The organism is Brevibacillus sp. BD137 (assembly GCF_041644655.1).
GTDB classification, from domain to species: domain Bacteria; phylum Bacillota; class Bacilli; order Brevibacillales; family Brevibacillaceae; genus Brevibacillus; species Brevibacillus brevis_D.
Genome location: NZ_JAOTNO010000009.1, coordinates 1 through 115,343, shown reverse-complemented (window position 1 = coordinate 115,343; position 115,343 = coordinate 1). Strand labels below are relative to the sequence as shown.

Sequence of the window (115,343 nt, the reverse complement as noted above, 5' to 3'; positions counted from 1 at the left end):
ATTGTTTCGTTATTCCTTGATGACACGTATGGTTTGTAGCGTCGGGTCTTCAAAGCCCTGTACTGGTAAACCTGCTTCCATGTTTCTCTTCGTATAGATGAGGTTCTCTTCCGAAATGATCTCACCCGGGATAAAGATCGGGATACCTGGTGGATATACCATGACAAACTCCGCGATAATTCTTCCCACAGCTTGTTCGACGGGAATCATCTCTGTCGGTGCGTAAAATGCATCGCGCGGGGTGACAGCCAGTACTGGTATTTTCGGCAGCTGCATTTTCGGACGGGCTTTTCTGGTTCCTTGATCCTCGGACCCGGCAGCTAGCTCCTCCAAGGCATAGACAAGGATTTGCAAATCTTCTCTCGTGTCACTTGGTGTGATAATACAAACGATGTTGTACAGGTCAGATAGCTCTACCTCAATGTTAAAGCGATCACGGAGCCATTTTTCAGCTTCATATCCCGTAATGCCGAGGTCTTTTACCGAGATAACCAGCTTGGTCGGATCATGGGCAAACGCTCCATTTGTCCCGATAATTTCTCTCCCAATGCAGTACAAATCATTTATTTTATTGATTTGTGCCCGTGCTTCGTTTGCCAGCTGAATCGTTTGATCCAATAGCGTTTTCCCGGATGTAACTAACCGCTTTCTCGCCACATCGAGCGAGGCGAGCAGTAAATAGGAGGTGGATGTCGTCGTGAGCATGCTATAGATGGCTTGTACACGCTGAATCGAGACGAGATTTCCTTGCATGTTCAACAACGAACTCTGCGTCAGAGAGCCTCCTAATTTATGCATACTGCTTGCTGCCATATCTGCACCAGCCTGCATCGCCGATAAGGGAAGCTTGGGATGGAAGTGAACATGTGAGCCATGCGCTTCATCTACGAGTACAGGCACTCCTCTGGCATGCGCAATTTGAACGATACTCTTCAAGTCACCGGCAATTCCGAAATAGGTTGGGTTGATGACGAGGACTGCTTTTGAATCGGGATGCTGTTCCAATGCTTTTTCCACAGCTTGTGGTGTGATTCCATGTGAGATCCCGAAGACAGGGTCTATTTCTGGATGTAAAAAGATAGGAGTCGCACCGGATAAAACAATGCCGCTCATGATAGATTTGTGTACATTCCGTGGCACGATGATCTTATCGCCAGGATTACATACTGCCATAATCATCGTCATGATAACTCCGCTCGTACCTTGAACAGAAAATATGGTGTGATCAGCGCCAAAGGCTTCCGCAGCCAATTCCTGGGCTTGTTTGATAATTCCTTTTGGTTGATGCAGATCATCTAATGGTTCAATGTTAATCAAATCGATGGAAAGTGCATTTTTTCCCATGAACCATCGAAATTCAGGATCCATCCCTTTCCCTTTCTTATGACCTGGTATATGGAATTGGATTGGATTCTTCTGGGCATGCTTTCTCAACCCGTTAAAGAGCGGCGTTTGCCCTTGAATCAACATTTTTCCCACCTCACTATCCTTCCGTGTTGTTTGTATGAGTGATGTTTCTGGGCTGATTATAAAGGAAGCGGCCTCTTCCTTCATGATCCAATCTTGACTTTTATGAACCATCCAATTTGTGTCCTTCCTCGTAATTGGTCTGTTTCATCTTTCGTAAATCGGCTGGTTCCAGTCACTATGCAAAAGAACCGTTTAACGTCATTTCCCTGGCACAAATAGCCGCTATTACCGTCCTTGGTGTTTTTGCTTTTGCTAAGTGTTTCTTCAGCCGGATTCTCCTTGTGTTTACTCGTCGCCAATACTATACTGAATGCAAATTCCCCATTCATTTCCACACGAAGCAATGACTGAAATTTCATAACTTACGAAAGCTTTCGCTCCATAGAAAGGTGGATCAGATGTCACTCAAACCTGAAGATTTACAAAGCTACATCGACTCCCCAGACAAGCAGCAAAGACTATACAAACGAACGCTCTGGATTGTCGTCATCTCACAAATTTTCGGCGGTGCAGGACTTGCGGCAGGTGTCACCGTAGGGGCTCTCCTCGCTCAGGATATGCTCGGCTCGGAAAGTCTCGCGGGCATCCCTGCCGCATTGCTCACACTTGGCTCTGCTGTCGCTGCGTTGCTGGTGGGTCGACTCTCTCAACGCTTTGGACGCCGTTTAGGGCTCGCTAGCGGCTTTTTAGCCGGAGGGATTGGGGCAATTGGGGTGGTTCTCGCAGCCGTCGCAAACAGTATTGTCCTTCTATTTGCTTCCTTAATTCTGTATGGGGCTGGCACCGCTACTAACCTGCAAGCCCGCTATGCAGGCACAGACTTGGCAAAGCCTAAACAGCGAGCGACTGCCGTAAGTATTGCCATGGTCTCCACTACATTCGGGGCCGTTGCAGGACCAAACCTGGTGGAAGTCATGGGACGATTCGCTACATCCATCGGTGTCCCCGCATTGGCTGGCCCTTTCATCCTGGGGGCCGCAGCCTTCATCCTCGCAGGTCTCGTATTTTGGGTACTGCTTCGCCCGGACCCGTTCATCGTTTCGAAAGCAATCGCGTAAGCACAACAGGGGAATCAGAGCTCGTCGGCCTATCTGAATGAGAATCAGCTTGCAAGCAACAACCGGGGAATCGTCGTGGGAGCCACCGTCATGATTTTGACGCAGATCGTCATGGTCGCCATTATGACGATGACGCCAGTACATATGAAGCACCACGGACATGGTCTCTCCGAAGTAGGCATCGTCATCGGTTTTCATATCGGTGCGATGTACCTCCCCTCGCTCTTGACGGGTGTACTCGTTGACAAGATCGGTCGCTCCACAATGGCCTATGCTTCAGGTGTCATACTGCTTGCAGCCAGCCTGACTGCTGCTTTTGCCCCAGCCGATTCGATGCCACTACTCATCACCGCTCTTGTGCTGCTCGGACTGGGCTGGAATTTTGGATTAATTAGCGGCACAGCGCTCATCGTGGATGCAACACAGCCCGCCACTCGCGCGAAAACGCAGGGAACGGTTGATGTCTTGATTGCCTTGGCTGGTGCATCCGGTGGAGCCCTGTCTGGTATGGTCGTCGCCAATGCCAGCTACGCAACACTTTCGCTTGCCGGAGGCGCATTATCGCTGTTGCTAGTCCCCGTCCTGATATGGTCCCACAAAAAAAGCAAACACCGTGTAGAGATCTCCCAAAACTAAAGCCACCCTTATCAGGTGGCTTTTTCTCTATCCCAAATATCCAAAAAAAAATGACACTGCTCACAAGCAGTGTCATTTTCCTCCGACCACTTTATTATCATGTCCTTCACTCGGACTATGCTCATCTATAATCTGTTTTAAGCTAGCGAAGCCAGGAGTAAATTTGCTGTTGGGAATCTTCTTCTTGGAAGAGAGATTTTTCGAGTAAACAGCAGTTTCGTTACCTCTTTTCGCGAAGAACTCAGCTAATTTCATCGTATCCCACTCCTAACTAGCTCTCTTTAAAGTTTTGACCTTATTCACAAACTTGGTAACAAATCCTAATAATAACATATACGTAGTCAACCGCTCGAACTCCTGCATATTTTCGGGAGTAAATGTGTCATTCTTGTAAACAGCGACCGCAAATCCAAGTCGGAACTTGCCGAAATTTTTCACAATTGCAAATTGTTCGATGTCCGTGTTTTGAATTCGTCCCTTTACTTGTTTATCGGCAATTCTGCAATCCTCTTGAAGCATAGAAGACAGTAGTAGCGTACGTACTGTATCAAAATCTTTCAACTCGGTTAAGTAAAACACTTCAAACTGCTTGTCATTATTCGTGGGTACGATCCAATAGCAGCATAGCTCGTCCGGTTTCAAACCATAAATCGTCTTTACTTCCATTTCAAATGCCTTCATAAACGTGATCGCATTCGCATTAATAATAGCTGTTGATTGACCGCTCCCATCCAAGCTGTAAATCGCATTGGCCAATTCTTTCTCACAATATTTCACTTCCATCTGGAACTCGATCTCGTTCCCTCTAATCTTGTTGCAGATGAACAAGACGATGAATATCATTCCTGCCAAAATAGCGGAATACAAGATAGACAAGCCTAGAACAGAGCCTAATGAAGCTAGCTTGTTTTCCTCATGTGGCGGTGCCAGGATAAACAGCCATTCAATCGGTTGAAACATCCACTTATGTATGACTGCTATCAAATCTGGCAGCAAACCTTTTAACAATTCAAATACGAGCCATGAGACCAGAACGAACAAGATGCCAAGAACAGAAAAAACAATCTTCACATGGCTCTGCACGAGATTCTTTAGCACCTGTAAACCTCTCCTTCTGGTAAAGTTTTACATTATTTTAACATTTTATTCAGATTCTACAAATAGGAAAAAACTACCTACATTTAGGTAGTTTTTTAGGCGTTTCTATCGTTATCGTACTAACTTTTTGATTACCTATGTACTGGATCGTCTGCTGTATAATCTTGCTGTTCTCTTCAATTCTCTTCAGTGGTTTAAATGAACTCAACAATTGCACGTTCCCCCTATCGGTATACTAGGTGTAATTTGTGACGTAATGCTCCCTTATTGGTCTGCCCATTTTTCACCGCTATCAAACACGAAATGCTCATCATGACCTTCTTCCGTCTTGGTAATACCCCATACCTTATGCCGTTCTGATTTTGTTTAGACCCCTCTTCTGGGTGCTGCTTTTCCACTGTTCGTGACGGTTTTGTTACAGACAATGTCGCTCCCATTGGCACCATTGACATCCTCAATCCTTGCCTTAGTTAAAGATAATCCAAACGAAAAGGAGTTAGTCAGAATGAATTCCATAATAGCGAAGAATGAAACCACTTTCCTATATCATTACCATCGCGCGGATTTCCGATAGATCAAGTAGACTTGCCCTACCTTGAACCATCCCTTGCCACTGGCTTATTACCTCTGGTCCCAAATCCAGTTGAATGTTTTTTTAATGCTTGGCGTCCTCGCCTTCAAACTGAATGGCGGCCTGGAGAAGAAAGTAAAGATACCGTATCAGTATATGCTCGTGTTCTTGATTGTGACTGCCATTCATTCGTAGGTAATTGTCACGCCGCTAGATTTGATTTTAATGCTTGTTTTGTTACGCATCGTCGGCATGCGTGTCCCAGCTTCATGCCCCAAGGAATTAGCCCATAACAATAAAGCCACCCGCCCTAGGGTGGCTCTTATCCTTACTTTGCTTTTGGGGTTACCTTTTCCACTTTGTTTTCGCCCATCTTCACTTTGAATATATCTTTTTTATCATGATCCGAAGCTTGATAGTCGAAAAAAAAGATGGAATCTCCCCCGATGTTTATCGATTGATTGGAAATGCTACCTAATGGATACAGCGGGGTTGTCTTGCCGTCCGTCAAATTCATTTGACCTACCGTGCTTTCTGAGATGTAGTATAGATACTTCCCAGCTATAATGATCGGATTCTCTGCTGGTGGTAACCCTTTCTTGACTAGAGCAGTCTCCCCATCCTTCAATCCTATTTTATAAACATCTTCTACTCCACTGGAGTCTACCCATTTTGTATAGTAAATGAAATCGCCAGACAGACCGACAAGGAACTGTTCTTTGTCTTTACTTACGAGTTTTTTCTGCGTTCCATCCCGCCTCATTTTGTATAGTTGACGACTCTCATTCGTGTAGAAAATCCAATCCTGATAGAAATAAACTTCCTCAAACTGATCAAGCAGCTTCTTTTGATTTTTGCCGTTCGTGTCCATCCTGTACAAACGACTGTGATCATCCGCGTAATAAATGATATCTCCCACTACGTATAATCTCTGTACGTTATTGGGGTCCCCTTCCGTAAGACTACCACTCTTGATAACTGTTTTCGAACTGCCATCTGTCTTGATTTTCATGAGCTCCGTGACATCTTCATACGTTCTACTGATTTCGTAATCGGGCATCTCAAGCTGATAGATTTCTTTAAAAGGCTTATTGCGCGTATAGTAAATCCAGTCTCCTACCACATTCAGATTATCGGCCCAATCACTGCTCAACTTTTGAAGAGAGCTTCCATCCTGTTTGATTTTGTATAAGCTATCGTTGTTATAAAAAATCCACTCTCCTTGAACGGTGACAAAGCTTCGGTGTGAATTGATATTGACAGGATCGCTGCCAAAAACGTTTATCACTGGTTTTTTTGCTGGCGCAGTCGTCATTGTTTGTTGATTGCCAAAGCCAAGAACCACAATCAAACATACTGCCATCGCAATGGTGATCATCCATTTCCCTTTATGTTGCACCATGCATCCCCCCCTTCATGGCCTAATAAAGTAAAACACAGCGGATATTTCCTTCATTTATTTACATCCGTCGACACTGATTTATATGTACCAAAACAAATTTACTTTGTCTATCTCAATTTGAATAATTTGGAAAACAGAGAAGCCACCCATCATAGGTGGCTCTTTCTCTCTCTATGCTAAAGGGAAATGACACGCGACCTGCCGATCCTGCCCAACCTCTATGAGCTCAGGAATCTCCTTGCTGCATCTCTCCTGCGCCATCGGACAACGAGGATGAAAACGACAACCTGACGGCGGATTGGCCGGAGATGGTACATCCCCTTGCAGGACGATCCGCTCTTGTCTACGATGCGGAGTGGGCTTCGGAATCGCCGACAACAATGCTGCCGTATACGGATGCAGTGGCTGTGCAAACAAGTCATCCGTTCGTGCAATCTCCACCATTTTCCCCAAGTACATCACGCCAACCCGATCAGAAATATGGCGTACCACATTCAGACCATGCGCGATAAATAGATAGGTCAGCCCCATCTCTTTTTGTAATTTCATCATCAGGTTCAAAACCTGTGACTGTACGGACACATCCAGTGCTGAAACAGCCTCATCCGCCACAATAAATCGTGGTGAGAGTGCGATTGACCGCGCAATACCGATCCGTTGCCGCTGTCCGCCGGAAAACTCATGCGGATACCGATTTCGTCTCGAAGGATCGAGTCCCACCAGACTCATCAGCTCGACTACTCGCTCATCCATTTCCTTTGCAGACGCCCGCAGATGAACCCGCAAAGGCTCTCCAATAATATCACTTACCAAAAATCGTGGATTCAACGAACCAAACGGGTCTTGAAAAATAATCTGCATATCCCGTCTCAGCTTCAAATTTTCTTGTCTATTCACCTGATGGATATTGGTTCCGTCAAACAGCACTTCTCCGCTTGTCGCCCTTTGCAAATTCAGCACGACACGCCCCAGTGTCGACTTCCCGCAGCCGGATTCCCCCACGAGCCCAAATGTCTCCCCTGCGCGAATTCCGAAAGATACATCATCTACGGCTTTTACATGACCGATAACACGGCTCAACAAGCCGGCCTTAATCGGAAAATACTTTTTGATATGGTTGGCTTCGATCAAATATTCCCGGTTCATTGGCGGTTCACCTCTGCTTTGCTTCCAGCGACTGAATTGGCACGCTGATTTATTCTGAAGTGGTTGCTGACATCTTCGTTCAACCAGCAAGCCACTTGTTGTCCCGTAACAACCTCGCGCAAAATGGGCTCCTCTTTTCGGCATTTGTCGATCGCATACGGACAACGCGGGTGAAAACGGCAGCCCGTCGGCAATTGAGTGATGCTCGGGATGGTGCCTTGGATGGTGTACAATTCTCCGCCGCGCTCTCCTTCAAAGCCGGGAATAGACTGCAGCAAGCCAATCGTGTAAGGATGCCGGGGCTCGTCAAATATCCGTTCGACCGTTCCCTCCTCCACAATCGTTCCTGCATACATCACCGCGATTCGATCCGCCATCTCTGCTGCTACCCCCATGTCATGGGTGATCAGCAAAATCGACATGCCCATTTCCTTTTGCAGCCGTCTGAGCAAATCCAAAATTTGCGCCTGAACCGTTACATCAAGAGCTGTTGTCGGCTCGTCTGCTATCAGCATTTCTGGGTTGCAAGCCAGGGCCATCGCGATGACAACACGCTGGCACATCCCTCCAGACATTTCGTGCGGGTACTGTTTCACTCGTACTTCCGGCGCCGGGATCCCAACCAGACGAAGCATCTCGATCGCTTTTTTGAACGCATCTTGCTGGCTCATATTTTGATGCAGCATCAAGCTCTCCGCAATTTGGTCGCCTACCGTAAACACCGGATTGAGAGCCGACATCGGGTCTTGGAAGATCATCGCGATTTTGTTTCCGCGAACGTGCATCATTTCATCCAAGTCCTTTGCCGCCAGATCCTGACCGTGAAACATGACGCTCCCACTCTGAATAAATCCGCCCGCATAATCAATCAGTCGCATGACTGCAAGTGACGTCACACTCTTCCCGCTGCCGGATTCCCCTACCAAGCACACCGCCTGTCCTTTGCCAACGTTGATGCTCACTCGATCCGTGGCCTTGACCGTACCGTCATCCGTAAAGAAGCAAGTGGTCAAATTTTTTATTTCGAGGATGTTGCGTTCCACTTGTTCAGCCTCCTTTTCGGGTTTTTCTTTTTCTTCCGTGGGTCGAATGCATCGCGGATGCCGTCTCCGACGAAGTTCACCGCTAGCACCACGAGTAAAATACAAAGACCAGGATAAAGTGCTTGCAAAGGATCGACCAGCATGAATTCCTGTGCCTTGCTCAGCATTAATCCCCAGCTTGTTTCAGGTGGTTGAATCCCCAAGCCTAAATAGGAGAGACCTGACTCTGACAGAATGGCCGAACCAACCATGAGAGTCGCGTACACAATGATGGGAGCCATTGCATTGCGTATCAGGTGACGCGTAATAATGCCCCAGTGCGAAACGCCAATCGCTCTCGCCGCTTCCACATACTGCATTTCCCGTAGCTGCAAAAACTGCCCGCGCACCAGACGTGCCACACTTGTCCAGCTCGTTAGCGACAAAATCAGGATCATGTAGACAAATTCCGCTCCGAAAAGCGCCAAAACCAGAATGTTAAAAAACAGACTCGGTATGGAGTTCATCACGTCCACGAGACGCATGAAGCAGGTATCAATCCAGCCGCCAAAGTAACCAGAAATCGCTCCAATCAGCGTCCCGATGACGACCGCAGCAAAAGCAACGCTGAAGCCGACCAGCATAGACACCCGACTGCTATGAATGAGGCGGGACAAGATATCACGACCGAGCTCGTCTGTTCCGAGCACATGCCCTTCAGTTCCAGGAGGCAGGTTGGTAATCATAAAATCAACCTTTGCCGGATCATGCGGTGCAACCCAATCGGCACCCGCGGCGATCCCAACAAAAAACAGGAGCACGATCAAGCCACCAACAGCATACGGATTCCGCATAAATTTTTTGCCCGCGGTTTTCCATAGCCCAGGAGGCTTTTCCCCAACAGAATTTGTCGGAAGCTGTCCACCCGGTCGATTCGGTTCAACAACAGTGTCATCTTGAAGCTGCACTTGACTCATGCTGCCCTGCCTCCTTTACGTCCAAGCTGCACTCGTGGATCAACCAGTGCGTAGATTAAATCGGCTAACAGGTTTCCGATAATCACCATCAGTGAAATCAGCAACGTGATCGACATCAACACAGAGTACTCACGCGCTACAGCCATTTCCACAAACAGACGGCCCATGCCTGGCCAGTTAAATACACTCTCTGTCAATGCTGCACCTGCTACCAGCGTGGGCAAATCCAAACCGATGATCGTCACAACAGGGATCAATGCGTTCCGCAGAGCATGGCGGAAAATCACGCGTCTTTCCTTCATCCCTTTGGCACGTGCCGTCCGAATATAGTCTTGCTCCAAAACCTCCAGCATACTGGCGCGCGTATATTTGACATAGGCTGCGATGTTCACCAGTGTTAACACCGTAACAGGTAGAATCAAGTGCAAAATGAGGTCGCTTATTTGTCCCTCTTTCCCCATTGTATACATGTCAGATAATGGGAGTAGATTCAACTGCATCGCGAAATACTGTTGTAGCATAATCCCAAACCAGAAGGTCGGCATCGCAAATCCGAGATAGGCAACGATGGAGGCGATCTGGTCAGATAGACCGTATTGCTTTGTACTGTTGTAGATGCCCCACGGGATGGCGATCAGCATGGAAAGCCCCCACGCTACAGACATGAGCACAAACGTATTCCAAACCGTCGGCCACAAAATATCGCCAACAGGAACGTTATTTTTAAAGGTATGGCCCAAATCTCCTTGCAGCAAATTTCCGACCCATTTCATGTATTGAATATAGACAGGCTGATCCAACCCCATATTTTTCATCTGAATAAGCTGTGCTTCAGGAGACATTCCCGGTGAGAGCATGACTTTTAGCGGTCCTCCGGGTGCTGCATGCATGAGTCCGAACGAAACTACTGTGATCAAAAATAAAACAAGCACGGCTTGTAGTACGCGGCGTACTAAATATTCAGTCAATCAGCATCCTCCTTTCGTTTGAAAGGGGAAGGGGCAATAAGGCTGCCCTTCCCCCCTTTTCCTATTGCTAACCGCTACCAGCCGAGCTTATTTTTTAGTATCGTCGATCCACCAGTTCAGGAAGCCAAAGGTCTCCCCATATGGAATCATGGATACTGGTTTAAACTCATCCTTATATTTGACGCGAGAAGTCATGCCTCGTGGCGTTCCGTACTGATACATGAATACGTATGGCAGGTTCGTCGAGATTTCTTTTCCGACTTCTTTATAGATTGCAGCACGTTCCTCTTGTTTGACCGTAGATACAGCTTTTTCCCAGAGCGCATCCAGCTTCGGATTGTCGTACCAGCCAGCGTTGTTGCCAGGCGGGAATGCCTTTTTCCCGAACGTAGAAATGCCATCCGGATCTGGATCAGACAATTGCCAGCCGAGTAACAGAACCTGGAATTTACCAGGGTTGGCATACTGATCGACAAGAGCCGAGAAGTCTAATGCTTTTGGCTTCGCTTCAATTCCGATCTCTTTCAGGTTTTGCTGAATAACGACTGCTGCCTGTTCACGGCGACTGTTCCCCGAGTTGAAAATGAATTCAAAGGAGAAGCGATTGCCGTCTTTGGCAAGAATTCCATCTGCCCCGGCTACCCATCCGTCTTCTTTCAGCAATTGTTTAGCTTTCTCTGCACTATATTCGTAATGGACTGCTGCATCGCCCGGGTCTGCCCATGTACCTGGCAGGAACGGTGCATCCATAATTTTTCCGGTTCCTTTCAAGATATTGTCGATAATACCTTGACGATTGATTGCGTGGGCAATGGCCTGACGCGTTTTTTGACCTTCAAACAACCCGTAGTTGTTCGGGAAGTTCTTCTTGTCAAAGTTGAAGGCAAAATATTCATAGCTAGGACCTGGCTCCGTCGAAATGTTGATCGTTCCTTTCGCCTTCACCGCTTCGAGCTGCGTGACAGGAATGGAATCTACCAAGTCAACGTCACCTTTCATCAGAGCCTGTACTTGTGTGTTTTGATCCGCATAGATTTTGTACACAACCTTTTGGATATGCGGCTTCTTTTCACCCCAGTAATTTGGGTTAGCATCTAGCACATGGAATTCCTTTTGTTTCCACTCCGACCATTTGTACGGTCCGGAAGTAGGTGTCTTAGCTGGATCTTTTCCGTAAGAATGTGCTTGCAAATCTTTAAACGGTACGTCTTTCAACACGTGGGCTGGTGCCAGCTTTTGCATTAATCCAAAAGCAAATGGAGCGTACAATTGTTTCAATTTGATTTCTACGGTGTAATCATCCAGTTTTTTCATCTCTTTAACTTTGTCGTATTTCGTAATTTCTGGTGATCCAGTCTCAGGAGTTTTGATGGCATTAATGGTATAAATCAAGTCGTCAGCCGTGATTGGCGTTCCATCGGACCATTTCGCATTATTCTTCATCTTGATGGTATAGGTGAGGCCATCCTCGCTTATTTTCGGCAACTCGGCTGCAAGGGACCAAGGGTAAACTGCTAAATCAAAAGACGGGTTCCGATTGTACAAATACGCCTGAGTGTACTCCATAACGTCGCCGGATGCTGTATCATTCCCGAAAATCGGATTGAGCGTGACGATGTCAGACGTCGTAGAATGCGTAAACGTTCCACCGTCTATTGGTTTCTCATCATCCGTACTGGTCGCCTGAGGAGCCACCTGCTCCACCGGTTTTTTTGTTGGTGCTGGTGTTGTAGTTCCTGGCGAAGCATTGTTCCCGCTTGAGCAACCGACCAATAGCGCGCCGGTTAAAGAGAGCAACGCCAACGGCTTTAACCAACCTCTCCCTTTTTTCAAATCATTTCCCCCTCTTTCACATGTTTTCAAGCCTTTTCCATAACGGGTAATACATCCCAAGGCCTGTCTTTTTAATATTAAATAATTTTCTGTTATTTGAAAATATTTTCCCTTTAAAAGATTTAAAAAAATCAGATGATTTTATATTCTTTTATAAACCTTAATAATAAATCCCCCTTCAAATAAAGGGGGAGCGAACATATCTGCTCTACACCGTTTGGAACTGCAACAGTTCACGTACAATGACTAGCGCCTTGTCGATATCCGCTGTCTCAATACCAGAATGAGTCACCGCTCGAATTCTGCCGTGACCGAGCTCAGCTACGCGCAGCCCATGTGCCTGCGCTGCTTCTATGAAGGTCTGCCACGTATGGACTGGGTGTTCAATCCGGAAGAACACAATATTGGTCTCTACATCTTCCACATGAGTCACGATTCCTGGAATCTCCGCCAGACCACGTGCCAAGCGTAGGGCGTTAGCGTGATCGACTGCCAATCGATCCGTCATTTGCTGCAAGGCAACCAGGCCTGGCGCTGCAATAATCCCTGCCTGACGCATACCGCCACCCAGCATTTTGCGTAGACGATACACTTTCTGAATAAAGTCTTCTGTTCCGACGACAAGGGAACCAATCGGTGCTGACAACCCTTTCGACAGACATATTTGCACGGAATCCGCATAACGAGCAATCTCAGCCGCATCCACGTCAAGAGCAACTGCCGCATTGAACAAGCGTGCACCGTCCATATGAACAGGCACCGACTTTTCGTTTGCAAATGCGCGAACCTCTTCCAAATAAGACAGCGGCAGGACACGTCCCCCCATCCGGTTATGCGGGTTTTCCAGGCAGATCAGGGAAGGCAGTGCGAATTGTGGATCCTCTGGCTCCAACGGAAATACCCGCTCCATATCAGCGATGTCCAACCTTCCATCTGGCTGCGTCGGAACCGGCTCGTACATAATGCCACCACACACAGCCACGCCACCCGCTTCATAGATGTAAATGTCCGTCTCATTGCCTACAATGACTTTGGAACCGCGCGGACAATGCGCCATTAAGGACGCCAGATTGGCCATCGTTCCACTCGGCATGAGAATGGCTGCCTCTTTGCCCAGCTTCCGCGCCGCTTCTTGCTCCAATTGGCGAACCGTAGGATCTTCCCCATACACATCGTCACCGAGTACCGCCTCTTGAATTGCATCCATCATCTGACTTGTCGGCAAAGTGAATGTATCGCTTCTCAATTCTATCAACGGTTTCATACCCCACTCTCCAATTGCTGACCTACTTGTACTCTCAGGCCGTCTTTTACCTGCTGGATCAGCTCAGCCGTCTCGCTGTATTGCTTGCCTTCCACGATGACATAGCCGAGGCGATGCGAGAAATTTTGCGGAGGCTGGACGTTTTGACCGATTTTTGCATGAATCGCTACCTCAGCAATCCCCGGCAGGTTGCAAACGGTATCCATTCCATGTATCCCGCAAAAGGTTCCCTGACTCTCAGACACGAGAAAATGAATGCCTGCATAGCGTTGCTCTTCGATGGTTTGAGACAATTCTGGCGCAAGTCCAGCCGCACACCGAATCTGTTGCAAAAGCAAATCAATCCCCGTGGAGCGGCGAACCAGCTCTGGAATCATTCCACCGGCAAGCCTTGCGTTGACTTCGATGACAACACAACCTGCTGATGTCCACTTCACTTCCGTATGGGCAGCACCGAACTGGTAGTTCACCGCCGCTAATGCCCTTTCCACTGTTCGCTCGATCTCCTGTTTCTCTTCTACAGACAACGGTGCAGGGAAAACATGCCCTGCTTCCACGAAAAATGGATATCCCGTTAACTGTTTCTGGGTAATGCCGATGACAAAGCATTGCCCTTGCCACGAGAACGTCTCCACACTAAATTCAGGGCCCTCGACATACTGCTCGAGAAGAACTGTCCGAGCTGTTTCCTGACCGCGCGCATTGTACTTGATCGAAAGGATTTCCGCTGCCATATGCTCCACTTCATCCCAGCTAAAGCACAGCCGCACGTTATTGGACCCGCTATCGTCAGCAGGCTTCACCACGCTGGGCAAAGAAATGGAAGGGCGCGCTTCCATCAATGCCTCCATAGAGCTTATTGCCAAAAATGTAGGCTGAGACACTTGCTGACCCTGAAGCCTCTCACGAAATATCGCTTTATTACGGCAGGCCTCAATTGCCTCCAGCGAATTGCCTGTCCAACCGAATTTCCGGGCCAGCTTGGCAACCGATTCGAGGTAATAGTCGCTTGTCGACATGATTCCGGCTATCTCCCTGCCTTCCTTACTCACCTGTGCTACACTGTCAGTCAGCTCTGCCTGGGAATTTGTGTCTGTCACGACTATGTGACATTCCAACTCATTCAAACCGTGGTAACGTTCAGGATTTTCTGTGAAAAATACGGGTGTAAACCCCAATTCGCGCGCCTTTTTCATAGCGAGCATACCTGTCCCCGTCGTATTCGCTTCAACGAACAGAAAGTGTTTGTTCATTCGGATACATCCCCATCAATTTAGAATAGGACCAGCTAGTCACGACTGTCTTTGGTTCCACACATTGCGGCGTGTCTCGCAGGTTCGTCTGCATTAGACCCTTGCTCTCCCGGTAAGAGTGGCTATAGATCGTATCGACATAACGATCCCCTCGATCCGGCAATATGGCGACGATATTACACTCACTCCCGACCTGGCTCGCTAACCAGTTGGCTACGGCGTACACGGAACCTGAGCTGTTGCCAGCAAAAATATGCTCATTACGCGCCAACTGCAACGTAGCCGCAAATGCCTCAGCATCGTTCAACCAATGCACTTCATCGATCATGGAAAAATTCACATTCTCGGCGATCAAGCTGTTTCCCAAGCCACCTTGTAGACGCGTCGGCTGATCAGGCTGTCCGAATATCACACTCCCTGCTGCATCGACCGCCACGACGCGCAGCTCCTTATAATGACGCTTCAATTCTCTTGCGGTCCCGGACAAGGAGCCTCCGCTGCCGACTGCACCAACAAGCACGTCAACTCGATCAAGGTCTCGCATCAACTCGGATGCCAGCGCAGCATAGGCACGCGGATTTTCTGGATTATCGTATTGTCGAGGCCAGAACGCTCCTGGATACTCGCTCATTAATTCTTGGAGTCGTTCGAGTCTGGCGCTTTGCCACCCTTGTTTTCCCATCTGCGAAACTACGTGAACATGGCAGCCAAGCGAGGTCAACTTGGCATAGGTAATCGGGTCAATTCTCGGATCAGTCACGATGTGTACGTCATGCCCCAACTGACGCCCAACCAAGGCCAAGCCGCAAGCCAACGTTCCTGACGAGCTCTCGATAATCGGCATGCCCTCCTGAAGTTCTCCCGACTGTATCGCTGCCAGGATCGACTGCTTGGCTACACGATCCTTCATACCGAACGGATTCATTAACTCAAGCTTTGCAAATACGGAGCCCACTGCCCTTTCATCAAGCCTCAGCTTGACCAGAGGAGTGTCCCCGATCGTATCTGCCAACTGTTCATACCGCATCTACGCCCACATCCTTCCCTTGCTTGCCTGAAAGAAGCCTCTTCAATACCCTCTCCCGCCTTTCTTCGATCGCCTGCAATTGCCCTTGTCGATCTTGCCATTCCCGTTGCAGCTCCTCTGCATGCTCCCTCTGTGCTGTCAGCATCTGCTGTACTTCCTCCGGGTTCGTGGAGCCCGCTGATTTCTTCGCGTACAAGCCCCCCTGCACATCGAAGGAAGCAGCGAGGAGTGCAGCCGTATCCGGTACTTGAAAGCCTGCTTCCGCGCAAGCCTCGTAGAGTAGCCGTGGATCTCCCGGCTCCGGAGATACACCGTGTTCCAGCGCGCGCACGATGTATCTGCCTGCGATTACCTGTGCTGTGCGATACGGAACCTCATGCTCCAGCGTCAGCAAATTCGCAAGGGTAAATCCTCCAAAGAAGTCCCGTTTACATATATGGAGCAAACGATCCTCATTGAATTGCAAATGATCGATAACCGCCTTTAACAGGCGCAAGAACGTTTTGGTTTGTTGAAACAACATCAGAAGATGAGTACCCGCCTCTTTGGACGTCTCTACCAAATTCGTGAAGGCTGTATTGCGCTGACCGAGCACCATATCCATATAAAATCCGGTTAGATGCGCACTCTTCCCTCGGATACGCTCCAGGATTGGGAAATTTCTTTTCTGTGGCATAGCAGAAGATATTCCGGATAGCTCATCCGGCAATTGGAGGAAGTTCATTTCGCTGCTGCCCCAATGAATCAAATCTGTTGTAAACCGGGAGGTCAATACGGAGAAGGTGGACAGCTCTCCCGCCATTCTCAAGACCCACTCCCGAGACGCAACCGCCGACAACGCACTTATCCGAGGCTGTCGAAACCCTAGCAGCTTGGACAACCGTTGACGGTCCCACGGCAGTTCCACTCCTGCCATGGCACCAGCCCCAAGCGGGCACTGATTTATTTCGTCATAGATTTGTATCCATCGATTCGTGGCTTGCAAAAATTCACTGTTCATAGAGGAAAGATAGAATCCGGGGGTAATCAATTGTGCGGATTGGTAGTGTGTATATCCCGGCATGGGAACCGAACGATATTGAACAGCCAGTGTATGCATCGATTGAATCAGCTGTCCCAATTCTCCTATTATCTCTAGCCATTGCGTACGACCAAACATCACTTGGGCGCACGCTTGAACATCATTGCGGCTGCGATCCATATGCCAGCACGGTACAGGTCTGGGGAGCAAACCTTCCATATAACGCTCGAGGGCAAAAGAGATATCAGACATGTTCCGTCCGGGGTCAGGAGCGATTGTTTCTGGTGTAGCGGTCTGAAGTGCCTGTGCGATATTCAAAGCGTCTTGTCGTGTAATCAAGCCCATCCTGACATATTCCAACAGCATGGCGAATTCAATCTGAATGTACCCAGGCAGCAAATGATCGACTTCATATTTGAACTGTGGTTCCAATACTTCATCATGCAAGAGGCGGCTTGGTGTCGAAGCTATACGGCCCGTTAATTTTACACTCATGCAAAAGTACACCTCGCTTCCGACTGAGTAACGATCCAATCAGGAGTTGCCCTAAAGAGAGATACCTCCTGATTTTTGTTCCACATACTCGTAGCTTTGTTCTTTTTTCATTCTCAAGTGTGGATTCATCAGCATGAGAACCACAATGAGAAGCCCCGCTCCTCCAATGATTCCAAAGATCGTAAATATGGAAACAAGACCAGTAGTCAAACCTACCAGGAAGACCGAAACAGGCATAGCGCACAGAACCATTACACTAATCAAGCTCGATGCTCTTCCCAAGACTTCTTTGGGCACCATCAAGGTGATCAGCGTACCCATTTTGATATTCACAAATGCAGAGCCTATTCCATTCACAAATACACAAATGACTTGCCAAACAAGCGGAATACCAAACGCAAACATCCCGATTCCGATGCTAAACAGACTAATGCCGCAGCAAATGTAAATAATCGCATCGTATCGATTCAAATAATTAATACAGAGGGACCCAAGCAAAATCCCGATAAAAAAGCTGATCTCGAGCATGGCCAATTCGGTAACATTGGAAACGATCAGTGGCAGCAGGATCGTTTCTGGAGCCGTCAAAAAATTGAGGATGGTAAAATAAATCATGCAATTTCGCAAAAAATCATGCTTCGTAATCGCATGGATTCCATCCTTCAAATCCGTCATGATCATCTTGGCTGTAAACTCACTGACAGTAGAAATAACAAGCTCTCTCTCGTTAATCCATAAAATAATCAGTGCACCTAACAAATAGGTGACGACATTCAAAATAAAAGCGTATTCCATTCCAAACGCGATCAACCCCGCTGCCAATGCCGGAGCCGCCAAACTGACAATCGTTTGAATCATCTGCGATAAACTTTGGGCTTGCGTCATATGTTGTTCGGGAACCAGTGTCCGTATCGCTACCGTGAGTGCTGGCCGAAAGAAGGCACTGACTGTGGTCAGCAAAACGGCAATGATAATCAGTGCAGCAGGATGTAGCCTATCAAACAAAAACAACAGGACGATGCACAAAATGAGCGCAGCTCTCAATAAATGCGAAACGACCATGATCCTCTTCTTATTTCCTCGGTCAACAAAAACGCCCGCGAACAATCCGAATATAATCAATGGAATGGTCTCCGCTGCCAATAAAATCGACATTAACAAAGGACTTTCCGTCAAAACCTTCATTAGCCAAATAAGCGCTAATCGATACACTCCATCTCCCATATTCGAGACAAATTGCGAAAAGATTAAATAGCGATAACTTTTCAAGCTCAGCAACGCCCGAAAAGATACCTTTTCATTAACGCTTACTGGCTGTTCCATCTCGATCATCCACTCCCAATACGAACGCTACGTGTGGTACACATGCACTTCTTTATTCCATTCGCCTAACCATCTATACCCCAGTTCGAGCTTTTGATAGAAGTCAGGTTCTTCTTTCAACAATAAAATACCGAGGCTGGTCCCGCTGTGTGCCACAACCGTACCTAACCCTCCAATTTTCTCGTTGATCTCCATGACTTCCGGCAATAGCTTCTTAGGCAGAATTTTTTGATTCAAGATCGCACTTCTGGACGACACGGCGCCTATCGTGTGGACATCCCTTTCTCTGATCGCTTTCGTGATTTTTTGCAGCAAGAGACTGTATTCCATCTTTTCCTCATTGGTAAACGGTTTTGATTGCTTGTTAAACTCTACCGTATCAATTGTTCCCCCTTCATCAATGCTTACAATACACAAGGGGGGGAGCTCCCCAAGATATTCTCGGAGCTTGACCTCCTTATGGTAGTAAGCAACAGCTCCTTCATACATCACTCCGTCAGTCGGCTCTATCGTCGATAAAAACAACTCCAGTAAAGCAGGCTCCATTTTTATATGAAAACAATTTTCTACTGCTCTGGAGGCAGCCACCAGATCTGCTGATGAACTTGCCATGCCTTTTCCTACTGGGAGTTCCGAATTGATCTCCAAAATTCCGCCAGCCGGAAAGCTATAATGCTTGAGTATTTTTTCTACGAGTTTTTTCGATTTTTGCTTGGAACGAGGTACAATGACGATCTCTTGTAAGGATGGAATAGAATAAAAAGTAGCATAGGACGCATTTTTTATAGGCAAAGTCACTAGAAAATCCCGATTATTTTCCCCGAGAATCCCCTGCAGAAGCTCCCCAAAAGTACCGTTAGCTGCTCCGATGCCTACGTCTGTTGTTTGAGGAAAATTACGAATGGAACTCGTCTTTATCATGCTCATAGAGGCCCCCCAATTAAATGGATATCGTTTCTGCAGGTTGATAGTTCTTCATAAAATAATCAAAAAATTCTATTTTGTTAAATTGACTTTTATTCGTACTAATAAACACTCCCAGATTCTTTTCTGGCAGCAACCACATGAAGGAGTTATACCCGATTACCTCGCCTGCTTTCGCCAAAATATTTTCATGGACATAATCAGGATGGAATTTCGCAGTGAAGCCATACCCTGTATAAGCCCCTTGTGGGTGAGGCACCGCTTTACTGGCGAACATTTTGCTAATCGAATCTTCATTTAGTACCCTTTCAGTCCCATAAGCGCCTTTGTTTAATAGCGTCAGCATCCATTTTGCCATATCGTCCCCAGTTGAGAGCATACTGCCATCAGGAGAGTCCGCAGGGCTAAAATCGTACCTTTGAATCGGATCATTTTCCAGATCATAGCCTGTTGCCAACTTCGCCTCCAGCTCTGGCTGCAATAGAAAACTGCTCCTTCTCATTTCGAGAGGCTTAAATAATTTCTCACTGACATAGCGATGGAAGGGAACTCCAGTCACTCTTTCTACTAAATACCCTGCCAGCATAAAAGAGAAATTCTCATTGCAGTATTGTTCCCCAGGTTGATAAATAACTGTTGGCATATAGCGTTGAATGTATTCCTGCAAGGTTACGGACTCACGCTCGCCGTAATGGTAGCTTTGGTCATTTCCCGTAAACGGCTCGTCAAATCCTGCTGTGTAGCTGAGTAAATGCTCAACCGTCAGTGGTCCTTCAACCTTTCTCGGTATTTCCATATCATCTAGATACGGCTGAATATCATCGTTCCATCCAATAAGTCCCTGCTCCACGAGTTGGATGATGGCAGCGACTGTGACAATTTTGGATATCGAACCTACCTTCATTACCGTTTCATCCGCACTCATCCGCACTCTTTCGTTTCGATTCGCATATCCATATGCTTTCTTTAGCTGCACTTGACCATCATGGACGACAACTACGACGGCACCAGGAATATCATTCATCCTAGAAGCATCAAAAAATCCGTCTACCACTCCCTCGAAATCTACCGATTCCCCGGGGATTCCGCGGTCAGTACTGTTGTGTATTTTCGTCAAGCAATGTTGAATGATTTCACATAAGCTCTCCTGAAGGCATGCCGTTAATTCGTCTATGGTTTCATTTTTATACTGATTCTCACTGTAAGCTACCATAAAATGAAAACGCCCCTGTAATACAACGCACTCAATATCGATCTTGCATTCTCGGGACTGATCCAGACTCATAGATTCGCCACCAGAAAATGTCGACAAATGAATGTCGCCATCGTCTTCTTTTCGATCCAGATCAAACTGCCCCAAATAATTAAAGCTGACCTCGGGCCTTATGTTGTTCTTTCGAGGATTTGCCGCCAAATATTTCAATATCCCGTAGTGAATCCCTTTGTGAGGAATTTGGCGCACATCCTTTTTCATTTTATGGATGATAGCAGACAGATCCTGTTCGTTGCCAACGTTTACAATCACGGGATATTCACTTGTAAACCATCCCACTGTGCGGTTTATCTCCACATCAGGTAGAATCGATTCCCTGCCGTGCCCTTCCATATTGATGGCGAATCGATCGATATTCGCCCATTTTTTAAAGGCCACCCCGATTGCAGACAACAACAACTCATCAATTTCCGTGTGATAAGCGCGATTGGCCTGTTTCAACAATTCCCTGGTCTGTTGCTCATCCATCACGATTGATTTTGTCCTGGTTTGCTTCCGAAGAGGTTTCCGTTCAACGTAATCGGTTGGCAACGATTGAAGTTCCATCTCCTCGATACGATTCCAATAAGCACGCTCGACCTCGATTCTATCGCTATGGGCATATTCGTTCAGCTTTTGTGCCCACAATTGGTAAGAATCGCTCTTAAGGGGCAACGTCATCTCCTTGTCTTGAAGGAGCTGTAGATACGCTCGATTGAAATCCTCGATTAGTATTCGCCACGATACCCCATCTACGAGTAAATGGTGAACTGCCATCAGCAGATGATCGCCATTCTCGCATTGGAATAGCCCTAACCGAATAAGTGGACCGTCAAAAATATGAAGACGGGATTGTATTGCGGTGCATTGTGCATCCATCACTTGCTGTATATTTGCATCGGTTATATTTCGATAGTCCCACACTTCCAGACTGTACCTGTCGTCGCTTTCGCTGACCCCTCGGTTAAAGGCTTGATAGCCCGTCTCCGTTTCGCGAAAAACCATGCGTAGAGCATCATGGTGTTGCAGGAGCTTTTCAAATCCTTTGCGAACCAGCCTCTCATCAAACCGGTCTTTTCGATAGAGCATAAAAGATTGGTTATAGTGATGGGGATGCTGATTGTGCTCCTGAAAAAACCAATGCTGAATCGGGGTCAACTGTACAGCACCTTCGATATCCCGCTGATCAACTTTTTGTTTTATCGGTTTCAGTCTTGTACCCAGTTCTGCAATGGTTGGAGATTTAAACAGATCTCTGATCTCCATCTTGTATCCCAAGCCTGACAATTGAGAAGCAACTTGTATGGACTTAATAGAGTCCCCGCCAAGCTCAAAGAAATTATCCAAAATCCCAACCTGCTTCTCATGCAAAACGTCTTGCCATACTGATACCAATATCTTTTCGATCTCTGTTTTGGGTTCAACGAATTCCCTATCACTACGCAGCGTTATGTTGAGTTCTGTTAACGCTTTTCGATCAATCTTTCCATTTGGGGTCACTGGTATTTCATCTAACTGAACAAAATAAGAAGGTACCATGTACGCCGGCAACGTTTTTCGTAGCGCCTCTCTCACCATGCTCGCTTCCAGCTCTTGCGCAGCCACATAAAAAGCAACCAGCCTCTTTTGACCTGATTCATCCTCTTTTGGGATAACGACAGCTTCTTGAATATCGCTCGTTTTTAACAATTCCGCTTCGATTTCTTCCAATTCAATGCGATTGCCACGTATCTTGACTTGATTATCGAATCGCCCTAAAAATTCGATGTTTCCGCTGGGGAGCCATCGAGCCATATCTCCTGTCTTATACAATTTTTCACCCGAACAAAACGGACTCTGAACAAATTTTTCATTCGTCAAATCTGGTTGCTTGAAATATCCCCTTCCTACTCCCCGTCCACCGATATACAGTTCGCCAGGAATCCCCACAGGCACTACATTGCCGTTCGCATCCAAAATATACATGTTCACTCCTGGCAACGGCTTGCCGATCGGTAAAAACTTGTAATCTTGCTGAGTCTCTTTCTCGTAATAGGAAGCATCAATGGTTGCCTCCGTCACGCCATAGCTGTTAATGATGCGCATGGTGTGGCCGTACCTGTCTACAAGGTTGTGAAATACATGTAGCGGACATTGATCCGATCCAAGAATGAGTATTTTCATAAAATCCATGTTGAGGCCCTTCTCATAAATATCGTTCATGAGAGGGATCAGAAGGACCGGTGTGGATTCAAACAGGTTGATTTCGTGCTTTTCCATTAGCTGATAAATCCGTTCCAAATCAATTCTTGCGTCCGCTGGGCAAATGACCAGCTTTCCGCCGTATAACAGACTCCTTATATAATCTCCAGTAAAAACATCAAAAGCAAAACTCGCCCATTGCAAGCATCGGACCGGGAATTCGTCCAGCTTGTATTCTTGCTTCCATGCCTGTGCAAGCGCTTGAAGCTGTTGGTGCTCGATCATGACTCCCTTCGGCTTTCCCGTTGTACCTGATGTATAAATGACATAGGCTAGCTGGTCGAACTGTATGGATAATCCCAAATTTGTATGCTCATGATGATAGGATTCATGGTCATCGAGTATAATTATTTTTTTGTCAAAATCGACTTTCTCTCTTAATGCTTGATGCAGTAGGAAAACTTCTGCTCCCGAATGCTCTAGCATATACCGAATCCGTTCTTCCGGATAATCAGGATCAATCGGAATGTAGGCTCCACCTGCTTTTAAAATCGCCAATACACCGACAATCATCTCAATCGATCTCTCAGCCATGATGCCAACCAATTGATTGGCGCAGACACCCTCCGCTACCAATGTTCGCGCCAGTTGATTCGCCCGATTATTCAGTGCGGAATAGGACAGCTCTTGCTCTTCAAAAACGACAGCAATGTGATTTGGCGTTCTCGCACTTTGCTCTTCGAACAGTTCAATGATCGTTTTGTTTTCATCCCCGTTGGTAAAATGAACGTCTATAAATCTGCTTACCGTAGCCTGTTTTTCTTCCACGGACAATAACTCTATCTGTTTGAGAAAAATAGTTGGCTGATTCGCTACTTGTTCGATGATGTTATGCAAATATCCAAGCATCCGTTGAACAGTTTCTGGCTGAAATAAATCTGTCCGATATTCAATGCTAAGACTCGCCCCATCTTCTTGATCCAGGCATACAAGCGACAAGTCAAAGTTCGTCATGGAATTATAGGATTCAACTGCCTTCATTTCCAAGTCACTTATTTTTCCGTCTTCCTCTAATTTTTCAATATATTGGAACATAAAAGAAAAAATAGGGTTTCGGCTCACATCTCGCTCAGGGTTAATTTTCTCCACCATTTTATCGAATGGATATTCATTATGCGCGTATGACTCCAGCGCCAGTTGTCTGCAAGCCTGAAGCGCTTCAACAAAAGTGTGCTTCCTATTCACTTCAAGCCTTAAAGGAAGGGTGTTCACAAAAAATCCGATGACTTCTTCGATATCCATGTTGTTTCTTCCCGCTTCCGGAGTACCGATGATAATATCCTGTTGATTGGTCAGCTTGGACAGCCAAATGCCGACAACGGATAAAGTCACCATAAACATGGATGCATCATACTGCTGAGCAATCTCCCGCATACGACCGAAGATACTTTCTGGAAGATGATAAGATTCCACTGCCGAGAAAAATGTTTGGACGGGCTGACGCTGATAGTCTGTAGGCAAGTCCAATACAGGAATTTCTTTTTGGAACGTCTTCAACCAGTACGCTTCTGATTCTGCCAGCTCTCCGTGATTGATAGCATGATTTTGCCAGACTGCATAATCTTTATACTGAATGTGCAGAGCAGGTAATACGGGATCGATCCCTTGCTGCAAGGATTCGTAAATCTGACTGAAATCCTTCAGTAAGATCCCCCATGACCACTGATCACTGATCATGTGGTGCATATTCAGCAACAATGTATATTTTTCTTCAGCCACCTTACATAACTTCACGCGAAACAGTGCTTCGCTCTCCAAGTCAAAGTACGTCTCCGACTCTTGTTGCATGATCAGTTGAATGGCTTTTTGCTTCGATGCTTCTGACAGCTTGGAAACGTCAACAAATGAATAGGTAAAATCATGATTCCGCAGCACCTGTTGCACCGGATGTCCGTCTTTTACCAGGAATTTCGTTCGCAGTACCTCATGCCTTTGAACCAAGAGCGAAAATGCCTTATGCAAAATACGCTCCTTCAAGGGTCCCGTTATATGGTAAATCGTCGGCATATTATATGCCGTACTTTGAGGCTCCAGCTGCTGAATAAAAAATAATCTCCGCTGCGCATGTGAAACTGGGTAGTAATCCTTCTCCTCTGCTTTGTGAATTGTCGTTCTCTCCTGACTGGTATGGAGCTGACCACTTGCTGACTCTTCCCTGTGAGCCAGTAAGGAGGATAACTCTCGAATCGTTCGATGCTCGAACAAATCCTTGATCGTAACTTCAATGCCCAACTCTTTTTTCATTCGCAAGCGAACTTGAATGGTTTTCATGGAATGTCCGCCAAGTTGAAAAAAATCATCAGCGATCCCCATATCATCTATACTGAGCACTGTACTCCAGATCGCTGCTAGCCTTCGCTCCAAATCGTTACGAGGTGCGACATATGCTTCATTCTTGGTTTGAACCGTATCCACTGTTGGCAATGCTTTTTTATCTACTTTTCCGTTTCGATTAAGAGGCATCGCATCAAGGATCATGATACACTCTGGAATCATATATTCCGGCAGAATCGTTTTGAGATATTGCTGGAACTCTTGTTCATCCTGTTTTTCATGCAGGACAACATAAGAGACGATTCGATTGTCTCCATTCCTATCTTTGCTTACGACCGCGACACATTGTCTAACGCTCTCATGACGTAAAAGGGCACTTTCTATCTCGCCAAGCTCAATTCGATGTCCGCGTACTTTCACCTGGAAATCGGCACGCGTCACGAATACAAGTCTCCCACTAGGCAAATAACGTCCCAAATCGCCTGTTTTATAAAGTCTTTCTTTTTTCTCTTTCAAAAAGGGATTCTCTGAAAATGCGTGCTCGGTACGTTCGGGATCATTTACGTATCCCCGCCCTACTCCCATCCCGGAAATGTAGATTTCTCCCACACAACCAGTGGGAACCGGACGCATCCATTTGTCCAGCAAATAGTGCTTCATATGGTCGATGGAATTGCCCAACGCAACATACGGATAATCATCATGCTGATAAGAACGATCAATGATTTCATGCATCGTATCATCCGAGCATTCTGTCGCTCCATATGTGTTCACTACAATGCCTTCAGGATACAAGGTCTGCCACTTTTTACACAGTGTTACCGGTAGTCCCTCACCGGTAGAGATCATATATTGCAAGTGTGGCAAGGCTTGTTGTTCCGGAGAGTGAGCCAGCGCAGTGTTGTGCACGGCTTCAATCATTGCAGGAACCATTTGAATCACCGTTACCTTGTCACGGCTTATGGAATGAAACAATAATTCCGGGTCTGTTGCTGTCTCGTTGTCATAAATCACCACTTTTCCCCCTACCATCAGGGGAGCCAGGAATTGCCACACCGATATATCGAAGCAATGGGAAGCATTCTGTACAACAATGCTGTCTTGGCTCAGGACGAGCACATCGATTTTTGCAAAAAGGTGATTCAACATTCCTCTGTGCTCAATCATTGCTCCTTTTGGTATACCGGTAGAGCCCGAAGTAAAAAAGACATTTGCCAAATCATCATAGGCATTAATGATCTCGGGATCACTCGTATCCGCTGTTTGTAAAGAAGTCTTATCCGGACTTACGCCGTTTCCCTCGTTCAAGCAAAACACGATAGGTTTTTGCGCTACTTCCGATGCCAATGTCATGCTGCGTGACTGATAACTCGCCTCGGTTAGTATAACTTTCGCCTTGCTATTTTCCAGAATCGTAACCAATCGTTGATCAGGGTGGGCGGTATCTAGCGGAACATAGCATCCCCCTGCTTTTAGAACGGCCAGAATGCCAACCAACATATCGATGCTTCTCTCTAATAAAATGGCAGCCAGATCATTTCTACCAAATCCTTCTCTGCGGAGCCAATGAGCCAAACGATTGGAAGTCTCATTCAATTCTCTGTAGGTAATAGAGTGGTTCATATAGACAGCAGCGACAGCATCAGGATTGCGCTTAACCTGTTCTTCTATTATTTGCTGAGCCAGTTGATCCATGTTTCGATGTGACTTCGTAAAATTGCCCATCACGTTCGCCATCATGTTTTGCTCTTCATCCGTCATGGCATTCAGATCGCTGATTTTCATTTCGAAATCCGAGCAAACCTGCTCAAGTATACGGATGTAATGGGACTGTAGCCTTTCCAGATCGCGCTTGGCAGAAGTATGGGGATGAATGAATTGAATTTGTATGGACTGGCCAACCTTCACCATTATTTCTAGCGAGGGAAGGCCACCTCGATAAAGGACGACCGATTCATAATCATCTCCTACACCACTCACTACCGTCACTGTTGTTCCGATTAAAGGATGATCTTCCGGGACTCCAGCATAGTTTCGAATCATCTCTTGTGTAATGAACTGATTTTGCTGCAATTCTTCCCAGCTTATCTGAACGGTTTTTACAAAATCACACACGTTTTGATTCGCATGTAATGTCATGAAGACTGGCAAACTGTGAGCCAATGGCCCAATAATGGTATCTGCCCCTTCCAGTGACTCAGGTCTCCCAGACACGGTAACACCAATCGCTACCTTTTCATCCCCGCTATACATATTTAATAACAGCAGCCAAGCAGCCTGAAAGACAGCTTCAATCGAGAAGCCTTGTTTGAATGCCATGCTCTTGATTGTTTGGGATAATGGTTCGGAAAGTACAGCATGGCAGCTGGTCTGCTGATTCGCTTCCTTTTGTGAACCCTGACCCTGTACTGGATAAAAAACTGACTCGTTATCATTGTGATTGATTTTATCTATCCAATAGCTTTTCGTTCTGGAGCCATCTTGACTTGATTCCCAGATAAAATAGTCTTTGAATGATGTTCGATGATTATTAGATGAATAATTGCCCTTTGCTCTCTTTAGCCATTCCTCCAGTAGAAGCCCGCGACTGACATCGTCCATACACAATGTATGATTGGTCCAAATGATAACCGTTTGATTTTCCTCCATCTGCATTACAGATAGTCGGATCAATGGACCTTCCTCAAAGGCAATAGGCTCCTGATGGGACGCACTCTCAAGAAGATACCTTTGCTCCTGTTGTTCAGGAGATAATCCTCGCAGGTCGTGCCAGTTAATAGAAATCGGGAATTGCTTTAAAACCACTTGTACATGTTTATTTTTTAGTTTACGAAAAACCGTTCGCATTAGCGGCGTCTCACTGACTAATTCATTCCACGCTTCTTGAGCTCTTTCCCTTTCGATAGGCTGTTTGATCAGATAGCGCACCGTTGTTATCATGTCTTGGCGTAAGAATTGCTTCTGCACCTTCGAAAGCTCAATTACTTCCCCTACATTTTCTTTTGTTAAATGTTGCAAGCCCGTGCACCTCTTTCACTAAAGGAATAGTTGCTCATAATCATCATTGGAAAGAAATTGGCTGTTTAGATGACTGACTAGTTCACGGATTCGTTGATGCGGCTGGGCTATCACACTTTGCAATACGTATTCATATTGGGATAACATTCTTTGTGCGGTCTCCCCCTTGAATACATTTGCATGATAGGTAATGGTTCCATGCAGTTGACCTTGTGACTCGTGGATGCGGAATTGAAAATCAATCGTGGAGTGTGGTTCTTCCTCGTTCATTTCAAACAAAATTTGCGGCTCAGGTTGTCCATGTAGCAACGATTCCAAGCCGTCTTTATATTGATAGGCTTCTTTTACCTTGCGCTGTACTTGCAGAACTAGCTCGGAAAAAAGTGGATTTCCTGATAGATCCGTTCGTAGCAATAGGAAGGAAATTCCTTGTAGCTGATCACAATCCGCCCGAAATGCTAGGGCTATATCCTCCTTCTCGCTTTCAGCATGCAAAAGGACCAAAAATGTACTCATGAAAATCTCAAACGATGAGCTGTCCCAAGATTGGGCCAGACGGGATATTTGAGTCAATAGCAACCCTGTTATTTCAAACTTCTCCCGTTCGAACACAGTGGAATCGCTAGAAAGACTGCTTCCATCCTCAGGCAATATTTTAAAGGATGGCAAATTGACAAAGTTCTTCGTCCAGTAGTCTTTTTTCGCTTGGCTTTTTAGCATCAGGATATTTTCGCTATCATTTTTCAAAAGAAATAGACTGGTGGCTTCAAAATCGGCAATCCATTGGACGACCGTTTCTTCATTCAAAATATCCGCATTGTATTCAAATCCTGCCAATATGTCCTGTTGGTTGTCCTTTTCAACCACAAAACATAAATCATACTGGGATATATTTTTATGAATAGGATAAGAACTGATTGTTAAGTCATTGCTTTGAAACGTATTTTGGGCATTGCCCACAAAATAGGCCCCATCTTGCTTAATCGCTTTTTGATGGACAAAAGCGGTTGAAAAAAATGACGAATATTTTTTATCGCGATCATAATCCAGCTCTCCTGCTATCAGAGAAAATGGGTAGTTTTGATACTGGGAGCATAATGACAACTCTTCTTGAACAAGTCGGGCTAACTCTTTAAATGAACAATTCTTCGGGATTTTGATTCGGAGTGGTAGCATTACAAGACATGGTCCCATGATGGAATAAAACTCCTTTTGGGGCCTGCCAAATCTAGGTACACCGATAGTAATGTCATCTTGGCCTGAAATACGAGAAAGAAAAGCAAGGAAGAGAGACAAATAAATAACATCCGTTTGATAGTGATGATTTTTACGGTAAGCTATCATCTCATCGCGAAGCTCGTGTTTGCACGTAAAGAAAGAAATCCCGCCTTTAAACGACGGAGTACTGGGACGAGTTTTATCCTTCGGCAACTCTAGCCTCTTAAGAGGTCCGCCCAGCTTCTTTTTCCAAAAAGCTCTCGCTTCCTCTCCTTCTTGGCTGGCTAAATAATTCAGTTCCCACTCAACAAAATCCGCATAATGATGTGTGGACGGTTGTATCACAAGCTCTTGATCTGCTATCAACTGTTGATAGATCATCGTAAATTCATCGAGCATGAGCGAAACACTCCACCCATCTGAGCAGATGTGGTGGTACTTAAAGCTTAGAATGCTGCCCATCTTTTTATAATCCAGCAATCTGCAACTGAATAACGGCCCCTCGTCCAACTGAAACGACTTGCTCAGTTCCTGATTCAGATATGCTCGAATCGTCTTATCGTCCCAGTCCTCAGAAGCCACATGCTCAAAATCCAATACAGGCTCGCTGTAGACTTTTTGGATGGGCTCGTCTTCTAACACAAAAATGGACCGATTGATTTCATGACGCTTCACGATCTCGGTAAGCGTACGTATCGTCATCGTTACATCTAGTCGCTGCTCGAATCTGAAAAGAAACTGCTCATGATAAAAAGCACTTGTCGGGTGTACCAAATAGTGAATAAAGTAATCTTTTTGTGTTTCAGACAGAGCGATTGTTTTGATAAAGGTTCTCTGATCCATTCATGATCACCCCGATACTTTACTGCGTAATGGTTGGGCATGCGGCTTTCACCAGCATGCCCGAACAAGCAATCAAGCCGTTAGCTGAACAGTTCATTGAAATCGTATTCTTCCGCCAATTTCAATTGAGATAAACGCTGCATTGGATTTTCAGTTATTTGGCATAGGATGTACTCGATTTGGCTCATAAACGTATCCATGGCATTCCTGCTAAATACATCCGCATTATACTGTGCAGTAAATGTGAGCTGATCATGATTCGTGGACAAAAATAACATCATATCCAATTGATCATCTTTTATAAAATGGCTTCCTTCATATGATTTGACCATCGTTTCATCCAGGAAACGATTTAACGGACAATACCTGTAGATAATGCCGTTTAATTCAATTAGACTGTTCGAGGCTTGTTGTCCAATAAAAACAACGGAATACAAATTCTTCTTCAGGCCCTTCGCAGCTAGTTGATCCTCTACGACCAAATTGTACGGATACTCTTGATTCTCATACGCCGCATACGCCGTTTCTCTCGTTCTCTTCAACATTTCCAAAACGGTTGGGTTGCCGGACAAATCTGTGCGCATGGCGACGGGATTGATAAGAGGACCAATAATTCCTTCGAGGTCCGTCTGGGTACGGCCAGATAAAGTAGATCCGACAGTAATGATCGTTTGGTCCGTAATGAGCGAAAGCCAAATGTTTAACGCCGTAAGCATGGTCGTATACACGGTACCGCCGGCCATTCGAGTCAATTCTGATAGCGACTGCATTGTCGTTGGTTCAATGGGAAGCGACGTTACATTTGAAATCTGGTTGTCGCGAGTGAATGGATGTGCATCTCGCGGTATGAGCGGTGCAGCGACATTTTGTTGCAGTTGTTTTAACCAATAGTCCCGCTGCCGATTCAATTCTCCCTTTTGTAACCGCGCCTGCTGCCACAAGGTGTAATCAATATAATCCAGCGGTTTGGAAAACGGACGATGCCCCCCGCTATTTTCTTGTTGATACACGTCCGCCAAATCATTCATAAACACATCTAACGACCAGCCATCAAATCCAATATGATGAGTGCCCAAGAGGAAGAAGTGCTTCGTTGGTGTGACTCGATATAACCTCATCCGAAAGAAAGACTCTCGGGAAAAATCAAATGGCTTGTACAAGTCAGATTCCAAATCCATTTTGATACGTTGCTCGCCTTCCGTAACAGATAAGGAAGACAAGTCCACATACTCATTATCCGCCTTCAGGTCATCATGCACTTTTTGATACAATTGCCCTTCCTTTTCTATGATCGTCGTACGCATAATTCTGTGCCGTTCAAACATGAGACCCATAGATTTGTACAGAACCTGACTATCAACAAGGCCCTCAACTTCAAAGAGGTACACCCCTCCCACTGCTTCCTGGTCACTGAATTTTGCATGGAACCATTGTCTTCTTTGGCCGTGGGATACTTCAAATAATGACTGACCCGGCTGATCCTCTACTCGTGAAACTTCATAAATACGGGTGTTCGACTCGCTGCCTTGCTTGATATCAGCTATCCGGGCTGCTAGAGCTTCGATCGTCGTAAACTCAAATATGGTTCGCAAGGGGATGTCCATTTCCAGAACCGCTCTCATACGGGATATCACTTGGGTTGCCAATAAGGAATGCCCACCTATATCAAAGAAGGAGTCCTTGATACTAATCTGATTCATCTGCAAGATATCGCACCAGATGGAGTGGATAAGCTCCTCAGGAATCGTACGTGGTGCAGCGATGGAGGAGTCGGATGGTTTCATCACGGGTAATTCCAGTGCGTTGCGATTAATTTTTCCGCTTGTTGTTTTCGGGATGCTGTCCAGCTTTGTGAAATAGGTCGGAATCATATAAGCAGGTAATTGCCCTTTCAGGAATGTGCGCCAATCGTTTATATCCCCTTCGCCCACGATATACGCAGCCAGCTCTGTAGAACCCCTGTCGTTTTGAACGGAAATTACGGCTACTTCACGAATGGAAGGAAATCTGCTTAATGTCGACTCAATCTCCCCTAGTTCAACCCTGATGCCTCTTATCTTGATCTGATTATCTTGTCTGCCAACAAATTTGATATTTCCGGAAGGCAAGTAATATCCTTTGTCTCCGGTTCGATACATTCTTTCCCCTGCTACAAATGGATTCTCTATGAAAGCTTCCTTGGTTTTTTCGGGATTGTATAAATAACCTCTTGCTAGTCCCAGACCACCGATATAAAGGTCGCCTATGACACCAATCGGAACCGGGTTCAAATTTTTGTCCAGAATGTATATTCTGTTGTTGTCAATCGGCTTTCCTACACTGACACAGTCCTTCCCAAACGCGTCCTCGGGTGAGCAGGTATAAATGGTAGAGTCAATTGAGACCTCTGTTGCCCCCCAAGTATTATGGAGCTTGGCGTTCAATTTCCGATAGAACTTGCCTACTGTTTCCGGTAATAGCGCTTCTCCACTGGAGATAACATTTTTTAATGTCCCCAATTTTGCTGCATCATCAGGTGTAAGGGCATCGACAAACATGCTGAGCATGCTCGGCACAAATTGAATGCATGCCACTTGATACTGAATAGCTGCCTGAATAATTGCCTCTGGATCTCGATGCAACCACGGCTCCATCAGTGAGACCCGACCGCCTACAGACAATGGCCAGAAAAACTCAACAGCTGCATCATCGAATGTTAGTGTTGTTTTTTGCAGGACGGACTCCCCTTGCTCCAAGCCATGTTGGCGCTGCATCCATAGCATTCGATTAACCCATCCGACATGGAGGTTTTCCACCCCTTTCGGAATGCCCGTCGATCCTGATGTGTAATAAATCGAAACCAAATCCGTCGGTTTTACGGTTTGCTCCGGCAATCCCTCAGGCATGCTTGCTATCTTTTCCTTGTCTACCTCTAGCTCTATACATTGAACATGCGTCGCTTGCTCGAACAGATGCCTGAATTCCTGTTCTGTTATGCAAATATTCGTTTTTGAGCTTTCCAGCAAATGAGCCATCCTTGCTTCCGGCAGCTCGGTATCTAAGGGAATAAATGCTCCGCCTGCCTTTACGATGCCGAGAATCGATATGACAAGTTCAAGGGAGCGATTCATGCATAGCCCGACAGGTGTATTGGATAGAACCCCGAGCGTAATCAAATAATGCGCCAGCTGGTTAGAACGCCTGTCCAGTTCCCGATAGGTTATCGTTTCACTGCCCATTTCGGCAGCGATTCGATCCGGGGTCTTTTTTGCCTGTTCGATGAACAAATCATGCAAGCATGTATTCTCCGGAACGGTTGCTTCTGTCCGATTCCAATCCCCTACGATTTTGTGACGCTCATCCTTGGGTAACAATTCGAGCGATGCAATCGGAGCGTCCGGTGCATTCACCAGTTCTTGCAGCCAATTTTCGAAATGAACAGCCATTCTTCCTATGGTTGCTCGGTCAAATAAATCCGTGTTATAGATCATGTTCATGATCAGACCAGCTTCAGACTCACCCATGGACAACTCGATATCAAATTTTGAAACGTTATGACGAACGGGCATGATTTCCAACGCTCCGGCAGACGATTGGTAAACATTCGATGACAATTCAGCCCACGTGAACATGGTCTGAAAAACCGGGGAGTAGCTTGTATTGCGTTCAAGCTGAAGCGTCTCTACGATTTTTTCAAATGGGACTTCTTGGTTTTCCTGTGCCAGAAGGGCTTTTTCTTTTACGCGAGCAAGCAGTTGTCTGAAGGTAGGACCGTCTTGAAAACTTGCCCGATATACGAGCGTGTTCACGAAGAATCCAATTAATCCCTCTATTTCTTTTACATTTCGATTCGCTACAGGGCTCCCCACCAAAATATCCGACTGTCCGGTATATCTGGACAAAAAGCTTTGATAAGCTGCCAACAGGGTCATAAATAAAGTCGCATTCTCTTGCCGGCTTACGGTTTTCAATTTCTCAAGCAACGTCGATGGCAGCACGGTTTTATGCATACTTCCTGCATAACCTTGAATCCCAGGTCTAGGCCGATCAATCGGCAATTGCAAGACGGGAAGCTCTCCAGACAGTTCCGCTTTCCAATAATCTAGCTGTAGATCTATCGCATCGTCCGTCAGCCATTCACGCTGCCACACAGAGAAATCGGCATATTGAATCGGTAGGGCAGCAAACTCCGCACGACTCCCACCCTGTGCCTCCTCATAGAAGGTCAGCCATTCTTTCAATAAAATTTCCTCAGACCATCCGTCCGTAATGATATGGTGCATGGTACACAGCAGAACGGACTCTTCTTCCCCTAATGCAATCCATTTTGCCTGAATCAAGGGGCCTCGATGCAAATCAAACCTGATGCTTGCTTCCTGCTCAATAAAGTCGTTGAGTTGCTCTTCTTGCGAGGCCTTGGTTCGTTCTCTCAGATCGATGACAGGCAAAGGTGTAAACTGATATGGTTGGACAGCCTGGAAAGGCTGACCATTTTCATTTGGAAAAACCGTACGCAATATTTCATGGCGCGAAAGCAGCGCATTCCATCCTTTTTCCAGCGAACTTGCTTTCCACAGTCCAGTCAAACGCCAAATATGAGGAACGTTGTAAGCTGTACTATCCGGTTCCAATTGATGCAAAAACCATAAACGCTGCTGTGCATGAGATAATGGGAACTTTTCTGTATGCGGCGCTTTCGTAATCGTTGGTATCCGCTCTCTTTTTCCATTCTGACTGAGCTCCATTATTCTTGTATGTAAACTCGCGATCGTCGGACATTCAAACAAGATTCGCAACGGTATAGACAGCTGGAAAGCGTCCTCCAGGCGGGATATGAGCTGTGTCGCAAGCAGAGAGTGACCGCCTAAATCAAAAAAGGAGGAGTGGATACTAATTCGTTCCACTTTTAAAGTCTCACTCCAAATGGACACTATCCGACTTTCTGTCGCGGTACGTGGTGCGAAAAATTCCTCCTCCATCATGACGGTTTCTGGCATTGGCAACGCCTTTCGGTCCACTTTTCCTTGCGTGGTAAGTGGAAATGCTTCCATTTTCACAAAATAGGACGGAACCATGAAAGGAGGCAATTGCGTACTTGCATACTTTTTCCACTGTTCGACTTCTCCATCTCCAGCAATATAGGCGATGAGCCTTTTATCGTCAGCTCCATACTCCTGTGCAATGACGATGGCTTCCCTGACGTCTTCCGGCTGATTCAATACGGTCTCAATCTCGCCCAGTTCGATACGGTACCCTCTTATTTTTACTTGGTTGTCTTTTCGTCCGATAAATTCAAGTCCTCGATCAGGCACATATTTCACTATGTCACCCGTCTTGTATAAGATAGCTTCCGGGTCTGGATCAAAGGGATGTTTAATAAATTTCTCTTGATTAATCTCGGGTCGATTCCAATATCCCAGAGCCAGTCCCTTGCCCCCCACGTACATTTCCCCTACAAGACCAACAGGCACAAGCTTTTGCTTGTCGTTTAAGATATACACTTCTGTGTCATTGATAGGGCGACCGATCGAAACGGAGTGTTGGATGGCGCTTCTATCTGTTACTGGATAAAAGGTGGCAAATGTCGTGGTTTCCGTAGGACCATAGCAATTGATCAATAACGTATCAGACAAGTTGTCTACTACCTTTTGAGCGTGCTTGGGGGACATAATATCCCCACCCACCAGCAATTGACGTAACCCTTTTACATCCTCGAGATGGAAATCAATCAGTTGATGAAAGACTCCTGCTGTTAACAATAATGTACTGACTCGATAATCACGCAATACCTGCCCCATCTCGCCAAGATCAAGCTCCTTGTATGGAAAAACAACGAGCTTCGCTCCATTTAGCAAGCTGCCCCATACCTCGAAGGTGGATGCATCAAATGAAATCGACGCCATATGCAGCATGGTTTCTTCTGCCGTAAGCGATACATAAGATACATGTTTAACGAGCCGGATCACGCCGCGATGAGGAATGAGTACCCCTTTCGGATTTCCTGTCGAGCCGGAAGTATACATCAAATACGCAAGGCTTTCTGGAGCTGCATGCTGCTCCAAATTCGCCTCTGATTCCATGCTAATCGCTAGTTGATCACGCTCAGGGCATACGACCTTCAAGCCTTCTGGCAGCCGCGATACCAAGCTTTCTTGTGCGAGTACTATCGTAATGCCTGCGTCTTGCAGCATATAATGGATTCGCTGCTCAGGGTAGGCAGGATCAAGCGGGACATAAGCCCCGCCAGCCTTTAAAATCGCTACCATACTGATGATCATTTCGAACGAACGATCCATATACAAGCCGACTTTGCTTTCCGTCCCTACCCCACACTTTTTCAAATAATTTGCCAGCTTGTTGGCCCTGCTATTCAGCTCTTGATAAGTGAGTGAGGCATCCTTCCATAGCAAAGCGATGTTGTCAGGATGAAGTTCAACCTGCTCCTCAAAGAATGCAGTGATGGAATTGTTCATACAGCCCCTCCTAATTGCTCCTCCATAGTTCTAGCAATTGTTTTTCTTCATCCTCGGTAATGAGCCGCAAGTTTTCTATGCTCTCCTCAGGATATGTCGTCACTTGTTCTAGCCAATTCACAAAATGCCCGATCATTCGTTGTATGGTGGCATACTCAAACAAATCCGCATTGTATCCAAACGAAAACAACACAGAGTGCTCATTCATCACTTCGATTGAAATAGACAAGTCAAATTTGGCAACTTTGATGGCAAGCGTCACAGGCTCAACTTTTCGATTCGGCCATTCCTTTACATTTCGCAGATGAGTATTCATTGTAAAAATCGTTTGGAAAACAGGAGAGTAGCTTGTATTTCGTTCTGGTTGAAGGGCTTCTACTATTTTTTCGAACGGTACGTCCTGATTCTCTTGTCCACGCAATGCTTTTTCCTTGACTTGGGCGACCAATTGCCTGAAGCTCGGCCCTTCTTCTACATTCACCCGGTAAACAAGCGTGTTTACAAAGAACCCGATCAATCCTTCCATTTCTTTGCGATTGCGATTGGCGACCGGACTGCCGACCAAAATGTCTGTTTGTCCGGTATATCGGGAGAGGAAGCCTTGGTAAGCTGCCAGTAAGGTCATGAACAGAGTTGTCCCTTCCTGTCTGCTGAATGCTTTTACTTTCGCTAATAAGGCAGGCTCCACTTGTATATGCTGCATATCCCCTCTATAGCTTTGAATGACTGGCCGTGGATGATCGAATGGCAACTGCAACACGGGAAGGTCACCCGCCAGCTCATTTTTCCAATACACCAGCTGCTCGTTTACTGTCTCATCCGTTAACCAATCCCTCAGCCATACTGCATAATCTCCGTATTGAATAGCCAATGGCGGTAGATCGGCTGGCGTGCCACTGACTGCTTCTTCATAGAAAGCCATCCACTCGTCCAGCAAAATATCCTCTGACCAACCATCGAAAACAATGTGATGAACGGTACACAATAGAACATACTCAGACTCATTCTTTTTAATCAGCTCCGCTTCAATCAGCGGCCCTTGACTCAAGTCAAATACGCGCTCAGCATTCCGTTGAATATGATGAGTGACGTGCCTTTCCTCTTCTTCCATAGAGAGATGGCTGAGATCAATGACAGGCAACGATATCGGTTGATAAGGCTTGACGAGCTGTACAGCGGTATCATTTTGTTTTGCGAATACCGTACGAAGCATTTCATGACGTTCAATCAATCGGTTAAAGCCTTTTTCCAATCCGCTAACGTCCCAAGCACCGCTTAAACGCCAGACATACGGAATGTTGTAGACGTTGCTCTCAGGCTCCAGTTGGTCAAAAAACCATAGCCGCTGCTGCCCAAAGGATAGCGGAATCGGTTTCGTCCTATCCACTTGGTGCAATGCGGGCAATTGAGCCGCTTTTCCGCCTAGACGCAATTCGGATATCCGCTTGGCCAGGCTCTCGATGGTCGGGCATTCGAAAATATCTCGCAGAGGGAGATGCTGACCGAACACTTCTCGTATGCGCGAGGCGACCTGCGTCGCTAATAGAGAATGACCTCCCAAATCAAAGAACGAATCAGATACGCCAATTTGGTCGATGTGCAAAATGTCGCTCCATATAAGTGCTAGTAATTCCTCTGTTGTGTTGCGAGGGGCTGAATAGTGATGGCTTACCGTATGGCTGTCAGGTAGCGGCAAGGCTTTGCGATCCAATTTGCCACTTGATGTGAGCGGCATTTTCTCCACCTGTACAAAATACGAAGGAATCATGTAGGGTGGCAGCTGTTTCTGCAGAAGGAGCTTATACTCTTCGACCGATGTGGTACCACTGTAATAGGCGATTAACCGTTTATCTCCCGGCTCAAATTCTTGGGCTATCACAGCGACTTCCCCTGCGCCTGGCTGCTTCCTCATGAGCGCTTCAATCTCTCCCAATTCAATTCGATACCCGCGAATCTTCACTTGGTTGTCCGATCGGCCAATATACTCAATATTGCCGTCTGGCATCCACCGCGCATAATCTCCTGTCCTGTACATTTTTTCTGCCGATAAACGACCATATGGATTCGGGATAAAACGCTCTGCTGTCAGCTCGGGCTTTCCTACATACCCTCGAGCAAGCCCTACGCCCCCAATCACCAACTCTCCCATGACGCCAACGGGCTGCAAGTGACATTCTTTGTTGATGATATAAGCCTGCGTATTATCAATCGGTTTCCCAATGGGAATGACCGTACTGTCCGCGTGACAATCATAGTAGGTCACTTCAATGGTCGTTTCCGTCGGACCATACAGATTGTGGAGAGTCGTTTGATTCCGCTGCTGAATCAATCGATGAAAACGTTGAACCTGTTCCGTAGTCAAAGCCTCCCCAGTCGTGTACACGCGCTGTAAGCTTTTGATTTCTTCCGCACAATCGTTGCTTTCCAGATGGTCTAAAAAGATGCTGAGCATTGATGGAACAAAGTGAATATACGTAATCTGGTGTTTGGCGACCGTTTTTACAATCAGCTCCGGGTCTTTTTCAGCATAAGGAGCGAGAAAACATAGCTTGCTGCCGGTGAAAAACCATAAGACTAATTCGGTTACCGAAACATCAAAGCAATAGGGCGTTTTTTGCATGATCGTGTCGTGTTCGCCCATAGGATAGCGATGAACCATCCAGTTCATGCGATTGACGACAGAGCGATGTTCAATCATGACGCCTTTTGGTGCTCCCGTCGAGCCTGAGGTGTAGATGACGTAAGCCAAATTTGTCGAGTGAGCAACTGGTTCAAGATTGTCGCATTCTCCTTCTTGCTCAGGCATATTCTCACCAAAGTACAGAACCGGACCATTGAAATCGATCGCTGTCCTGAACTTCTCTTGCATGACGACTACTTTCGTATCACTATCCTGAAGAATATAGGACAGTCTTTCTTTCGGTGCCATCGTGTCCATCGGCATATAAGCGCCACCAGCTTTTAAAATGCCAAGGATACCAATCATCATGTCAGGTGAACGTTCTATCATTAACCCGACTAATGTATCCGGTTTCACTCCGAAGTTTCGCAATTTTCTTGCCAGGAAGTTGGCACGATGGTTGATCTGCCGATAAGTCCACTGCTCGTTTTCAAATATGACCGCGATTTGCTCTGGTGTCCGTTCAGCTTGCTCCTCGAAAATTTGATGAATGGTTTTCTGATCCGCAAACGCAACAGAAGTGTCATTCCACTTCTGAAGTATTTGATTCTGCTCAAAGACGGTCAACATTGGCATAGAATGGAGCGTCTGGTCACTGTGGGTAAGAACACTTTTCAGCAATTCTATATAGTGCTCAATCATGCGGCGCATAGTAGATTCGTCATACAAATCCGTATTGTATTCCCAATCCAAGCTGATACTCCCGTATTCCTCCTTCGTTAATAGAGAATCGGAGAGCTCGGAGTGGTTCGTCACTACCACGTTAATATCAAATTTTGCCGATCCGTTGCTAATGCCTTCGGTGAGTTGAATATTCAAATCGGATACAGGTAAATGGGTAACTTTCGTGTCTTGGAAGCTAAACATGACCTGGAATACAGGGTTCCGGCTTTGATCGCGCTTCAGTTTTAACGCATCGACTACGTGATCGAATGGAATTTCTTGATTCTCATAAGCTTCCAATGCTGACATTTTGACTGCTTGCAAAACATCCTGAAACGTCATCTGATCGGTAAACTGCGTCCGAATCACAATATTGTTTACAAACATCCCGATCAAGTCTTCGGTGTCTTTCCAGCGCCGATTCGCGATACCCGAACCTACGATAATATCTTCCTGATTCGAATACCGATGCAGCAATGTCTGAAAGGCAGCCATCATGACCATGAATAAGGTCGTATTTGTTTTCATGCAGTAATCACGCAATTGAAGATACAACTCTTCCGGTATTAAATGGGTGAACATGTTCCCGTTAAATGTTTGATTGACCGGGCGTGGTCTGTCGGTTGGCAGTTCCAGAATCCCGTTGGCTCCGTTCAACAGATTCTTCCAGTATGTTAACTGCTTATTCTCCTTGCCTCGTTTAAACATCTCGTTTTGCCACACGCAATAATCTGCGAATTGAATCTGCAATTCCGCGAGTGGAGATGGTTTATTCTCCAGATACGCACTGTACAGCGTAAAAAGTTCTTTCAGGAATTTTCGGAACGACCATCCATCATGAATCAAATGATGCTCTACAAACAGAATGACCGATTCCCTATCAGAGATCTTGTAAACCAGCCATCTAGCCAATGGCAGCTGCGAAATATCGATCGGCTTCTTGATCTCTGCTCGAATCAATCTCTGCACTTCACGTGCACGATCACTCTCAAGTACATGAGAAACATCAATAACGGGCAATTTCACATCGAATGGTTCATAAATGACCTGATACGGCCGCCCATTTTTCTCAAGAAAAACGGTTCGAAATATTTCATGTCTACGTACAATCTCGGTAAAGCATTGATTCAAAATAGGGATATCTAGCATCCCTCGCACTTTCATGGTTGCCTGAAAGATATAAGCCAAATTATTGGAGCTTAACTGTTCTAAAAACCACACTCTCTCCTGCGAATAAGAAAGCAGCAAATCTCTGTCTCGTGATGCCCTGCTTATGGCAGGAAACGCATCCATCGAGTATGTATCCTCTGCGGCATTGATGACTGGCACGATGCTTCGGATTGTCGGATATTGAAACAGGGTAGACAACGGGAGTTCTTTTTTGAAGACTGCGCGGATTCTTGCTACAACCTGCGTCCCTAACAGCGAATGTCCGCCTAATTCAAAGAAATTATCCTCTACACCAATCTCCTCATATCCAAACAAATCTTTCCAAATGTCCAAGAGCTGCATTTCCAGTTCTGTTTCCGGTTTTTTATATTCTGCTGAAATATGCGGTCGGCTATTTCCTACCTCTGGCAGTGACTTTATATCAATTTTTCCGCTGGGCATAAGCGGGAAAACATCCATTTTCACAAAATACGCTGGAACCATATACTCCGGAAGCAGAGCCTTCAAATAATCACGCCATTCCGTTATGCTTCCAGACCCTATCACATAGGCGATAAGCTTGTTATTTTCATAGGAATCCTTTTGGGCCACTATAATGGTTTGCTCAATAGATGGATGAGTGCTTAAAATCGTTTGAATTTCCTCAAGCTCAATCCGGTATCCTCTCACCTTGACCTGATTGTCATTGCGACCAAGATACTCCAGATTACCGTCGGCTGCATACCGAGCCAAATCTCCCGTTCGATACAATCGCGAATCTGCCTCTGGACGATAAGGATTGGCAATGAAACGCTCTTCGGTTAATTCAGGACGGTTTACATACCCTCTTGCTACACCTGCTCCACCAATATAGAGCTCGCCAGCCACTCCGACGGGTTGGATTTGTAAATGCTCATTGAATACGTACAATTGTGTCTGACAGTTTGGCTTTCCAATGGGGATCAAAGAGCGATGATCCTCAGGCATACATTTGTAGCTGGCAACTTCGACGGTAGTTTCCGTTGGACCATAGGTGTTATATAAGATTGTCCCATGAGGAATAGTCAGTAGATGCGTAAATTTCTGGGCAGCTTGAGGTGGAAGCACTTCCCCACCGGCAGTGACATATTTCAGAGAGGATAGGGCAGAAGACGTACGAACATTCTCGATATAATCCAAGACTACTTTTAACATGGATGGCACAAACTCAAGATGGGTAATGTTATATCTCTCCACTGCTTTTACCAGCAGGGCAGGGTCTTTCTCTTCGCCGTTAGGGAGGATGTACAAGCTCGCACCTTTCACCATCCACCAATAGAGCTCCCAGACAGACGCATCAAAAGAAATAGACGTTTTCTGCAAGATTCTGTCTGTATTCGTCAGTTCACTACGCTTCTCCAGTGTTTGAAGAAAATTCATGATGGAGCGATGTTCGATCATGACCCCTTTCGGATTGCCAGTCGAGCCCGAGGTATAGATTACATAGGCCAGATCGTTACCATTCACTTGGTTTTCAGGCTTTTCCATGCTTTCATTTGAGGCTATTTCAGAATCATCAGATAAATTAATAGTTTTTATTCCGTCAGGTATTCTCGCAACAGATGCCTCATCCACGATGACGATTGGCAATTCTGCATCTTCTATCATATAGCGCAGTCTTTGAACAGGATAAGCAGGGTCCATCGGGACGTAAGCGCCTCCTGCTTTCAACACGCTCAAGATGCTCACGATCATTTCAATGGAGCGCTCCAGACATATGCCAACGAGCGTCTCACTCGTAACACCTATCTTTCTAAGATGATGGGCCAATTGATTCGAGCGTATATCCAATTCCTTGTAGGTGACTTCCTCTTGCCGGAAAACGAGTGCGATGGCATCTGGATGACGATTAACTTGGCAATCAAAGGCAGCTAAAATGGTATCAGGAAGCTCAAAAGCCTCGTCACTCCTGCACCACTCGTCTAGCAATTCTCTTTCCTGACTTTTGGAGATCAATCGCAATTGATCGACAGGTGTTTCCCTATTCGTTACAACCTGTTCCATCCAGTTACAAAAGTTCTCCAGCATTCTTCGGATGGTTTCTTGTGTAAACAACCTGGCATTGTAGGTGAAAGATATGCGCAAGACGTCTGCCTCTTCAACATCCACACGCAAATCTACAGTTGACTCGTCGTACTCGATAGAAAGCTTGTCTATCGTGACTACATTTCCGGCTTTTCTGACTCTCAATAAGGTATGAAATAATGGCGTGGCTGCTGAAAGACTTGCGAACATCTGTCCCTTCTCTGCTTTATCCTTGCCCTCGGTTAGTAGCTGTTTAAAATTCATAGCTCCATCAACAAGGACTCGATTTATCCAAAACGCAGAGTCTCTCACCGCACCAACCCGAATATCCTTTTGACCCGTATACCTGTAAAGATAACTATGATAGGCAGCTAACAGTACAGTAAACAGATCGGCCTTTTCTTGTATCCCCACCTGTATGGCTTGCTTGCTCACCGTATCTGAAAGATCAATCGTTTGAGTCTCGCCCGCATATCCAGTATGGTGATGCCTGGAGATATCTAGCGGAAGCTGTAGCAATGGAGCTTCTCCAGCTAATTCTGACAGCCAATGGTTCTTTTGCTCTTCCGTGGACATGGTCATCCTCCCTTTTCGCGTTTGGTAATGATGGGAATCTCCAAAACGAGCGAAGATCCTCACCTGTTCTGATTAATCAACACGACACCTCCCCTCCTCTTAGCAATGTCTGCAAAGGAATCAATGAGTGGCTTCATCGCACAGCATATGAAATAATCAGGCCAGCGTCTGATAATCGGTCTTTGTCAGTGCTGACACGCTTGTGGAGTATGCAATTGGAAGAATACCAAGAATGACAGTTTGATGAATCGACAATTCTAGCCCACGACTGTAATCTCGCCGCGGGGTGACTCTTCTTTTTAGGTGAATTGGAGTATAGATTTCATGTGGGAGTTGAATGATTAGCGCTTTATACACTAGTTGATTGGATTGCTATGATGGGAGATGGAGTGTAGAGTGAGGATGTTGTTATGTGTAATCAAACCAATGCAGGACACTGCACTTGATCATGAGAAATGGTTCTTTCGAATCAGAGTTGCTAAACTAGCTACTGACTCTATGAAAGGAGGGAAACTTGTTGAAATGCAAAGGAGTTGGTTAGGAAAGAATCGCAGAAAATTACCCATATCAAGTATGAATTGTAATTTTTTGCCTTTTGGAGATATTATATCATGTCTGAATTTTATGTCAAATAAGATGGTATTGAGTCGTCTTTGCTCAACCGGAAACTATCATTAGGAAATTTTTGCACATAAAAAATATAAGACATTTCTTCTCCCTTGTGCTAGGTTCGTTTCACAGCTTACCTAACGCCAAGAAAGGAAAAATGTCTCAGACATTTCTAGGAAAAGTTATACACACCTACGCCCAACGACACAGCCAACAAAATACCAAAGTACCACTTCGTAAACCGAAGACTAAACCACGAGCCTTCCCACCATAAGATCCCAAAAAAAATGGCGCCAATCAAGATGCTAGTTGCAAAAGCAAGGAGTGCATTTTCCATATTTTTTCTTCACCTTTTAAACAGAATGGAAAAGAGGCTGCCCTCCACAGTAGATCGAACAGCCCCTTTTCATTTACCAGACCGTAATGTTAATCGTAATAGTCTCGCCGCCGTATTCCACTGTAATGGTTGTTTTACCAGATTCCAGTGCGGTCACGACACCATTTTCTACAGTCACAATCTCAGGATCTTCCACTGTCCAGTCGGCATCCTTGGTGACGATCTCCTCGTATCTATTTTCATAGACCGCATACAGGACGATCTCTCCAGTATTGTCTGCCTCCAAGCGCAGCGAAGAGCGCGATACTCGCAAATCTTTCACTTTCTTTTCCTCTACGACGAGCACACGATTGGTTACCTTTTTACCGCCGTATTTCGCAGTAATGACAGCCTTCCCTTCAGCCAGCGCTGTCACTTTTCCCTCTTTTGTTACTTCGATGACCTCTTCGTCGCTAGAGGACCAAGTTGCTTTCTCTGTCACCTCTTCGGTGTTCTTGTCATTGAAGACGGCTGTCAGCGTTAGCTGCTTCTCCTCATCGATCTCCAGCACCAAATCCTTGAAGGAGGTCGTCAACGAACGAATCGTTTTCGTAGAAACCGTCACCGGAATCTCCAGTTCCTCTCCCATATAGCGAACGATAACGATGTCTTCTCCTTCTTCTTTGCCTGCCGTAATGCGACCCTGCTTAACGGTAACCAACCCGTTTTCCGTGTCGTACTCAACATTTTTGTCTCGCGTGATGTCCTTGCGTTTTTTGCCTTCTACCTTATAAACTCGTAAGGTTGTGGTTACTCTCGGCTTAATCCAGAAGGACGGTTCGTTTGTTTCCAACTGGAAGGTGGGTATTTCCTTAACGGTTACTTCCACCGAATCGGTTTTGTTCCCGTCTACGGTCGTCACTGTAATCGTCGCAGTTCCAGAAGCTACTGCCTTGATCTTGCCATCCTCATCTACCTCGACGATCTCAGAGTCGCTGCTTTCCCACTTGACCCGTTTGTTGGTGGCATTCGTTGGTTTTACTGTGGCTCGAAGGCTTTCTGTATCGCCAACACGCAATGTTAACTGCTCTTCCTCCAGCTCAACTCCGGTGACCGGCTCTCCTGTTGGTGGATTCGGCACATTTGGCACGTATAGCTCAATGGAATCATCCAGTTCAACGGTGTTTCCTGCCTGGTCGCGAAGCTGGATCAGAACCTTTTTCATTCCATTGCCATACGTCAAGTTCCACGGCACCGTTCCCGTCACTTTTTCCCAGCTGCTCCACTTGCCTTGGTCATTGGAGATACGCATCTCGACATCTCCCAAATTGTCCGAAGCAGTAATATGCAGTCTCACGCTGGTGGAGCTGGTTAGACGATCATCATTGTTGATGACGAACGTTCCTGTTGGTGCTGTTTTATCCAAAGTAAACGTGATCTTGATTTCGTTACCGGAAGCATCTACAACCCGTAGTTCATGCTTACCTTCACTTGTTACCCGGTCGCCACTTGAGAACGGAGCACCGTTCAACGTCGCGGTTCCTTCGTTGAATGTGATTGTTACGTCATCTTTGTAAATGCCTTTGTCCTCGACTCCAGTAACAACAGGCGCATCTGCATCCAGCTCGATCGTATCGGAAACGGTTGTAATGTGCCCTGCCCGGTCTGTGATCTGCATCTCGACAGTCTTGGTTCCATCACCGGACTTCAACTGCCATGCTTTGGTCGCAGTTACTGCCTCCCAATCGCTCCAGTCGTTGTCACCATTTGCGAAGCGGATTTGTACATCACTGGTACTGTCGTTCGCTGTGATAGCGAGCGTAACATCACGAGACTTGGTGGAATTGTCTCCGTTATTGATCGTGATAGATCCAGTAGGCGCCAACACATCCAGTACAATCGTATCACTTAGCTTTGTGACGTTCCCCGCTTTGTCCCGCAGCTTGACATAAACCGTTTTGGTACCGTTTATGCTGCCATCAGCCAGCTTCCATGCTTTTGACTCTGCAAAACGCTCCCACGTACCCGAATTGTCATCGGCGTTAGAGATCGCCATTTCAATGTCGTTCGTATTGCCTAACGCAGTGAGTTGCAACGTAACATCTTCTGTTTTCGCAAATTCAGCTCCGTTATCGATGCTGAGCGTTCCAGCCGGTGGTGTTTTATCCAGCGTGAAACGAATCGTCGTACGATTTTGCGCATCATCCGTGACGACCAACTCATACGATCCTTCCGCAGTGACGACAGAACCGCTCGTAAACGGATTGCCGTTTAGTAATGCTGTTCCTTCATTGAAGGTAATGGTTACGTCGTTCGCATAGACACCATCCTGGGCGACTCCAGTGACAACTGGTCCAGCGGAATCCAGCGTGATTTGCTTTTGAAGGGCCAATCGGTTTCCAGCCGGATCTCTTAGCTCCAGATAGACCGTTTTGGTTCCATCGCCACTGCTCAGCTCCCATGGAACGTCGCCTATTGTCGGCGCTGTTTTCCAATCGCTCCACGTCAGGTTGTCATTCGACAAGCGCATTTCCACACCATGAGCATCAGCCGACTCCACACTCAGCGTAACCTTGCTCGTGTTGGTATACGACTGACCTTGATTGATCTCAAAAGCCCCCGTAGGGTTGATCATATCGAGTGTGATTTCATCGGTAAAGCTGGCAATGTTCCCCGCTTTATCCTTTACTTCCATGGAAACCGACTTGATTCCATCTCCAGTCAGCAAGGTCCACGCCTTTGTTGTGGTCAGCGTTTCCCAAGAAGTCCAATTGGCTGGATCACTCGTATCATGGGAAAAGCGCATCTGTAGTTCATTGCTGAAATCCGTAACGGCAATTTGTAATGTCGTTGCTAGTGTATTGGTATAATCGGCGTCACCATTGATCTTGAGACTGCCCGACGGCTTCGTTTGATCAATCGAAAATGCAAGCATTGCTGTATTGCCCGCTTCATCCGTGACAATCAGCGTATAAGCGCCATCGTCATTGACGATTTCTCCGTCAGCTATCGTCTTTCCGTTCAAGGTCGCCTTTCCTTCGTTGAAGCTGATCGTCACACTCTGATTGTACAGCTTGTTGTTCTCTACCCCTGTGACTACAGGCGCAACCGTATCGAGTGTAATCGATGCCTGTAAATCATGGGGGTTGCCAGCTTCGTCGATCAACTGTAGATAGACCGTTTTCTGTCCATCCCCATTTGTTAGCTTCCAAGACTTGGCGCTCGCCACATCCTCTAGCGCACTCCAGCTGATGTTATCGTTGGACAGCTTCATTTTCACCCTGCTGGAAACGTCAGTGGCATCGATTTGCAAAATGACATCTTGGTTATTCGTATGAGTGGCTCCGTTATTGATCGCAAGTGTTCCAGTCGGCGCGGTTTTATCCAGGGTAAAGGTTACCGTAGTCGTATTCCCCGCTGTATCCGTCACTACCAGCGTATACTTGCCCTCCACACTCACCTTTGTGCCGCTGACAAAAGGAGCACCATTCAATGTTGCTGTGCCGTCGTCGAAGACAGGTGTGACATCTGCCGTGTAGAAGCTGCCATTCGCTACCCCTGTCACAACAGGTGGCGTTTTGTCCAACACGATGGTACCAGATGTATAATACATATTCCCTGCACCATCACGGAACTTCGCGTAGACTGTTTTTTGTCCGTCTCCACTAGCCAAGTTCCATTCCAGCTTGTTGTTGACAGGAACAGGTATCCAGCTGCCTGTAAAGATGTTATCATTCGACAACATCACTTCTACCGGGCCGTTTGCATCACTTCCCTGAATGGTAAGCTCCACCTTTTCTGATGAAGTGGCTACGTTCCCATTATTGATCTCGATGGTTCCTGTCGGTGGTGTTATATCCAGTACAATGCTATCCTGCGCTTTCAGGACAGTTCCTGTTCCGTCACGCAGCTCCATGAAGATCGTTTTGGTCCCTTCGTTTGTCGTAAAGGTCCACATTACAGGTGTCGCAAACGACTTCCATTCGCTCCAAGGACCGCCTTCCACATTCGTCAAACGATATTCGGGCTGGGCTGCGTCAGGATCATCATGGGCCATGGTGAGCGTCACATTTGGTGAATTCGTAAACGCAGCACCGCCATTGATGGTAACCGTTGCTGTCGTTGGTGGTTCATCTACATCCGTCACCTGGATGGTCATCGCCTTGGTGAATATATTGCCAGCCGAGTCTGTTGCAGTGATTGGTACAGCGTAAGTCGATTTCGTTTCAAAATCAAACGTTTCTGTCGCCTTCAGTTGATTTCCGTCAACAGTAAATGGCACCGTAGTGTTTTGAATACTGAACGTAACGGTGTCTCCTTGATCAGGATCTACTGCCGAAAGCGTACCAACTACCGCTCCTATTTGATTGTTCTCGGGAATCGAATTGGACGATAAGAGGATATCGGTTGGTGGAGTGTTAGGAGCATACGTTATTTCTAGCTGTGAAGCATAGCTAACATTTCTTTTGTCGTAGAAAATGATTTGAGGCTGATACAAGACAGGAACAGGTGGTGCTGTTTGTCTTCCTCTTAAAACAAAGGTAGCTTTTTTGTCTGGAATATTACTCATGACAAAGCTGGTTACATCAAACGATTTCCACCCTGTGAAATTAGTAGGAATAAACTCATTTGTTATGATTCTTTCCTGATACGAAGGTAGCACAGTCGCAAAATCATCGTTCCAATTGTCATCAAACGAGCCCCATAGATCAATGAAAGGCATATCTCCGCCTGTTGCTTCTACCTTATGCACATAAATTTTCAGGGCAGCAGACTGAATTTTCCTCTCACTTTTCACGCCGCTCAGGTCAAAACGTAGAGCAGCATTCGCAGCCCCATAATCCCCACCAGAGTCTCGCGCATAGCCGACGATCAACGTGTTCGGAACTCCTTGGTAATCCAGGCCATCAGGATAGGCACCATACGCATCCACGAACTTGTCTGCCTCTACTCTAATCACATCTGTAAGTTCCGCTGCGTTGGCTTTTTCTTGAATAAGCATAGGTTGGACAATTGCAAACAGCAAAGTAAATACCAACAAACGAGCCATCATTCTTTTCATCAATAACGTTGTCCTCCTTCCTTCTTCATTTCAACTCCCCCTACTGTCGACACATTCCCCCAGCAAAACATCTAGGTGAAACAAAAATATGGTAACAACAGTCTTTTGCAAAAAATACTAACTAAAGTTATGTCTTTTCGTGATTGATTTTTTTCAATAAAAAAACCCACCGTACTGTTGCAAACAAAAAGAACCCCAAAAATGGGGTTCCAATTTAGCGGGCGTTATTTAAGGGTTAGCTCCTTCTCCCATGTCTTTTTATTGCCTTGCTCATTTTGAAAGACCAAGATCAATTTCCCCTTTTCCCCTTTCAACTCATCCTTGTAAAAGAAACCGGTGAACTGTCCATTGCCACTGATGTAAAAGCCATTCCCACCAGAGATACCTTCACTGTCATTTTTGATCGCTTGCTCAGTAGTGTTTACGATGTCAGTTTTCTCGGACTTCCACTGCATGCTAGCTAACGAATAGCCGGCAGGTAGCTGTTCGATAGAGAAATCGAAGCTATTCCCCTCGATGGGTTTCGGTTCCTGGTCGACCACGACGAGAATTTCTTTTTCCTGCTGTTCTGCGGCCATGTCTTTTGCAACGCTCTTCGGTTGTTTCTCCGTGTTTTCTTTGTTTTCCTGAGGAACTTGCTGCGGCACTTGACCAGTCGATTGTGAAGGAACCGGTGTGCCACAAGCACTAGTAACGAGTGATAGAACCAATACAGCCAGTAAGCTTTTCATATTATTCTTTTTCAAATTCATTGTCATTTCCACCTTTGTTTTTATTTTCAACCAACGTGAAGGAAAAAGCGACTCCATTCACGGTATTTTCCGCATCATAATCACTACCATGCAGATCGAGGATGTGTTTACAGATCGCTAATCCGAGACCCGTGCCGCCAGTTTTCCGCCAGCGAGAGCTATCTACTCGATAAAATTGCTCCCATATCCGCGTTAGTTGATCGTCTGGGATATGCGCTCCTTCATTTTCAATTCGAAACCGGATGCACTCCCGCTCGCGGACCCCGGTAATCCGAATCTCACTTGATGGATTGGCGTGCCGGACTGCATTGCCGAGCAAATTCACGATCACTTGCTCGATACGTCTTGGATCTGCCCATACGTTGATCTCTTCAGGTAAGGCAAGCCATAATCGTACCTGCTTGTTTGCCAGCTGTAGTTGAAAGGAAGCAGCTACGCGATCTATGATTTCCGATACGGGAAACGATTGTCTACGAAGCATAATGGCTTTGGCTTCGAATTTGGACAACTCCAGCATATCCATAATGAGCTCGTTCATCTTGTCGACTTCGCTTAAAATGACGTCCATGTATCGCTCCCGCTTTTCATGTGCGACATCATCTTTTAATCCTTCCGCAAAGCCCTTTACAATGCCAAGCGGGGTCTTGAGTTCATGAGAGATGTTTGCAATCAATTCTTTGCGAAGCTGCTCCATTTTTTCCTTATGCTCTAAATCCTCGCGAAGAGTGACATTGGCACTTTTCAGATCTTTTAATGTCTGATCCAGCTTACCAGCTAACGTATTCAGATGGCGAGAGAGCTCACCGAATTCATCCCGCGAATGAATCGAAGCAAGTTCTGTGAAGTCCAGATTAGCCATACGTGAAGCGGAATGACTCAACGTAACTAATGGTTGCGTGATGATCTTCGAAAAGACAAAGGACAGCAGCAGTAAGATGACGAGGATGACTGGCGTCGCGTATAGGGAATAGCTGGTCAGCATACTTACCGCATCGCTCACTGGTTGCAACGTCGTCACCGCCAGTATATAATTCGCCCCGCCCTGATCGGAGAATCGATGAATCACGATGGCATAGTTTACACCACTCCACGGATCCGTCCACTTCCGCTGGATGAATGATCCGCTTTTCATCTGTGTAATCTCGTCGGATTGCTGCGTCAGCCATGGTCCGATTTGATCAGCTACGAGAGAATCCTGATAAAAAGGGTTATGTGCCCGCTGCTGACTAGGCAGCATGAGTTCAGAAATAACTGCCGTAACCCGGGTTAGTCCATTTTCGGTCACATTTGTGGATGGACTTTGCCTCGCAATCCGTATCGGCTTCATGATCGTATTCTTCTCATCCATATAGATTCCGTCGATGGTAATCGTGTCTCCAACATGGAGTCCTTCAGGAAGATCGGTGCTTTTCATTTCTTTTAGCGGTAAGGTAATCGCTTGATTTTTATTTGTTACTTTCATTTCCAGAAAATAGGGGTCGAGATTCAATTGCCTGAGCTGCTCATCTACGATCGCGATGCTGGCATCTGTGCGATTCATCAATGTACCCACCAGCTTATCCAGCTTGTGCTTGTCGGGAGGGAGTTTAGCGTACTCATCTGGGAAAGATGCCATTGCTTGCGAGAGCTCGCTTACTTTCGCATTTAAATAAAAGCGCTCGAAGAAAAACTTTTCCCCTATCAATATCAAAGCGTAGAGCAAAAAGACAAAAACAAAAGTGGCGGCAAATAATTTTGTCACAACGTTTAGTCGAAGTCGTTTCATCGCTTTGCCTCAAACTTATATCCAAAACGGATCATCGTCTGAATCAGATGCTGCTCTGTATCCAACTTGGCCCGCAGTTTTTTCACATGGGTATCAACGGTGCGATGGTCGCCAAAGTAGTCCATCCCCCAAACCCCATTCAATATGCTATCTCGGGACAAGACCGTCCCTTCATGCTTGATGAAGAACAAAAGCAGCTCATACTCTTTTGGTGTCAATGAAACCGGGACGCCGGCAATCGTAACAGTGTGAGCTCGTTTGTTTACCGTCAATGCTCCAAACTGAGCGATATCATCTCCCCTCCCGATGCTCCCCTCTGCTCTTTTCATCAGAGCCTTGGCACGGGCCACTAATACTTTTGGGCTAAACGGTTTGGTGACATATTCGTCTGCGCCAAGCTCAAAACCCATCAACTGGTCATCGTCGTCTACTCTTGCTGTAATGATTATGATGGGAATGTCGGATTGCTGGCGGATTTTTCTGCACACCGACCAGCCATCCATCTCGGGCATCATAATATCTAGTACAACTAAATCGACAGAGTGCAGAGCGAAAAGCTCCATCGCCATTTTACCGTGCTGCGCTTCGTACACTTCCCAAGCTTCTTTTTTAAAATAATCCGATACAAATTCACGTATGAGCTCGTCGTCCTCTACGAGTAACACTTTCCGTTTCATTTCCGCGCTCCTTACTCGTGGTTGTGCATTTATTGCATAGATTACCAATTTATCGTGAAATTTACGAACCTGTATCTCACCGTCACCATTCCTATGACCGCCAACCTTGTTTTTACAAGATAAGTATAGATGGCTGATGTGACCGTTGTGTGTACTTGAGATGGATTTACGAAGAAAAACAAACACCCGAAAATGGCTTAGGCCACTGAAAACATGCAAAACGAGCCGTTAGAATCGATTCTAACGGCTCGTTTTCTTTCGTTGGGACTTTTTCAGTGGCCTCCGTATAGGCGGGGGATTTACTGGTCGATCTCACTTTCTCTTAATCTGACGATTGCTTGTGCACGATTTTTTACCTGGAGCTTGCTAAAAATTTGATGCACATGCCCTTTTACCGTCCCCAGTGTGAGATGCAGCTTGTCCGCAATATCCGAATTCGATAACCCTTCACCGATCAGTGATAGCACTTCCGACTCTCTTTCCGTCAATTTTTCCAATGCAGGGGATACCCGAATTTGAATATCAAGCGTAGGAAATTCCTTCTCCACACTTTTAAGCAGCATCGAAAGATAGGCCATCTCTTGCTTGGATACGTTTTTGCTTTTATAGAGTGAATAGAGCATTTTGGCAACGCCAGGGCCTTCATCCAAAAAAGTGCGTACATAGCCTTCTGGCGCGGCTAACGTCACCGCCATGCGCATACACTCCATCGCTTCATGCTGCTGTTTTTGGATCATGTAAGCTTGGCTGAGCAGAAGAAAGGCTTCAATCCGACTCCCGAGCCGATCCTTTATTTCCGCCTCGTGCTTTAAGCTGGTTAGCAGCATAATGGCTGCACTGTCGTTTTTTAAATAAAGGTATACCCGGGCCAACATCATTCGCTCAAATTCATGCCGGGAAGCGACAATATCTACATTCATTTTCGCATAGGGCTCGACCCATTTTTCTATTTCTTCCCGTCGATTTTCTTCGATCCATAATCGGACGCGGAACGTTTCTACAAAAGACATCCAATGAGGAGGCGCATCATGCTGGCGGCATAGCGAAGTGAGTTCCTCCATGGCCAGCCACATCTCGTCGTTACGGTGCTCTGCTTTTCTCCATCGAGCCAACGTCAGATAAACCGGGACCAACACACCGAAGTTCAAAGAGATCGTGCCTAACTGAATCGCACGGGGTACGAAATATTTCAACTGCTCAAAATCATTTTGCTCATAATATAGCTCGCCCAAAACGATAGAACCGTAGGCCAATATCCCAAGACCACTGTGCTTCCAGATCGCCCTTAGTTTTGGATAGTATTCATTCACGTTAGACAAATACCCGCTCAAGGCCACACGACTGCGCAGGACGTATGGCTCATCCGAATTCAGTTCAATGCCGACGATGAAGTAGCGGCTGAATTTTGGCTTCATGTGAACGGATTCTTCCATATATTTAAGGGAAAGGTCTACATTTCCCCGCATCACTTCGATATATCCCCGAAGCACACACATTTCTACGCGGCAGTCGTCATAGCTCCCATGATTGATCCGAGTTGCTTCGTCAGCCAATTGGAGGAGGATTTCCGCCTGATCAATTTCATTGGACACAGCATGCAGCCAGGCAAAAGCAATGCACAGCTCGGGGTTGCTTTCCAACCAGGACGAATCAAAGTATCTCATCCATCTGCGCAATGTAATATTTTCGTACTGTTTCAACATCCACGGCGCATGTGCTACGATCAAACGGCTTGCCCGGTTCCAATCCTTTCCGAGAAACGCATGCTCAGTCGCCTCCATGATCCACCCGTGACATTCAAACCAACAGCTTGCAGAGATATGTAGGGCAGGAAGCAATTCGTTATATGTTTTCCTTACGTGGGAAAGTAGAAGTTCTGCGAACAAATGGTGATAACGATACCACTCATTTACGCCATCCAGCGCGATCACAAATGAATTCGTTCGCTCCAGCATGCGAAGGATGTCGTGAGCGTCCGCCTCTCCGGTAACAGCTGCGCATAGATCGCCTGTCAGACGCGGCAGTATGGACGTTTTCAGCAAAAACATCTGCACCTTTTCTGGAAGTCGTTTCAATACTTCTTCCGTCAAATATTCCCCGACGTACTTGTCGTTACCGGAAAAATGATGAATGACCTTAGACGCTTCGGGCTTTCCTTGCATGGAAAGCGCTGCTAACTGCAAACCGGCCACCCATCCCTCCGTTCGTTTGCTTAGCAGGCCAATGGCTTGTTCCGACAAACTCAGACCCAGTTGCTCACAGAATAAGCGCCGGCACTCCTCTTCATTGAACCGAAGAGTGTCTGAGCCCAGTTGCTTTAACTGTTTCCGAACGCGCAGACGATGTAGGGCAAAAGGAGGTTCCTCCCGCGTAATCAGGACGACATGCATATAGAAGGAAGCATGCTGGATCAGTGTCTGCAATCCTTCATGAATAGAAGGCTCCTTTATGAGGTGATAATCGTCCAATACCAGATAAAAATCACGTTCAAACCCCGCAATTTCTTCGAGTAACACGGACATCAACTGTTCAGCAGAAGCTGTGTACTGTGGGTGAAGCACCGAGGAAGATTCTTTGCCCACGCCTTCCTGTGCCATATCAATTGCCCTAGCAAAATATCGCCAAAAGCGCACGGGATCATTATCTGATTCATCCAGGGAGATCCAACCGGTCGGTTTGCCGGAATTTTGCGTCCATTGACTGACTGCTGTCGTTTTACCGAAACCGGCTGGCGCACACACGAGAATCACTCTTGCGGCGCCAGCGTCATCGATTTCTTTCCATATCTGATGCCGAAGTAACAAGTCCGAACCATACTTCGGAACATGAAGCTTGGTTGCGATAAGTGGACTGTACGTTAATAAATCCATACGCATCTCCTGCCTAGAAGTAAAATGACATTCATGAAGGAAACATGGAGCGTAGCCTTTCTATTGATGACTGGAAGCGTAATGAGGTTGGCTAACGAGGGAAAATGGGATCATATAATGATAGGAAATATTGCTCAGATTAAAGATACAGCAAAGTCGCTCCTGCGTGGGTATTTTTTTTATGAAAGTCATCTAACCATTCTGTTGATTCGTCTGGCTTCTATCGCAACCTTTTTACTGTACAGCCTTTTATCCTGTTTGAGTTGGAGCACCTTGGCACACTGGTGCGCCTTTCTCAAAACGTTCTTGCTGTAGTTGTTTGTCGCTTTCAACATCTGATTAGCCCAGTGGTACGCTTCTCTAGCCAAAACCTCGTTGCTATCCTTTGCCTTCAAGCTGATATCCAACAAGGTCTCGCTCAAGCTTCTGCCCAAACCTGCACTCCTCCAGGAAGAAAAGAGTTTGAGCTCTGGTTCGCACTGCTTGACGCTCGCAAAAGCCTGGACCCAATCCTGTTTGAACAAATGGATTTCGGCGATTTTTAACCAAAGGAATACTTTGTCAAACGAATCTTCCTGTTCCGGGAGATCTAGTGTGAGGTAGTGAAGTGCCTTGTCGTACTCTTCCAATTGTTTTGCCTGATGATACAGCAGAGAATAATTCTTTTTGTCAGAGCCGAGCTGCTCCTCTAGCCTCTCCAGTAATTTTTTGGCTTCTGCCATGTTACCGAAATCACATGCTCTGTCCATTAACGTAATCAAGGACTCATCCTCGGGATTGGCGGGGTAATTCCTCGCCTTGGATTGAAACCATCGCTCCATATGTTCAGCCGAATACATCGTTGCCAGCTCCTCTTTCTTATTCTGAAAGAAAGAGCTGATTCGGTACAGATCGTTCTCTTCGATATACGTGATCGCCTCTTCAATCCCAGCCGAAAGAATATACTCGGTATCAAAACCGTAATAAGTATCAAAATTGCTTAATTTTGCCTGCTCAAACAGAGGGATATGGGTAACATCCTTATACTTCGCCAACAGGTAAGCTACGATGTCCATCGATTCATGTAATCCCTGATACGGATGGAACTTATGCATCTCAATCTCTTGGCTCATCAAATAGTACAGGAGCTCCTCGTCTGCTTCTGTCACAGTCTGATCGTATTGAAGCTGAACGATCAGCGCGTATCTTTTCAGCCCGTTTTTGTCATAACCGTATGCATCCTTACATTTGCTGTATGCAAAAGAGCCCCAGAGGTCTTTGGAATGTTTGATCAATGGCAATTGCTCGGGTATTTGGTGGATTTCCATATGCTATTCTCCTCTCCCTGCATGGGATAGCTGCGTGCCTTGCTTATCTTTTCCCATTCTAATCGTCTACAATTGACAATACAATTTTCAAAATGGTTAAATGTAATATGTTTACATTTCTTCAGGAGGTGCACAAAATTGGAGCAACAACCACCATCATCGGTACCGACAGAGTTTTCTCCGCTTGCCCAGCAGGAGCCACCCAAAAACATGGGAGATTTATCGAAATCGTACGATAGGGCGACGATTTTTTTTATGAGATGGGGAGCCCATGTTCTTGATTATATTCTTCTCGCTTGTTTTCTAACCGGCTTTCTCTCGTTTGGGGTTTCCATCACCAAAGACGTCTACAGTCTCTATTTCTTCATCTTAGCCGCAATTATCCTATGTTCCTATTATGTACTGTTAGAAGGACTTACCGGATATACGATCGGAAAATTTACTTTCCGCATCATTGCTGTTAATGCAGAAGGACGACCACCGGGGTTATGGAAATCATTTATCCGTTCCCTTATTCGTCTATTCGAAACAAACGTATTTCTTCTAGGCGGATTGCCAGCCGGTATCAGTGTGTTGGCTTCCGACAAAAAGCAACGGTTAGGCGACCTGGCAGCGAATACATACGTCGTGAAAGTGAAGGATCTGAACAACGTCAGCAAAAAGCAAACAACCGTACTCGCTATTGTCTTTTCCATCGTAGCCGTTTTATCCATCATTGGTATGATTTTTGGAATGATCGATATCGCATCAAGAACGCCTACCGAAGAAATTTTCTATAGCAAGGATAAACAGTTTCAAATATCGGCCCCTTCGGATTGGAGCAAGGATTCAACCCTTCACGATGAAGGGGATATACAAATCTCCAATCGTTTTAGCGAAAAGTATGTGTTGGTACTGTCAGAATCGAAACAGGATCTTGATAATTCACTCACGCTACAAGATTATGCCCAAGTCTTTGAAGCAAGCCTTCAAGATGCAGTAGAAAATGTATCCATTGATAAACAGATTCGTACTGTAGTCGACAACCAGGTGGCCATCCAACTCAATGCCAAAGGCGAAGTAGACGGCATTAAGGTCGCTTATATTGTGACATTAGTCGAAACGCCTACACATTTTCATCAAATCATGGCTTGGACAGAAGAAAAAAGATTTGCATCCCTCAAGCAAGAACTGCAAAAGGTCAGTGCAAGTTTTCGCGAGGTAAAATAGTGACAGAACACAGAAGCCACCTTTATCAGGTGGCTTCTTCCTCTTGAACTACTTCTCTATCGGCTCTCTATCACTGGCCTTTTTGTTGGCTATTTGATTTCCCCATGGAGGTTCGGCTCTCATCAAGTGCCGTATAAAATAATCCCATTTTCTGCGGATAAAGTACGGCTCCATAGAAAATCCGTGATGTCGGTTGGGCAATATCAGCATGTCAAAGTCTTTATCCGCTTTAACCAATGCATCCGCCATCCGAATCGTTTGGGAAGGATGCACATTATCATCCATATCGCCACTCACCAGCAAGAGCTTTCCTTCCAGATTCGCTGCCAGACGAGCATTGTCTTGATCTCTGTACAAGACAGGATCATACAATCCTTGATAGCGTTCTGCCCATGCTGCGATATACAGCCGTTGATCATGATTCCCACACGCGGAAACAGCAACCTTGTAACAGTCAGGAAATGAGAGCATGGCCCTTGTCGAAGCGTAGCCTCCCCCTGACGAGCCCCAGATGCCTACCCGGTCAATATCCACATACGGGTAGCGCTCAGCCAATTGCCTTACCGCTGTCACATGGTCAAGCAAGCCTCCTGCTTCCTCCAACTTTCTGTCTGAGACGTCATGGAACGCTTTCGAACGATAAGGTGTTCCCATTCCATCCAGGATCACTACGATAAAGCCCAACTGCGCTAATGACTGTCCACCACCCAGCGGGTCATGGTTTCGGCCTGGATCGAGTGCGAAAGCTTTCGGTGTGTTGATGATCTGTGGTCCCCCGTAAATGTAATCGACAACCGGATACTTGCGGGAAGGATCAAACGGGAATGGACGCAGCATCACCCCATAAAGATCAGTCACGCCGTCTCGTGCTTTGACGGTAATCCTTTCTGGAAATTGGTACCCCATCTCGAGCAGCATTTCCACATCTGCGTACTCCAATTCTCGAATGAGACTGCCATCTACCGAGCGGAGAACAGTTACTGGCGGTAAATCAACTCGCGAAAACGTATCGACGAAATACTTCATAGTGGGAGAAAACACAATATCATGCTCTGCATCTTCAGGTGTTAGCAACGACAAACCGGTTCCATCCAGACGAACGCGGTACAGGTGTTGATAATAAGGATCGCGTCCTTCCTCAAGCCCTCCTCCAGTGATGTACACCCATCCCTGCTGCTCGTCCACTGCCATCAGCCTACGTACCGTCCAGGGGCCCGATGTGATCGGATTGCGAATCGCTCCCGTTTTGCCATCGCAATGGTAGAGGTGGCTCCATCCATCACGCTCTGAATGCCAGATGAACGAGCCATCGGCCAATAATCGAATATTCGGATTAGACGCTCCGAGATTATGCAGGTCTTGGTTCAAAAACGTATCGCTTTGTTCCCGCAGTAGCGTGCAAACCTCACCAGTGCAAGCATCCGCTACGGAAAAATCGACCGTACGGGCATCACGGGACATCCGGGTAATATAGATCTGTTTACTGTCTGATGACCATCCGGCCATTTGCATCCCCGGAGTGAGGGGTGAGACTGGGCATGCCTGTAATGGCTCGCTTTCAATCCGGACTACGGTTCGACTTTCCAGATTACAGATGACTAGCTCTGCCAATGGTACGTGTTCATCGCCAACTATTGGATAACGGTACGAGTGCAGTACCGGTCTGACCCCTTCCCCTTTTGGAACAGATTGGATCAGATGCATCTCGCGCACCTTTCTTTGGTCAAGCCTATGGGTCAGCAGCATCTTGGAATCGGGTGACCAAATCACCACTGGAGGAAGCTTACTGCCACTCAATCGCTCCGCCACGGTCGAGAGCCTACATTCAGGTTGGGTTCCGTAATCATAGTAAGCATGGCCGTCATAGGTAAGCCTGATACGCCTTCCGGTTTCGAGTGATCGAACATACAAGTTGTGATCATATACGAACGCCACCCATTTTCCATCTGGAGACGGCAGTTCATCCATCGTCGGCTTTTTAAAATGATCGATGGGCTTGCAGCTGTATTCCTGTAAATCACACTTCCAAACGGTACCGTCCATCTCAAACTGGAATGCCGATCCACTCTCAGTAAACATAAGTTCCCCAAGTGGCAACGTTTCTGCGCTATACGTTTTGCCTGCATTACCTGACAAACAGACAGCTAAGCGTTCGTGATCGAATGCTGGCTGACTCGTATTCTGTTCAGCATCCACGATCACATATTGCCTGCCAGTCCCCTTTTCCAGACGTAGTTCACGGATGTACCAGAACTGATTCCCACTGATCCAATTTGGCCTGACAAAAGCATTGAATATTGCATCGTAATAATTGGCGGGATGCAAGCGTTGTGCCCTCTCATACTGTTCCCATGTGATAACATTCTCCATGCCAATCCCCCTCTTCCAAAGTGAGATACAAGAATCATGTGCTTCACATTTTCGAACGACAAATTTCCTTAATTATCCATTTGTTACATACATACGTAAAGAGCACGATAATATATCTCCAAATTTACTATTTTAGCACCTGACACGTAAATTTTTTCCAAGAAGAAAGAGGCGATCTCTCGCCTCTTCGCTCCTAACATAGATTTTATTCCTCTTCCGCAATCATGGTTTGGTTCCTACCCGCTCTCTTCGCCTTGTACATGGCCTCGTCAGCTACATGCAGCAGACCTTCAGGAGAAACAGCATGAGAAGGATAGTGCGCAATGCCTTGTGATACGGTTAGTCGCTGCCCGATTGGGTTTGTCCGTGTTTCCAAGGCACGACGTATTCGTTCGGCTACCTGATAGGCCTCCTCCAAACCAGTATGAGAAACGAGGACAACAAATTCCTCACCGCCAAAGCGACAGCTGACATCCTCAGGCCGAAGGGAGGAAGAAATGATTTTCGCAAAATGCCTCAACACTTCATCTCCAGCCTGATGACCATATGTGTCATTAATGGCTTTAAATCGATCAAGGTCCATCATCATAATAGAAAAGGGGATTTGCTCCGCCATCCATTTTTGCATGGTTTCCTCGAGTGTTCTTCGGTTCGTTAGCCCTGTCAAAGGATCTGTTCGAGCATCGTGGGTCAATTGCTCCGTCTTCTTTTTGATATTGGTTAAGGCAAAGCGAATAGCACGAGATAACAGCTCAGCCTCTCGATTCCAATGCTGGCTACCCTCAGAGAGTTCCACCTCTTGTCTCCCGGCCTTACTCACAAGATTGGCCAAAGATACGAAGGGTTTGGCTATTCTGCGCGCAAGCACGATCACAACCAGCATTAATAATAAAAAGGAAGGCAACATATACAACAAAACGGATTGAATATCACGATTTACTTGTTCCTGAACAACACTGATAGGTGACACGACAACGACACCCCAGTCATTCTCTGGAACCTTTACGTACGCAGCTAATACTGTCTGTCCCCTCAAGTTGACCATCTGTTCATAGCCATTTTTCCCTTGGATCAGCTTGCGTACGGCTGGATTGGCACTGATATCCTCTCCGATCCGGTTTGAATCACGGTGGAACAACAAATGACCATCAGAACCTACGATGTAAAAAGAGGAACCTAGTTCATCTGTTGGATTACTTCCAAAGATCGTATTCAAAATGTTATCTTCATGAAGATAAATCGTTCCCCCGATAACCCCCCGGTAAATCCCGTCTTTATCAAATATGGGTTCGCTCATCAATACAATGAGTCGCTTCGTACTTGATGTTACGTAAGGTTTGGAAATGTATGGCTTTTTTAAAGCTAATGCCATTTTCGCCGTTTCCGTTTTAACATAGCTTCCTACTGTACCAATAGATCCAGGAGACACACTTTGAACACGTCCCGTTTCATCTACCACGGTAACCGAATTAAAATAGTTGTTTGTACGACGGATCAACTCAAGCTTGGAATATACCTCATCCGCAGTCATATCGTTCCGATTGGAAAAGATGCTCGCCGAATACTGTAAGCTACTGCGCATGGATTTAATCAAGGCGTCTAGGGTATGACTCATTTTGATTGCACTCGTGTGATTTAAGGTCAGCGTCGTGTTAATTAGTGCCTGTTTTTTGGATTGATAGAATGAGAGAAGTAGGATGGTGACAGTCAGGATAACGGATAAAGAGACTAGTCCTGTTAAAAGTGTCACCAGGCTAATCCTTTTCGGGCGGCTTGCTCTTTTTTGTAAGACAGGCATTGGATGCCCCCTTGTATTTGGCATATAGCTATTATGCCATAAATAAAAAATAGTCTAACACTCGATAATATTCATTTCAAGTATACAAGAAAGTTCAAGTAGCCGACCTTGGCTTGGGGACATAAAAAGGCCACCTTTGTCAGGTGGTAGTTTCCGCATCTAGGAGACCCGAAAGCTTTGTCTTCTCATCCACATCGTTGCAACCCACTTTTCTCCATGGATCACTTGTGCACCTGCATGCAAAGTGAACTCGTTTACTTCTTGATTTCTATAAAAATATTCAAAGTAGACAGCCATGCCTTTCGTGGGAAAAACAGATAAATGAAGCAAAGGGAACACCGTTTCTCCGCCTTGTTCCACATCATTCAAATACATCACGAGCGTACTAATGCGATTGTTCGTACTTGCGGGACTCGTTTCTGCAAAGAAGTCATAATGAGGTTTATATTCTTGGCCAGGCGTATATCGTAGAACTTGCAAGCCATCACCATGCTCAATCGGAATGTTCATGATTTGAGAGATTCGCTTCTCGATCCTTGTAATTGTCTCCGTCTGCTCGCAGAACACCCCGCTGCTCGTTCGAATAGAATTGACTGAACGATCTTCGCCTATTTTTGAGCGTTGCAATCGTTCTCTGGAATGTTCGATTAGCTCATCGCATTCGCTATCGCTAAGCACATTTCCTAACACGACAACCAGCGGTTCCTCATACTTGGCAAGAATTCGAATCTCTCGATCTTCTGTCTTGATCCTATTTCCAGTCTGATCAAATATCGTCCGTTCTTTCCCAGTCGTGTGCCCTATCATCGCTATGCACCCCACATATATGACATCCGTCGCAAAAAACAGAATACCATAAAATGGGTAAATACCAATCAGTAAACTTTAGAAAAATCAATTTTTTTTAATACCCTCATCATAAACAAAACCCGTCTCCTATATGTAAAGAGACGGGTTTGCCCTATTGAAAGCATCTTCTAAGTGACATGTGTCTATATGAAAGGTTATTTTCATGCTTCCTTTTGTTTTTGAACGTGGTACATATTCTTCCGGAATACACTGATCATGTATCCGCATACCCCACCTATAATAGAAGGCAACAGCCAGCCCAATCCAACGTCATACAGTGGAAGGTACTGAGAAAAATAATGAGAGACAAAACTATTTTCGACTCCAGCAGCCTTTAAGCCATCAAACAGACTAATCAGAAAAGTGAAAAACAAACTTCCTTGATACACTTCTGGTCTGCCATTGAATGCTTTGTGCAGAAACGTCAAGAAGAGTAACGAGATCGCAATCGGGTACATCGTCATTAAGATCGGAACGGAGACCTTAATGAGTTGCGTTAATCCAATATTTGCAACGAGTGTACTGAAAACAGACAAAATAACCGCAAATTTTTTGTAAGAGATCTTTGGAAACAACGAATGAAAAAAAGTAGAGCAAGCTGTAATAAGCCCTACACTTGTCGTCAAACATGCCACTGTAATCATTAATCCCAATAAAATGGCACCATAAGAACCAAAGTAGTAATTGGAGACTTTCGCCAAAACCTGAGCGCCATTTTCTAAGTAGCCCAGCTTTTCTACACTAGAGGCACCCATAAAGGAAAGTGCGGTATAAAAAAGGGCGAGGAGTAAACCGGCTATCATTGTTGCTTTTGCGCACGTAGCCAAAACTCGTTTTTTGGCAGTAATACCTTTTTCTTTAATCGCATTCACAATGATCATTCCAAAAACAAAAGCTACAAGCGCATCCAAGGTCAAATACCCTTCTTGAAAACCCTTGAAAAATACATGGGACGTGTAATCCGCTTGCGGGGCTTGAAGGGCTCCAATTGGATAGATAATAGCCGTTATCGCAATAATTCCGATAAATGTTAATTTAATCGGAGTTAAGATTTTTCCGACTACATGGATAATTTTCATAGGATTGAGCGATAAGAAGCAGGCAATGGTAAAAAACAGGATGGTAAACAGAATCAGGGGTGCCGGACCTGCCTGTTCTGATAGAAAAGGCTTTACCCCAATATCAAACGATACATTGCCGGATCTAGGTATCGCAAAAAACGGACCGATTGCTAGATATAGAACAATCGTGAATACCATTCCGAATACGGGATGCACGCGACTGGCCAAGGAGCGCAAGTCGTCTGCTCCCGAAAAAACAAAGGCTGTGATCGCTAGTAAAGGCAACCCAACCCCTGTAACCAAAAAACCTGCATTGGCTATCCATACATTTGTTCCTGCTAATTGGCCAAGCATTGGCGGAAAAATTAAATTACCCGCTCCAAAAAACAAAGCAAATAACATGAATCCGATCGTAACGACAAAAGAAACTGGCGCTTTCTGTGACACAATAATCCTCCTAATTCTTCTCTATCTATCAATCATAAATGTTCGTTCAGATGACTGCTTACCCAACCCTCATTTATTCATTCTGATACTATACTCCAAATAAACATTCTTTTCAAACACATCATACTTCAAAGTACCGCTCTCAAACTTACATCCCTGTTACAGTTTACTATAAGTACCCCCATATCGCATCTGGAAGTACCTTCCCTAGAAATCAAAGCATCAAGGACTTTAAAAATATTTCAGAAAATATTTATTTTTCTTAACTTGAAATCAATTAGCAATCTTCCTTATAATTACATTCAAACCTATTAGTTCCATTCTTCCGGAAAGGAGGTGTACACTCATGAAAAAGGTCGTAAAAGTAGCAGTAAACAAGAACAAACAAGTGCAAGAAATGAAAGCATTGAAATGGCGCGTAGTTGTTGATGTTTGCTTGTAAGAGAGTCAAAAAGCATACACGATTTCCATAAATGATAAAAATCAGGAAGGACGGGATTGCCCATGAAAAAGGTAGTGAAAGCACAACTTTCTCACATTCAAAACGTTCAAGAAATGAAAACGCTTCTCCACCCAATTATGACACTTGTGTGTAAAAAGTAACCGATCGTTCAAGAGCACCTCGTGTGCTCTTGAATTTTTTACATAAGGTTCTCACTTTCCAGGCAGTAAGCAAACATGACGGGACGGTGCAGTTTATGAATCAAGCGGTTTTGTTGGAAAGATACCATCAGTTGAGAGAACTTGCCGAGGATCCAGACACATGGCTAGAGTCAGAGATCGGTTCCGATCTTTGGGTGGATGGAATTAATGTATTTTTAACGGTATCACCAGAGGATTTCATTGAGGGACTTGAGCGATTCGAAAGTAACTATGGTTTTAAGAGCCATGAAATTGTTAACACGATTCTTCAATTTCAACGTTATTGTAGAGAAGCATCTGCGGATGGTGAATTTCCTTTATACCAGGCTCTAGCAGTTGGGATGACCTGGTTGAGCTTACAGCCTCAAGTAAACGGCAGCTATTTCAACTTGCCTGTTCAAATTACCAATCACTCCATCGCTTTGTTGTTAAGCCCAACCTACTTAGCTGTTTGGGCACATAGTTACAATGAAGGGATTGGATTATACTTAGATTTACATTCGACGCTACCCACGTTATTCCGACCCGAGCATGGACGAATCTATCAAAATGCAGGATCGTATTTGGAGGGAACTCACATCAAGTTTCCTTTTCAAAATTACTTCCACGAAATTGCTCATATCCTCTTCTTCCATGACGTCTATCAACGTGTACTAGGGAGCGAAGACGAATCTAGAAGCTACTGGACACATATCGAGGCTTGCATTTACGGACTTGAGGAGCAGGTGCTCGCTGAAATGATGGAAGTCCAACCAGATTTGCATGCCATCGATGATGGATTCGGAAGCAGTAAAGGTTTCGAGGATTTTATCTCTTATCGCTTTGGAATTCTTGGTGCGCAAGAGGACCATTCGATACCCAAAGACACGGTTCGCACTTACATCAAAAGAAGCATGCAATTAGGCGAAGCGAATGAAAACATCCCAGATAATGAGGTAAAAGCAAAGATTCTTGCTAGTCATAAGCTCGATGAGGAACGATTAGAAGAGCTCGATACTCACTGCAAGGCATTTGCTACAGCATTGCAGGTACATAGCTTGTGGGGAATCAAAAGCTATCGCCGAAACTCGATCCCAGCGTTTCGTGAAGTGGTAGAGTTAGTCTCTCCTGATGCGTACTGTCTGCAAAAACTCGAAGAATCTATGCAACCAGATTCATGGGGGACATTAGAGGATTTGTTATCAAAAAATCCGTTCGATGAGATATGCTCGCAAACAAGGGAAAAGAATATTCAAGTATGGAACTGGCGTGATACCCTGTCTCGCTTGGCAGAAATGCGCGGTTATTTGGCAAACGCGAATGAACCTGGTTACGGTGAGACCAATCTAGAGCTATTTCAGATAGCAAATCGTTTAGCTAGAGTCATTCACGAGGAGAAACAAAAAGAGGGCCCGGAAGAGCAGCATGAGAGCCAATACGCGGACATGAAACGAGAAATTAGCGAAGCATTAAACCGATTGCCTAACGTGGAAGTACGCGACCACTTGCACAATCTTCTCTCCAAACCCTATTATTTTGTGTTAGAGCCCAATTAATAGCTGACTATGAGTCAAAGACCGGCGATATTTCCTATGTTGGTCTTTGTTTTTTTATGTATACATATCCCACGATGACATTCAGATTTTATCCTTTTTTTAGAAATCGTTTAGGGTTTGTTTTGAACTTGCGTTTAGGATGGGGGTAAGACAAATTATTCAGATGGGAGCGGTTTTTACATGCTTGAGATGAATGAGAAGATTCCCCATCCCCCTCCTCGTGTGAAAATATGGAGGTACATGTTTCTTGTCCTCGCATGGGTGTTTTTTGCTTTCATTATTATTCAGGTATCACTGGCAGGTCTTGGGCTATTCTTCAACGGAGAACATTGGGGAATGCATAGAAACTTGGCTCAATATTTTGCACTGCTTCCTGTCGGCATGTTGGTTCTCTCTTTCCTTGGAAAGCTGCCCGTAAATCTTCGGTGGATTTGTCTCGGATTGTACCTCATGATCGTTGCACAGTTTCTTACCGTTATTTACTCCTCTCCCTTAGGAATCCTCTCTGCGCTTCACCCGGTCATTGCCTTGTTTCTCTTCTGGGGGTCTCTTTCCACCGTAAAACATGCTCATCATTTAGGGGGGAAGAAGGCATGAAACTCCCCAAAACCTGGTGGTGGTTGTTTCTTGTATCGCTAGTGGTTATCGTTCCATTTATGGCTCCCTATTTAACATTCGATCCTGCAAACAGTCGCATCACGATTATTTCCGGTTCTTTTCAATATCCTTTATTAGTTGCTCATATCGTGTCTGCTTTCATTGCTCTTCTCACTGGTTTTTTCCAATTTGTCGACCGAATTCGCCTGAAGAACCCAAGAATGCATCGTTTTCTTGGGAGGGTTTATGTGTACAGTGTGTTTATCAGTGGACTCCTCTCTTTAGCGAGTATCTTTTATGCAGAAAATTTCATGAAGGCAACAAGCTTCCTGATCTTATCCTTTGCTTGGCTATTCACTTGCTGGAAAGGGTACCGTACCGCCATCAACAGGCAATATGAGGAACACCGAAAATGGATGATTCGCAGTTTTGGAATGACATTAGTTGCCGTAAGTGCGCGTCTGTTGGTGCCAGTATTACTACTTCTGTACTTTATTTTACACGGTTTTTCTCTTCCGAATGGTATGGAAACTGTCATTGGAGAGGTATTGAATGTAAACATTTGGGCTGGGCTTATTCTTAATTTTGTTATTGTGGAGTGGGTTATCTTGAAGAAATAAGTTGGCTTCGTCACGCCACATCAGCTGTGGAGTGGTAGCGCAAAGAAGGACTATCTCGATCGTTGAATCGGGATAGTCCTTCTTGTAGATCGGTATTCGTCAGACACGGCTTTCCCTCCAGGAGTCAGAAATCGAATTAGGAAAATCACCTAAAAATACGAGTTTCGATACTGACTACGTTTGCTTTTTTCAAGTGTCTTGATCAGCAAATACTTTTGTACGCCCTTAGATTCGGCAATGGCTAGTTGACCGTATTGTTCTGCTTCTGCCATGTTTCCTTGGTGATAGGCCACTTCAGCATCGAGTAACAACTGGTAGATACGGCTTTTGATCGCGGATCGGTGTTGGTTGTAGGTATCTTGGTTGTTTTTTAGTAGCGATAAATGTGCGAAGTAATAATGTCGATGCTCGATTGAATCAATCTTTCCGAGTGCTTTTTCTACTAAATCGTAGTTGCCGCGATGGAGTTCTACCACTATGGTGATGTAGGCGCGAAGCTTATCGGATGTGATTTTTGCTAGTTCCTTCTCGGCTTCCGCTTCGTTGTCGTGTAGATAGGCGTACAAAAAACGATAGTAAGGTTGTTTTGAATGTTTGACGTAGCGTTCAACTGTATTCATGTTGGTGCTGAATTTAAAAATGTACAGGTCTTTGCCAATGAGAAGGACGAAAGCGATTATGAAAAAGGTGATCCATACGATTGGGGTAGGTTCTATGTCTAGGAAGAAGATCGTTAAGCCACCTGCGGCTCCGAGGAGGAGCATGGTTAGCAGGTTACGTAGAGTGGAGGACATGAGGGTGCTCCTTTTCTTTTTGGAAGTATTCTTTTAGTCTAGCATAAGAGAAAGAACATGCATCCAAAAATTAGGGCAAGTTTCGCTTCCACAGTGTCTGACGTTTGTTAGATCAATCTTTTCCATCGCCATGTCTAATCACTCTTTACAACCTATAGGAGAAAAATATGAAAAGAATATTTGGTTTCAATTTTGCTGTATCCATGACTGTGCTTACAGTCGGTTATGGCGATTCTTCACTCAATATTTCTTCTAACTCCAATGGTACCCAGGTTCAAAAAGTGCAGAAAGAAGCAGAACGATTAACTTTTTCATTAGATTCAAAAGAATACTCAATCCCTATTCAAAAGGTTGACTCCATTAATAGATACCTTGAACAATTCGATCAAAGTGATCGGGAAACAGAGATAAAACGAATTTCTCTGATCATGCATTTTCTCCAAATGAAAAGAATCTCGCTATCTTACTTGGAAAAAATGAAGGTACAGAAGTTGTCCGAAATAGTGTAATATCATAAACACAGAATCCCTAACGCTAGCTGAGCTTAATGACGTTAGCGATATTGTCAATAAGTTAACATCTACAGATTTTAGTATCCCAATACTTTCGTTAAATTGGGAGAATGACACAAAATTAAAGATAAGCATACCTGATCTGACTGACTATTCGTTTGAAACACTTAAGCAATGGCAGCAAAAAGAGAATAAAACATAAAGAAGTTACATTAAGTATTAAGTGACTTTAAAAAAGGCTTCCTAAGTTAGGAAGCTTTTTTCCCCATCCCCCTTCCAATTAAATCCACGATCTTTTGTAGTGCCCTACCTTTTCTCTTTTACACTGTTTTTTTTCTTTCTCAGTAAGCGATGAGTCACCTTTTTTCATAAATAAAATAAAACCATTCTGGAATTCTAACACACAAGGAGGTGAAGCATAAGAAGGTCACATGAGGGTATCTGAAATAGCAAGGTAGGGAAGGAAATTTGATTAGAAGCGCAGCAATTGAAAAAATGTTGTGGAGTATTGCCTTACCAGGGTTTGGTCAATTATTGAACGGAAAGTACGTAAAGGGATTAACCATGCTGGCACTAGAATTCATCATCAATCAGAAATCCCACTTAAACCAGATCATCGTCGCAAGTTTTCAAGGTGACATCCCGACTGCCATTCGATTGACAGATTATCAATGGCTGATGTTTTATCCGTGTGTATACATGTTTGCTATCTATGATGCATACCGGGATACCTTTTCAGCAGATATTCCCCCTTACTCCGTTTTTCCGTTTGCCTTCGCTGCCTTTTTCGCAACAATAGGCGTTATTTATTCCCCGATTTTCTGGATCTTTGGAGTACTATTGGGTCCTGTATGGTTACCCATGTTATGTTGCTTTTTGGGTATTCTTGTAGGAAGTATTTTGCAGTTTATTTTCAGAAAACTAACTCTGGGCATCCATAAACAGGAAACATAGTTTGGTTCATTATTGGCGAAAATTTAAAGGAAACATTCATTGGACGGAGGGGTTCTTTATGGAAACCATAGTGGAGGAGCAAACGACTCCATTTCAACAATTAAACAATGAACATGATAAATTAACGTCCGCCGAGCAAGGAAAGCTTTGGGCTACATATGTTGGAAATACCATGTCGGTTTGCGTGTTGAGTTATATGCTAAATCATGTTGAGGATCAAGAGGTCAAGAAAATACTCGAACACTCTTTACAATTGTCTAACCAATTTTTACAATCGCTAAAAGGAATATTTGCAAAAGAAAACTACCCGCTTCCCGTAGGATTCACAAATGAAGATGTCAATATAACAGCACCAAGATTATTTGAAGATGAATTTTACCTTCATTACCTGAAATATGTTGCTAAGGCAGGAATAAGCCTATATGGGATCGCAATCCCTTTAGTTACAAGAGATGATACTCGAGAGTTTTTTACTTCATGTATCAATCAAACAGTCAACCTCATTAATGTCGTAAATACTACATTGCTTAAAAAAGGACTGTTAATCAAACCACCCTATATTCCGTATCCGGAAGCAGTGGATTTTGTAGAGAAACACAGCTATCATAATGGTTTCTTTGGTCGTGTTCGCCCCCTGCAGGCTCTTGAGATCACGCATCTTTACGATAACGTTGAAAATAATGCGACAAGCAAAGCGGTATTGGTTGGCTTTAGTCAGGCTGCGAAATCTAATCAGTCAAAGGCGTATTTTCGGCGAGGGGAAGAAATAGCTTCCAAGCATTACGATACTTTTAGCGGGATTCTGCAGGAGGAAGGTTTAACAGCCCCTCCCATCCTTGATCAGTTGGTGACCACCTCCACCTCTGCACCTTTCTCAGATCGATTAATGCTGTTTCATAAGTTAGATATGTATGCAGTTAGAATAAGGGCTTATGGTAATGCAATATCTATGTGCGCAAGGCATGATGTGGCAACGAAATACGCTCGTTTTCTTGTCGAAGTTGGAAATTATGTCGAGGATGGATCAAATCTCTTGATTGAAAATGGTTGGCTGGAGCAGCCGCCTCAAGCTGTCGATCGAAATGCCCTTGCATCTAATAGGCATTAATTTTTCCGCCGAGTGGTTGAAATTTGAGCAAGAAGTGCCCATGTTGATAGCTCTTTCACCACTTGCTGCCTAACTCAATAACGCCTAATAAAGCTATGGCTCCTACCCGGTTTGGGAAGGAGCCATAGTTTTATATTAACCGTTTGAAGTTCTTCAGGATTGAAAAAAAGCACCTCTCCAACACTAGCAAACTGTAATATATAAAAAAAACACCCACAAGGGGTGCATAATTGATATGTAAGGTGGAGGCGGGGGGATTCGAGCCCCCGTCCGAAAACAGCGATACACGAGCATCTCCGAGTAGATTTCAGTACCGGATTCGCGGAGTGACGCGCTGACCCGTTACCTAGCCTGATTGATCTACTTCCTTCGGCTCCAGGGGAAGCCTCCGGCGTATCCCACTAAAGTTGAGCGCTAGTCATGCCACATGGGCGATGGAATGGCAGCGCCTCACTGGTTATTAAGCGACTATAGTTTCGGTTTTTTCTCATCAGTACTTAGTTCATTCCAGTTCATGAACAATTATCATTTTCTCTCTGTATGCAAGATTCTATTCCAAAAAACTAATCACTGTATCCGTGATCCCCTTGCTTGTATCCAATATGTCCTTACCGGTTTGAGTAGTAGTTCGAAATACACCCATAAAGGAGTTTAGTTTTTCTAAGAAACTCTTGTTTTCCTCTGCATTTATATCCTGTCTGTGTTTATAAAGTCCACCTAAAAATGAATCGTATACTTGTTCAAACTCATTTATCCCCCAACGCCTGTATTGTTTTATAGCATGCTCTACCTCATCTAACTTATGTAGTAAAACTTTGCTCACTTTCTGAGGAATCTGAGAATCCTCCAACAATTTAATTAACTCGCTGATTTGATTTTCGATTTTGTCTAAAACGTCCTCTGGAACAATAATTAAGTCATCTATACCATCAAGGTTATCAGCACAAATATCAAGAGTAGTTATTAATTTTTCAGTTAAATAGGATTGAAAGACGGAAACATCTCTATCTAATCCAACACTAACAAAGGCTCTCTCAAGAACATCTAACTGAGATACATATTTGTCATGATTTTTTATATTGACCTTAATCTGGTTTTTTATCACAGTTATTAACTGTAAGTACCCACTTAAGACACTATAAAGTTCTTTTTTATCTATTTTAAGTATATCGCAAAACGCTTTTTCAATACTAATTCCCACCTCACTCGATATTACAGATACGCTTCCTGTTTTTTTTATTCCCCTTACTGAATCTAAGAATTCATTTAGGTTATCGATAGGGGTATTTCTTTTTGTTGCCTCCATAATATCCTCTCCTTTTATGCTTCAAAATGAGGTCCTCTATGGCTTTCTACGCAATCAATATATTGCTAAAATATCAAAATAATATCACCACAAGGACGAATATACAATATATACCTTATTTTTTTATTTAATGATGGCTTCTGTAATTTCAAGAAAGTAAGAAGCATTGGTAAACAAACTCTTTGCTGTTAAATAGGTCATATGGACCTTTTGAAAGTCCGCTCCAATGTTTCTATAATAATATTTATAACTCCATCATCTGTTAGTTTTGTTCTGGTTCTAAGTTCTTTCTTTGATGTAACTGTATCCGATGAACTCATTATCTTCTTAATCACAGCAGACTTGTTTGTGCGATTTACTTGCCTTTTGTAACGCGTCTATATGGTTCCTATTTTCTATGCTAGAAGCATGATGCACCGATAAACAGGAAGAAGAAACCCCAATGTAATCCGATTGCAATATAAAAAATAATAGTACAACCAGCATAACAAATAACTCTCGGAACAGAAATGCAATTCGCCCCCCATCCGCATAGTAGGTTCTAACCATGAAAATTCTCCTGATTGTGAAACTGCTTATCATCCACTCATAGGAATGATCCATAAGTAGCAAGCCCATTGGTACTATCTTACCGGAAATCTGACAAATATGTAATCAATTCGGGAAATTTTATCTCTATTGCTACCTATCGTGTAACAATTGAGAGACGATCAAATCTTTTCTATAGCAATTTCGAGCGCAAAAAAGGCACGGATCATAAGGAACCATGCCTTTCAAATCGACATTATTATTCTGAACTCGCGGTAGCTTCAATTCACAGCTACCAATTCTCCTTAACTCATCTGATCGATTGCAGAACCGACTCAGGTGCCTGATTTGCTTGCACCAGCATCGCCTGAATCAGCATATTATTCTTGGTCATCTCCATCATATCTTTTGCCATATCCGCATCCCTGATTTTCGCTACTGTAGAAGAGAGATTTACAGAATAGTTAGCTTAATGTGTTCCAATGAATTATGATAGGCACCATACTTCGACCGCTCGGAAGACATCTTGCTGATAGCCTTGTCTATCTTATCAATCGCCTGAACTGCCTTATCACAAAGAGGCGACCAGTATTTCATTAATTCCCAGTACAGACGTTCTGGCATCCGACAGATCAACCCCAATGTGTCTCCGGTGTTTCCCCCCAAAAAGAGGCGATATACTGAATACATACCGTAACCGTTGCGTTAACCGACTCGAATAGAACACGAGGTTCCTCGCTATACCTTAGGCAGTTCATCGAGAAGCACAAAAATATCAAGCTCTAAAAGCCGTCCTGTATAGCCAGGACTCTAAAAACACAAAAAAGCCACCCTCATCAGGTGGCTTCACTTTATGTATTTGGTGGAGGCGGGGGGATTCGAACCCCCGTCCGAAAACAGCGATACATGAGCATCTCCGAGCGCAGTCACTCATTTAAATTTCGGTACCGGATTCGCGGAGTGACGCGCTGACCCATTACCTAGCCTGATTGATCTTCTTCCTTTGGCTCCAGGCGGAAGCCTCCGGCGTATCCCACTAAAGTTGAGCGCTAGTCATGCCACATGGGCGATGGAATGGTAGCGCCTCACTGGTTATTAAGCAGCGAGAGAAAGTTGTTTGTTGCCAGTTAATGGCGTTCCGCGTTGTTGACGAGGTCCGCAGCCCCCCGGCTCGCTTCTCATGCTCTACCATCCCCGTCGAATCCAGAACGCCCCCAGGTAGGTAAGAAAAAGTCTAAGTGAAGAGCCATTAAATCCGCACCTAGACTGTATTGTACTAATAGTGTATTGGCTTTTTGTTGCTTATTAAATATAGCACAGGCGACAACCAAAACTCAACGTTGATTGCTGCCAAGCCTGCCAGTGCAATCCAATCAGCCTTTTTGGCGTTCGCGCAGAGCACGCTCGATATCACGCGTAGACTCTTTTTTCTTGAGGTCTTCACGCTTGTCGTAGTTCTTTTTCCCTTTGACAAGTGCGAGCTCGACCTTGGCCCAGCCGCCCTTCAAATAAATGCTAAGCGGGACCAGCGAGTACCCTCTTTCGCGAATCAGACCATTGACCTTGAGGATTTCCAAGCGACGCATCAGCAGCTTGCGAGTCCGCTCTGGCTCATGGTTAAAACGATTTCCCTGCTCGTAAGGACTGATGTGCACATTGTACAGTAGCAATTCGCCATTCTGCACACGGGCGAAGCTGTCCTTGAGCTGGACACGTGCCGCACGCACGGACTTGATCTCCGTACCGGTCAGCTCAATGCCTGCCTCGTATACTTGCTCGATGTGGTAATCGTGGCGCGCTTTTCGGTTTTGGGCGATTGTCTTGGTTCCGGCCTTATCTTTTGACATGGAGATCACCTCACTTGTACGTACTGCGTTTCGTATCAGTTAGTCTAGCAAATTTTGCCCTTTGTGGCAAGTCATTTACCCGGTAAATAGGCAACCCCGAAAAGGGAAACAGATCGCTCCGCGTGCTTTTCGGGGTTTAAACAACTGTTTAACGGCGTTTCCGTTTCACCTGACTGGCTACATTTTTGCGGGTCTTTTTCTTGGACTTGACGAGATCCTCCCAGAATCCCTTCTGGCGTTTCGCTGGGGTATCTCCTTCTCCCGCACCAATTGGCAGCACTTCTTCACCGCTCGATGCTTTGCCCGATCCAGAACGACTAGGTGGTTTGTTCCCTTCCGCTTTGCGGCGATCCTTGTATTTCTGACGGATTTCCGCTGGATGCTTTTTGTCCTTTTGTCGATCAGGTCTGCCTGGGCGATCTGGACGGCCTGTACGTGAACGATCTTGTTGCTTGCCACGTGTCGGCTTACGATCCCCGCCGCGACCATCTATTACGCGAGGCGTACGCTCACGGCTGCCTCGGAAGCCAGCCTTCGGCATCCCGACGATTTCGAAGTCGATGGTGCGTTCATCCACGTTGACATTGGCTACACGTACCTCAACGACATCTCCGATCCGATACTGCTTGCCTGTACGCTCACCAACCAGTGCAAATATTTTCTCATGGTAATGATAGTAGTCGTCGGTCAAAAAGCTGACGTGCACCAAGCCTTCAATGGTGTTAGGAAGCTCGACGAAAATCCCAAACGAAGTGACGCTGGAGATGACGCCTTCGAATTCTTCTCCCACTCGCTCCAGCATGAACTCCGCTTTTTTCAGATCGTCCGTTTCACGCTCGGCATCGACAGCCAACCGTTCACGCTGTGACGTATGCTCCGCGATTACTGGCATTTGCTCTGCCCAGTACCCCAGACGTTTTTCTGAGATTTGGTTCCCCAGCTCGATCCATTCGCGAATGCGTCGGTGGACGATTAGGTCGGGATAACGGCGAATCGGTGAAGTAAAATGGGTATAAAACTCCGTAGACAAACCGTAATGCCCCAGGCTTTCCGCGTCGTAGCGCGCTTGTTTCATCGAACGCAGCATAACGGTGCTGATAATAATTTCTTCCGGCGTTCCTTTTACCTCTTCCAGCAACTGCTGCAACGCACGTGGATGAACAGAATTGCCCTTCCCGCGGATCGAGTAGCCAAAATTCGTGATGAACTCCATGAAGGCCATGAGCTTTTCAGCGTTCGGGTCTTCGTGAATCCGGTACATGAACGGCTGCTTCATCCAGTGGAAATGCTCCGCCACTGTTTCGTTGGCAGCGAGCATGAACTCCTCGATGATCTGCTCCGCAATCGATCTCGTACGGAAGCCGATTTCTGTAGGGGTTCCCTCTTCATCGACGTAAATTTTCGCTTCGCGGAAGTCGAAGTCAATAGCGCCGCGCTGCATCCGTTTTTTACGCAGCTTCAAGGCCAGCTCTTTCATATCCTCAAACATCGGGACGAGTCTGCTGTACTTCTCGGTCAAGGCTTCGTCCTTGTCTTCCAAAATACTACGTACATCTGCATACGTCATGCGCTCATCTGTACGAATCACGCTCAAAAAGATGTCGTACTTGACGGTGTTTCCGCCCGCATCCATCTCCATATCGCAGGAAATTGTCAATCGATCTACCTGCGGATTGAGACTGCATATGCCGTTGGACAAGCGATGTGGCAACATCGGGATCACGCGGTCAACTAAGTAGACACTGGTACCGCGACGATACGCCTCATTGTCCAGCTGAGACTTTTCACGAACATAGTAGCTGACGTCAGCGATATGCACGCCGAGTCTTAGGTTTCCGTTTGGCAGCCTCTCCAGGGAAACGGCATCGTCCAAGTCTTTGGCATCCGCACCGTCGATCGTAACCATCATTCGCTCACGCAAGTCACGACGACCGCTGATTTCCTCCTCGGAAATCTCATCTGGTGCTGCCTCAGCCTCTGCTAACACGTCCTCTGGAAATGCTTCTGGCAGGTTGAACTTGCGGATGATCGACAGGATATCGACGCCCGGATCGTTCTTATGGCCAAGAATCTCGACGACCTCACCCTCAGGATTCACTCTTCCCTCTGGGTAACGAACGATGTTCACGACTACCTTGTGACCATCTACTGCTCCGTTGAAGGAGTCTTTCGGGATGAAAATATCTTTGCCGATTCGCTTTTCGTCAGGGATCACAAAGGCGTAATGCCTCTCGTCCTTAAATGTCCCTACGACCTGCTTGATTCCGCGCTCGACAATGCGGATGATCTGCCCTTCCAGACGATTGCCGCCCGCTTCTTTTTCCACGCGGACAAAAACCGTATCGCCATGGAGCGCCCCATTCATATCATTCGCATGTACATATACGTCATCCGAGTCAGGTGTCTCCGGGATCACAAATCCGAAGCCCTTCGGATGACTTTGCAGACGTCCACGTACCAGATTCATTTTTTCAGGCACACCATACCGATTCGCCCTGGTGCGGATCACCTCTCCGCTCGCTTCCAGTGCATTCAGTGTTTTCACAAGCTCCTTGAACTTAGCAGAATCCTTGATTCCAAATGCTTCTTCCAGTTCCCTCACCGTCATCGGGTGGTATGCTTGCTCTCGCATAAACGCGAGTATTTTTTCTTGATCTTCCATTCACAAACCTCCTTTTTCGCGTGGCATTCCCGCGTTTCTCTATGACCATCCTATTATGTAGTATTCACCGTTCCCGCATATCGCAATCGGAATAGAGAAAAAGACAGCAAGTTGCACTCGCTGTCTTCCGGCCATTCGTCTATTACGCTCCTGTTTTCAAGAAATACCCGAGCAAAATCGCAAAAATCATGAAGCCAACCGCAAATACAACGGTCAGTTTCCCTAAAAGTGCGTCAATCCCGCGGGCTTTTTGTTTGCCCATCAGTTGCTCTGCGCCGCCACCAATCGCTCCGGAAAGGCCGGCACTTTTTCCCGATTGCAGCAACACGACGATAATTAAGCCAATACTTGCGATCACAAGTAAAATTTTCGCAGCCAATGCCATTTTCATTCACCTCAAAACGTATTTCCAAGGCGGAAAAAACCAATACAACAACTTTAACACACTTGTCTGGTAACAGCAACCCGCTAACCCTTCCATTATAAGAGAAATTCTCTCAAATAATATTGACCGTTATAAGGTAGACTAAGAGCAATGTGTTTTTACGAAAAAATGGCAAATTGTGTACTTTCTTTGTCTTGTTGGGTAGTCGCCTTGATATTGTCAAACTTTTGCCGTAAAATTACAATGAAACTTTATAATTCGCTTTGGGAGGTCTTTGTCAGATGGCTGGGTCCAACAAAAAAGACATGAATCAAAACGATGTAATTGATTCCGCGAAGGCCTTTTTTACTTCGTTTGGTATCTTGTTTCTTGTTTTTCTCATTGCACTCGTAGGATCAATCATTTTCCCACCAAAACATGGCGAAGAAGCAAATGGTGGCGGCGCACCAACTGCACAAATTGACGCTGCTGCTGTATTTAAACAAAATTGCTCTTCCTGTCATGGTCAAAATCTCGAAGGCATTGCAGGTCCAAACCTGACAAAAATTGGGGCAACGCTCAGCGCTGACGACATTGCTAAAATCATCAAAGAAGGTAAAGGCGGCATGCCCCCTGGAATGCTAAAGAAACAACCAGAAATTCAAGCGGTTTCACAGTGGCTGTCGGAGAAAAAATAAGTACATAGATAGCCTGTAAGAAAGAAACACCGAAGACTTGTCCTCTTCGGTGTTTTCCGCGTTAATGGGGAGGCTTTTACATATGACCATCCAGATTGAAGCTTTGGGGAAACAAATCCACTCCCCTGCGCGTACATGGTTGTTCCGTGACGTAAACGCAAGCATTATGGAGCCTACGATTATTGGAATTCTGGGAAAATCAGGCCAAGGAAAAAGCACCTTGCTTCGTATTTTAGGTCGTCTTCTGCAACCTGACGCCGGTACGGTTTTCTTGGAAAAGAAAGAATTGTCACTGTGGAACCCGAGCGCGTGGCGAATGAAAATCAGTTATGTGGCACAGCAGGCTGTTATGCTGCCAGGCAGCGTGGAAGATAACCTGCGGACAGTAAGTACCCTGCATCAGCGTCCTTTTGATAAGAAGCTCGCCTCCGACTTGATGGAGCAGTTATATATGGAAGAAATCGATTGGTCAAAACCAGCCACTCAACTGTCCGGCGGTGAAAAGCAACGGCTCGCTCTCGTTCGCAGCCTGATGCTTCAGCCATCTGTCCTGCTGCTAGATGAGGTCACCGCTTCCCTCGATACGAAAAGCAAGCAGGCAGCTGAGCGGCTCCTCGTCGATTTGCACCACCAAACAGGCACGACATTAATTTGGGTCACGCATGATTTAGAAGAAGCTCGAGTCGCTTGCAAGCGCATTTGGTTTATGGCCAACCACCAGCTCGCAGAGGACACAGAATGTGAAGCGTTTTTCCACTCGCCCCAATCCGTGGAAGCTCGTGAATTTTTGCAAGATGGAAATGTCCATGCTGCCCTGAGTGAGGTACAGCGATGACACATACGTTTACGGGTTCATACATGTGGCTACTCTTTGCCTATGCCTTTGTTTTCATTGCCCTCCTGCTCTCTGTTTGGCAGAAGCTCGGTTTGGAAAAAGACATTTTGATTGGCACCATCCGCTCTACTGTTCAATTGCTTGCGATCGGTTACGTCCTACATTTTGTCTTTGCTGCCGACAGTGTCTGGTTTATATTATTGATCATTCTCATGATGATCTTGGTCGCTTCGTGGAACGCTGCCAGCAGAGCGAAGCAATTAACGGGGATCTTTTGGCGGATCTCCCTTTCACTTGCGATAACACAAATCGTCACGATGGGACTGTTGGTTATACTCGGGCTTGTCTCTCCCACGCCGCAGTACCTCATTCCGATGAGCGGCATGATTATAGGCAGCTCTATGATCGTCACGAGCCTTTTTCTCACGCATATGAACAGAGAAGTTGAAGCCTCTCGTGGGGAAATTGAAACACTGCTGTGTCTGGGAGCCACTACTCGCCAAGCCGTGCATGTGGTGTTGAAGCGCGCCGTCAAAGCGAGCATGATCCCTACCTTTGACACGATGAAAACAATTGGACTCGTCCAATTGCCAGGGATGATGACCGGCATGATTGTCGCAGGTGCTAGTCCCATCGAGGCCGTGCGCTACCAAATCCTCATTATGCTCAGCTTCAGCTCCTCTGCTGCCATTTCGGCAGTTCTGATCAGCATGCTCAGCTATCAGCTCTGGTTTACGCGGGATTCCATGCTCCACTCTTAAATGCACACACTGTCGGACATTTGCTTCCGGCAGTTTTTTTGTTTTTGTAATGAAATGCACCCTGAGTCGTCAAATTACAAGTAGAACGAACAAAAGGTGGTTCAGCTATGGACAAAAACGGTTTAATGGAGCAATGGTTCCTGCGCTATGGCGATGATATTTACAAATTTCTTATTTACTACACAGGAACCCGCGATGTAGAAGACCTCGTTCAGGATGTCTTTTTAAAAGCGCTTCGGTCTCTGGACGCATTCGAAGGCAGATCGCAACCGAAAACTTGGCTATTGACGATCGCGAGGAATACCGCCATCGATCATAAACGAAAGCAACGTCTACGTAACTGGCTGCCAGATAAATGGCTGGCGAATGTAGAGACGGAAGAAAAAACACCGGAAGAAATTCTGCACGTACATGAGGAGCAGCAGGAACTTTACCATGCAATCCGTGACGTAAAACCCGCTTTTCGGGAGGTACTCATTTTGCGTGGAGTCAAAGGACTGTCCTCCAAGGAGACCGCTGAAATACTGGGGTGGTCCGAAAACAAAGTCAACGTGACATTGCACCGTGCCATGAAAGCCGTCAGAGAAATACTTGAGCGTGAGAAAAAGGAGATGATTGGCGATGCAATCTAATTCAGATCATGACTTACTAGCTAAATTGAAGGGGATGCCGGATATGAAAATGAACGGAGAACAAAAGCACGAAATCGTTTCTGCTATTCGCCAAACAAATGTGAGCAAATCTGGGGGGACTGCTTCTTTTCGTGGTTTCTCTGCGCTTGGCAAGGGATTGGCCCTCTGCTCGGTACTTGCTGTGACCGTCTGGCTGGGGGCCTCACTCCTTACGAATCAACCGCAGAGTGCAATGCCAGACACCGTTGCGCCTATTGCTCCTGGCTCTCCTACCGCTTCTCCGGGACCAGCTCAAAACAACAGCGTAACAACACAGCCTATTCCGCAGTCAGAGGAGCTCTTGTCACAAATTCGCTCAAATGCTCAAGAAGGCAGAGTCATCTCCCTTCCATTCGTTCTGGAAAAAACGATAGATGATATAGAAAAGGGCTGGGGAAAGCCTGAGAAAACCTACACAGCAAATGGACTGATCTACTCCGCCTACCCGAAAAAAGAAGTCGTGTTTGGCTACAACAAAGGCATGCAGCTCGTAGACATGCACAGGACAGATTCTCGCTTGCAGCAAATCAGCCTGTCTGCCGTCGAAAAGAGCTGGGGAAAACCGAGCCGTATCAGCGAGTTTGGCGATCAGACGATTTATACCTACGATGTGACGAGCAACTATCAGGTCAAGCTGATCTTCCAAGGAACAAAAAGCACGAGCAAGGAAGACCTGATTCTTGTTGAATACCAGCTGTATTACCCGCAAGGAAATAAAAATCTCATGCTTTATGGGAACAATGCCGATTTGTTACAAAGCGTGCGTGATCTCGCCGGGAAAGGCCAAGTCTTTGGCAGTCAGTATCGTTTAGAAAAGGATGTATTCGATGACGCGGAAAAAGAGCTGGGCAAACCGGATGTCGTCTCTTTCGTCAATGGCATCACGTACAATACGTACCGGGATCTCAATCTTGTCTTTGCCTTTAACAAAGGAATGCAGATCGTCGATATTCGTTCCTATGACCCACGCTTGCAAGCAATCACACTTGCCGAGGTGCGTAAAACACTTGGGGAGCCAACAAGCAAAGCCACAACGGGCGGCCAAACCATCTACACCTACAAGGTGACTCCTGATTACGAATTGAAATTCATTTTCTCAGGCATCATGACCGATGATCCAAACACAATCTACATCGATCACGTAAACATTTACTACCCACGTGGAACTTTCAACAACATGGCGGGGTAACCACACAAAAAAGACGGGAGCATCAGTCCCGTCTTTTCTCATTATTTACCGATGATGTAGCCTTCCAGCTCATCCAGTACTTTATTCGCTGCGATTACGCCACCGGAAGTATTCCAGATAGTGTCATCCACTTTGAACGCTTTGCCTGCTTTCACGACGTTCAGGTTTTTCCAGAGTGAATCGTTTGTCCACTCCTGCTCCAGCTTGGAAGCATCGCCTTTTCCTGTTTCGTACGTGAAGTAGAACATGATGTCGCCGTCCATTTCTGGAATGCGCTCTTTGGTTACTTCTGCTGCGAAATCATCTTTGTCTTGGGCAGCTGGACGAGCCAGGCCAAGGTCTTTGAAAATCGCGCCAGTGAAGGTTTTTTTGTAGTAGATGCGAACTTTACCAGGCATGAAGCGTACAACGGATACTTTTGTATTCAGCTTGTCGCCCGCTTTTGCTTTAAACTCTTCTACGCGCTTGTTCCAATCAGCGAGGATTTTTTCTCCCTCAGCCTTTTTGTTTACTGCTTCTGCGAACAAGGAGAAGTTTTCTTTCCAGTCACCGCGTGGCTCCTCCACAAATACGGTTGGAGCAATTGCAGTCAATTGTTGATAAATTTTTTCATGACGGAATTTCATACCCAGAATCAGATCAGGTTTCAGTGCCGCGATTGCTTCCAGATTAGGTTGTCCTTCTGTACCAACTGATTTTGTACCCTCAAGGAAGGACTTAGTGAAATCGTAGAATTGCGTTGGATCATTAGCTGCACCTACAGCACCTACTGGTTTCACACCGAGAGCCATCAGAGTTTCAGTACCTTGGTTGGTCAACATGACGATACGTTCTGGTGTACCTTTGATGGTCGTTTCGCCCATTGCGTGTTTTACTGTATAGCTTTGGCCGGAACCCTCCGAATTGCCTTTGGCTTGATCAGCAGGCTTTTGTTCAGTTGCTTGCGGAGTACCGCAACCGGTAACAACCAACAAGGTCGCCATTAAGACAGCAAAGAAAGCTTTACCGCCTGCGGTCCGATATGTACGAGAAAACATGATGAAAGGACCCCTTTCCCTTTTCTATAATGAGAATTCATATCAATGACAGAGTCTATCCTACTCCCCTGCCTGTCAAAAGTCAATCACAAATTGATAATGACTATCAACGTCATTGACACTTCCTTTATGTAGCTCTACACTTAACTATGAAACCATCTAAGAAATAAGGATGTAGCCATCATGAATACTTTTTTAGCTAGCAACTTTCGTAAAATTCTGGGACTGGTATTCGCCCTTCTCCTCATGACTTACCTTAGTTATGCCAGCCTCATCTTTGGCGTCGTTGACACAAGTTGGCAAACTGCGATTGATGCCTACACGAATTTCAACGGCTCTAATGAACACATCGTCATTAAAGAAGTGCGAGTACCGCGTGTGCTCAATGCACTAACGGTCGGTTTCTGCCTCGGTTTGGCCGGAACTCTGCTCCAATCCTTGACGAGAAACCCTGTTGCAGACGTTGAACTGTTCGGTCTTAATGCAGGTGCTTCTCTTTTTGTTGTGTTCGCTGTTACATTTGTCGGGATCAGCTCCTTGACCCAGTTTACGTGGATTTCCTTTTTAGGAGCCGCTGTAGCAGGTTTGATCGTCTACTTGCTCGGTTCATTCGGCAGAGATGGACTTTCGCCTGTGAAGCTGGTTCTGGCGGGTGCAGCTATCACCGCTTTGGCTTCCTCGATCCGACACGGCATGATGGTCCTGAATGAAAAGGCCACAGACGAGGTGCTTTTCTGGCTGGCAGGGTCAGTCGGAGGCAGAAAGCTAGAGTATTTAGCCACTGTCTTTCCTTATATGATCATCGCCTGGATCGCTGCATTTGTCCTCGCACGCCCGATTCAAACGTTGTTGATGGGTGATGACGTAGCAAAAGGTCTCGGACAGCGCACATTATTGGTCAAATTCAGTGTCGGAATCGTCATTGTTCTCTTATCCGGTTGCGCAGTTGCTGTTGCTGGACCTATTGGTTTTGTCGGTTTGGTCACACCGCATCTGGCCCGCTATCTCGTCGGAATAGACACTCGCTGGGTACTTTTGTACAGTGGTCTGCTTGGTTCCATCCTGCTGCTGTTAGCAGACATCGGCGCTCGTTATATTGCAATGCCTGCTGAAGTTCCTATTGGAGTAATGACAGCCCTGATCGGGATTCCGTTCTTCATCTATGTCGCACGCAAGGGGCTGGATAAATAATGAAAGACTACCTGTCTCTTCGCATCGGCAAGCGCTTTTCATCGTTTCAGCTACATAAAAAGACCCTCTGGTTTTCGCTACTCGCCTTGCTGATCGTCATCACCGTAGCGGTTGTCAGTCTCGGAATGGGTGAAATGAAAATCGCTCCGCTCGATGTGGTAAAAGTTTTGTTGGGAATCGGTTCAGAAGAAAATGCTTTGATTGTAGAGCAGTTTCGCCTGCCGCGCATCGTCGTTGCCATTCTGGTAGGTGCCGCACTCGCAGTCGCTGGTGCCATCATGCAGGGTCTCGTCCGCAACCCATTGGCTTCCCCGGATATTCTTGGGGTATCGGGTGGAGCATCTGTTTTTGCAGTCGGCTTCTTGATGCTATTTGAAACAGTGAGCATCAAGTGGCTTCCTCCCATCGCTTTTTTGGGAGCAACATTGACGACATTCCTGCTATACGCCCTCTCTTGGAAAAAAGGCGTCACGCCGCTTCGTCTCGTCATGATCGGTGTTGGAATCAAAATCGCAGCGGGTGCCATTGTCACCATGCTGATCATGTTCAGTCCGTTTTTGCTGCAAAATAAGGCATTGCTCTGGCTGACAGGAAGCATCTACGGCGTTGACTGGAATGACGTATTCATGATTTTGCCGTGGGTAGTCGGACTGATTCTCGTAGCGTGCTTGCTTGCAAGACGCGTGAACATTCAACAGCTCGGCGATGATCTGGCGACGAGTCTCGGCAGTTCCTTACAATTGGATCGCTTCCTCCTCCTCATGATTTGCGCGGCTTTGACGGGAACAGCCGTCTCTGTTGGAGGCGATATCAGCTTTGTGGCTTTGCTGGCCCCACACATTGCCAAGCAACTGATTGGTCCGTCCTTTGGCGGTGCCATGACACTCTCGGCTTTCTTGGGTGCCACTATCGTATTGCTTGCGGATTTGATTGCCCGCATGGCTTTTTCACCAATCGAAGTGCCTGTAGGAGTGTTCACCTCTGCCATCGGCGCTCCGTTTTTCATCTACTTACTGTTTAAAAACCGAAATCGTTAAGAAAGAACTTTGTCCCGCTGTGGTGGTGGGGAGGAAACAGGAGAAAACGCTCAGATTCTTGTCCCACCCGCTGAGGGATTCACTGCCCGACTCCATGCAAAAAGCGAAACCGCGTCCAAAGTGGTTCTTTCAGGAAGTCTTTCAGAGGTGGACGCTTAAGAGCGTGTTTCGCTTTTTGCATTCCGTCTCGGTCGGTGTACCAAAGATCTTCGCTTATTTCTCCTGTTTCCTCTACGAGCTGTCGTGCTATACGAATTTTAAAAAGCCTTTTAAAAATTGAAGAATGTAATCAGTAACGCCAGAGAAGAATATTTCCAGACGTAGCGACTTGTGGAGTCCTACCGAGCGGAGAAGGGATTCACGGGCAAAAGAAACGCAACCGTGCCCATACGACGAAGCGGCTACCACTTTTGCGTTTCCCCGCGAATCCCTTCGGAGCGGACAGTCCAACCCTCAGCGGGACGGAGCACTAAGCCTAGACTGGAAATATTCTTCTCCCCACCACAGCCACATGCGACCCTGAATATATTTTTTAACTTCCTATACGTTGAAAGGAGTCCAACCCATATGCAAGCTTTGGAAACCCAACGACTTACGTTATCGTACGGAGAACGCAACATCATTGAAGCTTTAGATTTAAACATCCCACGTGGAAAAATCACCGTTTTCATCGGCAGTAATGGCAGTGGTAAATCGACATTACTGCGCTCTCTGGCACGTTTACTCAAACCAAAGGAAGGCGCCATCCTGCTTGAAGGAGAATCGATCGCGAAACGCTCTACCAAAGAGGTAGCCAAACGTCTTGCCATCCTTCCTCAAGGCCCATCTGCACCAGAAGGATTGACGATCCTGCAATTGGTCAAACAAGGACGTTATCCCTATCAAAACTGGCTACAGCAATGGTCGGAAGAAGACGAGCAGATGGTCAACAAAGCATTAGCAGCTACTCAACTCACAGATATGGCTAACCGCGCCGTCGACAGTCTCTCTGGCGGCCAACGTCAACGCGCCTGGATTGCGATGACGCTCGCTCAAGGAACCGAAACCATTTTGCTGGATGAGCCTACGACTTATTTGGATATGTCGCATCAGATTGAGATTTTGGATCTGTTGTTCGAACTGAATCAAACGGAACAGCGCACCATCGTCATGGTTCTCCACGATCTAAATCTCGCTTGCCGCTATGCCCATCATATCGTTGCCGTTCACAATCAGACCGTCGTGGCGGAAGGGGCTCCGAACGAAGTCCTGACGACCGACCTTGTCCGTACGGTTTTCGATATGGATTGCCAAATTACACAAGACCCGCTGTACGGAACTCCTATGTGCATCCCGTACAGTAAAAGCCGTCTGGGGACTGTGCAGACCGAACGAAAAGCATTCGCCATGTCATAAGCCTCAAACAACAAAAAGACTGTCCATCGCGTGGTATGGGCAGTCTTTTTTTCGTAGGCAAAAGCTTGAACGCGCAACGAATCGAGGCTTCTGGTGGCATATGTCTTTCATCCAAAAAACAGCGGCAGTCCCGGACTTTTTTGCGTCCTGGACTGCCGCATGCAAGCTTATTTCTTCAAGTTGTAGAATGCAGAACGACCACCAAAGCGAGCTGTATCAGCCAGTTCGTCTTCAATACGCAGCAATTGGTTGTACTTCGCTACGCGGTCTGTACGTGAAGGCGCACCAGTCTTGATTTGACCTGCATTTGTAGCCACTGCGATATCAGAGATTGTGGAGTCTTCGGTTTCACCAGAACGGTGGGAAATCACCGCAGTATAACCAGCCAGCTTCGCCATTTCGATAGCTTCGAAGGTTTCTGTCAGCGTACCGATTTGGTTTACTTTTACCAGAATGGAGTTACCTGTAGAGGTCTCGATTCCGCGAGCCAGACGCTCGGTGTTGGTTACGAACAAGTCGTCACCTACCAGCTGAACTTTACTGCCCAACTTGTCAGTCAGCGCTTTCCATCCATCCCAGTCATCTTCAGACAGACCGTCTTCGATGGAGATGATTGGGTATTTGTTTACCAGATCTTCGTAGAACGCGATCATTTCTTCTGTTGTTTTCACAACGCCTTCGCCTTCGAAGTGGTATTTGCCGTCTTTGAACATTTCCGTAGCTGCTACGTCCAACGCAAGGAACACGTCTTTTCCTGGCTCATAGCCTGCTGCCTTGATCGCATCCAAAATGGTTGTGATCGCTTCTTCGTTGGATTTCAGGTTTGGAGCAAAACCACCCTCATCCCCTACTGCTGTGCTCAGGCCTTTTTCACCCAATACTTTTTTCAGGGAGTGGAAAATTTCCGCACCTGTACGCAGCGCTTCCTTGAAGGAAGTAGCACCTACTGGCATAACCATGAATTCCTGAATGTCTACGGTGTTGTCTGCGTGCTTACCACCGTTCAGGATGTTCATCATAGGAACTGGCAGCATTCTCGCGTTGAAGCCGCCGAGGTAGTTGTAGAGAGGAACGCCGAGAGATTCTGCAGCCGCACGTGCTACTGCCATGGACACACCGAGAATCGCGTTTGCGCCCAGCTTGCCTTTGTTTGGCGTGCCGTCGAGCTGAATCATCGCCATATCGATGCCAACTTGATCCAGGGCATCCATGCCGATCAGTTCAGGAGCAATGATTTCATTCACGTTTTCTACGGCTTTCAGAACACCTTTTCCCAAGTAACGGGATTTGTCACCGTCGCGAAGCTCAACCGCTTCATACGCACCTGTAGACGCTCCAGATGGAACATCTGCGCGACCCATCGAGCCATCTTCGAGATATACTTCTACTTCCACAGTTGGATTACCGCGGGAGTCCATAATTTCGCGTGCATAAATGTCAGTAATCATTGCCATTTCTCGTCCATCTCCTTTTTTCAAGTGCATCTACAATCTATTTCGATTTAAACACCAAGCTACCCTTACAGTGTGTCCCAGTGAAGCCTATTTTGCAAGTAACGATTTACCTGTCATTTCAACCGGTTGCGCTACTCCCAAAAGCTCCAAAAGCGTTGGCGACAAGTCGGCCAAAATACCGTCTTCGCGCAGGGCAGCCCCGTCTTTTGTCACAATGACAGGCACCGGATACGTACTGTGTGAAGTAATTGGTCGTCCCGCTTCATCCAGCATCAGATCCGCGTTGCCATGGTCAGCTGTGATGACGGCTACGCCGCCTTTTGCTACGATGGCATCGACTACTCGGCCCAAGCATGCATCCACCGTCTCGACTGCTTTGATTGTTGGCTCCATCATACCGGAATGACCAACCATGTCACAGTTGGCAAAGTTCAGGATGATCGCGTCAAAATTGTCTGCCTCGATCTCAGCGACAACAGCGTCTGTTAGCTCTGGTGCACTCATCTCCGGCTGCAGGTCGTACGTCGCCACTTTTGGCGAAGGAATCAGGATGCGCTTCTCACCAGGAAACTCTTTCTCACGCCCGCCACTAAAGAAGAACGTTACATGCGGATATTTCTCCGTCTCGGCAATGCGCAGCTGCTTCAAGCCATGCTGGGAAAGCACCTCTCCCAATGTGTTATCCAGATTGGAAGGCTTGTAAGCAACATACCCGTTAACCGTCTCGGAAAAATGCGTCAGGCACACAAAATGCAGATCGCGCGGGCGCTCATCTCCGCGGTCAAATCCACGGAAATCTTCATTCGTAAATGCCTGCGACATTTGAATCGCACGATCCGGGCGGAAATTATAAAAAATAATCGAATCGCCGCTTTGAACGGTCGTCACTGGTTTTCCGTTTTCATCGAGAATCACGGTTGGCATGACGAACTCATCCATAATGGACTTTTCGTAGGATTCCTTAACCGCCTGAACCGGATCACGATAAGCCGGAGCATCTGCATACACCATGGCGCGATACGCCTTCTCTACGCGCTCCCAGCGTTTGTCACGATCCATTGCATAGTAGCGACCTTGTACGGTAGCAATATGGCCAACACCCAGTTCAGCGATTTTGGCTTGTAGCTGCTCGATATAACGCACTGCACTGTCAGGCGATACATCGCGGCCATCGAGGAAACCGTGAATGAACACATCCGCAAAGTCCTGCTTTTTCGCCAACTCGAGCATCGCAAACAGGTGGTCAATATGACTGTGTACACCACCATCGGACAAAAGTCCGAACAGATGGAGCTGCTTGCCGTTTTGCTTCGCGTGCTGGAAAGCAGCAATCAGTGTTTCGTTCTCAAAAAAAGCGCCTTCTTTAATCGACTTGGTAATGCGCGTCAAATCCTGATAAACCACACGCCCTGCCCCGATATTGAGATGGCCTACTTCGGAGTTCCCCATCTGTCCTTCTGGCAGCCCAACAGCCAACCCACTTGCCTCTAGTGTCGCGTGAGGGTATTGGTTCCAGTAACGGTCAAAATTCGGCTTGTTGGCTTGCGCTACTGCGTTTCCATACGTTTCGTTCCGCAGAGCAAAACCATCCACAATCAAAAGGGCAACCGGTTTTGGTCTTTGTGCCATTGCTTTCTCCTCCTATCGCGACGTTGCTCCTGCCACAAGCTGCAAGTAGCTATTCGCTACGAGACTCGCTCCACCGACCAATGCTCCGTCAATGTCAGGCTGTGCCATGTAGCTTGCGATGTTTTCCGGCTTTACGCTTCCGCCGTATTGAATGCGCACTTTCTCCGCTGTCGCTTGTCCGAAGCGTTCACCGATTACGCTACGAATAATGGCAATCGTTTCATTAGCATCCTCTGCCGTGGAAGACTTGCCTGTGCCAATCGCCCAGATCGGCTCGTATGCAATAACGGTATCCGCCACTTGTGCAGCATCTACTCCAGCAAAAGCACCTTCAGTCTGCGTACGGACTACGTTAGCTGTCTCGCCCGCTTCCCGCTGCTCCAGACTCTCGCCTACGCACACAATCGGTACGAGACCTGCTGCTAATGCGGCTACAACCTTTTTGTTCACCGTCTCATCTGTTTCATTGAAATATTGACGACGCTCGGAGTGACCAAGAATCACGTACTCCACACCGATTTCTTTCAGCATGGACGCGCTGATTTCGCCTGTATATGCACCTTGCTCTTCAAAATGCATGTTTTGCGCACCGATGGCAATATCCGTGCCCGCCAGCTCTTCTTTAAGTGCAGTCAACGCTGTAAAAGGTGCGCAAATGACTTTTTGTACTCCGGAAGTATTATTGCTTGCCTTGGCTTCCTGCGCAAACGCTCTTGCCTCGTCCATCGTCTTGAACATCTTCCAGTTCCCCGCGATAATTGGTGTTCGCATGCAAACTCCCCCTCTTCGCTCTTATTGGTTATCTGCCAACACAGCTACGCCTGGCAGTTCCTTGCCTTCCATGAATTCCAAGGACGCTCCGCCGCCTGTAGAAATGTGTGTCATCTGCTCGGCTACGCCTGCTTTTTCCACAGCCGCTACGGAATCACCGCCACCGATGATCGTCGTTCCGCTGCATGCTGCCATCGCCTTGGCTACGCCAATCGTACCGCCTGCAAAAGCATCCATTTCAAATACGCCCATCGGACCGTTCCATACAACCGTTTTCGAATCTACAATGACGCTGTGGTACTGTTCCACTGTTTTTGGACCGATATCGAGTGCCATCCAGCCATCTGGAATCGCATCAATTGCTACAACCTGCTTTTCTGCATCTGCCGCAAAACGGTCAGCTACCACAACATCAACTGGCATCAGCAATTGAACGCCGCGCTCTTTTGCCTGCTCCATCAACGTACGTGCGAGGTCGAGCTTGTCGTCTTCACACAGAGAAGCACCAATGCCATAACCTTGTGCTTTGAGGAATGTATTCGCCATTCCGCCGCCGATAATCAGGTGATCGACTTTGGTCAACAAATTTTCAATGACAGCAATTTTATCTTTTACTTTTGCACCGCCGACAATCGCTGTAAACGGACGCTCCGGATTGGACAAGGCTCCGCCCATGAAGCGAATTTCCTTTTCCATTAGCAAGCCTGCAACTGCTGGTATGTACTCAGCGATTCCCGCTGTAGAAGCATGTGCCCGGTGAGCTGTCCCGAATGCATCATTGACAAACAGATCAGCCAAGGCCGCAAAGCTTTTCGCCAGTTCTGGATCGTTCTTTTCTTCTCCCGCATGGAAGCGCACGTTTTCCAACAGGATGACGTCGCCAGACTCCATTCGTTCTACTGCCGCTTCTACGTCAGCACCTTGGCAATCCTCCAGCTTACGCACGTCCTTGCCCAAGAGCGAGGACAAATGGGCTGCGACAGGAGTAAGACGCATCTCTTCCACCACTTGGCCTTTAGGACGACCAAAATGGCTCGCCAGGATTACTTTGGCTCCTGCCTCCATCATGAAACGGATGGTTGGTACAGCAGCACGAATGCGTGTATCGTCGGTGATTACCCCGTCCTGCATCGGCACGTTAAAGTCGACACGGCAGAATACGCGCTTGCCTGCCAGCTCAACATCGCGGATAGATTTCTTGTTCATGAACGATCCTCCCAAATCATTGGCTTTTTATTCGGAAAAAAGATATGGGAAAAGGGAGATTGCTCTCCCTTTTTTTCCACAACAGTTCTATTTTACGTGTTAGAAGCCGCGCTGTGCAACATAATGACACAAGTCTACGACACGATTGGAGTAACCCCACTCGTTATCGTACCAGGAAACGACTTTTACCATGTTTCCTTCCAGTACCATTGTAGACAAAGCATCGATTGTGGAGGATGCAGGGTTTCCATTGTAATCAGAGGAAACGAGCGGCTCTTCGGAGTAGCCGAGAATGCCTTTGAGAGGGCCTTCTGCCGCTTCTTTCAGCGCGTTGTTGATTTCTTCAACAGTTGCGTCTGTCTTCAGCTCAACAACCAAGTCCACTACGGATACGTTTGGAGTTGGTACGCGCATAGCGAAACCATTCAGCTTGCCTTTCAGCTCAGGGAGTACGAGTGCTACCGCTTTTGCCGCTCCTGTAGAGGTTGGAATGATGTTTTCCGCAGCTGCACGGGCACGGCGCAAATCTTTGTGCGGCAGGTCGAGAATTTGTTGGTCATTGGTGTAAGAGTGAACGGTTGTCATCAAACCGCGTACGATCCCGAATTTTTCATTGAGAACCTTCGCGTATGGTGCCAAGCAGTTCGTTGTGCAGGATGCGTTGGAGATCACAGTGTGTTGCGCTGGATCGTACTTGTCTTCGTTTACACCGATTACGACTGTAATGTCTTCATTTGTTGCAGGAGCGGAGATGATGACTTTTTTCGCGCCACCTTCCAGGTGCTTCGCTGCATCTTCGCGCTTCGTGAATCGTCCAGTTGATTCCACTACGATTTCAACACCGTAATCTGCCCACTTCAGTTGAGCTGGATCGCGCTCTGCCAATACCTTTATTTCTTTTCCGTCTACGATGAGCGTGTTTTCAGAAGCTTCAACACTCACGTTCAAAACGCCATGAACCGTGTCATATTTCAAAAGGTGCGCCAGTGTGTGCGCATCTGTTAGGTCATTGACCGCCACGATTTCTACATTCGGATTGTTCAGTGCTGCACGAAATACGTTACGACCGATACGACCAAATCCGTTAATACCTACTTTTACCATAATGTATACCTCCTGCTCATTAGCTAGCTTTATTCTTCATCGTGAGAAACCTGCCCTCTGGCGAAAACCAGCGGGTCGATAATATCGTAACAATCGGTAATAAGATTGGAAAAAACACAAAGGGCAATGTTTGAATCGTCGAAACACCTAACGTGAGCGCCATCATCATCGATAGACCGTTCCATGGGATCAGCACAGGCATAACAACTGTGGAGTCCAGCATCGTCTTGCCCAACAGCTCACGCCCTCCCTCCCATTGGGAGAACCTCCCGAGAAGAGTCGAGCCGAGAACCAGAATCGGAATGGTTTGGTTACAGCTGATGATGACCACTAACAACGACAATGCCGCTGCTTTCGCTACCAATACCGTCTTATTTTTTGTATGCCCCATCATTTTGTCTACGATGGGAGTTAATAAATTGGCTCTGTTCAAAATGCCGTTTAAAAAGCCTGCGAGAATGATTAACGCCAGAACACTGAAGATGGCGAACATCCCGCCCCCATGGACCAGTTGATCCAGCGGCGTTCCTGAATGAAGCTCAAATCCAACTAGCATCGATGTAAAAAACGTCTTCACATCCAAATTCCCATTGATCCCGACTAGAATCGCACTGGCTCCGATACCGAAAAACAATGCCTTCACCGCTTTTACTCTCAGTGCAAAAGAGGCAATTAACACCACGAGAGGCAGCATGAGCAGCCAATGTACAGAAAAATGACTGACTAACAGCTCCTGGTACATTTGAATGGTATCCGTCGAGTTCGCTTGAGGTCGAAACAGATCAAGGATCAGGAAAAGTAACGCGCAAATCGCTACCGTAAGCAAAGCAGGACGCCGTATTCTTCTTTCCTGCTCTTCTGTCATACCGACATTGGAAAGCACCAGTAATCGACTGCTGGATATCGGTGAGAAACGTTCCCCCACCATCGCTCCAGAGATGAGCGCGCCTCCTACGATCGCAGGTGATATCCCTGCAGCATGTGCTATGCCCATCAAGGACAGCCCAATCGTACTCAGTGTACCGATTGATGTACCCAATAAATAACTGACGCCTGCGGTCAACAGAAAAGAGAGAACGAACAAATACTCGACATTCACAATCGATAATCCATAGTAAATGATGGCGGGAATGGTTCCTCCCATCATTAATAGAGGAATCAAGAGTCCTACTAAAAACAGAATCGTAAGGACGGGCTTTGCCTTTTGGACACCTTCCCAGCCAAACACGAACTGTTGCTTCCACGGATAACCCAATCTTTTTACACTAACCAGTGTGACCAAGATCGCAAAAACAATCCCCCATGCGATCGGAAAACCGAGCGATAGGCTCAAAATGATACCAGCGATCATTGCCAAGATGGGTGTTACCGATGTGATAGACATGCGACCGACTTCCTTCCGTTACAATCGTGCGGACAACAGCGTATAAGCTGCCCCTTCGTCCGTAATGAGTACATTCTGACACGATTGCTTAGCAAAGGAAAGAATCGCTTTTGCCTTGCTTTCGCCCCCCGCAATAGAGAGCACTGTTTCTGCCTTGTGCACTTCCTCTAGCTGTAAACCAATTGTCGGCATTCTGTGGACCGTTTCTCCCGCTTCATTAAAGTAGTATCCGAATGCTTCTGATACAGCACCCGTCTCCACTAATTCCACGAGTTCTTCCTCCGAATAATTCCGCCTTCTCGCCATCGTGACGGCATCCCCGATTCCATGTAAAACGATTCGAGTTTCGCCCAAGAGTGACAGCACATCTTGTACCTGTGGCTCTTTGACCAATGTCTGCAAGGCTTCTGGATGGAGGCGATCCGGTACGTGAAGAAGCCGATAAGAAGCACCTGTTTTCGCTGCCATGGCGGAAGCGAGCGTGTTCGCTTGCAGCTCTACGCGTTCTCCCAATCCACCGCGAGCAGGGACAAACTGAACGTTTTTGAACGAAGCAGAAGGCGTCAGATGACTTGCTACGCTGGCGATGGATGAACCACCTGTTACCGCTACAATGTCGCCTTCTTGCACGACCTGTTTGAGGACCCGTGCCCCTACCCGTCCCAGCTCTTCCTTTACCCAAGGTGACTGGTCTGCATTGCCCTGTACCACAATGACTTCTGCTATGCCCAGCTTTTTTTGCAGGCGCTCTGCCAAGTCAGTAAGGCCGAATAGCTCTCCGACGAGAGGCTCCATGTCGTCCAAGACTTGTTGTCCTTCTTCACTCAGGCTCATTCCCGCAGCTGTTACATGAAGGAGCCCCGTTTCTTTTAGCAGTTCCACTTCTGCCCGCAAAATTCGCTCAGTGGTATCCATGGCTTGAGCAAGACCTCTTCTGCCAATCGGCTGCAAATGATAGATGGATCGGAGCAACATGTACCGCTGACGCAAAACTTGAATCAAGTCAGGCAACAATTTTTGTTGCAGTTCCAGTAAACGTCGCATTTTACCTTCTTCCTTGGTTACAAATTGTTGATCGGGACGTTTAATGTCCCTGTATATACATTTTTTGTCCCACTTGGTGCAAAAAAAAGATCACTTGCTACAACTTGAATGTATCATATTTAACCATATCTTGCAAGTTCCCCTCTACCGAAGAAAAAGCACAGTTCTCTTCGACTCTGACACGCTAGCAGGGGAGATTCACTGTCCGTCTTCACTTCCAAAAGGGGACCGTTGAGCCAAAGCCACCCTACGGGCGGAAGTTTCTCAGAGAAGAAGTGTTCGACAAGTAGGTCCCCTTTTGGAAGTTCCGACTGGGCTGGCGATGCCAAGGTCTACGAGCCCTGTGCTTTTTCTTCTCACCAGCTTTGTTGGTTCATCGGTACTTTCTAAAGCTAAAAAACAGCCAATACCATAGCAATCAATTTATGATAGAGCGGTACGTCTATGTAGTTCCTCGTGCAGCTCTTTTAGCGTCACCACATGCGTTATGGAACGAAACACGATCTCTCCATCTATCTCGACTACGGGAATGACAAACATCATTTCCTCATGCAAAGCCGGATCACTTTCAATATCAACCATGCGCATACGAAGGGGGAACTCCTCCGCCAGAGAACGGATGTAGAGCTCCACCTCGTCGCACAAATGACACTTATTTCGTCCGTACAAGACAATTTCAAACGTTTTTTCATTCATTCTCATTAAAACCTCTTTCGTTTAGCCGACGATGGGATCAGCATTTCTTCCCGGTACTTGGCAACCGTTCGGCGGGAGATCTCAATCCCCTCTGTAAGCAGCATCTCACCCAGCTTTTGATCAGATAACGGAGCTTTCCGATCTTCTTGCTCGATCAGTGCTTTGATTCTGCGTTTAACACTCTCAGAAGAAGTCGCTTCCCCGCTGGAAGTAGAGAGTGCTGACGTAAAGAAATACTTCAACTCAAAGATTCCGCGCGGTGTCTGGACGTATTTGTTGCTGGTTGCCCGGCTTATCGTTGATTCGTGCAGGCCGACCCGCTCTGCTATTTCCTTTTGCGTCATAGGCTTTAAATAATGAATCCCCCGATCAAAAAACTCCCGTTGCATATCGAGGATGGCCTGTGTTACACGCATGAGCGTCAAGCGGCGCTGCTCCAAACTTTTTGCCAGCCACATGGCGGCATTCAGCTTATCGTGAATGAACTGTTTCGCTTCATCCTGACTTTTTTGCTGGCTCAGCATTTTTTCATAGAAGCTGTTGATTTTCAGCCGCGGTGCAGCAACATCATTAACCAATACTACATAATCATTCCCGACCTTTTCTACCGTCACATCTGGAATGACATATCTTGTCTCTACGGAAGAAAAGGTCCCCCCTGGACGCGGGTTCAACGTACGGATCAAATCTGCCATCGTCTGTACCGCTTGCGGTGTACATCCGATTTTTTCTGCGATCCGCTGATAGCGATTGTCCGCCAAATCTTGCAGGTGGTTACGAACGACCTGCACGATCTTTTCATCATCGAGTGCCAAATGCTCAAGCTGCAGCAAAAGACATTCTTCCAGGCTGCGTGAAGCTACGCCTACTGGATCAAAATGCTGCAAAACGGACAACACGTCCTCAATCTCGAGCATTTCAGCGCCCAGGCGCTCACTTGCTTCCTCCAGTGTAATTTCCAAATATCCCTTCTCATCCAAATTCCCGATCAAAAAGAGAGCAATCTGTTTTTGCAGCGACGAGAACCCTTTTACATAGCCGAGTTGACGCTCCAGATGTTCGTACAGCGTCTCCGCACCTTGCTGGACGTAATCCAGCGGATTGTAAGTGCTTTCATTTTTCGACGAACCGTACTCACCTGTCGCGCGATTGCCCACAATTTCTTTCCAGTCAATCTCAGGAGCTGGCTTCTCTGCTTTTGCAGAAGCGACTTCTCCAGCCACTTCAAGGTCGAAAACAGGATTTTCATTAGCCTGATCCTGCAAATAGGAGATGAGATCAATGGCTGAATACTGCAATATGGTAATCGCTTGGCGTAATTCCGGCGTCATCACTAATTTCAGTGTTTGTTCTTGAAATAACCCCAATCCCATGTTCATGAAGCTCGCCTCCTTCGCACTTGCTCATGCTGCTCGATGACTCTTTATTTTCATTATATTCGTTCTCTCATGCAATTTTCCTGCCAAATTGATGAAACAGAACACAAAAAATGTCGAAAGATCTTCACCATTGGACTTTTTCACTTTCGCTTATTTTATCGCTAGTTTTTTCTGCTGAACTACTTTTTTTCGTTTGCATTGAGAATCTCGATGTTTTATAATAAAAGTTGTCGTCACAATATACGCCTGTAGCTCAGTGGATAGAGCAATGGTCTCCGGAACCATGTGCGGGGGTTCGATTCCCTTCAGGCGTACCATACTTTCAAACCAAAAGCGATCTCTTGAATTTCAAGAGGTCGCTTTTTTGAATCCACATGTTTGATTTCCACTCAACTAACCTATCAAAACAAAAAACAGCCCCGGGTAAAAGGGCCGTTCTTCGAGTGCTACGTATAGTAAGTCACTTTTAAATCACTTTTGAAATTACTACTTAAAAATAGCTTTAAATGTGTAAGGCATAGGGTTGATTGGGGTCGTATCAAATGCTGCATCTGCAGATACAATGTAGATGTAATAATTCCCTTCCTCAGGGATATTTACTGATAAAGTTGTATTGCCCTTAATACGAAAGTGGCTTTTTAGTGTCTCTCTGTCTTGCTTTCTCACCAAAATAATAATTTGATGATTAATGATGTTTACATTTATAGAACAATGACTGATATTATTGTTCTTTGCTTTCTCCGTTTAAAACTGGGTTCCCATTCACAAAGTAAATTAACTATTAGTCCCATTAGTTATCATAAATATAACTTATACTATTTTTCACCTTATTTAAAGTGTTTTGTAAATTCGAATCGTGTAATATTTTGTAAAAAATTGACAGATAGTAAACACAAAGAACCCTGAAGCATTCTCTCCTTCAGGGTTCTCACTCAACTATTGATACTCACACTTCCATTTCCTACTGATGATTCCTTGTTTTATACAAAAGATAAACAAAGAACGGCGCTCCAATCGCTGCGGTAAAAATCCCAGCTGGCAAATCATGCGGTAAAAACACCGTTCTCCCAATCAAATCGGCCAAGACGACAAGCATCCCGCCCAAAACAGCGGAAGCCGGCAGCAAGTAACCGTACGCAGAACCTACTAACCTACGCGCAATATGTGGGGCCATCAACCCGATAAAACTAATTCCTCCTGCTACACCAACCGCAGCACCTGCCAAAGCCACACTGATCGCAATCAAGAGCAATCGCTTCTTATCAATCGCTACGCCAATGCCTTTGGCGATATCATCACCGAGCTCCTGGGCATTCAAATAACGGATTTGGAAAATCGTAGCGCCAAGAAACAAAACGGTCCACGGAAGCAATGTCATGACATTTACCCACGACATACCGTACACAGTTCCAGTCATCCACCCGAGTGCATTTGAGGCTTTGTGGGTTTGGGTGATCACCAGGAAAAAGATCGTTAATGCCCCCATGCCTGCCGAGATACATACACCGACAAGCGCGAGGCGAAAAGGGGAGACTCCCTCTTTCCACGCAGTGAGATACGTAAGCGTCGCGGTTAACAATCCACCGATCAAGGCCACCAATGGCATCCATTGTACACTTACATCTTTTGCGAATGTGATAAATGCTACCGCTGCTGCCGTTGCTCCCGCTGTAGTCCCGATCAAATCAGGCGAAGCTAACGGATTTCGTACCAAGGACTGCAAAATAGCCCCCGATACCGCCAGGGAAGCCCCCACCATGACTGAAACGACAACACGAGGCAATCGCCAATCGAGCACGATCAATTCATTCTGTTCACTGCCCGCTCCCACAAAAGCTTTGACGACCTCCCACACAGGAATATGCAAGCTTCCTAAGCCAATACTCAATACAATCACAACAGATAACAGCAAAAATAGTATGAAATTAATTCCCAAAGCCCGCTTATCTACATGAAACGAGAGCGCTGGCTTTTTGGACCGAATGACTACATGTCTATGCATACGCCCTCCCCCTGACCAGCGGGATGATAAAAGCCACTCCGATCATAGCCGTTGCTACGCCTACTGGTACTTCCAGACGCATGGGCATCAATACAAGGCGAGAAAGCAAGTCAGCGCAAACCAGAAAAGCTCCGCCGAAAACAATTGAATAGGGAATCAACCATCGGTGATCAAGCCCGACTAAGAAACGACATAGATGCGGGATGATGATGCCCACGAATGCAATTGGTCCAGCGAGCGCGACACTCCCACCTGCCAAGAGCACCACGAGCAATAACGCAGTAGCTTTTACCAAGATAATCTTCTGGCCCAGGCCAGTCGCTACATCATCACCAAGTACCATCAAGTTTAACGAGCCAGTCAGTACCATAGCGCCTAACCAGCCTACTAGCAAATAAGGAATGATCATAAAAAAATGATCGAGCTGTCTCCCCTCCACAGAACCAACTAACCAGTAAAAGGCCTCTGTCATCGTCTTTTCTTGCAACAGCATAAACAGCGAAGTCACAGACGAAGCAAAAGCGGCAACCGCTGCACCCGAAAGTGTCAGCTTAATCGGAGTCATGCCTCCCCGCCCAGCGGAGGCCAATCCGTATACAAGCAGAGCAGTCACACCCGCTCCGATAAATCCTGCCCACATCATTTGCGACACTGGAAATTGCGAGCCAAAAACAACAATCGTCGTCACAATAGCTGCTGCAGCTCCAGCGTTCACGCCGATAAGAGACGGTGAAGCCAGAGGGTTCCGAGTCAACGCCTGCAACAAAACACCTGCTACAGCGAGGCTGCTCCCCACTGCTACCGCTGTCAGTGTACGCGGCATTCGGGAAGTCGTAATAATCAAATGTTCCTCCGAACCGGAAAATTGAGTGTATGCCTCTACTGCAGTAGTGAATGAATACCGATTGATTCCGAAAAGAATACTAGCCACCATCACGACTGCCAGGACAACAAGCCCTGCTATGAGTACAGTAGTCTTTTGCAGTCGGCTGGACAAAATCACATTCACGCCTGTTCCCTTCTTTCCGTTGCATTCTACCTATTCTGTCTATTCGCTACCTATGTATGTAAGTTTCTCCCACTAATCAGTCTAAGCTTGCGGATAGGGCTAGTCAATGATATTGATTTTTATTATCGCTATTGGAAAATCAGCACAGTAATATCTATAGTTTTCCTCTGGTTCCAAAAAATATATTGACACATTGTCATATAAGCATATAAAGTAGTGAAGAAAAATGATAATCATTATCAGTTAAAGGGGGATTTTCCATCATGCGCAAAACTTCCCTGCGTTTGATGCTCGGGGCTATGCTTTCCGCTGTGATGCTCGTAACAGGTTGCGGAGGACAGGCAACGCCTTCATCCGACTCGTCTTCTTCTACACCAGCCGCGTCAACAACTCCATCAGCACCGGCAGCGTCTGAAGAGAGAGAAGTAAAACACTTTATGGGGTCAACAAAAATAAAAGGAACTCCTCAACGTGTCGTCACTCTCACCAGTGAAAGCACAGAGGCTGTTCTCGCATTAGGGATTACGCCAGTTGGGGCTGTCATGAGTGGCCTCGGTAAACCCGGTGACCCATGGCATCCACATATTAAAGAAAAAATGAAGGATGCAGTTGAATTGGGTGATGAGAATCAACCAAACGTCGAGCTGATCGCCAGCCTGAAGCCAGACCTGATTCTGGGAACGAAAGGACGCCAAGGGCAAGAAAAAGTATACGCTCAGCTTTCCGCGATTGCTCCAACCGTCTTCTCCGAGGATCTCGTAGGCAGATGGAAAATCAACTTTGCCCTTTACTCAGAAGCGCTGAATAAAAAAGCTGAAGGCGACAAGCTAATGGCTGATTTCGATAAGAAGATTGAGGATGCAAAAGGAAAACTGGGTGACAAGACGAAGATGAAAGTCTCTGTCGCTCGTTTTGTAGCAGGCACAACCCGTCTTTACTTGAAAGACACCTTCTCTGGCGTTGTTCTGAGCCAGCTCGGCTTTGCTCGACCAGCCTCCCAAGACATCGATGAGTTCAAAAAAGACATTCCCAAAGAGCTCATCTCCGAAATGGATGGCGACGTTATGTTTTACTGGATCGGCGATTATTCCGGTGATGGATCTGCGAATAAATACACTGAGGAATGGATGAAAGATCCACTCTATCAAAAGCTAAATGTCGCGAAAAACAATAAGGCATTCCAAGTTGACGAAGTGATCTGGAACGTAGGCGGCGGTATCCTTTCTGCTGAACTGCTTGTTGATGACATCGTAGAGCGTTTCTCCAAACTGTAGGCTATAAAAAAAGCAGGAGTGGTTAAGATAACCACTCCTGCTCTTTTGCCTGCTGGCATTATTGATCGAGTTCCTTACTACCAGCAGTATCCTTACTGGGCAGAATCGGATCTATTTGTTCTGGTTTACGTGAATAAGCTTTGTTTGTAACCAAAATCGTCACACCGATGATGACAATAAAAATGAGCACCAGCGCAACGATAAAACCCGTTGTCATGCATACACCCCCGACTTTTTTCTAACTCTCATTATAGCTGATTTCCATGCGAGTCAGAACCTTCAGGCATAACCAATTCATTATAGAATAACAAACGATTCCAAATTTTGATAGGAAAATGGCTCCTATATCTCGAATAGTTACGACAACGCTATCTCACTCAAATACTCGATAGACTATGCGGGGGAATCTGATGAACAAGCTTAAAACCCCTTTCTTATGGAAAAAGAAACGCTCAAAAAAGGAAATCACACAAGTGTTATTTCCAGATCAAATATTAAAAGCATTTTTTCATTTTACGACGGATGCCATCTCGATTAGTGATCTCGATAACAATATCGTCTTGGTGAATCATGCGTTTGAGCAATACTACGGTTGGTCCATGGAGGAGATTTACGCTTCACCGCTCTGCTTTATTCCAGAAGAGTACAAGAGCGAGACCAAACAGTTATTTGATGCGGTCAGGAGCATGGGTGTATTACTAACCAATTACGAAACCATCAGGCAGCGAAAAGATGGCACGAAGATGGATGTCATTCTGTCAGCTGCTCCAATCAAAGACGAAACAGGAAAAATTATTGGTGCTTCCTGCATTACCCGTGACATTTCCGACCGCAAAAAAATTGAAGAGGCCTTGCGTCAAACCGAAGCCAAATATCGTCTCCTCATCGATCATACCCAGGATATCGTGACGATTTATGATTTATCCATGCGACGCATCTATGCCTCCCCATCAATCGAGCAATTGGGATTTGTTCCAGCCGAGGTTACTTCCCCTAACAATCTGCAGCTCACACATCCAGAGGATATCCCTATGTTCCGGGACAAATTTCAAGAGATCATGGCAACGAAACAACCCGTTCATTTCGAGACGCGCTCTATGGATAGGAATGGAAACGAGGTCTCCTTCGAAACACGCGGTATCCCCATTTTAAACGCGGTAGGGGACGTCCAAAACGTCATGTTAGTCTCGCGAAATATCACCGAACGCAAATACTCAGAGGCCGCCTTATTTAAAAGCGAGAATACGAACAAAATCATCTCAGAATACACAGATGATCTTATTCTGATTACGGACAAAAACGGGGATATCCTCTATCTCTCCCCTTCACACTCACGCGTAATCGAAACGAGTGAACATTGCCGTCAGCTCACCTTTGCCGAGATTCATCCCGAAGATCGCCAAACTGTCATTGACCACTTTCATCTCTTGCTGGCGACCAAGGAAGCAAAGATATGCGAATTCCGTTTCCAGACGAAAAATAACAAATGGATCGTTCTCGAATCAAAGGGTGCCCCCATCCTGACGAAAACGGGAGATTGCGATGGCTTTATCATTGTTTCGCGGGATATTACAGAACGCCGACATAACGAGGAACTATTACGGAAGGCTGAGAAGCTGTCTGTGATTGGGGAGCTGGCTGCTGGAATCGCCCATGAGATTCGCAACCCGCTCACATCTTTGAAGGGCTTTATCCAATTTCTTTATCCGAGCATGAATGATAACCAGCAGTACGCCGACATCATGCTCTCTGAACTGGACCGAATCAATTTTATTGTGAGTGAATTACTAGTCTTGGCAAAGCCTCACAGCATTCAAATCAAGCCTCTTCCGCTCATCCCTTTGCTGGAAAACGTTTTGACACTTTTGAAATCGGAAGCAAATTTGAAAAACATCGATTTTCGGACCGCATTTGCTTACCATCCAATCATTGCGGGAGAAGAAAACCAGCTCAAGCAGGTCTTTATCAACATCATTAAAAATGCTATCGAAGCAATCGATGGACATGGTGAGGTTGTTATTGCCACCACCCTAAAAGAAAATCATCAGGTGCTCATTACGCTCACAGATACTGGCTGTGGAATCTCTGAAGAAATGATTCACAAGCTGGGTGCCCCCTTTTTCACGACAAAAGAAAACGGAACTGGCCTCGGCCTCATGATCAGCAGCAAAATCATGAAAGACCACAACGGCAGCCTGGAAATTAAAAGTAGAGAGCACGAAGGTACAATGGTAGAGATAACACTGCCGATTGTACAGGACCAAATTGGGTCATCCTAGAAAGGTGTACATCTCATCATCGGTGGAGGTGCCCTATGGATTTTACCAAAATGAGCACGAGTGAGTTCGTGGCCAAAATTCGCGAATCCCAAGCGAAAAACCTACGAAGCAGACAGCATCAGGGCTATGGTCATCCCGAAAAGCGGTTGCCTAGCAAGCAAGGTATTTAACAAGCAAAAGCCCACCCGTTAGCTCCTTCGGCTAAAACGGGTGGGCTTTTGTCATTGCTATTGTGGATCCTGTTTATTCAGGTTACGATCTCTTTCGGACTTTTGCTTCTGGGTGCCTTGGGTCTTGCTGCTGTGTCCTTGGTTTCCGCCATTCTTCGTATTTCGATTGTTTGACATCAGAATCCCTTCCTTTTCATTCTGGTATTCTTGCCAAACGTAGTATGTCCCAAATGGCTTATTCATAATGAAGAATTACTTCGCTTCACCCATGAATACTTTCTTTCCGTCCTCATACTTGTACACGTATACGGAAGCAAAGTCGTTGTCGCCTTTTTCATTAAATGTTACGTTAACGAATTTGCCTTTGTAATCTTTGGTTTTGTGAACCGCTTCCAGCACTTGTTCACGCGTTGGCTTTTTGCCGCCGTTTGCTTTGATCGCTTCTTCCAGACCGTTCAGCATAACACCCATGGAGTCATAACCAAACGAAGTGAAGATCCCTACTTTGTTGCCAGTCGCGCTCTCGAAGTCTGTGATCCATTTCTTGCCGTCTTCGGTAGCACCAATATCGCCAACCGTAGAAGTAAAGACTACGTTATTGGCATTTTCCGCACCAGCAATTTTCACCATGTCAGCGGAGTCGTAGCCATCGCCACCCATGAATACACCTTTGAAGCCTTTTTCACGCGCTTGTTTCACGATGATCCCTGCATCAGAGTAGTATCCACCGAAATAAATCATCTCTGGATTTTTCGCAAGGATTTGGGTGATGATCGCACTATAATCCTTCTCGCCTGCTGTTACCCCTTCATAGCCGAGAACTTGTACGCCGTCTTTTTCAAATTGCTTTTTCACTTCTTCCGCAAGACCTTGTCCATAAGCAGCCTTGTCATGCATAACGAATGCCGTTTTTATATTCAACTGATTTTTGGCAAAAATCGCAGCCTTGGAGCCTTGTTGATCATCACGCGCACAAATGCGGTGTACGATCTGTTTGCCTTGCTCAGTCAAATCTGATCCCGTTGCGGAAGGAGATACCATTACGAGCTTCTCTTGCTCGTATTGCGCTGCTGCTGTGATCGAAGCTCCTGTTGTAGCATGGCCTACTACTCCGACTACATCAGGATTCGAAATCAACATTTGTGCGACTGCTACCCCTTGTTTCGGGTCAGCTTGGTCGTCTTGCGCGGACAATTGAACGTCAAAGCCAAGTGCTTTGAATGCCTCTGCCTTTTCTTTCAACGCATATTCAGCACCAGCCTTTGCTGTGCTTCCGTAATCAGAATACTGACCAGACATCGGACCAACTACAGCAACAACGAGCTTCTCAGTAGCGCCACTTGCACCGCCCGTGCTTCCTCCGCTATTGTTGCTCGGCTGTGGTGTCGCGCTTTGGCTACCAGTCCCCGCACCTCCACCGCAGCCCGCGAGCAATGTGCCGAGAGCAAATGTTGCAGCCAGTATCGACAATGATTTCTGTTTTTTCATAGCAAAAATCCCCCTCTTTATTTATGAGCAAACTATGAATCACAATCTTATTGTAGGATATTTTAGAAAATTTGCAATAGAAATGATTGAAGGAAGAATCAATAAAAAAACCCTCTATCGCTGTCTGCTAATAGAGGTGTCCACATGTAGTATTGAGGCAAATAGCCACTTCTACGCATAGAAGTGGCTATCCTCATGAGAAGTATCCCATTAATTATTAGGAATTAATTGGAATGCTCAGCTTGTAAGTGAGCGTTTTTGCATCGTACTCTACTTTTGCACCCAATTCTTGGGCAATGAATACGAGGGGCACGAGCACTGCTCCGGTCACTGGACGTGGCGGATTTGCTACACTCGTTTCTTTGCCGTTTTTATAAGCAAAGTTTTGGTTTTCGTACATACGCAGAGCGTACTTGTTGTCTTTAGCAACCAACAGAGATTTAGTCGTGCTATCCCATGCTGCACTACCACCCAAAGCAATCGCCAATGTGCTCGCATTCACATACGCAACACCATTTTCAGTAACGATTTCTTGTGGGAATGGGAACTCCTTGCCGTTTAGCTGAACTTTGATTTTTTGTTGTACAGCTGGTGCAGGAGCAGGAGAAGTTTGGGCAAACGCAGCCGTTGCCGCTACACTTCCTGTTAGAAGAGCTGCTGTCAGCATCATTGTAGAAAACTTGCGAAGCATAATAAACACCCCTTAAATATCATGAAATGAATTCCAATTTTGTATGATTCGACATAAATCAACTTTTCCCTTCTTTTTTATCCCATACATTTCCTATGTAATTCTCTCTCCAAACATGACAAGACTAGGAAAAAAAATAAATATCCCACGAACAAATGTTTTTGTGCACAACCTGTGCATAACATTGTGGATAACTTTCGAAAGTGAGGCTTACTATGGCAGGGGAACGTTTTTTTCTCATTTATCAAGAGGCCAGTGATGAAGAATGCTTATTGACCATTGAACCATACAAAGATCAACAGGAGCTGGCGGAAGCCATCAATCAACTTCAAGCCAAACAAGTCGATGAATATACGATTATCAAGGGAAAAAAGATGAAAGCCACGCTGAAACTCGCCGTCGATTTAACCGAGGCCGATGAGAATTCCAAGGAATGAATGTTTTCCTTTTCGAGTAGGTTTAGACAGAGGGAATTTGGCAAACATGGTAGTGAGGGCGCGCACTTATGTGTTTGACCTTCATTGACCTTTTGTGTATGATATTGTTACAAAGAGAGGAGGAAGACTAGATGCATATGAATTTAATTCCAACCGTCATTGAACAGACAAACCGCGGGGAACGTGCTTACGATATTTATTCCCGCCTGCTCAAAGACCGCATCATCTTTCTGGGAACCCCAATCAACGACACCGTAGCCAATATCGTTGTGGCACAGTTGTTGTTCCTTCAGGCGGAAGATCCGGAGAAAGACATTCACTTGTACATAAACAGCCCAGGCGGTTCTATTACTGCTGGTATGGCAATTTACGATACTATGCACTTCATCAAGCCTGATGTATCCACCATTTGTATCGGAATGGCTGCTTCCATGGGAGCATTCCTGCTGGCTGCTGGGGCAAAAGGCAAGCGCTTTGCTCTGCCAAACAGTGAAGTCATGATCCACCAACCATTGGGTGGCGCACAAGGACAAGCGAGCGACATTGAGATTGCCGCAAAACGTATCTTGAAGATGCGTGATCATCTGAACACCATCTTGGCTGAACGTACTGGACAGCCTTTGGAGCGCATCCAAAAGGATACTGATCGCGACAACTTCCTCTCTGCCGCTGAAGCAGTAGAGTACGGATTGATTGACAAAGTCATCACTTCCGAACCGTCTTCGAAAAAATAAGAGCTGTCGTAAAAAAAAGCACTCGTGCCTGAACTACCGGCCGAGTGTTTTTTTGTATACCGAGCAAACCCCTAGAGGTTTCCCTTGGTCTGCTCGGCTTTTTCGATGAATCATTGTGATACTTCCATTAACTGACTGACATAGACTGTTCGGCTATGCCCTGGATTTTTTTCCTCATGTACACGTGCTGTTGACGTTTTTTCGTCTACAGCATCGATCCAAACGGCTTGTCCATCGTACTCTACCTTGATATGGTCGTCGGATTTCATGATGGCTTGTGCTCTTGTTACATTCATAAGTGACTGACTCCCTCTATTGGTCATCGTCAAGAGCTTGCTTGGCTGACGTAGCCCCTGTCATCGTATCTACAGTCGTTTCTTCAATCAGGCCGTTTTGGTCGGAAACAACTCCGCCCCCCAGTCCCTCATTCACCATCCGATCAATGTCCATATCATAACAATCGCGGCCTTCGTAACACTTATCACGGTTACTCATGTCTCATTCCTCCTTCATGCAATATACATGGTTAGAAATGCCCTGACCGAAGTGAATTGATACATATTCATTAAGATGACCAACAAAAAAAGACACCTCCCTTAAGGGAAAAGTGTCTCTCGTGACTCTATTCTTCTTTGCTTACCAGATTCGTAAGGCTGCTGACTGCCTGGGAGGCATCCGGCCCTTCTGCCAAAATGGTAATTTCCGTTCCAGAGCTGATTGCGAGGCTCATGATACCCATGATGCTCTTCGCATTGACCTTCTTGTTGCCTTTTTCTACGAATACTTCCGATGCAAAACGGTTAGCTTCCTGTACGAAAAAAGCTGCTGGACGAGCTTGCAAACCGGTCTTTAACTGAACCACGACCTGCTGTTGAACCATGAATGGACCTCCTTACTTGTAGACTATTATCCTTTAGTATAACATGCATCTACATCGAAATATTTTGTTTTTCTCGTATTTTGTCAGCGATTTCGTTAATTTTCCGCAAGCGGTGGTTAATGCCCGATTTGCTCACTACTCCGCTTGGCACCATCTCGCCCAATTCTTTCAAATTGATGTCAGGATGAGCCACTCGAAGCTCCGCGACCTCGCGTAGACGTTTTGGCAAATTCTCCAAACCCATCTCTTGATCAATGAGCTGAATATTTTCCATTTGTCTGGTGGCTGCATTCACCGTTTTGTTTATGTTGGCGATCTCACAATTGTGTAAACGGTTTACGGAGTTCCGCATGTCCTTTACGATTCGGACGTCCTCGAAATACAGAAGTGCCTGATGAGCCCCTATCAAGCTCAAAAACTCTGTAATCTTTTCGCCTTCTTTAATATAGAGAACATACCCTTTTTTCCGCTCGATGCACTTGGCATTTAGTTTATACCGATTGGCGATCTTGGTCAATGCTTCGCAAAAATCCTGATAGGAAGTGAAAATCTCCAGATGATAGCTGGATGCCTCTGGATGATTCACAGATCCCCCCGCCAAAAAAGCCCCCCGCAAATAAGCAGCGCGGCAGCATGACTTTTTCACGATCTCTGGAGCGATTCCTGGGATAAACGACAGGCTTTGATCCATGATTCCCAAGTCTTGTAAGATCTCATTGGCCTTATTCGGAATACGCACAATGTAGACGTTGTTTTTTTTCAAACGCATTTTTTTTCGAACTAGCAATTCAGCGTGTATCTGAAACAACCTCTTGATTAACGTGTAAATGCGTCGGGCAATCGCCGCGTTCTCTGTCGTCACATCCAGCACCAGTCGTCCGGCTCCAAACTGCAGACTTCCATTCATCCGAATCAAGGCTGAGAGCTCTGCCTTGCTGCAGCAATCGGCACCCTCCATCATGGTAAGCTCTTTTTTGGTATGCGCGGCGAATGACATCGACTTCACTACTCCTTCTCTATCTTCAGCACCTTCCGTCTTCGTTTGACAAGTGACACAACCTGCTTGCTGACAGCATGTGCATCGTGACGTAGGTATCCGTCCTCAAATGTGACTAACGGCTTCGCCACTACATGCAGACCGAGTTGGCGCAATCGCTTTGAGTCACATCGGACAGGAGCTGCTCCTTTTTCCGCGTATTTGTCCAATACATGGGTAGGCAGCTCGGCTGAATTGACAATGATCGTATCCAGAAATGGTTTATCTACATGTTCATACATGACATTCACGTGCCTGGATGCAGAAAAACCGTCTGTCTCCCCTGGCTGTGTCATGACGTTACAAATGTAGATTTTTGGGGCTTGTGCGCATGTAATCGCTTCAAATAACCCTCGTACTAATAAATTGGGCAGGATGCTCGTGTACAAGCTGCCAGGCCCAATTAAAATGGCATCCGCGTCGGCAATCGCCATCAGGGCTTCTCTCAGAGGAACAGCATCCTCTGGATCAAGGAACACCCGCTTGATTTCTTTGCCAGTCAACGGTATTTGGGATTCTCCGATTACGAGAGATCCATCTGTCATTTCCGCTTTCAACTGAATCGATTGCGTGGAAGCTGGCAATACATCTCCACGCACTGCCAAAACCCCGCTTAATGTTTTGACTGCGGTGACAAAATCTCCAGTGATTTCGTTCATTGCTGCAAGTAATAGATTTCCCAAATTATGCCCGGCTAATCCCGTGCCTGTGGAAAAACGATATTGCATGACTTTTTCCATCAACGGCTCTGTATCGGCCAGAGCAGTCAAGACGTTTCGAATGTCGCCAGGTGGAAGCATATCCATTTCTTCTCGCAAACGTCCAGAGCTTCCCCCATCGTCTGCTACCGTCACAATCGCTGTAATATGCACTGGCTCGTGCTTCAAACCGCGTAAAAGGACGGATAGACCCGTTCCTCCGCCAATAACGACTATCCGTAATGGCCTTGACTGTAGCCTCCCGACTCCCTTAGTAGGCATATGTCACCTCATTATTTCTAATACATATACCACAGGTGGCTTTTTATGCACGCTTCAGTCTTTCCTGCCATCTTATGCTCATTTGTTCTTTTCCATGTCTCGATGACTAACACGGACAGAAAAATCTTTGCCAAAGGCTTCTCCCAAATGTTCTGCAATGGCGACCGAGCGATGCTTGCCACCGGTGCATCCGATTCCTATCACAAGTTGACTTTTTCCTTCTCGCTGGTAATGCGGTAGGGTGTACCCCAAAAAGTCTGTAAGCTTTTCTAAGAATTCCTTTGTGTCCTTGTGCTGCATCACATAATCTGCCACGTCGGGATCACATCCTGTTTTCGGACGCAAATCCTCCACATAATGCGGATTGGGCAAAAAACGGACATCGAACATCAAGTCAGCGTCTATCGGTGCGCCGTATTTGAAACCGAACGATAATACATTAATCGTAAGGGGTGATCCTTGTTGACCGTATTGGTTGATGATTTTTTCTCGAAGCTGAACTGGCTTCATTTGACTCGTATCGATAATCTGATGCGCCCAGCCCTTCATTTCCTCCAGCAAACGGCGCTCGGCGTGAATTCCTTCCAAAGGCGAACCGTTCGGAGAAAGCGGATGTCTGCGGCGTGTTTCCTTATAGCGAGAAACCAATGTCTGATCGTTCGCATCCAGATAAAGGATATGGTAAGATAGTCCATTCATCTGATTGAGGCTTTCCATGGTTACGGCTAGATTTTCAAAAAACTCACGCCCTCGCAAGTCAATCACCAATGCGACTCGCTCAATACTCCCACCAGACTGTTTAACCAACTCAGCAAATTTGGGAATCAGTACAGGGGGCAGGTTGTCTACACAAAAAAAGCCCAGGTCCTCCAAGCTTTGTACAGCAACTGTCTTTCCCGCACCTGACATTCCGGTAATAATCAGGAGATTCATGGCCTTGTCGTTTCCCAATTCCGTCACGCAACTCGCCTCCTACGATTCTGACAATAGCATACCATATTGTCGACCTTATTCGCACCTTTTTGAACCGCTTCCCCTGTTTTTCCAATGACGTCCTCTACAGGCGTACAAGCTATTTTAGAAAAAAAGATGCGTGACTGAATGCCAGCCACGCAACAATTGTTTATATAGATAAGGGGGTCAATTCATTGTCTATAGATTACACTTGAATTATTTCACCCATGTTACAAGCAGGTTAAGAGATTGTGACATTTTGTTCCTTTAGCTTTTCATTTAGCTCTTCTACAAAATGCTGAGCAGATTGAGCAGCGATCGAACCGTCTCCAGTTGCTGTCACGACTTGGCGCAGCATTTTTTCGCGTACATCGCCTGCTGCAAAAACACCTTTTACTTTGGTGTTCATTTTTTCGTCTGTCAGTACGTAGCCTGCGTCGTTGGTGATGCCCAGTGGACGTACGCTTGCAGTCAATGGGTCCATCCCTACGTAGATGAACACTCCATCTGCCGGATATTCTCTTTGTTTACCTGTTTTGGTGTTTTGCAAGAGAACCGCTTGTACCTTGCCTTCACCACGGATCTCTTTTAGTTCGGTATCCCAAATCACTTCGATTTTTTCGTTATCGAAAGCGCGTTTTTGCAGGATTTTCTGCGCACGGAACTGATCTCGACGGTGTACGATTGTCACTTTGGAAGCGAAGCGAGTAAGGAATACCGCCTCTTCTACCGCGGAGTCTCCTCCACCTACAACTACCAGCTCTTTATTGCGGAAAAATGCACCGTCGCAAACTGCGCAGTAAGATACACCACGGCCGGACAATTCTTTTTCTCCTTGTACACCCAGCAAACGATGCTCTGCACCAGTTGCCACAATAACAGATTTGGTCAAGTATTCCTTGTCACCCGTAATAACGCGCTTGTACGGTTCTTCATCGCGGATTTCCTTGATTTCACCATAAGCATACTCCGCACCGAATTGCTGTGCATGCTCAAACATTTTTGTAGAGAGATCAGGGCCAAGAATGGAAGTGAAGCCTGGGTAGTTCTCGATATCTTCCGTGTTCGCCATTTGACCGCCTGGGATCCCTCTCTCCAGCATTAATGTGCTCATGTTCGCACGGGATGTATATACAGCAGCCGTCATTCCAGCAGGGCCAGCTCCGGCGATAATCACATCATAAACTTTTTGATCGCTCATGCTTGTTGCCTCCTCGTCTCACACAGTTCTGTTTCCTTATTTAAATTAATTATAATGTAATAATCTATTTAAAATCAAGTGTCGACAAAACTTTGACGCACTTTGCCAAGGTTGCGGCAGAAATGCCATATTTTTGAGCTAGAAGGGCTTGTGACTGTTTTTCGTTCGTTATCGTTCCGTATACATATTCTAATGCTGCGACCCACGCTACTTCTTTTCGCACTTGTACCTGACTTTGGGCATATTCATGATGCTTGCGCCATACATCGAGGCACCATTCTCCAGCCTCTTGCTTGCCCTGCGAGAGCAAATGACGGCTTATGCCTTCTTCTATATTGCTCTTTTGATCTTCCGTAGTCGGCGAACCATTCGATCCTTCAGGAGTTCCTTCCGGCATATCTGCACCCATATCAGCCAAAGCCAGCAAAGCTAACTTTTGCAGCTGCTGGTTATCCGTCTGGTAATAAAATTGACGGACTGCAGTTTCAGCTTCATCATCTCCGATCAGAGACAATGTTTGCAGCACCGCGAATTTCACTTCATCGCGTCCATGCTGCAATGCCCAGAGAAGGGAAGCTCGGATCATCGGGTCTGTTTTAAAATCTTCCACTCCCGTAAACGAAGCCTTCTCCCAAGAAACATCACGTTGGGTCGTATTGTATTGGTAGGGGATTGGTTTTATAGTCTCCCCTTCTTGTTCGTTTTTTACCATTTGAATGTATTGATCTGCGATTCCTGCTTCTGGATCTAACTGTTTGGCTTTTTGCCACCAGCGCAGTGCTTGATCCTTTTTCCCACTCAAATAAGCTGAGATTGCAGCATAGTGATACGTGCACGCTTCATGTGGCCGTCCATTTCGTAACATGCGTTGGTAATGGAAATACGCTTCGTCATGCTGGCCGAGCACTCCCATTGTTGTTGCAAGCTTATAGGTATTTTCCGGATGGAACGGAACAACCTTTTTCAGCGTGTCAATCAAGCTCAACAACTCTACCGTTTGATTGTGATGAGAGAGCAAAACCGCCAAATTGCACAGTGCATGCAGGTTTCCTTCTTCTTTATCCAGCGTCTGTTCAATTGTCTCCATCGCCTTCTCGAATTCTCCAGCATAATAGTAGGCGAGAGATAAATTGTTCCATGCCGGCAAAAACTCAGGATCTGCCTCGACGATTTCTTTTAAGGTATCCAATGCCTCTAAGAAACGTCCCTCTTCCAGACTGCGTCGAGCTCGTTCATGCTTGCTGTATACGTCCTCTTTTTCACTTGGGAGGAAGTGTCGCGGTGGCATGTCCAGCTCAAAGTAAATATAGTCGAGGAGCTCCTCAGCATCTTCACGATACGGTCCAGTGCTATCCTCTTGTAAATAACGAACAGCCATTTCTTCTGCCATATGGTAATCTTCTAAGTTGGCATAGTTATTCGCCATGTAGAAATACACTTCTGTCATGGATGGGTCCCATTTTTCTATCACTTCATAGAGGACTTCATTCGACGCTTCAAACTGTCCGGTTTCAGCTAAAGCACTAGCCAAATGGCAGTGGCATTCTGCATTCGTCGGCTCCATTTCAACTGCTCGGCGAAATGAACGCAATGCTTTATCATAGTCGTACCGATTCAAACAGCGCATTCCCCGGTCAACAAAAAAAGCAGCATCTTGCTTAAAGTCAACGACGGTTGTTTTCTTCAAAATACTTTTGTTATGTTTCATAAAACCTCCAACATCGTAGGAGCTTACACTCCAAGTATCGTACCAGAAGCATCGGCACCCTACAAGCTGACTCGCCTTTTAAAGTGTTCAGCGGATAAAGCAAGAAACACCACTGGCCCATAGCAAGTGGTGTTTACGAACAAAAATGGAGCGGACGAAGGGTCTCGAACCCTCGACCTTCGCCTTGGCAAGGCGACGCTCTACCAATTGAGCTACGTCCGCATATCTTATCAACTATTCATATTTTGTCCGATTGAAAAACTGGTGAGCCATGAAGGACTCGAACCTTCGACCCTCTGATTAAAAGTCAGATGCTCTACCAACTGAGCTAATGGCTCGTACATGGTGGCTCGGGACGGAATCGAACCGCCGACACGAGGATTTTCAGTCCTCTGCTCTACCGACTGAGCTACCGAGCCATATACTTTATTCGCCACTCTTAAAAAAGAATGGCGGAGCTGACGGGACTCGAACCCGCGACCTCCGGTGTGACAGACCGGCGTGAACTCCAACTTCACCACAGCTCCATATAGAAGGCTT

General features: G+C 46.0%; 79 protein-coding genes, 5 tRNA genes, 2 other RNA genes and 2 pseudogenes. 23 read left to right on the top strand and 65 right to left on the bottom strand.

The window, feature by feature from the left end; all coding sequences use genetic code 11:
• Positions 1-9 precede the first annotated feature (9 nt).
• A complete protein-coding gene (locus ODZ53_RS19420) occupies positions 10-1,467 on the bottom strand; it encodes an aminotransferase class I/II-fold pyridoxal phosphate-dependent enzyme (RefSeq protein WP_199926576.1) in 1,458 nt (485 codons plus the stop codon).
• 401 nt (positions 1,468-1,868) lie between these two features.
• Here ODZ53_RS19420 and ODZ53_RS19415 point away from each other — a divergent pair.
• Positions 1,869-3,164, top strand: a pseudogene (locus ODZ53_RS19415) (MFS transporter).
• 72 nt (positions 3,165-3,236) lie between these two features.
• Here the strand turns inward: ODZ53_RS19415 and ODZ53_RS19410 are convergent.
• Both ODZ53_RS19410 and ODZ53_RS19405 read right to left on the bottom strand, forming a co-directional pair.
• On the bottom strand, positions 3,237-3,419 hold the full coding sequence (locus tag ODZ53_RS19410) for a hypothetical protein (protein ID WP_015893410.1): 183 nt from the start codon (positions 3,417-3,419) through the stop codon (positions 3,237-3,239).
• Between the two features lie 12 nt (positions 3,420-3,431).
• Positions 3,432-4,262 carry a hypothetical protein gene (locus ODZ53_RS19405; RefSeq protein ID WP_016741856.1) on the bottom strand — a complete coding sequence of 277 codons (831 nt, stop codon included), beginning with the start codon at positions 4,260-4,262 and terminating at the stop codon, positions 3,432-3,434.
• Between the two features lie 561 nt (positions 4,263-4,823).
• Here ODZ53_RS19405 and ODZ53_RS19400 point away from each other — a divergent pair.
• Positions 4,824-5,103 (top strand): annotated as a pseudogene (locus tag ODZ53_RS19400) (hypothetical protein); the annotation flags it as partial.
• A 58-nt stretch (positions 5,104-5,161) separates the two neighbouring features.
• Here the strand turns inward: ODZ53_RS19400 and ODZ53_RS19395 are convergent.
• The 23 genes from ODZ53_RS19395 to ODZ53_RS19285 form a co-directional block, all read right to left on the bottom strand.
• Complete coding sequence (locus tag ODZ53_RS19395) at positions 5,162-6,235, bottom strand: DUF5050 domain-containing protein (RefSeq protein ID WP_372679264.1); 1,074 nt, start codon at positions 6,233-6,235, stop codon at positions 5,162-5,164.
• A gap of 171 nt (positions 6,236-6,406) precedes the next feature.
• Positions 6,407-7,381, bottom strand: a complete 975-nt coding sequence (locus ODZ53_RS19390) for an ABC transporter ATP-binding protein (RefSeq protein ID WP_015893414.1) — start codon at positions 7,379-7,381, stop codon at positions 6,407-6,409.
• Complete coding sequence (locus ODZ53_RS19385; RefSeq protein WP_372679262.1) at positions 7,378-8,424, bottom strand: ABC transporter ATP-binding protein; 1,047 nt, start codon at positions 8,422-8,424, stop codon at positions 7,378-7,380. The genes ODZ53_RS19390 and ODZ53_RS19385 overlap by 4 nt, the downstream gene beginning before the upstream one ends.
• Positions 8,400-9,380, bottom strand: a complete 981-nt coding sequence (locus ODZ53_RS19380; protein ID WP_064202009.1) for an ABC transporter permease — start codon at positions 9,378-9,380, stop codon at positions 8,400-8,402. Before ODZ53_RS19380 ends, ODZ53_RS19385 begins: the two co-directional genes overlap by 25 nt.
• On the bottom strand, positions 9,377-10,348 hold the full coding sequence (locus tag ODZ53_RS19375) for an ABC transporter permease (protein WP_064202008.1): 972 nt from the start codon (positions 10,346-10,348) through the stop codon (positions 9,377-9,379). Before ODZ53_RS19375 ends, ODZ53_RS19380 begins: the two co-directional genes overlap by 4 nt.
• A gap of 87 nt (positions 10,349-10,435) precedes the next feature.
• Positions 10,436-12,181: a peptide-binding protein gene (locus ODZ53_RS19370; RefSeq protein ID WP_199926554.1), complete on the bottom strand. Its 1,746-nt coding sequence runs from the start codon at positions 12,179-12,181 to the stop codon at positions 10,436-10,438.
• 208 nt (positions 12,182-12,389) lie between these two features.
• Positions 12,390-13,445 carry a low-specificity L-threonine aldolase gene (gene ltaE / locus ODZ53_RS19365; protein ID WP_372679259.1) on the bottom strand — a complete coding sequence of 352 codons (1,056 nt, stop codon included), beginning with the start codon at positions 13,443-13,445 and terminating at the stop codon, positions 12,390-12,392.
• The gene (locus ODZ53_RS19360) at positions 13,442-14,698 is read right to left on the bottom strand and encodes an ATP-grasp domain-containing protein (RefSeq protein WP_372679257.1); all 1,257 of its coding nucleotides are present in this window, start codon (positions 14,696-14,698) and stop codon (positions 13,442-13,444) included. The genes ltaE and ODZ53_RS19360 overlap by 4 nt, the downstream gene beginning before the upstream one ends.
• On the bottom strand, positions 14,673-15,725 hold the full coding sequence (locus tag ODZ53_RS19355; RefSeq protein WP_372679255.1) for a PLP-dependent cysteine synthase family protein: 1,053 nt from the start codon (positions 15,723-15,725) through the stop codon (positions 14,673-14,675). Before ODZ53_RS19355 ends, ODZ53_RS19360 begins: the two co-directional genes overlap by 26 nt.
• Positions 15,715-17,241, bottom strand: a complete 1,527-nt coding sequence (locus ODZ53_RS19350; protein ID WP_372679253.1) for an argininosuccinate lyase — start codon at positions 17,239-17,241, stop codon at positions 15,715-15,717. Before ODZ53_RS19350 ends, ODZ53_RS19355 begins: the two co-directional genes overlap by 11 nt.
• 51 nt (positions 17,242-17,292) lie before the next feature.
• Positions 17,293-18,564 carry an MFS transporter gene (locus ODZ53_RS19345; protein ID WP_372679251.1) on the bottom strand — a complete coding sequence of 424 codons (1,272 nt, stop codon included), beginning with the start codon at positions 18,562-18,564 and terminating at the stop codon, positions 17,293-17,295.
• A 27-nt stretch (positions 18,565-18,591) separates the two neighbouring features.
• Complete coding sequence (locus ODZ53_RS19340) at positions 18,592-19,485, bottom strand: GHMP family kinase ATP-binding protein (protein WP_372679249.1); 894 nt, start codon at positions 19,483-19,485, stop codon at positions 18,592-18,594.
• A 19-nt stretch (positions 19,486-19,504) separates the two neighbouring features.
• Positions 19,505-28,273: a non-ribosomal peptide synthetase gene (locus ODZ53_RS19335; RefSeq protein WP_372679247.1), complete on the bottom strand. Its 8,769-nt coding sequence runs from the start codon at positions 28,271-28,273 to the stop codon at positions 19,505-19,507.
• 18 nt (positions 28,274-28,291) lie between these two features.
• Positions 28,292-30,334, bottom strand: coding sequence for a condensation domain-containing protein (locus ODZ53_RS19330; RefSeq protein WP_372679245.1), 2,043 nt, complete (start codon positions 30,332-30,334; stop codon positions 28,292-28,294).
• Between the two features lie 80 nt (positions 30,335-30,414).
• On the bottom strand, positions 30,415-36,786 hold the full coding sequence (locus ODZ53_RS19325; protein ID WP_372679243.1) for an amino acid adenylation domain-containing protein: 6,372 nt from the start codon (positions 36,784-36,786) through the stop codon (positions 30,415-30,417).
• Positions 36,787-36,796: 10 nt separating this feature from the next.
• Positions 36,797-43,918 (bottom strand): amino acid adenylation domain-containing protein, encoded by a 7,122-nt coding sequence (locus ODZ53_RS19320; RefSeq protein ID WP_372679241.1) that lies wholly within the window; start codon positions 43,916-43,918, stop codon positions 36,797-36,799.
• A gap of 781 nt (positions 43,919-44,699) precedes the next feature.
• Positions 44,700-44,864 (bottom strand): hypothetical protein, encoded by a 165-nt coding sequence (locus ODZ53_RS19315; RefSeq protein ID WP_199926565.1) that lies wholly within the window; start codon positions 44,862-44,864, stop codon positions 44,700-44,702.
• 73 nt (positions 44,865-44,937) lie between these two features.
• On the bottom strand, positions 44,938-49,905 hold the full coding sequence (locus ODZ53_RS19310; protein ID WP_372679238.1) for an Ig-like domain-containing protein: 4,968 nt from the start codon (positions 49,903-49,905) through the stop codon (positions 44,938-44,940).
• 224 nt (positions 49,906-50,129) lie between these two features.
• A complete protein-coding gene (locus ODZ53_RS19305; protein WP_372679236.1) occupies positions 50,130-50,657 on the bottom strand; it encodes a hypothetical protein in 528 nt (175 codons plus the stop codon).
• Positions 50,638-52,422: a sensor histidine kinase gene (locus tag ODZ53_RS19300; protein WP_372679234.1), complete on the bottom strand. Its 1,785-nt coding sequence runs from the start codon at positions 52,420-52,422 to the stop codon at positions 50,638-50,640. The genes ODZ53_RS19305 and ODZ53_RS19300 overlap by 20 nt, the downstream gene beginning before the upstream one ends.
• Positions 52,419-53,099 carry a response regulator transcription factor gene (locus ODZ53_RS19295; RefSeq protein ID WP_199926569.1) on the bottom strand — a complete coding sequence of 227 codons (681 nt, stop codon included), beginning with the start codon at positions 53,097-53,099 and terminating at the stop codon, positions 52,419-52,421. Before ODZ53_RS19295 ends, ODZ53_RS19300 begins: the two co-directional genes overlap by 4 nt.
• A gap of 299 nt (positions 53,100-53,398) precedes the next feature.
• Positions 53,399-55,969, bottom strand: a complete 2,571-nt coding sequence (locus tag ODZ53_RS19290) for a winged helix-turn-helix domain-containing protein (protein ID WP_372679232.1) — start codon at positions 55,967-55,969, stop codon at positions 53,399-53,401.
• Between the two features lie 188 nt (positions 55,970-56,157).
• Positions 56,158-57,276, bottom strand: coding sequence for a hypothetical protein (locus ODZ53_RS19285; RefSeq protein ID WP_372679230.1), 1,119 nt, complete (start codon positions 57,274-57,276; stop codon positions 56,158-56,160).
• 138 nt (positions 57,277-57,414) lie between these two features.
• Here ODZ53_RS19285 and ODZ53_RS19280 point away from each other — a divergent pair, with 138 nt between their 5' ends.
• On the top strand, positions 57,415-58,485 hold the full coding sequence (locus ODZ53_RS19280) for an RDD family protein (protein ID WP_372679228.1): 1,071 nt from the start codon (positions 57,415-57,417) through the stop codon (positions 58,483-58,485).
• A 48-nt stretch (positions 58,486-58,533) separates the two neighbouring features.
• Here ODZ53_RS19280 and ODZ53_RS19275 read toward each other — a convergent pair whose 3' ends face one another.
• The 4 genes from ODZ53_RS19275 to brnQ all read right to left on the bottom strand — a co-directional run bounded on the left by ODZ53_RS19275 (position 58,534) and on the right by brnQ (position 65,010).
• The gene (locus ODZ53_RS19275; RefSeq protein ID WP_372679226.1) at positions 58,534-60,855 is read right to left on the bottom strand and encodes a S9 family peptidase; all 2,322 of its coding nucleotides are present in this window, start codon (positions 60,853-60,855) and stop codon (positions 58,534-58,536) included.
• A 205-nt stretch (positions 60,856-61,060) separates the two neighbouring features.
• Positions 61,061-62,653 carry a sensor domain-containing diguanylate cyclase gene (locus tag ODZ53_RS19270; RefSeq protein ID WP_372679224.1) on the bottom strand — a complete coding sequence of 531 codons (1,593 nt, stop codon included), beginning with the start codon at positions 62,651-62,653 and terminating at the stop codon, positions 61,061-61,063.
• 159 nt (positions 62,654-62,812) lie between these two features.
• On the bottom strand, positions 62,813-63,460 hold the full coding sequence (locus ODZ53_RS19265; RefSeq protein ID WP_087347782.1) for a 2OG-Fe(II) oxygenase: 648 nt from the start codon (positions 63,458-63,460) through the stop codon (positions 62,813-62,815).
• Between the two features lie 203 nt (positions 63,461-63,663).
• Positions 63,664-65,010 carry a branched-chain amino acid transport system II carrier protein gene (gene brnQ, locus ODZ53_RS19260; protein ID WP_372679222.1) on the bottom strand — a complete coding sequence of 449 codons (1,347 nt, stop codon included), beginning with the start codon at positions 65,008-65,010 and terminating at the stop codon, positions 63,664-63,666.
• Between the two features lie 698 nt (positions 65,011-65,708).
• Here brnQ and ODZ53_RS19255 point away from each other — a divergent pair.
• The 3 genes from ODZ53_RS19255 (at position 65,709) to ODZ53_RS19245 (ending at position 68,404) form a co-directional block, all read left to right on the top strand.
• A complete protein-coding gene (locus ODZ53_RS19255) occupies positions 65,709-67,187 on the top strand; it encodes a hypothetical protein (RefSeq protein ID WP_372679220.1) in 1,479 nt (492 codons plus the stop codon).
• Between the two features lie 180 nt (positions 67,188-67,367).
• Positions 67,368-67,784 carry a DUF6220 domain-containing protein gene (locus ODZ53_RS19250; RefSeq protein ID WP_372679218.1) on the top strand — a complete coding sequence of 139 codons (417 nt, stop codon included), beginning with the start codon at positions 67,368-67,370 and terminating at the stop codon, positions 67,782-67,784.
• On the top strand, positions 67,781-68,404 hold the full coding sequence (locus tag ODZ53_RS19245) for a DUF2306 domain-containing protein (protein WP_372679216.1): 624 nt from the start codon (positions 67,781-67,783) through the stop codon (positions 68,402-68,404). The genes ODZ53_RS19250 and ODZ53_RS19245 overlap by 4 nt, the downstream gene beginning before the upstream one ends.
• A gap of 149 nt (positions 68,405-68,553) precedes the next feature.
• On the opposite strand, the gene ODZ53_RS19240 is transcribed toward ODZ53_RS19245, so the two are convergent.
• Positions 68,554-69,198: a hypothetical protein gene (locus tag ODZ53_RS19240; RefSeq protein ID WP_372679214.1), complete on the bottom strand. Its 645-nt coding sequence runs from the start codon at positions 69,196-69,198 to the stop codon at positions 68,554-68,556.
• A gap of 167 nt (positions 69,199-69,365) precedes the next feature.
• Between ODZ53_RS19240 and ODZ53_RS19235 the strand changes: the two genes are divergently transcribed.
• From ODZ53_RS19235 to ODZ53_RS19225, 3 genes are all read left to right on the top strand, one after another.
• Positions 69,366-69,707 (top strand): hypothetical protein, encoded by a 342-nt coding sequence (locus ODZ53_RS19235; protein ID WP_372679212.1) that lies wholly within the window; start codon positions 69,366-69,368, stop codon positions 69,705-69,707.
• A gap of 471 nt (positions 69,708-70,178) precedes the next feature.
• On the top strand, positions 70,179-70,664 hold the full coding sequence (locus tag ODZ53_RS19230; protein WP_199927385.1) for a hypothetical protein: 486 nt from the start codon (positions 70,179-70,181) through the stop codon (positions 70,662-70,664).
• 58 nt (positions 70,665-70,722) lie between these two features.
• Positions 70,723-71,772 carry a DUF3231 family protein gene (locus ODZ53_RS19225; RefSeq protein ID WP_372679209.1) on the top strand — a complete coding sequence of 350 codons (1,050 nt, stop codon included), beginning with the start codon at positions 70,723-70,725 and terminating at the stop codon, positions 71,770-71,772.
• A gap of 240 nt (positions 71,773-72,012) precedes the next feature.
• Here the strand turns inward: ODZ53_RS19225 and ssrA (ODZ53_RS19220) are convergent.
• The 7 genes from ssrA (ODZ53_RS19220) to secG all read right to left on the bottom strand — a co-directional run bounded on the left by ssrA (ODZ53_RS19220) (position 72,013) and on the right by secG (position 78,500).
• Positions 72,013-72,359, bottom strand: a transfer-messenger RNA (tmRNA) gene (ssrA, locus tag ODZ53_RS19220).
• Positions 72,323-73,078: a hypothetical protein gene (locus tag ODZ53_RS29420; protein ID WP_483862219.1), complete on the bottom strand. Its 756-nt coding sequence runs from the start codon at positions 73,076-73,078 to the stop codon at positions 72,323-72,325. Before ODZ53_RS29420 ends, ssrA (ODZ53_RS19220) begins: the two co-directional genes overlap by 37 nt.
• Before the next feature lie 838 nt (positions 73,079-73,916).
• Positions 73,917-74,021: a hypothetical protein gene (locus ODZ53_RS19215; protein WP_372679207.1), complete on the bottom strand. Its 105-nt coding sequence runs from the start codon at positions 74,019-74,021 to the stop codon at positions 73,917-73,919.
• A gap of 445 nt (positions 74,022-74,466) precedes the next feature.
• Positions 74,467-74,822, bottom strand: a transfer-messenger RNA (tmRNA) gene (gene ssrA / locus ODZ53_RS19210).
• A gap of 157 nt (positions 74,823-74,979) precedes the next feature.
• Positions 74,980-75,453: an SsrA-binding protein SmpB gene (gene smpB / locus ODZ53_RS19205; RefSeq protein ID WP_372679205.1), complete on the bottom strand. Its 474-nt coding sequence runs from the start codon at positions 75,451-75,453 to the stop codon at positions 74,980-74,982.
• Between the two features lie 148 nt (positions 75,454-75,601).
• Complete coding sequence (gene rnr / locus ODZ53_RS19200; RefSeq protein WP_372679203.1) at positions 75,602-78,115, bottom strand: ribonuclease R; 2,514 nt, start codon at positions 78,113-78,115, stop codon at positions 75,602-75,604.
• 142 nt (positions 78,116-78,257) lie between these two features.
• Complete coding sequence (gene secG, locus ODZ53_RS19195; protein ID WP_047069672.1) at positions 78,258-78,500, bottom strand: preprotein translocase subunit SecG; 243 nt, start codon at positions 78,498-78,500, stop codon at positions 78,258-78,260.
• 281 nt (positions 78,501-78,781) lie between these two features.
• On the opposite strand from secG, the gene ODZ53_RS19190 reads away from it, so the two are divergent.
• The 5 genes from ODZ53_RS19190 (at position 78,782) to ODZ53_RS19170 (ending at position 82,633) form a co-directional block, all read left to right on the top strand.
• Entirely contained in the window at positions 78,782-79,177 is a 396-nt protein-coding gene (locus tag ODZ53_RS19190) for a YqzM family protein (protein WP_026134028.1), read from the top strand.
• 82 nt (positions 79,178-79,259) lie between these two features.
• Positions 79,260-80,012 (top strand): ABC transporter ATP-binding protein, encoded by a 753-nt coding sequence (locus ODZ53_RS19185; protein WP_372679200.1) that lies wholly within the window; start codon positions 79,260-79,262, stop codon positions 80,010-80,012.
• Complete coding sequence (locus tag ODZ53_RS19180) at positions 80,009-80,773, top strand: ABC transporter permease (protein WP_372679198.1); 765 nt, start codon at positions 80,009-80,011, stop codon at positions 80,771-80,773. Before ODZ53_RS19185 ends, ODZ53_RS19180 begins: the two co-directional genes overlap by 4 nt.
• Before the next feature lie 107 nt (positions 80,774-80,880).
• Positions 80,881-81,405, top strand: coding sequence for an RNA polymerase sigma factor (locus ODZ53_RS19175; RefSeq protein ID WP_372679196.1), 525 nt, complete (start codon positions 80,881-80,883; stop codon positions 81,403-81,405).
• On the top strand, positions 81,395-82,633 hold the full coding sequence (locus ODZ53_RS19170; protein ID WP_372679194.1) for a YjgB family protein: 1,239 nt from the start codon (positions 81,395-81,397) through the stop codon (positions 82,631-82,633). Before ODZ53_RS19175 ends, ODZ53_RS19170 begins: the two co-directional genes overlap by 11 nt.
• Before the next feature lie 41 nt (positions 82,634-82,674).
• Here ODZ53_RS19170 and ODZ53_RS19165 read toward each other — a convergent pair whose 3' ends face one another.
• A complete protein-coding gene (locus ODZ53_RS19165) occupies positions 82,675-83,670 on the bottom strand; it encodes an ABC transporter substrate-binding protein (protein ID WP_372679192.1) in 996 nt (331 codons plus the stop codon).
• Positions 83,671-83,853: 183 nt separating this feature from the next.
• Here ODZ53_RS19165 and ODZ53_RS19160 point away from each other — a divergent pair, with 183 nt between their 5' ends.
• From ODZ53_RS19160 to ODZ53_RS19150, 3 genes are all read left to right on the top strand, one after another.
• Complete coding sequence (locus ODZ53_RS19160) at positions 83,854-84,861, top strand: FecCD family ABC transporter permease (protein ID WP_087347813.1); 1,008 nt, start codon at positions 83,854-83,856, stop codon at positions 84,859-84,861.
• On the top strand, positions 84,861-85,898 hold the full coding sequence (locus tag ODZ53_RS19155; RefSeq protein WP_372679190.1) for a FecCD family ABC transporter permease: 1,038 nt from the start codon (positions 84,861-84,863) through the stop codon (positions 85,896-85,898). Before ODZ53_RS19160 ends, ODZ53_RS19155 begins: the two co-directional genes overlap by 1 nt.
• A gap of 567 nt (positions 85,899-86,465) precedes the next feature.
• Positions 86,466-87,293 (top strand): ABC transporter ATP-binding protein, encoded by an 828-nt coding sequence (locus tag ODZ53_RS19150; protein ID WP_007729437.1) that lies wholly within the window; start codon positions 86,466-86,468, stop codon positions 87,291-87,293.
• A gap of 167 nt (positions 87,294-87,460) precedes the next feature.
• Here the strand turns inward: ODZ53_RS19150 and eno are convergent, their stop codons facing one another.
• The 9 genes from eno to rpoN all read right to left on the bottom strand — a co-directional run bounded on the left by eno (position 87,461) and on the right by rpoN (position 97,960).
• Positions 87,461-88,747 (bottom strand): phosphopyruvate hydratase, encoded by a 1,287-nt coding sequence (gene eno, locus ODZ53_RS19145; protein ID WP_015893463.1) that lies wholly within the window; start codon positions 88,745-88,747, stop codon positions 87,461-87,463.
• Positions 88,748-88,834: 87 nt separating this feature from the next.
• Positions 88,835-90,376 (bottom strand): 2,3-bisphosphoglycerate-independent phosphoglycerate mutase, encoded by a 1,542-nt coding sequence (gene gpmI, locus ODZ53_RS19140; RefSeq protein WP_372679187.1) that lies wholly within the window; start codon positions 90,374-90,376, stop codon positions 88,835-88,837.
• 12 nt (positions 90,377-90,388) lie between these two features.
• Positions 90,389-91,147, bottom strand: a complete 759-nt coding sequence (gene tpiA, locus ODZ53_RS19135; RefSeq protein WP_372679185.1) for a triose-phosphate isomerase — start codon at positions 91,145-91,147, stop codon at positions 90,389-90,391.
• 21 nt (positions 91,148-91,168) lie between these two features.
• A complete protein-coding gene (locus ODZ53_RS19130) occupies positions 91,169-92,353 on the bottom strand; it encodes a phosphoglycerate kinase (protein WP_064203210.1) in 1,185 nt (394 codons plus the stop codon).
• Positions 92,354-92,452: 99 nt separating this feature from the next.
• Complete coding sequence (gene gap, locus ODZ53_RS19125; protein ID WP_007720484.1) at positions 92,453-93,457, bottom strand: type I glyceraldehyde-3-phosphate dehydrogenase; 1,005 nt, start codon at positions 93,455-93,457, stop codon at positions 92,453-92,455.
• A 19-nt stretch (positions 93,458-93,476) separates the two neighbouring features.
• Positions 93,477-94,841 (bottom strand): Na+/H+ antiporter NhaC family protein, encoded by a 1,365-nt coding sequence (locus ODZ53_RS19120; protein WP_199927394.1) that lies wholly within the window; start codon positions 94,839-94,841, stop codon positions 93,477-93,479.
• An 18-nt stretch (positions 94,842-94,859) separates the two neighbouring features.
• The gene (locus ODZ53_RS19115) at positions 94,860-95,885 is read right to left on the bottom strand and encodes a sugar-binding transcriptional regulator (protein WP_372679182.1); all 1,026 of its coding nucleotides are present in this window, start codon (positions 95,883-95,885) and stop codon (positions 94,860-94,862) included.
• A gap of 423 nt (positions 95,886-96,308) precedes the next feature.
• Positions 96,309-96,587: a glutaredoxin family protein gene (locus ODZ53_RS19110; protein WP_173627933.1), complete on the bottom strand. Its 279-nt coding sequence runs from the start codon at positions 96,585-96,587 to the stop codon at positions 96,309-96,311.
• The gene (gene rpoN / locus ODZ53_RS19105; protein ID WP_372679179.1) at positions 96,587-97,960 is read right to left on the bottom strand and encodes an RNA polymerase factor sigma-54; all 1,374 of its coding nucleotides are present in this window, start codon (positions 97,958-97,960) and stop codon (positions 96,587-96,589) included. The genes ODZ53_RS19110 and rpoN overlap by 1 nt, the downstream gene beginning before the upstream one ends.
• Before the next feature lie 242 nt (positions 97,961-98,202).
• Here rpoN and ODZ53_RS19100 point away from each other — a divergent pair.
• A tRNA-Arg gene (locus ODZ53_RS19100) sits at positions 98,203-98,277 on the top strand.
• A gap of 644 nt (positions 98,278-98,921) precedes the next feature.
• On the opposite strand, the gene ODZ53_RS19095 is transcribed toward ODZ53_RS19100, so the two are convergent.
• Positions 98,922-99,962 carry a FecCD family ABC transporter permease gene (locus ODZ53_RS19095; protein WP_372679177.1) on the bottom strand — a complete coding sequence of 347 codons (1,041 nt, stop codon included), beginning with the start codon at positions 99,960-99,962 and terminating at the stop codon, positions 98,922-98,924.
• Entirely contained in the window at positions 99,955-100,971 is a 1,017-nt protein-coding gene (locus ODZ53_RS19090) for a FecCD family ABC transporter permease (protein WP_372679175.1), read from the bottom strand. Before ODZ53_RS19090 ends, ODZ53_RS19095 begins: the two co-directional genes overlap by 8 nt.
• Positions 100,972-101,234: 263 nt before the next feature.
• Here ODZ53_RS19090 and ODZ53_RS19085 point away from each other — a divergent pair, with 263 nt between their 5' ends.
• Complete coding sequence (locus tag ODZ53_RS19085; protein ID WP_372679173.1) at positions 101,235-102,245, top strand: ABC transporter substrate-binding protein; 1,011 nt, start codon at positions 101,235-101,237, stop codon at positions 102,243-102,245.
• A 58-nt stretch (positions 102,246-102,303) separates the two neighbouring features.
• Here ODZ53_RS19085 and ODZ53_RS19080 read toward each other — a convergent pair whose 3' ends face one another.
• The gene (locus ODZ53_RS19080; protein ID WP_015893476.1) at positions 102,304-102,462 is read right to left on the bottom strand and encodes a hypothetical protein; all 159 of its coding nucleotides are present in this window, start codon (positions 102,460-102,462) and stop codon (positions 102,304-102,306) included.
• Between the two features lie 193 nt (positions 102,463-102,655).
• Between ODZ53_RS19080 and ODZ53_RS19075 the strand changes: the two genes are divergently transcribed.
• Both ODZ53_RS19075 and ODZ53_RS19070 read left to right on the top strand, forming a co-directional pair.
• The gene (locus ODZ53_RS19075) at positions 102,656-104,524 is read left to right on the top strand and encodes a PAS domain S-box protein (protein ID WP_372679171.1); all 1,869 of its coding nucleotides are present in this window, start codon (positions 102,656-102,658) and stop codon (positions 104,522-104,524) included.
• Positions 104,525-104,559: 35 nt separating this feature from the next.
• Positions 104,560-104,694: a DUF4023 domain-containing protein gene (locus ODZ53_RS19070; protein ID WP_015893478.1), complete on the top strand. Its 135-nt coding sequence runs from the start codon at positions 104,560-104,562 to the stop codon at positions 104,692-104,694.
• A gap of 252 nt (positions 104,695-104,946) precedes the next feature.
• On the opposite strand, the gene ODZ53_RS19065 is transcribed toward ODZ53_RS19070, so the two are convergent.
• Both ODZ53_RS19065 and ODZ53_RS19060 read right to left on the bottom strand, forming a co-directional pair.
• Entirely contained in the window at positions 104,947-106,182 is a 1,236-nt protein-coding gene (locus ODZ53_RS19065) for a branched-chain amino acid ABC transporter substrate-binding protein (protein WP_372679169.1), read from the bottom strand.
• 217 nt (positions 106,183-106,399) lie between these two features.
• Positions 106,400-106,873, bottom strand: coding sequence for a copper amine oxidase N-terminal domain-containing protein (locus ODZ53_RS19060; protein WP_041749676.1), 474 nt, complete (start codon positions 106,871-106,873; stop codon positions 106,400-106,402).
• A 215-nt stretch (positions 106,874-107,088) separates the two neighbouring features.
• Here ODZ53_RS19060 and ODZ53_RS19055 point away from each other — a divergent pair, with 215 nt between their 5' ends.
• Together ODZ53_RS19055 and clpP are read left to right on the top strand one after the other, a co-directional pair.
• Complete coding sequence (locus ODZ53_RS19055) at positions 107,089-107,310, top strand: hypothetical protein (protein ID WP_026043328.1); 222 nt, start codon at positions 107,089-107,091, stop codon at positions 107,308-107,310.
• 131 nt (positions 107,311-107,441) lie between these two features.
• Positions 107,442-108,044 carry an ATP-dependent Clp endopeptidase proteolytic subunit ClpP gene (gene clpP / locus ODZ53_RS19050; protein WP_007720441.1) on the top strand — a complete coding sequence of 201 codons (603 nt, stop codon included), beginning with the start codon at positions 107,442-107,444 and terminating at the stop codon, positions 108,042-108,044.
• A gap of 110 nt (positions 108,045-108,154) precedes the next feature.
• Here clpP and ODZ53_RS19045 read toward each other — a convergent pair whose 3' ends face one another.
• The 12 genes from ODZ53_RS19045 to ODZ53_RS18990 all read right to left on the bottom strand — a co-directional run bounded on the left by ODZ53_RS19045 (position 108,155) and on the right by ODZ53_RS18990 (position 115,330).
• On the bottom strand, positions 108,155-108,340 hold the full coding sequence (locus tag ODZ53_RS19045; protein WP_015893484.1) for an H-type small acid-soluble spore protein: 186 nt from the start codon (positions 108,338-108,340) through the stop codon (positions 108,155-108,157).
• 16 nt (positions 108,341-108,356) lie between these two features.
• Positions 108,357-108,539: a hypothetical protein gene (locus ODZ53_RS19040; RefSeq protein ID WP_015893485.1), complete on the bottom strand. Its 183-nt coding sequence runs from the start codon at positions 108,537-108,539 to the stop codon at positions 108,357-108,359.
• Between the two features lie 127 nt (positions 108,540-108,666).
• Positions 108,667-108,924, bottom strand: a complete 258-nt coding sequence (locus ODZ53_RS19035; protein WP_015893486.1) for an HPr family phosphocarrier protein — start codon at positions 108,922-108,924, stop codon at positions 108,667-108,669.
• Between the two features lie 49 nt (positions 108,925-108,973).
• Positions 108,974-109,921 (bottom strand): DNA-binding protein WhiA, encoded by a 948-nt coding sequence (gene whiA, locus ODZ53_RS19030; RefSeq protein ID WP_015893487.1) that lies wholly within the window; start codon positions 109,919-109,921, stop codon positions 108,974-108,976.
• An 8-nt stretch (positions 109,922-109,929) separates the two neighbouring features.
• Positions 109,930-110,940, bottom strand: a complete 1,011-nt coding sequence (locus ODZ53_RS19025; RefSeq protein ID WP_372679164.1) for a gluconeogenesis factor YvcK family protein — start codon at positions 110,938-110,940, stop codon at positions 109,930-109,932.
• Positions 110,941-111,018: 78 nt separating this feature from the next.
• Positions 111,019-111,900, bottom strand: coding sequence for an RNase adapter RapZ (rapZ, locus tag ODZ53_RS19020; RefSeq protein WP_372679162.1), 882 nt, complete (start codon positions 111,898-111,900; stop codon positions 111,019-111,021).
• A 235-nt stretch (positions 111,901-112,135) separates the two neighbouring features.
• Positions 112,136-113,095, bottom strand: coding sequence for a thioredoxin-disulfide reductase (gene trxB, locus ODZ53_RS19015; RefSeq protein ID WP_372679160.1), 960 nt, complete (start codon positions 113,093-113,095; stop codon positions 112,136-112,138).
• A 64-nt stretch (positions 113,096-113,159) separates the two neighbouring features.
• Positions 113,160-114,803, bottom strand: coding sequence for a tetratricopeptide repeat protein (locus ODZ53_RS19010; protein ID WP_372679158.1), 1,644 nt, complete (start codon positions 114,801-114,803; stop codon positions 113,160-113,162).
• A gap of 146 nt (positions 114,804-114,949) precedes the next feature.
• Positions 114,950-115,025, bottom strand: a tRNA-Gly gene (locus ODZ53_RS19005).
• Positions 115,026-115,065: 40 nt separating this feature from the next.
• Positions 115,066-115,141 (bottom strand) — tRNA-Lys (locus ODZ53_RS19000).
• Positions 115,142-115,146: 5 nt separating this feature from the next.
• Positions 115,147-115,222 (bottom strand) — tRNA-Phe (locus ODZ53_RS18995).
• Between the two features lie 31 nt (positions 115,223-115,253).
• Positions 115,254-115,330: transfer RNA gene (locus tag ODZ53_RS18990), tRNA-Asp, on the bottom strand.
• Between the last annotated feature and the right edge of the window lie 13 nt (positions 115,331-115,343).

Coding starts and splice junctions, on each gene's coding strand:
- gap (WP_007720484.1), bottom strand. CDS start 93,457: ATGGTAAAAGTAGGTATTAACGGATTTGGTCGTATCGGTCGTAACGTA.
- ODZ53_RS19395 (WP_372679264.1), bottom strand. CDS start 6,235: ATGGTGCAACATAAAGGGAAATGGATGATCACCATTGCGATGGCAGTA.
- ODZ53_RS19295 (WP_199926569.1), bottom strand. CDS start 53,099: ATGAAACGGAAAGTGTTACTCGTAGAGGACGACGAGCTCATACGTGAA.
- ODZ53_RS19190 (WP_026134028.1), top strand. CDS start 78,782: ATGGCTGGGTCCAACAAAAAAGACATGAATCAAAACGATGTAATTGAT.
- ODZ53_RS19265 (WP_087347782.1), bottom strand. CDS start 63,460: ATGATAGGGCACACGACTGGGAAAGAACGGACGATATTTGATCAGACT.
- ODZ53_RS19120 (WP_199927394.1), bottom strand. CDS start 94,841: ATGTCTATCACATCGGTAACACCCATCTTGGCAATGATCGCTGGTATC.
- ODZ53_RS19095 (WP_372679177.1), bottom strand. CDS start 99,962: ATGCATAGACATGTAGTCATTCGGTCCAAAAAGCCAGCGCTCTCGTTT.
- clpP (WP_007720441.1), top strand. CDS start 107,442: ATGCATATGAATTTAATTCCAACCGTCATTGAACAGACAAACCGCGGG.
- ODZ53_RS19255 (WP_372679220.1), top strand. CDS start 65,709: ATGAATCAAGCGGTTTTGTTGGAAAGATACCATCAGTTGAGAGAACTT.
- ODZ53_RS19350 (WP_372679253.1), bottom strand. CDS start 17,241: ATGAGTGTAAAATTAACGGGCCGTATAGCTTCGACACCAAGCCGCCTC.
- ODZ53_RS19310 (WP_372679238.1), bottom strand. CDS start 49,905: ATGAAAAGAATGATGGCTCGTTTGTTGGTATTTACTTTGCTGTTTGCA.
- ODZ53_RS19305 (WP_372679236.1), bottom strand. CDS start 50,657: ATGAATTTGAAAAAGAATAATATGAAAAGCTTACTGGCTGTATTGGTT.
- ODZ53_RS19175 (WP_372679196.1), top strand. CDS start 80,881: ATGGACAAAAACGGTTTAATGGAGCAATGGTTCCTGCGCTATGGCGAT.
- ODZ53_RS19330 (WP_372679245.1), bottom strand. CDS start 30,334: ATGGATCAGAGAACCTTTATCAAAACAATCGCTCTGTCTGAAACACAA.
- ltaE (WP_372679259.1), bottom strand. CDS start 13,445: ATGAAACCGTTGATAGAATTGAGAAGCGATACATTCACTTTGCCGACA.
- ODZ53_RS19390 (WP_015893414.1), bottom strand. CDS start 7,381: ATGAACCGGGAATATTTGATCGAAGCCAACCATATCAAAAAGTATTTT.
- ODZ53_RS19290 (WP_372679232.1), bottom strand. CDS start 55,969: ATGGATTTATTAACGTACAGTCCACTTATCGCAACCAAGCTTCATGTT.
- ODZ53_RS19285 (WP_372679230.1), bottom strand. CDS start 57,276: ATGGAAATCCACCAAATACCCGAGCAATTGCCATTGATCAAACATTCC.
- ODZ53_RS19045 (WP_015893484.1), bottom strand. CDS start 108,340: ATGAATGTAACAAGAGCACAAGCCATCATGAAATCCGACGACCATATC.
- ODZ53_RS19360 (WP_372679257.1), bottom strand. CDS start 14,698: ATGAACAAACACTTTCTGTTCGTTGAAGCGAATACGACGGGGACAGGT.
- ODZ53_RS19320 (WP_372679241.1), bottom strand. CDS start 43,918: ATGTCCACGGAAGAGCAAAAGAACCATTGGCTGTCAGAATTAGCTGGA.
- ODZ53_RS19085 (WP_372679173.1), top strand. CDS start 101,235: ATGCGCAAAACTTCCCTGCGTTTGATGCTCGGGGCTATGCTTTCCGCT.
- smpB (WP_372679205.1), bottom strand. CDS start 75,453: ATGTCAAAAGATAAGGCCGGAACCAAGACAATCGCCCAAAACCGAAAA.
- ODZ53_RS19025 (WP_372679164.1), bottom strand. CDS start 110,940: ATGCCTACTAAGGGAGTCGGGAGGCTACAGTCAAGGCCATTACGGATA.
- tpiA (WP_372679185.1), bottom strand. CDS start 91,147: ATGCGAACACCAATTATCGCGGGGAACTGGAAGATGTTCAAGACGATG.
- ODZ53_RS19300 (WP_372679234.1), bottom strand. CDS start 52,422: ATGAAACGACTTCGACTAAACGTTGTGACAAAATTATTTGCCGCCACT.
- ODZ53_RS19240 (WP_372679214.1), bottom strand. CDS start 69,198: ATGTCCTCCACTCTACGTAACCTGCTAACCATGCTCCTCCTCGGAGCC.
- ODZ53_RS19075 (WP_372679171.1), top strand. CDS start 102,656: ATGAACAAGCTTAAAACCCCTTTCTTATGGAAAAAGAAACGCTCAAAA.
- ODZ53_RS19165 (WP_372679192.1), bottom strand. CDS start 83,670: ATGTTTTCTCGTACATATCGGACCGCAGGCGGTAAAGCTTTCTTTGCT.
- ODZ53_RS19115 (WP_372679182.1), bottom strand. CDS start 95,885: ATGCGACGTTTACTGGAACTGCAACAAAAATTGTTGCCTGACTTGATT.
- eno (WP_015893463.1), bottom strand. CDS start 88,747: ATGGCAATGATTACTGACATTTATGCACGCGAAATTATGGACTCCCGC.
- ODZ53_RS19410 (WP_015893410.1), bottom strand. CDS start 3,419: ATGAAATTAGCTGAGTTCTTCGCGAAAAGAGGTAACGAAACTGCTGTT.
- ODZ53_RS19340 (WP_372679249.1), bottom strand. CDS start 19,485: ATGATAAAGACGAGTTCCATTCGTAATTTTCCTCAAACAACAGACGTA.
- rnr (WP_372679203.1), bottom strand. CDS start 78,115: ATGGAAGATCAAGAAAAAATACTCGCGTTTATGCGAGAGCAAGCATAC.
- ODZ53_RS19235 (WP_372679212.1), top strand. CDS start 69,366: ATGAAAAGAATATTTGGTTTCAATTTTGCTGTATCCATGACTGTGCTT.
- ODZ53_RS19315 (WP_199926565.1), bottom strand. CDS start 44,864: ATGGAAAATGCACTCCTTGCTTTTGCAACTAGCATCTTGATTGGCGCC.
- rpoN (WP_372679179.1), bottom strand. CDS start 97,960: ATGAACATGGGATTGGGGTTATTTCAAGAACAAACACTGAAATTAGTG.
- whiA (WP_015893487.1), bottom strand. CDS start 109,921: ATGTCATTCGCCGCGCATACCAAAAAAGAGCTTACCATGATGGAGGGT.
- ODZ53_RS19040 (WP_015893485.1), bottom strand. CDS start 108,539: ATGAGTAACCGTGATAAGTGTTACGAAGGCCGCGATTGTTATGATATG.
- ODZ53_RS19225 (WP_372679209.1), top strand. CDS start 70,723: ATGGAAACCATAGTGGAGGAGCAAACGACTCCATTTCAACAATTAAAC.
- ODZ53_RS19155 (WP_372679190.1), top strand. CDS start 84,861: ATGAAAGACTACCTGTCTCTTCGCATCGGCAAGCGCTTTTCATCGTTT.
- ODZ53_RS19245 (WP_372679216.1), top strand. CDS start 67,781: ATGAAACTCCCCAAAACCTGGTGGTGGTTGTTTCTTGTATCGCTAGTG.
- ODZ53_RS19130 (WP_064203210.1), bottom strand. CDS start 92,353: ATGAACAAGAAATCTATCCGCGATGTTGAGCTGGCAGGCAAGCGCGTA.
- ODZ53_RS19325 (WP_372679243.1), bottom strand. CDS start 36,786: ATGAACAATTCCATCACTGCATTCTTTGAGGAGCAGGTTGAACTTCAT.
- gpmI (WP_372679187.1), bottom strand. CDS start 90,376: ATGGCACAAAGACCAAAACCGGTTGCCCTTTTGATTGTGGATGGTTTT.
- trxB (WP_372679160.1), bottom strand. CDS start 113,095: ATGAGCGATCAAAAAGTTTATGATGTGATTATCGCCGGAGCTGGCCCT.
- ODZ53_RS19170 (WP_372679194.1), top strand. CDS start 81,395: ATGCAATCTAATTCAGATCATGACTTACTAGCTAAATTGAAGGGGATG.
- ODZ53_RS19250 (WP_372679218.1), top strand. CDS start 67,368: ATGCTTGAGATGAATGAGAAGATTCCCCATCCCCCTCCTCGTGTGAAA.
- ODZ53_RS19065 (WP_372679169.1), bottom strand. CDS start 106,182: ATGAAAAAACAGAAATCATTGTCGATACTGGCTGCAACATTTGCTCTC.
- ODZ53_RS19160 (WP_087347813.1), top strand. CDS start 83,854: ATGAATACTTTTTTAGCTAGCAACTTTCGTAAAATTCTGGGACTGGTA.
- secG (WP_047069672.1), bottom strand. CDS start 78,500: ATGGCATTGGCTGCGAAAATTTTACTTGTGATCGCAAGTATTGGCTTA.
- ODZ53_RS19080 (WP_015893476.1), bottom strand. CDS start 102,462: ATGACAACGGGTTTTATCGTTGCGCTGGTGCTCATTTTTATTGTCATC.
- ODZ53_RS19110 (WP_173627933.1), bottom strand. CDS start 96,587: ATGAGAATGAATGAAAAAACGTTTGAAATTGTCTTGTACGGACGAAAT.
- ODZ53_RS19380 (WP_064202009.1), bottom strand. CDS start 9,380: ATGAGTCAAGTGCAGCTTCAAGATGACACTGTTGTTGAACCGAATCGA.
- ODZ53_RS29420 (WP_483862219.1), bottom strand. CDS start 73,078: ATGGAGGCAACAAAAAGAAATACCCCTATCGATAACCTAAATGAATTC.
- ODZ53_RS19275 (WP_372679226.1), bottom strand. CDS start 60,855: ATGGAGAATGTTATCACATGGGAACAGTATGAGAGGGCACAACGCTTG.
- ODZ53_RS19215 (WP_372679207.1), bottom strand. CDS start 74,021: ATGGCAAAAGATATGATGGAGATGACCAAGAATAATATGCTGATTCAG.
- ODZ53_RS19055 (WP_026043328.1), top strand. CDS start 107,089: ATGGCAGGGGAACGTTTTTTTCTCATTTATCAAGAGGCCAGTGATGAA.
- ODZ53_RS19070 (WP_015893478.1), top strand. CDS start 104,560: ATGGATTTTACCAAAATGAGCACGAGTGAGTTCGTGGCCAAAATTCGC.
- ODZ53_RS19185 (WP_372679200.1), top strand. CDS start 79,260: ATGACCATCCAGATTGAAGCTTTGGGGAAACAAATCCACTCCCCTGCG.
- ODZ53_RS19355 (WP_372679255.1), bottom strand. CDS start 15,725: ATGCGGTATGAACAGTTGGCAGATACGATCGGGGACACTCCTCTGGTC.
- ODZ53_RS19060 (WP_041749676.1), bottom strand. CDS start 106,873: ATGCTTCGCAAGTTTTCTACAATGATGCTGACAGCAGCTCTTCTAACA.
- ODZ53_RS19010 (WP_372679158.1), bottom strand. CDS start 114,803: ATGAAACATAACAAAAGTATTTTGAAGAAAACAACCGTCGTTGACTTT.
- ODZ53_RS19150 (WP_007729437.1), top strand. CDS start 86,466: ATGCAAGCTTTGGAAACCCAACGACTTACGTTATCGTACGGAGAACGC.
- ODZ53_RS19180 (WP_372679198.1), top strand. CDS start 80,009: ATGACACATACGTTTACGGGTTCATACATGTGGCTACTCTTTGCCTAT.
- ODZ53_RS19345 (WP_372679251.1), bottom strand. CDS start 18,564: ATGGAACAGCCAGTAAGCGTTAATGAAAAGGTATCTTTTCGGGCGTTG.
- ODZ53_RS19035 (WP_015893486.1), bottom strand. CDS start 108,924: ATGGTTCAACAGCAGGTCGTGGTTCAGTTAAAGACCGGTTTGCAAGCT.
- ODZ53_RS19270 (WP_372679224.1), bottom strand. CDS start 62,653: ATGCCTGTCTTACAAAAAAGAGCAAGCCGCCCGAAAAGGATTAGCCTG.